General features: G+C 68.5%; 85 protein-coding genes and 1 tRNA gene (2 of these 86 only partly in view). 54 read left to right on the top strand and 32 right to left on the bottom strand.

Annotated elements, in window-relative coordinates:
• The 3 genes in view from MRBLAR12_RS16705 to MRBLAR12_RS16715 are tightly spaced (at most 9 nt apart) and all read right to left on the bottom strand, a layout consistent with a single transcriptional unit that may run on beyond the window.
• Positions 1 to 943, bottom strand: the 5' portion of a protein-coding gene (locus tag MRBLAR12_RS16705) for an ABC transporter ATP-binding protein (RefSeq protein WP_229992887.1). Its footprint begins 140 nt before the window's first position; only the first 943 of its 1,083 coding nucleotides appear in the window; its start codon is at positions 941 to 943; its stop codon lies beyond the left edge, outside the window.
• The gene (locus MRBLAR12_RS16710; protein WP_229992886.1) at positions 940 to 1,908 is read right to left on the bottom strand and encodes a branched-chain amino acid ABC transporter permease; all 969 of its coding nucleotides are present in this window, start codon (positions 1,906 to 1,908) and stop codon (positions 940 to 942) included. Before MRBLAR12_RS16710 ends, MRBLAR12_RS16705 begins: the two co-directional genes overlap by 4 nt.
• Positions 1,909 to 1,917: 9 nt before the next feature.
• Complete coding sequence (locus MRBLAR12_RS16715) at positions 1,918 to 3,201, bottom strand: branched-chain amino acid ABC transporter permease (protein ID WP_229992885.1); 1,284 nt, start codon at positions 3,199 to 3,201, stop codon at positions 1,918 to 1,920.
• A gap of 478 nt (positions 3,202 to 3,679) precedes the next feature.
• On the opposite strand from MRBLAR12_RS16715, the gene MRBLAR12_RS16720 reads away from it, so the two are divergent.
• Entirely contained in the window at positions 3,680 to 4,588 is a 909-nt protein-coding gene (locus tag MRBLAR12_RS16720; RefSeq protein WP_364747213.1) for a hypothetical protein, read from the top strand.
• Positions 4,589 to 4,754: 166 nt separating this feature from the next.
• Positions 4,755 to 5,702 (top strand): Bax inhibitor-1/YccA family protein, encoded by a 948-nt coding sequence (locus MRBLAR12_RS16725; protein WP_229992883.1) that lies wholly within the window; start codon positions 4,755 to 4,757, stop codon positions 5,700 to 5,702.
• 116 nt (positions 5,703 to 5,818) lie between these two features.
• Here MRBLAR12_RS16725 and MRBLAR12_RS16730 read toward each other — a convergent pair whose 3' ends face one another.
• Positions 5,819 to 7,057 carry an acetyl-CoA C-acetyltransferase gene (locus tag MRBLAR12_RS16730; RefSeq protein ID WP_364747215.1) on the bottom strand — a complete coding sequence of 413 codons (1,239 nt, stop codon included), beginning with the start codon at positions 7,055 to 7,057 and terminating at the stop codon, positions 5,819 to 5,821.
• A 20-nt stretch (positions 7,058 to 7,077) separates the two neighbouring features.
• Positions 7,078 to 8,238 carry a galactokinase gene (gene galK, locus MRBLAR12_RS16735; RefSeq protein ID WP_364747216.1) on the bottom strand — a complete coding sequence of 387 codons (1,161 nt, stop codon included), beginning with the start codon at positions 8,236 to 8,238 and terminating at the stop codon, positions 7,078 to 7,080.
• 76 nt (positions 8,239 to 8,314) lie between these two features.
• On the opposite strand from galK, the gene MRBLAR12_RS16740 reads away from it, so the two are divergent.
• From MRBLAR12_RS16740 to MRBLAR12_RS16755, 4 genes are all read left to right on the top strand, one after another.
• On the top strand, positions 8,315 to 9,289 hold the full coding sequence (locus tag MRBLAR12_RS16740) for an aldose 1-epimerase family protein (RefSeq protein WP_364747218.1): 975 nt from the start codon (positions 8,315 to 8,317) through the stop codon (positions 9,287 to 9,289).
• A gap of 90 nt (positions 9,290 to 9,379) precedes the next feature.
• Positions 9,380 to 10,693 (top strand): AI-2E family transporter, encoded by a 1,314-nt coding sequence (locus MRBLAR12_RS16745; protein ID WP_229992880.1) that lies wholly within the window; start codon positions 9,380 to 9,382, stop codon positions 10,691 to 10,693.
• Between the two features lie 21 nt (positions 10,694 to 10,714).
• Complete coding sequence (gene ilvA, locus MRBLAR12_RS16750; RefSeq protein ID WP_229992879.1) at positions 10,715 to 11,953, top strand: threonine ammonia-lyase; 1,239 nt, start codon at positions 10,715 to 10,717, stop codon at positions 11,951 to 11,953.
• Positions 11,954 to 11,958: 5 nt separating this feature from the next.
• Positions 11,959 to 12,585 (top strand): rhomboid family intramembrane serine protease, encoded by a 627-nt coding sequence (locus tag MRBLAR12_RS16755; protein WP_229992878.1) that lies wholly within the window; start codon positions 11,959 to 11,961, stop codon positions 12,583 to 12,585.
• A gap of 156 nt (positions 12,586 to 12,741) precedes the next feature.
• On the opposite strand, the gene greA is transcribed toward MRBLAR12_RS16755, so the two are convergent.
• Together greA and MRBLAR12_RS16765 are read right to left on the bottom strand one after the other, a co-directional pair.
• On the bottom strand, positions 12,742 to 13,236 hold the full coding sequence (gene greA / locus MRBLAR12_RS16760; RefSeq protein WP_229992877.1) for a transcription elongation factor GreA: 495 nt from the start codon (positions 13,234 to 13,236) through the stop codon (positions 12,742 to 12,744).
• Between the two features lie 207 nt (positions 13,237 to 13,443).
• On the bottom strand, positions 13,444 to 13,896 hold the full coding sequence (locus MRBLAR12_RS16765; protein WP_229992876.1) for a DUF4307 domain-containing protein: 453 nt from the start codon (positions 13,894 to 13,896) through the stop codon (positions 13,444 to 13,446).
• Between the two features lie 108 nt (positions 13,897 to 14,004).
• Between MRBLAR12_RS16765 and mca the strand changes: the two genes are divergently transcribed.
• The 4 genes from mca (at position 14,005) to MRBLAR12_RS16785 (ending at position 18,222) form a co-directional block, all read left to right on the top strand.
• A complete protein-coding gene (gene mca, locus MRBLAR12_RS16770) occupies positions 14,005 to 14,910 on the top strand; it encodes a mycothiol conjugate amidase Mca (protein ID WP_364747221.1) in 906 nt (301 codons plus the stop codon).
• 90 nt (positions 14,911 to 15,000) lie between these two features.
• Positions 15,001 to 15,366 (top strand): hypothetical protein, encoded by a 366-nt coding sequence (locus MRBLAR12_RS16775; RefSeq protein WP_229995685.1) that lies wholly within the window; start codon positions 15,001 to 15,003, stop codon positions 15,364 to 15,366.
• The gene (locus MRBLAR12_RS16780; RefSeq protein ID WP_229995686.1) at positions 15,344 to 17,560 is read left to right on the top strand and encodes a thioredoxin domain-containing protein; all 2,217 of its coding nucleotides are present in this window, start codon (positions 15,344 to 15,346) and stop codon (positions 17,558 to 17,560) included. The genes MRBLAR12_RS16775 and MRBLAR12_RS16780 overlap by 23 nt, the downstream gene beginning before the upstream one ends.
• A complete protein-coding gene (locus tag MRBLAR12_RS16785) occupies positions 17,557 to 18,222 on the top strand; it encodes an HAD family hydrolase (protein WP_364747223.1) in 666 nt (221 codons plus the stop codon). The genes MRBLAR12_RS16780 and MRBLAR12_RS16785 overlap by 4 nt, the downstream gene beginning before the upstream one ends.
• Positions 18,223 to 18,378: 156 nt before the next feature.
• On the opposite strand, the gene trhA is transcribed toward MRBLAR12_RS16785, so the two are convergent.
• The gene (gene trhA, locus MRBLAR12_RS16790; protein WP_229995688.1) at positions 18,379 to 19,095 is read right to left on the bottom strand and encodes a PAQR family membrane homeostasis protein TrhA; all 717 of its coding nucleotides are present in this window, start codon (positions 19,093 to 19,095) and stop codon (positions 18,379 to 18,381) included.
• Positions 19,096 to 19,249: 154 nt separating this feature from the next.
• Between trhA and MRBLAR12_RS16795 the strand changes: the two genes are divergently transcribed.
• Together MRBLAR12_RS16795 and MRBLAR12_RS16800 are read left to right on the top strand one after the other, a co-directional pair.
• The gene (locus MRBLAR12_RS16795; RefSeq protein WP_229995699.1) at positions 19,250 to 20,011 is read left to right on the top strand and encodes an isoprenyl transferase; all 762 of its coding nucleotides are present in this window, start codon (positions 19,250 to 19,252) and stop codon (positions 20,009 to 20,011) included.
• 233 nt (positions 20,012 to 20,244) lie between these two features.
• On the top strand, positions 20,245 to 21,684 hold the full coding sequence (locus tag MRBLAR12_RS16800; RefSeq protein WP_229995689.1) for a PhoH family protein: 1,440 nt from the start codon (positions 20,245 to 20,247) through the stop codon (positions 21,682 to 21,684).
• 449 nt (positions 21,685 to 22,133) lie between these two features.
• Here the strand turns inward: MRBLAR12_RS16800 and MRBLAR12_RS16805 are convergent, their stop codons facing one another.
• Positions 22,134 to 22,784: a GNAT family N-acetyltransferase gene (locus MRBLAR12_RS16805; RefSeq protein WP_229995690.1), complete on the bottom strand. Its 651-nt coding sequence runs from the start codon at positions 22,782 to 22,784 to the stop codon at positions 22,134 to 22,136.
• Positions 22,785 to 22,832: 48 nt separating this feature from the next.
• Positions 22,833 to 23,657, bottom strand: coding sequence for a hypothetical protein (locus MRBLAR12_RS16810; RefSeq protein ID WP_229995691.1), 825 nt, complete (start codon positions 23,655 to 23,657; stop codon positions 22,833 to 22,835).
• Positions 23,658 to 23,715: 58 nt separating this feature from the next.
• Here MRBLAR12_RS16810 and MRBLAR12_RS16815 point away from each other — a divergent pair, with 58 nt between their 5' ends.
• On the top strand, positions 23,716 to 24,273 hold the full coding sequence (locus MRBLAR12_RS16815; protein WP_229995692.1) for a prepilin peptidase: 558 nt from the start codon (positions 23,716 to 23,718) through the stop codon (positions 24,271 to 24,273).
• Positions 24,274 to 24,284: 11 nt separating this feature from the next.
• Positions 24,285 to 24,755, top strand: a complete 471-nt coding sequence (locus tag MRBLAR12_RS16820) for an NUDIX hydrolase (RefSeq protein ID WP_229995693.1) — start codon at positions 24,285 to 24,287, stop codon at positions 24,753 to 24,755.
• 136 nt (positions 24,756 to 24,891) lie between these two features.
• Here the strand turns inward: MRBLAR12_RS16820 and MRBLAR12_RS16825 are convergent, their stop codons facing one another.
• From MRBLAR12_RS16825 to MRBLAR12_RS16845, 5 genes are all read right to left on the bottom strand, one after another.
• Positions 24,892 to 26,616, bottom strand: coding sequence for an MDR family MFS transporter (locus tag MRBLAR12_RS16825; protein WP_229995694.1), 1,725 nt, complete (start codon positions 26,614 to 26,616; stop codon positions 24,892 to 24,894).
• A complete protein-coding gene (locus MRBLAR12_RS16830) occupies positions 26,613 to 27,329 on the bottom strand; it encodes a TetR/AcrR family transcriptional regulator (protein ID WP_229995695.1) in 717 nt (238 codons plus the stop codon). Before MRBLAR12_RS16830 ends, MRBLAR12_RS16825 begins: the two co-directional genes overlap by 4 nt.
• A gap of 179 nt (positions 27,330 to 27,508) precedes the next feature.
• Positions 27,509 to 28,945 (bottom strand): class II fumarate hydratase, encoded by a 1,437-nt coding sequence (locus MRBLAR12_RS16835; protein WP_229995696.1) that lies wholly within the window; start codon positions 28,943 to 28,945, stop codon positions 27,509 to 27,511.
• 71 nt (positions 28,946 to 29,016) lie between these two features.
• The gene (locus MRBLAR12_RS16840; protein WP_229995697.1) at positions 29,017 to 29,631 is read right to left on the bottom strand and encodes a carbonic anhydrase; all 615 of its coding nucleotides are present in this window, start codon (positions 29,629 to 29,631) and stop codon (positions 29,017 to 29,019) included.
• Positions 29,632 to 29,640: 9 nt separating this feature from the next.
• Entirely contained in the window at positions 29,641 to 30,375 is a 735-nt protein-coding gene (locus MRBLAR12_RS16845; RefSeq protein WP_364747512.1) for a DUF4245 domain-containing protein, read from the bottom strand.
• A gap of 194 nt (positions 30,376 to 30,569) precedes the next feature.
• Between MRBLAR12_RS16845 and glpX the strand changes: the two genes are divergently transcribed.
• Positions 30,570 to 31,592 carry a class II fructose-bisphosphatase gene (gene glpX, locus MRBLAR12_RS16850; RefSeq protein WP_175460428.1) on the top strand — a complete coding sequence of 341 codons (1,023 nt, stop codon included), beginning with the start codon at positions 30,570 to 30,572 and terminating at the stop codon, positions 31,590 to 31,592.
• A 140-nt stretch (positions 31,593 to 31,732) separates the two neighbouring features.
• Positions 31,733 to 32,707 (top strand): UDP-glucose 4-epimerase GalE, encoded by a 975-nt coding sequence (galE, locus tag MRBLAR12_RS16855; RefSeq protein ID WP_364747227.1) that lies wholly within the window; start codon positions 31,733 to 31,735, stop codon positions 32,705 to 32,707.
• A 46-nt stretch (positions 32,708 to 32,753) separates the two neighbouring features.
• Here galE and MRBLAR12_RS16860 read toward each other — a convergent pair whose 3' ends face one another.
• The 5 genes from MRBLAR12_RS16860 to MRBLAR12_RS16880 form a co-directional block, all read right to left on the bottom strand.
• Positions 32,754 to 33,725 carry a lipid II:glycine glycyltransferase FemX gene (locus MRBLAR12_RS16860; RefSeq protein WP_364747229.1) on the bottom strand — a complete coding sequence of 324 codons (972 nt, stop codon included), beginning with the start codon at positions 33,723 to 33,725 and terminating at the stop codon, positions 32,754 to 32,756.
• 4 nt (positions 33,726 to 33,729) lie between these two features.
• Positions 33,730 to 35,019, bottom strand: coding sequence for a mannose-6-phosphate isomerase, class I (gene manA / locus MRBLAR12_RS16865; RefSeq protein ID WP_364747231.1), 1,290 nt, complete (start codon positions 35,017 to 35,019; stop codon positions 33,730 to 33,732).
• A gap of 148 nt (positions 35,020 to 35,167) precedes the next feature.
• Complete coding sequence (locus MRBLAR12_RS16870; protein ID WP_229995166.1) at positions 35,168 to 36,814, bottom strand: LCP family protein; 1,647 nt, start codon at positions 36,812 to 36,814, stop codon at positions 35,168 to 35,170.
• 10 nt (positions 36,815 to 36,824) lie between these two features.
• Positions 36,825 to 37,436: a 5-(carboxyamino)imidazole ribonucleotide mutase gene (gene purE, locus MRBLAR12_RS16875; protein ID WP_414645525.1), complete on the bottom strand. Its 612-nt coding sequence runs from the start codon at positions 37,434 to 37,436 to the stop codon at positions 36,825 to 36,827.
• Entirely contained in the window at positions 37,433 to 38,581 is a 1,149-nt protein-coding gene (locus MRBLAR12_RS16880; RefSeq protein ID WP_229995171.1) for a 5-(carboxyamino)imidazole ribonucleotide synthase, read from the bottom strand. The genes purE and MRBLAR12_RS16880 overlap by 4 nt, the downstream gene beginning before the upstream one ends.
• A 268-nt stretch (positions 38,582 to 38,849) precedes the next feature.
• On the opposite strand from MRBLAR12_RS16880, the gene MRBLAR12_RS16885 reads away from it, so the two are divergent.
• Complete coding sequence (locus MRBLAR12_RS16885) at positions 38,850 to 39,437, top strand: GtrA family protein (RefSeq protein WP_229995165.1); 588 nt, start codon at positions 38,850 to 38,852, stop codon at positions 39,435 to 39,437.
• 29 nt (positions 39,438 to 39,466) lie between these two features.
• On the opposite strand, the gene MRBLAR12_RS16890 is transcribed toward MRBLAR12_RS16885, so the two are convergent.
• Positions 39,467 to 40,171, bottom strand: a complete 705-nt coding sequence (locus MRBLAR12_RS16890) for a TIGR03089 family protein (protein ID WP_229995164.1) — start codon at positions 40,169 to 40,171, stop codon at positions 39,467 to 39,469.
• A gap of 358 nt (positions 40,172 to 40,529) precedes the next feature.
• Between MRBLAR12_RS16890 and MRBLAR12_RS16895 the strand changes: the two genes are divergently transcribed.
• Genes MRBLAR12_RS16895 through MRBLAR12_RS16905 form a run of 3 tightly spaced genes read left to right on the top strand, consistent with a single transcriptional unit; the run spans position 40,530 to position 46,181 of the window.
• Positions 40,530 to 41,072: a WhiB family transcriptional regulator gene (locus tag MRBLAR12_RS16895; protein WP_229995170.1), complete on the top strand. Its 543-nt coding sequence runs from the start codon at positions 40,530 to 40,532 to the stop codon at positions 41,070 to 41,072.
• A gap of 29 nt (positions 41,073 to 41,101) precedes the next feature.
• Positions 41,102 to 44,476 (top strand): glycosyltransferase family 2 protein, encoded by a 3,375-nt coding sequence (locus MRBLAR12_RS16900; RefSeq protein ID WP_229995163.1) that lies wholly within the window; start codon positions 41,102 to 41,104, stop codon positions 44,474 to 44,476.
• Positions 44,469 to 46,181 (top strand): DUF5719 family protein, encoded by a 1,713-nt coding sequence (locus MRBLAR12_RS16905; RefSeq protein WP_229995162.1) that lies wholly within the window; start codon positions 44,469 to 44,471, stop codon positions 46,179 to 46,181. Before MRBLAR12_RS16900 ends, MRBLAR12_RS16905 begins: the two co-directional genes overlap by 8 nt.
• Here the strand turns inward: MRBLAR12_RS16905 and MRBLAR12_RS16910 are convergent.
• Entirely contained in the window at positions 46,178 to 46,729 is a 552-nt protein-coding gene (locus MRBLAR12_RS16910) for a metallopeptidase family protein (RefSeq protein ID WP_229995161.1), read from the bottom strand. The two genes, MRBLAR12_RS16905 and MRBLAR12_RS16910, sit on opposite strands and share 4 nt — an antisense overlap.
• A gap of 133 nt (positions 46,730 to 46,862) precedes the next feature.
• On the opposite strand from MRBLAR12_RS16910, the gene MRBLAR12_RS16915 reads away from it, so the two are divergent.
• From MRBLAR12_RS16915 to MRBLAR12_RS16935, 5 genes are all read left to right on the top strand, one after another.
• Complete coding sequence (locus MRBLAR12_RS16915) at positions 46,863 to 47,252, top strand: DUF3499 domain-containing protein (protein WP_091250737.1); 390 nt, start codon at positions 46,863 to 46,865, stop codon at positions 47,250 to 47,252.
• Between the two features lie 85 nt (positions 47,253 to 47,337).
• Positions 47,338 to 47,616, top strand: coding sequence for a Trm112 family protein (locus MRBLAR12_RS16920; RefSeq protein ID WP_364747234.1), 279 nt, complete (start codon positions 47,338 to 47,340; stop codon positions 47,614 to 47,616).
• A 130-nt stretch (positions 47,617 to 47,746) separates the two neighbouring features.
• Positions 47,747 to 49,225, top strand: coding sequence for an adenosylhomocysteinase (gene ahcY / locus MRBLAR12_RS16925; protein WP_229995159.1), 1,479 nt, complete (start codon positions 47,747 to 47,749; stop codon positions 49,223 to 49,225).
• Between the two features lie 157 nt (positions 49,226 to 49,382).
• The gene (locus MRBLAR12_RS16930; protein ID WP_364747236.1) at positions 49,383 to 50,609 is read left to right on the top strand and encodes a L,D-transpeptidase; all 1,227 of its coding nucleotides are present in this window, start codon (positions 49,383 to 49,385) and stop codon (positions 50,607 to 50,609) included.
• 112 nt (positions 50,610 to 50,721) lie between these two features.
• Positions 50,722 to 51,996 (top strand): TIGR01906 family membrane protein, encoded by a 1,275-nt coding sequence (locus MRBLAR12_RS16935; RefSeq protein WP_364747238.1) that lies wholly within the window; start codon positions 50,722 to 50,724, stop codon positions 51,994 to 51,996.
• A 23-nt stretch (positions 51,997 to 52,019) separates the two neighbouring features.
• Here the strand turns inward: MRBLAR12_RS16935 and MRBLAR12_RS16940 are convergent, their stop codons facing one another.
• Both MRBLAR12_RS16940 and MRBLAR12_RS16945 read right to left on the bottom strand, forming a co-directional pair.
• Entirely contained in the window at positions 52,020 to 53,849 is a 1,830-nt protein-coding gene (locus tag MRBLAR12_RS16940) for an AMP-dependent synthetase/ligase (RefSeq protein WP_364747240.1), read from the bottom strand.
• Positions 53,850 to 53,909: 60 nt separating this feature from the next.
• Entirely contained in the window at positions 53,910 to 55,646 is a 1,737-nt protein-coding gene (locus MRBLAR12_RS16945; RefSeq protein ID WP_364747241.1) for a dolichyl-phosphate-mannose--protein mannosyltransferase, read from the bottom strand.
• A 65-nt stretch (positions 55,647 to 55,711) separates the two neighbouring features.
• Between MRBLAR12_RS16945 and rsmI the strand changes: the two genes are divergently transcribed.
• Both rsmI and MRBLAR12_RS16955 read left to right on the top strand, forming a co-directional pair.
• The gene (rsmI, locus tag MRBLAR12_RS16950; RefSeq protein WP_414645526.1) at positions 55,712 to 56,632 is read left to right on the top strand and encodes a 16S rRNA (cytidine(1402)-2'-O)-methyltransferase; all 921 of its coding nucleotides are present in this window, start codon (positions 55,712 to 55,714) and stop codon (positions 56,630 to 56,632) included.
• A gap of 271 nt (positions 56,633 to 56,903) precedes the next feature.
• The gene (locus tag MRBLAR12_RS16955; protein ID WP_364747243.1) at positions 56,904 to 58,403 is read left to right on the top strand and encodes an NAD-dependent succinate-semialdehyde dehydrogenase; all 1,500 of its coding nucleotides are present in this window, start codon (positions 56,904 to 56,906) and stop codon (positions 58,401 to 58,403) included.
• Between the two features lie 9 nt (positions 58,404 to 58,412).
• On the opposite strand, the gene MRBLAR12_RS16960 is transcribed toward MRBLAR12_RS16955, so the two are convergent.
• The 3 genes from MRBLAR12_RS16960 to MRBLAR12_RS16970 are packed head-to-tail and all read right to left on the bottom strand — an operon-like array spanning position 58,413 to position 63,588.
• The gene (locus MRBLAR12_RS16960) at positions 58,413 to 60,944 is read right to left on the bottom strand and encodes a DUF3488 and transglutaminase-like domain-containing protein (protein WP_364747245.1); all 2,532 of its coding nucleotides are present in this window, start codon (positions 60,942 to 60,944) and stop codon (positions 58,413 to 58,415) included.
• Positions 60,941 to 62,425, bottom strand: coding sequence for a DUF58 domain-containing protein (locus MRBLAR12_RS16965; protein ID WP_229995981.1), 1,485 nt, complete (start codon positions 62,423 to 62,425; stop codon positions 60,941 to 60,943). Before MRBLAR12_RS16965 ends, MRBLAR12_RS16960 begins: the two co-directional genes overlap by 4 nt.
• A 14-nt stretch (positions 62,426 to 62,439) precedes the next feature.
• Positions 62,440 to 63,588, bottom strand: a complete 1,149-nt coding sequence (locus MRBLAR12_RS16970) for an AAA family ATPase (RefSeq protein WP_364747247.1) — start codon at positions 63,586 to 63,588, stop codon at positions 62,440 to 62,442.
• 177 nt (positions 63,589 to 63,765) lie between these two features.
• On the opposite strand from MRBLAR12_RS16970, the gene MRBLAR12_RS16975 reads away from it, so the two are divergent.
• The 5 genes from MRBLAR12_RS16975 to MRBLAR12_RS16995 all read left to right on the top strand — a co-directional run bounded on the left by MRBLAR12_RS16975 (position 63,766) and on the right by MRBLAR12_RS16995 (position 70,091).
• Positions 63,766 to 64,653, top strand: coding sequence for a TatD family hydrolase (locus MRBLAR12_RS16975; protein ID WP_364747249.1), 888 nt, complete (start codon positions 63,766 to 63,768; stop codon positions 64,651 to 64,653).
• 304 nt (positions 64,654 to 64,957) lie between these two features.
• Entirely contained in the window at positions 64,958 to 66,103 is a 1,146-nt protein-coding gene (locus MRBLAR12_RS16980) for a transglycosylase family protein (RefSeq protein WP_229995020.1), read from the top strand.
• A 215-nt stretch (positions 66,104 to 66,318) separates the two neighbouring features.
• A complete protein-coding gene (gene rsmA / locus MRBLAR12_RS16985) occupies positions 66,319 to 67,158 on the top strand; it encodes a 16S rRNA (adenine(1518)-N(6)/adenine(1519)-N(6))-dimethyltransferase RsmA (RefSeq protein ID WP_414645536.1) in 840 nt (279 codons plus the stop codon).
• Positions 67,159 to 67,239: 81 nt separating this feature from the next.
• A complete protein-coding gene (locus tag MRBLAR12_RS16990; RefSeq protein WP_364747253.1) occupies positions 67,240 to 68,202 on the top strand; it encodes a 4-(cytidine 5'-diphospho)-2-C-methyl-D-erythritol kinase in 963 nt (320 codons plus the stop codon).
• Positions 68,203 to 68,261: 59 nt separating this feature from the next.
• Complete coding sequence (locus tag MRBLAR12_RS16995; protein WP_364747255.1) at positions 68,262 to 70,091, top strand: ABC-F family ATP-binding cassette domain-containing protein; 1,830 nt, start codon at positions 68,262 to 68,264, stop codon at positions 70,089 to 70,091.
• A 483-nt stretch (positions 70,092 to 70,574) separates the two neighbouring features.
• Here MRBLAR12_RS16995 and MRBLAR12_RS17000 read toward each other — a convergent pair whose 3' ends face one another.
• Entirely contained in the window at positions 70,575 to 71,174 is a 600-nt protein-coding gene (locus MRBLAR12_RS17000; RefSeq protein WP_229995035.1) for a TetR/AcrR family transcriptional regulator, read from the bottom strand.
• A gap of 330 nt (positions 71,175 to 71,504) precedes the next feature.
• Between MRBLAR12_RS17000 and MRBLAR12_RS17005 the strand changes: the two genes are divergently transcribed.
• The 19 genes from MRBLAR12_RS17005 (at position 71,505) to MRBLAR12_RS17095 (ending at position 105,570) form a co-directional block, all read left to right on the top strand.
• A tRNA-Gln gene (locus MRBLAR12_RS17005) sits at positions 71,505 to 71,576 on the top strand.
• A 42-nt stretch (positions 71,577 to 71,618) separates the two neighbouring features.
• Positions 71,619 to 73,124: a bifunctional UDP-N-acetylglucosamine diphosphorylase/glucosamine-1-phosphate N-acetyltransferase GlmU gene (gene glmU / locus MRBLAR12_RS17010; RefSeq protein ID WP_364747257.1), complete on the top strand. Its 1,506-nt coding sequence runs from the start codon at positions 71,619 to 71,621 to the stop codon at positions 73,122 to 73,124.
• Between the two features lie 5 nt (positions 73,125 to 73,129).
• Complete coding sequence (locus tag MRBLAR12_RS17015) at positions 73,130 to 74,110, top strand: ribose-phosphate diphosphokinase (RefSeq protein ID WP_026537748.1); 981 nt, start codon at positions 73,130 to 73,132, stop codon at positions 74,108 to 74,110.
• Positions 74,111 to 74,371: 261 nt separating this feature from the next.
• Entirely contained in the window at positions 74,372 to 74,971 is a 600-nt protein-coding gene (locus tag MRBLAR12_RS17020) for a 50S ribosomal protein L25/general stress protein Ctc (RefSeq protein ID WP_229995025.1), read from the top strand.
• 157 nt (positions 74,972 to 75,128) lie between these two features.
• On the top strand, positions 75,129 to 75,716 hold the full coding sequence (gene pth, locus MRBLAR12_RS17025; protein WP_229995026.1) for an aminoacyl-tRNA hydrolase: 588 nt from the start codon (positions 75,129 to 75,131) through the stop codon (positions 75,714 to 75,716).
• Positions 75,717 to 75,939: 223 nt separating this feature from the next.
• A complete protein-coding gene (locus MRBLAR12_RS17030) occupies positions 75,940 to 78,684 on the top strand; it encodes a helix-turn-helix transcriptional regulator (RefSeq protein WP_229995027.1) in 2,745 nt (914 codons plus the stop codon).
• A complete protein-coding gene (locus MRBLAR12_RS17035; RefSeq protein WP_356815799.1) occupies positions 78,662 to 81,373 on the top strand; it encodes a helix-turn-helix transcriptional regulator in 2,712 nt (903 codons plus the stop codon). The genes MRBLAR12_RS17030 and MRBLAR12_RS17035 overlap by 23 nt, the downstream gene beginning before the upstream one ends.
• A gap of 309 nt (positions 81,374 to 81,682) precedes the next feature.
• The gene (locus MRBLAR12_RS17040; protein ID WP_229995029.1) at positions 81,683 to 84,424 is read left to right on the top strand and encodes a LuxR family transcriptional regulator; all 2,742 of its coding nucleotides are present in this window, start codon (positions 81,683 to 81,685) and stop codon (positions 84,422 to 84,424) included.
• Positions 84,425 to 84,495: 71 nt separating this feature from the next.
• Entirely contained in the window at positions 84,496 to 87,135 is a 2,640-nt protein-coding gene (locus MRBLAR12_RS17045; protein ID WP_229995030.1) for a helix-turn-helix transcriptional regulator, read from the top strand.
• 541 nt (positions 87,136 to 87,676) lie between these two features.
• Positions 87,677 to 89,266 carry a sugar transferase gene (locus MRBLAR12_RS17050; protein ID WP_229995031.1) on the top strand — a complete coding sequence of 530 codons (1,590 nt, stop codon included), beginning with the start codon at positions 87,677 to 87,679 and terminating at the stop codon, positions 89,264 to 89,266.
• A gap of 72 nt (positions 89,267 to 89,338) precedes the next feature.
• Positions 89,339 to 89,800, top strand: a complete 462-nt coding sequence (locus MRBLAR12_RS17055) for an adenylyltransferase/cytidyltransferase family protein (RefSeq protein ID WP_229995032.1) — start codon at positions 89,339 to 89,341, stop codon at positions 89,798 to 89,800.
• Between the two features lie 5 nt (positions 89,801 to 89,805).
• Positions 89,806 to 90,978, top strand: a complete 1,173-nt coding sequence (locus MRBLAR12_RS17060; protein ID WP_364747516.1) for a DUF1972 domain-containing protein — start codon at positions 89,806 to 89,808, stop codon at positions 90,976 to 90,978.
• Positions 90,975 to 91,772: a CDP-alcohol phosphatidyltransferase family protein gene (locus MRBLAR12_RS17065; RefSeq protein ID WP_229995033.1), complete on the top strand. Its 798-nt coding sequence runs from the start codon at positions 90,975 to 90,977 to the stop codon at positions 91,770 to 91,772. Before MRBLAR12_RS17060 ends, MRBLAR12_RS17065 begins: the two co-directional genes overlap by 4 nt.
• Entirely contained in the window at positions 91,769 to 92,587 is an 819-nt protein-coding gene (locus tag MRBLAR12_RS17070) for a hypothetical protein (RefSeq protein ID WP_364747261.1), read from the top strand. The genes MRBLAR12_RS17065 and MRBLAR12_RS17070 overlap by 4 nt, the downstream gene beginning before the upstream one ends.
• On the top strand, positions 92,584 to 93,510 hold the full coding sequence (locus tag MRBLAR12_RS17075; RefSeq protein WP_229996221.1) for a hypothetical protein: 927 nt from the start codon (positions 92,584 to 92,586) through the stop codon (positions 93,508 to 93,510). The genes MRBLAR12_RS17070 and MRBLAR12_RS17075 overlap by 4 nt, the downstream gene beginning before the upstream one ends.
• A 12-nt stretch (positions 93,511 to 93,522) precedes the next feature.
• A complete protein-coding gene (locus MRBLAR12_RS17080) occupies positions 93,523 to 97,176 on the top strand; it encodes a PKD domain-containing protein (protein WP_364747263.1) in 3,654 nt (1,217 codons plus the stop codon).
• Between the two features lie 22 nt (positions 97,177 to 97,198).
• Complete coding sequence (locus MRBLAR12_RS17085) at positions 97,199 to 101,026, top strand: PKD domain-containing protein (protein ID WP_364747265.1); 3,828 nt, start codon at positions 97,199 to 97,201, stop codon at positions 101,024 to 101,026.
• Positions 101,027 to 101,106: 80 nt separating this feature from the next.
• Positions 101,107 to 103,725: a PKD domain-containing protein gene (locus MRBLAR12_RS17090; protein ID WP_229993198.1), complete on the top strand. Its 2,619-nt coding sequence runs from the start codon at positions 101,107 to 101,109 to the stop codon at positions 103,723 to 103,725.
• 108 nt (positions 103,726 to 103,833) lie between these two features.
• Positions 103,834 to 105,570 carry a hypothetical protein gene (locus MRBLAR12_RS17095; protein WP_229993199.1) on the top strand — a complete coding sequence of 579 codons (1,737 nt, stop codon included), beginning with the start codon at positions 103,834 to 103,836 and terminating at the stop codon, positions 105,568 to 105,570.
• Between the two features lie 58 nt (positions 105,571 to 105,628).
• Here the strand turns inward: MRBLAR12_RS17095 and MRBLAR12_RS17100 are convergent, their stop codons facing one another.
• The 4 genes from MRBLAR12_RS17100 to MRBLAR12_RS17115 all read right to left on the bottom strand — a co-directional run bounded on the left by MRBLAR12_RS17100 (position 105,629) and on the right by MRBLAR12_RS17115 (position 110,791).
• On the bottom strand, positions 105,629 to 106,681 hold the full coding sequence (locus tag MRBLAR12_RS17100; RefSeq protein ID WP_229993200.1) for a hypothetical protein: 1,053 nt from the start codon (positions 106,679 to 106,681) through the stop codon (positions 105,629 to 105,631).
• Positions 106,682 to 107,095: 414 nt separating this feature from the next.
• The gene (locus MRBLAR12_RS17105) at positions 107,096 to 108,127 is read right to left on the bottom strand and encodes a glycosyltransferase family 2 protein (protein WP_364747268.1); all 1,032 of its coding nucleotides are present in this window, start codon (positions 108,125 to 108,127) and stop codon (positions 107,096 to 107,098) included.
• A complete protein-coding gene (locus tag MRBLAR12_RS17110) occupies positions 108,120 to 109,634 on the bottom strand; it encodes a lipopolysaccharide biosynthesis protein (protein ID WP_290369344.1) in 1,515 nt (504 codons plus the stop codon). Before MRBLAR12_RS17110 ends, MRBLAR12_RS17105 begins: the two co-directional genes overlap by 8 nt.
• On the bottom strand, positions 109,631 to 110,791 hold the full coding sequence (locus MRBLAR12_RS17115) for a glycosyltransferase family 4 protein (protein WP_364747270.1): 1,161 nt from the start codon (positions 110,789 to 110,791) through the stop codon (positions 109,631 to 109,633). The genes MRBLAR12_RS17110 and MRBLAR12_RS17115 overlap by 4 nt, the downstream gene beginning before the upstream one ends.
• Before the next feature lie 470 nt (positions 110,792 to 111,261).
• Here MRBLAR12_RS17115 and MRBLAR12_RS17120 point away from each other — a divergent pair, with 470 nt between their 5' ends.
• The 3 genes in view from MRBLAR12_RS17120 to MRBLAR12_RS17130 are tightly spaced (at most 56 nt apart) and all read left to right on the top strand, a layout consistent with a single transcriptional unit that may run on beyond the window.
• Entirely contained in the window at positions 111,262 to 112,692 is a 1,431-nt protein-coding gene (locus MRBLAR12_RS17120; protein ID WP_229993204.1) for a polysaccharide biosynthesis tyrosine autokinase, read from the top strand.
• A 56-nt stretch (positions 112,693 to 112,748) separates the two neighbouring features.
• Positions 112,749 to 114,125, top strand: a complete 1,377-nt coding sequence (locus tag MRBLAR12_RS17125) for a hypothetical protein (protein WP_229993205.1) — start codon at positions 112,749 to 112,751, stop codon at positions 114,123 to 114,125.
• Positions 114,122 to 115,343: the 5' portion of a glycerophosphodiester phosphodiesterase gene (locus MRBLAR12_RS17130; protein WP_364747273.1), read on the top strand. Its footprint extends 335 nt past the window's final position; 1,222 of the gene's 1,557 nt are visible here — the first part of the coding sequence; its start codon is at positions 114,122 to 114,124; its stop codon lies beyond the right edge, outside the window. Before MRBLAR12_RS17125 ends, MRBLAR12_RS17130 begins: the two co-directional genes overlap by 4 nt.

Raw genomic sequence — 115,343 nt, forward strand, 5'->3', positions numbered from 1 at the left:
TTTCAGTGCCGACAATCGACTCCTCGTCGGCGACCAGTTCCGCGGCCAGTTCCTTGATGCCCTCCGCATCGCCCAGATCCACGTCGTGATGGGCGCCGAGGTAGGCGTCGATCACGGCGGGGTTCTTCATGACTTCGGCGGGAGGCCCTTCGGCCACGATCTTGCCTTCTGCCATCACGACCACCCAATCGGCGATGTGGCGGACCATGTTCATGTCGTGCTCGACGAACAAGACGGTCATGCCCTCGGCCTTGAGGTTCTTGATGTGGTCCAGCAGAGACTGCGTCAGCGCCGGGTTGACGCCGGCCATCGGCTCGTCGAGCATGACCAGCTTGGGCCGGACCATGAGGGACCGGGCCATTTCCAGCAGCTTCCGCTGCCCGCCGGACAGCGACGCTGCGTAGTCGTCCTTCTTGGCGTCCAGCTTGAACTTCTCCAGCAGCACGTTGGCTTCCTGGGTGATCTTCTTTTCCTGGCCGCCCCAGATGCCCTTGAACAAGGCTTTGGACAGCCGTTCGCCGGACTGGCTGGAGGCGCCGAGGCGCATGTTCTCCAGGACTGTGAGCTTGCCCATGACCTTGGTGAGCTGGAACGTGCGTACCATTCCCATGCGGGCAACCTTGTACGAGGAGACGCCGGCGATGTTGTTGCCCTCGAACTGCCATGTACCCGAGTTCGGGGTGTCGAATCCCGTGAGGAGGTTGAACAACGTGGTCTTGCCGGCGCCGTTGGGGCCGATCAGTGCAGTGATCTTGTGCCGCGGGATCTCGAGGTACTGGACGTCGACGGCGTTGATGCCGCCGAAGCTGCGGGTGACGTTTTCCGCCACCACGATCGGATCACGCTTCTTGCAGCCGGGCGCGATCTCTCCGGCAGCGATCGGACGGGTGTCCGTCATGTAGTCGATGCTCTCTGCGCGCGACTCTTCGCTTGGATTGCTCATGCGAATGCCAGCTCCTTCTTATTGCCGAGAACGCCCTGGGGCCTGAAGATCATCAGCAGCATGAGCGCCACGCCGACCAGGATATAGCGCAGCTGCCCGGCCTGGACCGTGTTCAGCCACGTGATGGTGCCGGACTCGATCAGGCCGTAGAGGATGCCCTGGGTGAGCGAGAGCACCACCCAGAAGATCATGGCGCCGACCACCGGGCCGAGCACGGTGCCGAGGCCGCCGAGCAGCAGGCAGGTGTAGAGGAAGAACGTCAGTTCCGTGCCGTAGTTGGCCGGCTGCACCGCGCCGCGGGGAATCGTGAAGATCATGCCTGCCAGGGCACCGAGCGCGCCGCCGATGATCAGGGACTGCATCTTGTAGGCGTAAACGTTCTTGCCGAGCGAGCGGACGGCGTTCTCGTCCTCGCGGATGCCCTTGAGGACCCGGCCCCAGGGGCTTCGCATCAGCAGCCAGACAATGACGCAGAAGATGGCCACGACTGCCCAGGCGACCACCCGGATGAAGAAGTCGCGGTTGTTCATGCCGATGTAGGTGCCCGGCGGGAAGGGGTTCATGGCGTAGAAATCGCCCTCGAAGGCGGCCAGGCCGTTGGCCGAGCCGGTGATGGCGGTCAGCTGGTTGGTCGTGACGATGTAGCGCACGATTTCGGCCGCCGCGATGGTCACGATGGCCAGGTAGTCCGCCCGGAGCCGCAGCGTCGGGATGCCCAGCAAGAGGGCGAAGATGGCGGAGCAGACGACGGCGATGAGCAGTCCGATGAAGAACGGCACATGGAACGTCAGGGTGGAGATGGCGAAGCCGTAGGCCCCCACTGCCATGAAGCCTGCTTGGCCGAAGTTGAGCAGGCCGGTGTAGCCGAAGTGGACCGCGAGGCCGAGGGTGGCCAGGGCGTAGGCAGCTGTCGTCGGGCTGAAAAGCTCGCCGGCGGCGCTGGAAAATATGAATCCGAAATCCATGGCTGTCTCCTAACCCACGCGCTCGCGGCGGCCCAGAATGCCCTGAGGCCTGAACAAGAGGACAACAATCATGATGAACAACGCTCCCACGTATTTGAGGTCGGCTGCGAGACCGAACACGGTGGTCAGCTCAACGAAGATGCCGACGATGATGGAACCGACCAGGGCGCCCCAGACCGTGCCGAGGCCGCCGAGGGTGACGCTGGCGAAGATGAGCAGCAGGATCTGGGAGCCCATGTCGAAGGTGACGCCGGGCCGGTAGTAGGCCCAGAGGATGCCGCCGAGGGCGGCGAGCATGCCGCCGACCACCCAGACGATCCGGATGACGGAGTCGACGTCGATGCCGGAGGCTGCGGCCAGCGCCGGGTTGTCGGCCACCGCGCGGGTGGCCTTGCCGAGGCGGGTCTTGAGCAGGACGACGCCGAGGGCGGCGATCACGACGGCGCTGACGAGGAGGGACAAGAGGTTGTTGGGGGAGATGGAGATCGGGCCGATCAGGATTTCCACGCTCTGGGCGAACGGCAGTTGCTGGGTGGCGCCGCCGAAATAGAACTGGATGATGTAGCGCACGGACAGGGCGAGGCCGATGCTGACGATCATCATCGGAACAAGCCCGGTTCCGCGGCGCCGCAGCGGCTTCCACAGGCCCGCGTCCTGGACGTAGCCGAACAATCCGCCGCCGACGACGGCCAGGACGACGGCCAGCCAGAACGGCAGGTGCATCTGGTTGAAGGCGAACACCAGTACCGCGCCGAGGGTGACCATTTCTCCGTGGGCGAAGTTCGTCAGGCCGGTGGTGCCGAAGATTAGGGACAGGCCCACGGACGCGAGGGCGAGCAACAGGCCGAAGCTCAGCCCTGCCACCAGCCGGTTGAGCAGGTTTTGCATGAAGTTCTGCTGCTCCACGACAATGCCCTTGCCAAAGGTGAAGATTACCGAGAGGTTTGAGGTCTGGCTGAAGGTGACGTTGCGGGGGTTCTCCTGGCCCTCGGCCAGTTTGATGCCCTCCGGCAGCGTGGACTCGTCGAGTTCGACCTGGTAGGTCCCCTGGGTGGGGACGCCAATAGTCCAGGCGCCGTTGGGTCCCGATTTCGTGGTTCCCGTGAAATCGCCACTCGTGGCGGTGATGGTTACCCCGGGGATCGGTGCGCGGTCGTCGCCGCGCAGGAAGCCGCTGATGCTGTTGGTGAACTGGGTGGCCGACGGGGATGGTGTCGGCGAGGGGGTCGTGGCGCTGGACGCCGGGGCCACGATGAGCAGTAGCGCAGCCGTGGCTGCAAATACTGCCCCCACAGCCCTCAATAGTCTGCCGCGCCGTCTCTGCGACAGGCCGCTCGTTGTGCTTCTCAAATTGAAAACCTCCACATGGGGGTGCTGTGGGTTGCGCCTTTGCAACCGTTGCGAACGGTCAGGGGACGAGCGTCTCGCAATACGATCCATTGTTGTGATGTCCGTCACCCTGTGTGGCCTATGCTACAGCCCGGGCGAGGCAAAGAATGCCGCTGCGAGCAGGCAGAACGTCGCGATCGGGTAACAACCGTGTAGTCGCGGGAGTACCTCGCTGTAGCCCCGCTAAAGAAAACTTTTGTTGATTCCGAGTATGCCTAAACAGTGGCCGGTCCGGTCCCCGGTTTGCCCGGCCAACCCGGTGCCGGTGCTGCCCGCCGGGCACATCCGCTCCGGCGTGGGGAACCAGCAAATCCAAGCTTTTTCCAAGTCCTCCGGCGTTATCGTGCGAAGAGCGCCTGAACCGATCTTGGAGGGCCGACTGATGAACCGGGTGGTGAAGCTGTGCCTCGCAGGTTCGCTTGTGCTGGCGATCCTGGGCCTTCCGGCGCTCAGCCTCGGCCCCGAGCCCGCCGGGGCGCAGGCCTGCGTGCCCTCGACAGATGCACTCACCGACCCCTATCCGGGGATCATGGCGGCGGCCTCCACCTTTGAAGCTGGCACCTTGGACGGATTCGGCGTCTCCACGGCCGGGACGGGAAATGCCTCGGTGTCCACCGGGCTGTCGCACTCCGGTAATTGTGCCGCCCGCCTGCACACCACCGCAGGGCCCGGCTCCATCGCCAGGCTGACCGTGGGCCTGACCCCCGGAAACACCGAGGCGTATGCGGACGGATGGTTCAATATCGCCGCTGAGGGAATGGCAGGGAACAATGTTCCCTACTTCCGGTTCTTTTCCGGCGGAGTCCGCGTCCTGGACGTTTTCCGGCAGAACATCTCCCATGAACTGGTGCTCCGCACGTCATCACCCGCGGGGTTCGCCTACACGACTTTGCGGCGGGATGTCCCCACTGACTCCTGGCACCGGCTGGTCATGCACGTGGTCCCCAACGGTCCCGGGACCACCGTCCAAATCTGGTGGGACGGGCGTTCCGTCTACGCGGGCACAGTCAGCATTTCCGCGACGACACTCGACACGGTCCAGCTTGGCTCCGAACACGATCAGCAAATGGCCGACATCTACATCGACGACGTCATTGTCAACAGCGGCACGGGAACGCCGGCGCCGGTTCCCGGCCCGCTCCCGGAGCCGAAGGGGGATCCGTCGAAGCGGCTCGACGATTTCCGCGACGACGGACAATCCGCCGTGCTGGCAGCCGGAACCGGTGCGCGGCGCACCGGGCGCCCGGCACGCCCAAAACGGCCGGCGTCCATGCGGCCTTCCTGGGCCTGAATATCCCGCTGGTTTAGGTCACGGTTCGGTTGCGGCGGCTCCCTGAGGGAACTATCCCTCCCCGCCGGCCGTGGGAATTGGTAGCGTGACTATATAAAACTCCCTTTCGTATAGTCCGCATCGCACCGGAACATCACCCACCCCCTTATTTTGGAGGACACCCGCAATGGCATCTGGCGGAAACCCGATCTTCAGCGGAAAGAATTTCCGCGAAGCCACCCAGGCACCGCCTGCCCCGCAGGCCCCGTATGGCCAGAACCCCTATGGCCAAAACCCCTACGGTCAGGCCCCCTACGGTCAGGCCCCCTACGGCCAGAACCCCTACGGTCAGGCCCCGGGCCAGGGCGGGTGGAATTCTGCGCAGCAGGGCATGACCCAGGAACAGCTCCAGGACCTGTACAACCGCCCGGCGGCCGGCCCGGCTGACATCGGCAAGATGACGTACGACGACGTCATCATGAAGACTGCCGGGTGCCTCGGGATCCTGGTGGTCGGCGCCGCAGTGGCCCTCGCCGTCCCGCAGGGCACCGGATCCATGCTGATGATCCTCGGAGCCCTCGGTGGCTTCGCCCTCGCAATGGTCAACACCTTCAAGAAGCAGCCGTCCCCCGGGCTGATCCTTGCCTACGCCCTGCTCGAAGGATTCTTCCTCGGCGGCCTGACCCGCATCCTTGACAACCTGTTCCCGGGCGTCGGCATCCAGGCCGTCGTCGGGACGCTTTCCGTCTTCGCCGTGACGTTGGTGCTGTTCAAGAGCGGCAAGGTCCGGGCGACGCCCAAGCTCATGCGGTTCTTCATGATTGCCCTGATCGGCTATGCAGTGTTCGCGCTGGTCAACATGTTCATGATGATGACCGGGGCCGTGACCACGCCGTTTGGCCTGAGCACCAGCATGGAGATCATGGGCATCCCGCTCGGGGTCTTCATCGGCGTCCTGGCGATCGGCCTGGCCGCCTTCTCCCTGATCATGGACTTCACATCCATCGAGGCGGCCATCAGCGCCGGAGCCCCGCAGCGCTTCTCCTGGACCGCCGCCTTCGGCCTCACGGTCACGCTGGTCTGGCTCTACGTCGAGATCATCCGACTGCTGGCCATCCTCCGCGGTGACGAGTAACCGCCGTCGTCCCTGAACACCGTTTCCTAACGAGGAGCCCCGCCTAACGGCGGGGCTCCTCGCGTTTGCGGCAGCCAGCTGCAATGCGTCAACTGCAATGCGTCAGTTGCCCACCGTCAGCTGAGCCGCTCCAGCACAACCGCCATGCCCTGGCCGCCGCCGACGCACAGCGTGGCCAGGCCGAGGGAGGCGTCGCGGGTGCGGAGTCCGTTGAGCAGCGTGGTGGTCATGCGGGCCCCGGTCATCCCGAAGGGGTGGCCGAGGGCGATGGCGCCGCCGTGGACGTTGAGCTTCTCCGGATCGATGGCGAGCTCCCGCGCGCTGGCCACCACCTGGACCGCGAACGCTTCGTTGAGCTCCACGAGGTCGATCTCGCGGATGGTCAGCCCGGCGATTGTCAGCGCCCGGCGGGTCGCTTCCACCGGGCCCATGCCCATCAGCTCCGGGGACAGGGCGCTGACACCGGTGGAGACGATCCGGGCCAGCGGCTCGAGGCCCAGCTCGCGGGCGCGCGCGTCACTCATGACCACGACGGCGGCGGCCCCGTCGTTGAGCGGACACGCGTTCCCGGCCGTCACGGTGCCGCCGCTGCGGAAGACCGGCTGCAGCGCACCCACGGCCTCCGCGGTGACGCCGGGACGCGGCGAATCGTCGCGGTCGATCACTGTGCCGTCGGCGCGGGTGTAGGGGGTGATTTCTCGGGCGTAGAACCCGGAGGCGATGGCCGCCTCGGCCCGGTTCTGGCTGAGCACCGCCCAGGCGTCCTGCTCCTGGCGGGTGATGCCGTAGCTTGTGGCGACGTTCTCCGCCGTCTGGCCCATGGCGATGTACACGTCCGGCATCCGGCCGCCCAGGCGCGGGTCGGTCCACGGAGTGTTGGAGCCCGCGCGGGCCTCGGTGCGTTTGCGGGCCGCCTCGAATCGCGGGTTGTGCGTGCTCGCGTCGGTCTCGCCGGCACCGGCCCATTCCCGGTAGCGGGACACCGCCTCCACGCCGGCGGCCACGAACGCCTGGCCTTCGCCGGCTTTGACGGCGTGGAATGCCATCCGGAGCGTCTGCAGGCTGGAGGCACAAAAACGGTTGATGGTGGCGGCCGGAACGTTGTCCAGCCCGGCCAGGATGCTGACCACGCGGGCCATGTTGGAGCCGGCCTCGCCGCTCGGCTCGGCGCACCCCAGATAGATGTCGTCCAGGCCACGGCCCGGCCCGGCGGCGGCATCGAACGCCGGAATCCCGGCGAGGGCCGCCGTGACCATGGCGGCGGCGAGATCGTCAGGCCGCTCGTCTTTCAGGGACCCCTTGAACGCGCGCCCGATCGGGCTTCGGGCAGTGGAAACGATGACAGCTTCTGGCATGCGCCCAGACTACGCCCCGCCTATGCCAGCCGCATGGCCCCGGCCGCAGGGCTGACGCTGAAGACCTCCGGCGCCGCGTACCCGGCCCGGGCGAAGGCCCGTTCGACGGCGGCACGCACCTGCTGCGCCGATCCCGCCGGGGTCAGTGCGATCGCGGAACCGCCGAAGCCGCCGCCAGTCATGCGGGCCCCGATCGCGCCGGCGGACCGCGCCGCGTCCACGGCAAGGTCCAGCTCGGCGCAGGAGATCTCGAAGTCATCGCGCATCGAGGCATGGGACGCGTCCAGCAGGGGGCCAATGGCGGCCGGGCCCTCGGTGTCCAGCAGCTCCACCGTCTGCAGGACGCGGTCGTTTTCGGTGACCACATGCCGGAGGCGGCGGAACGTCTCCGGGTCCAGGAGCCCGCTGGCCTCCTCGAGGTCCTCGAACCCGACGTCGCGCAGCGCCGGCACGCCCAGGACCTCGGCGGCGAGTTCGCACGATTCCCGCCGGGCCGCGTACCCGCCGTCGGCGTGGGAATGGGAAACCCGGGTGTCGATGACCAGCAGCACCAGCCCCGCGGCGTCGGCGTCGAACGGCACCAGCCGGACACTCTGGTCCCGGCAGTCGAGGAAGACGGCGTGGCCGGCCGTGGCCCGCAGCGAGGCGGACTGGTCCATGATGCCGGTGGGCGCGCCGACGAAGTCGTTTTCCGCCCGCTGGGTGGCCAGGACCATGTCCTGCGCGGAGAGGCCCGCGGCCATGAGCTCATTCAGCGCCGAAATCACGGCGCATTCAATGGCGTGGGAGGAGGACAGGCCGGCGCCGCGGGGGACATCGGAATCCAGGAGCAGGTCCACGCCGGGAACCGGCAGGCCCTGCTGCTGCAGGGCCCAGATGACCCCCAGCGGGTACTTTGTCCAGCCCCTGGCGCTGGCGCGGGCCAGCGAACCGGTGTCCGCGGTGGTCAGCCCCTGGTTCCCAAACGTGGAGAGCAACCGCACTGTGGAATCCGGCCGGACCCTGACGGCCACCCGGGCCGCCCGGTCGATGGCAAACGGCAGGACGAAGCCCTCGTTGTAATCGGTGTGCTCACCAATGAGGTTGACCCGTCCCGGTGCCCGCCACACGCCGTCGGGCCGGGCGCCGAAGACCGCCTCAAACCGGGCGGCGAGCCCGCTGCTGTCCAGGGGAGGATTCATGGCCTGGCGCCTGCGCTGCTGGAAGTCATGGAACCAAGGTATACGGGTTGCCGGGCGGGTCTGTACGGTGGTCATCATGGATCTCTCAGCGACCCCCTTGGCCTCCGGCCCCGATGAAACCATGCGGCGGTACGCCACCGGGCGGCAATACGAGCTCCGGCGCGGCGACGCCCTGGCCGTCGTCACCGAACTCGCCGCCGGCCTGCGGCTCTACAGCCGCGGCGGCACTGCCCTGACGGAGAGCTATGGCGATGCCGACATTCCGCCCGGCGCCACCGGAATCACCCTGGCACCGTGGGCCAACCGGGTGGAAGACGGTGTCTGGTACCTCAACGGCAAGAAGCTGCAGCTGGACATCACGGAGGCCTCCCGCAACAACGCCAGCCACGGGTTGCTGCGGAACTCCTCCTACGACCTCGTGGACGAGGACGAGTTCTCCGTCACCCTGGAAGCGGCGGTCTTCCCGCAGCACGGCTACCCGTTCCTGCTCAGGCACCGGGTCCGCTACGAACTGGCGGAGGACCTGGGGCTGGTAGTGCGCCAAACCCTTATCAACGACTCCCAGGACGCAGCGCCGTTCGTGCTTGGCGCGCACCCGTACCTGCGGCTGGGCGACGTGCCCAGCGAGGACCTCACCGTGAGCGTGGACGCCCGGACCCGGCTGGTCGCCGATGACCGCCTCATCCCGCGCAGCACCGAGCCGGTCAGCGGCGACTTCGATCTGCGCGGCGGCCGGCCGGTGGGGACCCTGGACCTCGATTCGGCCTATACGGACCTGGACTTCGACGGCGGCATCGCCCGGCACACGCTGAGCTCACCGGACGGGCGGACCGTAAGCCTATGGCAGGACGCCAGCTGCGGTTACGTCCATGTCTTCGTGACGACCGAATTTCCGGGCCGGTCGAAGGCGGTCGCGATCGAGCCGATGACCGGGCCCGCCAACGCGTTCAACAGCGGCGAGGGCCTGCGCTGGCTCGCGCCGGGGGAACAGTTCTCCATGACCTGGGGCATCTCGGCCTCGCTGACGGCAGGGGCTGACCCCAGGGGCTGACCGGGCGGCCGGGGGAACCGGCCCCGCGGCCCGGCCCCACCAGCCGGTTGCTGGTTTCCTATTAACCGGCCGCTGCGGAATCATGGGGCTATGACGCCAGCTGAGGACGCCGTACCCGCCACAAGCCCTTCCCCTTCCGCGGCCGGGACGGGGGCGCGTGCCGGGGCCCGGCCCCGGACCGACCGCGAGATCGACCAGGACATTCCCTACGGTGTGCGGATCGCCGCCGCCTGGGCGTGGCGCGCCGGGCTGATCCTGCTGGTGGTCGGGGGCCTGGTCTGGATGCTGAGCCACGTCAGCTTCCTCATCATCCCCGTCATGGTGGCCGCCCTCCTGTCAGGGCTCCTCAGCCCCGCAGTGCGCTGGATGGCCAAACGCAGCGTGCCCAAGGGGCTCGCCGTCGCCATCACGGTGCTCGGCTTCATCGGCATCATCGTCGGTGCCCTGACCCTGGTGGGGCGCCAGCTCATGCAGGGCTTTGGTGAGCTGTGGTCCCAGGCGCTCACGGGCGTGCAGCAGGTCCAGACCTGGCTGTCCGAGGGCCCGCTCCACCTGACGGCCGCACAGATCGACAAGTACATCGAGGACGCCACCGCCGCGCTGCAGAACAACAGCAGCAGCATCCTCAGCGGGGCCCTGACGTTCGGGAGTACGGCCGGGCACTTCGCCGCCGGCCTGGTCCTGGCGCTGTTCATCCTGATCTTCTTCCTGCTCGAAGGCGACAGGATCTGGGCCTTCCTCGTCAGCCTCATGCCCCGGAAGGCGCGCCGCGCCACGGACGGTGCGGGCCGCCGCGGCTGGACTTCCATGGTCAGTTACGCCCGCATCCAAATGTTCGTCGCGTTCGTGGACGCCGTGGGAATCGGCGTCGGCGCCGCCATCATTGGCGTGCCGCTCGCGCTGCCGCTGAGCGTGCTGGTCTTCCTCGGTTCCTTCATTCCGGTGGTCGGTGCGCTGGTCACGGGCGCCATCGCCGTATTGCTGGCACTGGTCGCCAACGGGCCCGTCAACGCCCTGATCATGCTGGCGATCGTGCTCGGCGTCCAGCAGCTCGAAAGCCACATCCTGCAGCCGCTCGTCATGGGCAAGGCCGTCTCCCTCCACCCCGTGGCCGTGATCCTGTCCGTCGCGGCGGGCTCCTACCTCGCCGGGATCCCCGGCGCATTGTTCTCCGTTCCGATCCTCGCCGTAGCAAACTCGTCGATTCGCTACATCGCGGGCAGAACGTGGGAACATGATGAAGTGCTGGCAACCGCGGGACCAGAGGGCAGCCCTGCCCTCGAACCCGGCGCAGACGCCACCTTCACAGACGTCCACCTGCCGGGCGGAACCCCCGGCCGCGAGGGCGCCGCACCCAACAGCGGTGCTCCAGGCAGCGATGCCGGACGGGGCACCAGCGCCTGATCCGAAGAAGGAGAACAGTTCGTGAATACCCTTGAGAGCCTGCCCGTCACGCTGGACGCTGTCCTGGAGGCGCAGAAGCTGCTCGACGGGATCATTACGCGGACGCCCGTGGAATCATCGCGGGCCCTCGGCAGCACGGTGGGCGGCGAGGTCTTCCTCAAATGCGAAAACCTGCAGCGCGCCGGCTCCTTCAAGGTCCGCGGCGCCTATGTGCGGATGGCCAAGCTCTCCGACGCCGAAAAGAAGCGCGGCGTCGTGGCGGCCTCCGCCGGAAACCACGCCCAAGGCGTGGCTGTCGCAGCCAAGAGCCTCGGCATCAAGGCCCGGATCTACATGCCGCTCGGCGTCGCACTGCCCAAGCTTGCCGCCACCCGTAGCCACGGCGCCGAGGTGGTGCTGCACGGCCACAACGTGGACGAGGCGCTGGCCGAAGCCAAGCGCTACGCCGACGAAAGCGGCGCCGTCTTTGTCCACCCGTTCGACGACGTCGACGTCGTCGCCGGCCAGGGGACGGTGGGGCTGGAAATCCTCGAACAGGTCCCCGACGTCGATACCATCCTCATGGGCGTCGGCGGCGGCGGCCTCCTCGCAGGCGTTGCCGTTGCCGTGAAGGCACGCGCCAAGGAACTTGGCCGTGACATCCGCATCATCGGCGTCCAGGCCGAGAACGCTGCCGCCTACCCGCCCTCGCTCGCCGCCGACGCCCTCGTCCCGCTCAAGAAGGTCTCCACCATGGCGGACGGCATCGCCGTGGGCCGGCCGGGCCAGCTGCCGTTCAGCATCATCCGCGAGCTCGTCGACGACGTCGTCACGGTCAGCGAAGACGCCCTGGCCAGGGCGCTGATCTTCCTGCTGGAACGCGCCAAGATGGTGGTGGAACCCGCCGGGGCCGTCGGCGTCGCGGCGCTCATGGAAGGCAAGATCGAAAACCCCGGAACCGTTGCGGTGGTTCTCTCAGGCGGCAACATCGATCCCATGCTGATGCTCAAGGTCATCCAGCGCGGCCTCTCCGCCGCCGGCCGGTACATGACCGTGCGGATGATGCTGGACGACCGTCCGGGCTCGCTGGCCACAATCGCCCGCATCATCGCCGAAAACGACGCCAACGTCACGGGCCTGGACCACACGCGGGTGGGCGGCTCCATCAGCATGGGCGACGTCTCCATCACCGTCAACCTGGAAACCAAGGGCCACGAGCACTGCAGCCAGGTCCTTGCGGCGCTGCGTGCCGAGGGTTTCCAGCCGATCGTGGTGCACTAGGGGCCATGGTGACGGACGGGTCCCCGGGACGGCCGCCGGGAGTGGGGGACAATGCCGCGGCACGGGCCCGCCGGGGTCTGCTGGTGGTCGGTTCCTTCGTGGTGCTGCTCTACCTGATCGAGATCGTCAACACCGCGCTGTTCCACTCCCTGAACCGCACGTTCGGGCTGCGGCCGCGCAGCCTGGACGGGTTCCTGGACATCCTGACGTTTCCGCTGCTGCACTCCAGCCTTGCCCACCTGATGTCCAACACGCTCCCGCTCATCATCTTCGGGTTCCTCGTGTTCCTCTCCGGGCGGCGGGTGTTCATCACCGCCCTGGCCGCCAGCTGGCTGGCGTCCGGGCTCGCGGTGTGGCTCATCGGCGGCGCCAGCATCACGGTCGGTGCCTCCGGCCTGGTGTTCGGACTCTTCGCGTTCCTCCTGGTCCGCGGCTTCATCAACCGGAACTGGTGGCAGATCGTGCTGTCCGTGGTGCTGTTCATGGCCTACGGCGGCATCCTGTTCGGCGTCCTGCCCACCGTGGCCAGTTTTATCTCGTGGCAGGCCCACCTGGGCGGCGCGATCGGCGGCGTCGCGGCCGCACTGCTGCTGAGCACCCGGCGCCCGGGGGCGCTGCCCGCCGGACGCTGACAACCCGGGGGAGACCCTGCACCCTCGCGCCAGGCTGTCGCGCCAGGCTGACCCGCCAAAACAGGCGGAAAACACGACGCCGGCCGCCCCGCGAAGGGGAGACCGGCGTCGCTGTTTCGTGAAAGTGTTCCGTCACGGACGGAACGTGTTGCGGTGTCAGCCGGCGTACGGCTTGGCGGACATGATCTCCACCGTGATGTCCTTGCCGTTCGGGGCGGTGTAGCTGAGCTTGTCGCCCTCCTTGTGGCCGACGATGGCCGCGCCGAGGGGGGACTTCTCGCTGAAGACATCCAGGTCCGAGTCGCCGGCGATCTCGCGGGAGCCGAGGAGGAAGGTTTCCTCGTCGCCTGCGATCTTGGCCACGACGATCATGCCGGGCTCGACGATGCCGTCGTCGGCCGGTGCCTCGCCGACGTGGGCGTCCCGGAGAAGGGCCGTGAGCTGGCGGATGCGGGCTTCGATCTTGCCCTGCTCCTCCTTGGCAGCGTGGTAGCCGCCGTTCTCCTTGAGGTCGCCCTCCTGGCGCGCAGCTTCGATCTTCTGGACGATTTCTGCCCGGCCGGGGCCGGAAAGGTTGTCCAGCTCTGCCTTCAGGCGGTCAAAAGCTTCCTGGGTAAGCCAAGCCGCAGTTGCGCTGTTGGTGGTAGACACGGACTTCTCCTTTGGGTGGTCATACAAGCAAAGACCCCGCCACGGTGGCCACTTTTATGACGCAGTAACCAGCTCAGCGGGGGAAAGGTATTGATCCATTGTAGTCAATGCTGTGGATAAACCAAAGAGCACAGCGGCGTGGGTCACACCGTGTTACAGGCCGCTTCAGCCGGCTTCAGTCTACGTGCGGCCGGCGCTTGCCGCGGTCTACTTCCCGGCGTCGGGAATCCAGCAGCTGTCCACGACACCGGAGACCGCCTGGGATTCCGTGCGCAATTGGGTGCGGTGGGCGGTGGTGCGACCGCCGTCGGTGCCGACGTCCGCCGCGTTCGGCCCGATGTCCACGACCTTCCAGCCGACGATCGCGAACTTGGAGTCCATGGCCTTGACGGCGCATTTCGCATCCGCAGCGGGGTCCTTGGTGACCTGGAAGTCGATTTCCGTCAGCGTGGCGTCGGGGGTGCTGTAGCCGACATCCTTGAAGCTGACACTATCGGTGGCGGCCGAGGTCGATACCCAGGCCAGGAAGGCGACGCCCACGGCAAGGGCGGCGATCAGGATGTTGCGTTTGGCCTTGCGGGTCAGCGCGCGCTTTTGGCCGCCGTATCGATTGGCTAGGCTGGTAGGTGCCGGCGCGGCAGGCTGATCCTCGGAAGTCACCAGTCCAGTTTAGTGTGGATCGGACCGGGATTTTTCCGTGGCGGCTGGCCGCACAGATCAAGCCGCACTCCAACAGAGCAGAACAGCAGAAAGAGGAGCCGTCCCACGATGACAGCATCCCCCAGCCCGTCAGCACCGCTTCGCCTGCTGGCGGTCCATGCTCATCCCGACGACGAATCCAGCAAGGGTGCCGCCACGATGGCGATGTACGCCGCCGCCGGTGTGGACGTCATGGTGGCCACATGCACCGACGGCTCCCGCGGCGACATCCAGAACCCCGCGATGGAGGGACAGCCGCACCCCAAACGCGACATGGCCGGGGCGCGCCGGCTCGAGATGGACGCCGCCGCGGAGGTCCTCGGCATCCGGCAGCGCTGGCTCGGATTCGTCGATTCCGGGCTGCCGGAGGGCGACCCCCTGCCGGCCCTGCCGCCCGGGTGCTTCGCCCTGCAGCCGCTGGAGCGGGCGACCGCGCCGCTGATCCGGCTGGTCCGGGACTTCAAGCCGCACGTGATCCTCAGCTACGACGAGAACGGCGGCTACCCGCACCCGGACCACATCATGGCGCACCGGGTGGCCGTCGAGGCCTTCGCCGCCGCCGGTGATCCGGCCCGGTACCCGGGCATCGGGGAACCCTGGGAGCCCAGCAAGCTCTACTATGATCGTGCCTTCAGCCCGGACCGCTTCCGCGCCCTCCACTCTGCGCTGGAAGAGGCCGGCCTGCAGTCGCCGTATGCGGAGCGGCTGGCCGCCTGGCTGGAAGCGGACGCGGAAGGGCACACCCCGCCGCCGCCGACGCACCCCACCACCACCCAGATCGAGTGCGGGGACTTCTTCGAAGCCCGCGACGACGCGCTCCGCTCCCACCGCACCCAGGTGGACCCGGAAGGATTCTTCTTCGCGGTCTCCGCGGCCATGCAGCGCAAGGCCTGGCCGTGGGAGGACTACTCCCTGATCGAGTCCAGGATCCCGGCGGAACTGCCCGAAACGGACCTCTTCGCCGGGCTAAGATAGAGACGAAAGGGCTCTTCTATCCCGCGTAGAAAAGACGCGGTAGAAAAGGCGCCGTAGAAAAGACACCAGTTTCCACAGAAGGTTTTCACCGTGCACTCCTTGCTCATCGCTCTGGCAACAACCCCGGCGCCGACCCCAACGCCGTCGCTGCGCCCGGGCCTGTCCGAGGACCAGGTCACCCCGGGTCTGCTGGGCTTCCTGCTGACCGCCTTCATCGTGGTGTTGACCGCGCTGCTGATCGTTGACATGGTGCGGCGTATCCGCCGGGTCCGCTACCGTGCCCAGGTGGAGGCCGAGCGGGCGGCCGCCGAGGAAGCATCCGGGGAAGCAGGGGCCCCGGGCGGCGTGTTCCCTGCCGACGGCGCCGCCTTCCGCGCTGACGGCACGGCGTTGCCCGCCGACGGCGGGGTTTCCCGGCCGGAAGTCAACGGCGATGCGGGACCCGGAAACCGCTGACGGCGGTTCCCCCAACCCGCTGTCCGGGGCCTCGAATGCCCTGGCGGCGGAACCCTCTGCGTACCTGCGCCAGCACGCTGGCAACCCAGTGCACTGGCAGCCGTTCGGTGACGCGGCCTTCGCCGCAGCGACCGCCCGGGACGTGCCGGTGTTCCTCTCAATCGGCTACGCGGCCTGCCACTGGTGCCACGTCATGGCGCATGAATCCTTCGAGGACCAAGGCACCGCCGACTACCTGAACGCCCACTTCGTCTCCATCAAGGTGGACCGCGAGGAGCGCCCCGACGTCGACGCCGTCTACATGGCCGCCACGCAGGCGATCAGCGGCGAGGGCGGCTGGCCGATGTCCGTTTTCCTCCTGCCCGATGGCCGGGCCTTCCATGCCGGGACCTACTTCCCGCCCCGGCCCATGCCGGGCCGTCCGTCCTTCCGGCAGGTCCTTGAGGCCGTGAGCGAGGCCTGGACGGAACGCCGCGGCGCCGTCGAGGCCAACGCAGCCACCCTGGCGCGCGGCATCGCCGCGTCCCAACCGGCCGCCGCCCTGCGCCTTGACGGGCCGCCCGAGCCCCTGGACGCCGCGCTCCTGGGCGTTGCCGTTGCCTCCCTGTCCGGCTCCGAGGACGAGGCCTATGGCGGTTTTGGCGGGGCGCCGAAGTTCCCGCCCGCGGCCGTGCTCGAATTCCTGATCCGGCACGCCGCGGTGCCCTCGACAGCCGCGGCCCCGGACACCGCCGCCGCGGCCCGTGACATGGCCGGGCGGACCCTTGCGGCCATGTCCCGCTCGGCGTTGTTCGACCAGCTCGACGGCGGCTTCGCCCGCTATTCGGTGACCCGCGACTGGTCCGTTCCACATTTCGAGAAGATGCTCTACGACAACGCCCAGTTGCTGCGCGTCTATGCCCACTGGGTCCGGCTGGGCGGCACGCCCGAGTACCCGGCGGCCGAGGCCGCAAGGATCGCCGGGCACACCGCCGACTGGCTCCTGGCCCGCCTCGGGCTGACGCCTGATCCTGCAACAGGCCCCGCGACGGGCCCTGCAACGGACCCGGACGCGGGGGTCGTGGCCCTGGCGTCGTCCCTGGACGCCGATACGGTCGTCGACGGCGTGCACGCCGAGGGGGCCAGCTACCTGTGGACCCCCGAGGAGCTCAAGGCGCTCCTGGGACCGGCCGACGGCGCCGCCGTGGCGGCCCTCATGAACGTCCGCACGCCCGGAAGCGTGAGCGCCGACGGTTCGCCGCTGCATCCGGGCCGGGCGGTAACCGGCGGGGACGCCGCGCTATGGCAGCGGGCGGGGCCGCTGCTGGCGCAGGCGCGCAACGGACGGCCCCAGCCCGGCCGGGATGACAAGGTGGTGGCCGGCTGGAACGGGCTCGCCGTCGCGGCCCTCGCCGACGCCGGTGCCGTCCTGGCCCGTCCTGAGCTTGTGGACGCCGCGGAACGGATCGCGGACTACCTTGAACGCGTGCACTGGCGGCCGGCGGACGGCCCCGGCAGGCTCATGCGCGTTTCCCACGACGGGGCGGCGCGCGGAATCGGCGGCTTGCTGGAGGACTACGCCTTCTGCGCCGAGGGGCTGTTCGCGCTCTATGGGGTTACCGGGCACACCCGCTGGTATGAGCTGGCCGAGGCCATCCTGGAGGCTGCCTGCGGGCGGTTCGCAGCCGACGGCAGCCTGAGGGACGCGGCCGGGGAGTCGGTGCAGGTCACGGCCGCCCAGGGCGGCCGGGACGGTCTGGAGCTGTTCGACAGTGCCACCCCCAGCGGCGCCGCCGCACTGGCCGGTGCCCTGCTGACCCACTCGGCCCTGTCCGGCTCTTCCGAACACCGCACCCTGGCGGCCAACATCCTCGCCCTGCTGCTGCCTCCGCTCGCGGTCCGGGCGCCCCGCGCTGCCGGCTGGCTGCTCGCGACCGCCCAGGCCGCCCTCGCCGGTCCGGTCGAGGCCGCCGTCGCCGGGCCGGACATCCCGGATCGGGCCGCGCTGCACCGGGAGCTGCTGCTCTCGGCCAGCCCCGGGCTGGTGATCGCGGTCCAGGACGACGGCGCCGCCCGGCCAGTGCCGCTGCTGCGGGGCCGCGGCGCGGGTCCGGACGGTGGCCCACAGGTGTTCCTGTGCCGTGGCATGGTCTGTGACCTACCGACGGGTTCGGTCGAAGAGATGCGCGAGCGGCTGGCTAGGATGTCCTCATGACTGGTCCGGACGGTTTTGAGCTGGTGGTGTTCGATTGCGACGGGGTGCTGGTTGATTCCGAGGTGATCGCCATCCGGGTGGACCAGCGCGTGCGGGCAGATCTTGGCTGGGACCTGGAACTCGAGGAAATCGTGGAACGGTTCGTCGGAAAGTCCGAGGCGCACTTTGTCGCCGCGGTTGAACAACAGCTCGGTGTCCGGCTGGCCGACGGCTGGGACCAGGACTACGGGCGCTGGTACCAGGAGGCGTTTGAGCGCGACCTCGAAGCGGTCGACGGCATCGAGGAGGCACTGGACCGGCTGTCCCTGCCGCATTGTGTGGCCTCCAGCGGCAGCCACGACAAGATGCACCGGACCCTTGGCAAGACCGGGCTGCTGCCCCGCTTCCAGGGCCGCATTTACAGCGCCACGGAGGTCGCCAACGGCAAACCGGCCCCGGACCTGTTCCTCCACGCCGCCGCAAGCCTCAACACCGCGCCCGGACGCTGCGCCGTCGTCGAGGACAGTGCCTACGGCGTCCAGGCCGCCCGGGCGGCCGGAATGCACGTTTTCGCGTACGCCGGGGGTGTCACGCCGGCCGCGCGCCTGGCCGGTCCCGGGACCACCGTCTTTTCAGACATGCGGCGTCTCCCCGAGCTCATCGCGGCAGGGCGGCACGGCTGAGCCGGCCCTCGACGCTGAAATTCCCCACCTTTGAAGTCGGCGCCCGGCGTGTCGGGCCGAACCGCCGGTGAGCCGCGGCGTCCCTGCCTCAAAGGTGGGGAGAATCCGCGGGGTGCCGAGAGCCAGTGGCAGTCCTGAGCCCAAGGCCCGGCGGAGTCAGCCCAGGACCGCGATGGCAATGGCGATGTAGTGCGCGGCGAAGGCAAAGACCGTCAGGGCATGGAAGAGTTCGTGGAAGCCGAAGTGCTCGTAACTGAAGTTTGGTTTCTTCAGCGCATAGAAGACAGCCCCGGTGATGTACAGGACGCCGCCGACGCAGATCAGCACCGCCGAGGCAACATTGGCGGCGAAGAAGTCCGGAAGATAGAACAGCGACCCGCAGCCCAGCGCGATGTAGATCGGCACGTAGAGCCACCGCGGGGCGTCGGTCCACAGCAGGCGGAACAGCACGCCGAGGATGGCACCGGACCAGATGACCCACAACAGCACTTCGGCCTTCTGCCGGTCCAGCAGGGCCCAGGCGAGCGGCGTGTAGCTTCCGGCGATCACCAGCATGATGTTCGTGTGGTCCAGCCGCTTCAGGACGATCTTCACGCGCGGTGACCAGTTCCCGCGGTGATAGACGGCGCTGACGCCGAACAGCAGGACCCCGGTGACGGCATAGACGGCGCAGGCGACCTTCAGGTCCGGCGGCGCCAGGATCACCAGCACCAGCCCGGCGGCCAGCGCCAGCGGAGCGGTCACGGTGTGGATCCAGCCTCGCCATTTGGGCTTGATCATCAGCAGTTCGGCAAGTCTCACCGCGGCGTCGTCCACCGGGGTTCCCCGTTTCGGCGGAGGCTCCGGCCGGGGCTCAAGACTGTTGCTTTCCATGCCGCAATAATAACCTACGCCCTAGTAAGTTACCGGCGAGTAACAAACACTCCGGGGCTGCCTGGTGGCGGACCTGCACCCGGCAAGGCCCGCCGGCAGGTAGCCTAGGATGTGCACTGAACAAGTACCTCAAGGAAGCCAGGTGAACCTCCGGATGGAAATGCCCGGGCTCCTCTACGGCTTTTACGAGCGCAAACTGCAGCGCTCCCTCGACCCGGAGCGGATCCCCCGCCACGTCGGCGTCATGGTCGACGGGAACCGGCGCTGGGCCCGCCAGTTCAACGCCCCCACAAGCCAGGGACACCAGGCCGGCGCGGACAAGATCCACGAATTCCTCGGCTGGTGCCAGGAGTTGGGCATCAAGGTGGTCACCTTGTACATGCTCTCCACGGACAACATGAACCGCTCCGGCGAGGAACTCGACCTCCTGATGGGTATCATCGCCAACACCCTGGACCGGCTGGACGAGGACGCCAACATTTCGGTGCACGCCATGGGCGCCCCCGAACTGCTGCCGGACTATCTCGCCGAGCGGTTGAACAAGCTCACGGCGCGCACGCCCGCGCACGAAAGGCTGCACGTCAATGTCGCCGTCGGCTACGGCGGACGGCGGGAGATTGTCGACGCCGTCCGGGAACTGCTGCACGACGCCGTCGCCCGGGGTGCGGACATCGGAAAACTGGCCGACGATCTCACCGTGGATGACATCTCCCGCTTCCTCTACACTCGGGGCCAGCCGGATCCTGAGCTGGTGATCCGGACCTCCGGGGAACAGCGGCTGTCCGGGTTCCTCATGTGGCAAAGCGCGTACAGTGAGTTCTACTTCTGCGAGGCCTTGTGGCCGGCGTTCCGCAAGGTTGATTTCCTGCGCGCCCTGCGCGATTACGCCGGCAGGCAGCGCCGCTTCGGCGCCTGAGCCGTTCACGCGGAGTTCACAAGAAAGCAACAAGAATCGCCGGAAAATAATCGGACAAAACCACTCCCGGAGACGTACGTTAATCCCATCGGCGGGCAATTCGCCGGCCGATCGGGGAGGCCAGTACATGGAGCGGATTTTCGCACCGGGTGTATGGGAGGCCGCGTCCGGCCTCCAGGCCGAGCCGCCTCACCAATAACAATTCCGGGCATTGCCCCGGGGCTGGAGTCGATGTGGCTATTTCTGAGCAACTGCCCGACGTCATTTCCGATCAGGGACAGAAAGCTACCTCTCGCGCCAAGCGAGCCACCTCAAAGACCGGTGCAGCAGATTCCGCTGCGGCCGGTCTTGCTGTTTCCGGGGAAGGAACAGGGAGCCGGGGCACGGCCCGCAGTTTCGTGATCGACACCTCCGTGCTGCTCTCCGATCCGCGGGCCCTCCTGCGCTTCGCCGAGCATGAGGTCATCCTGCCGATTGTCGTCATCACCGAGCTCGAAGGAAAGCGCCACGACCCGGAGCTGGGTTACTTCGCGCGCAAGGCGCTCCGGCTGCTCGATGACCTGCGGCTCGAGCACGGCGGCCTGGACCGTCCCATCCCGCTTGGCCCCGACGGCGGCACGCTCATGGTGGAGCTGAACCACATCTCCGCCGAGGTGCTGCCCGCCGGCTTCCGCGGGGTGGATAATGACAGCCGCATCCTCGCGGTGGCCAAGAACCTGGCCAACGAGGGCCGCGACGTGACGGTGGTGTCCAAGGACCTGCCGATGCGCGTCAAGGCCTCCGCGATGGGGCTGCTGGCCGACGAATACCGCAATGAACTCGTCAAGGACTCCGGCTGGACCGGCGTCGCGGAGCTGGACGCGGGTGAGGACGAGGTTGCGACCCTCTACGGGCACGAGCCGGTTTTCATCCCGGCCGCGGCCGAGATGCCGACCAACACCGGGCTGGTCCTGCTTTCCAGCCGCGGCTCGGCCCTCGGGCGGGTAGGGGCGGACAAGCAGGTCCGGCTCGTCAAGGGCGACCGCGACGTCTTCGGGCTCCACGGCCGCTCGGCCGAGCAGCGGCTGGCGATCGACCTCCTGATGGACCCGTCGGTCGGCATCGTGTCCCTCGGCGGCCGCGCCGGCACGGGCAAGTCCGCGCTGGCCCTGTGCGCCGGGCTCGAAGCCGTCCTGGAGCGCCGGGAACACCGCAAGGTGATCGTCTTCCGGCCCCTGTACGCGGTGGGCGGCCAGGAGCTGGGCTACCTGCCCGGATCCGAAGCGGAAAAGATGAACCCCTGGGCGCAGGCCGTCTTTGACACCCTGGGCGCGCTGGTCAGCCAGGAGGTCGTGGAGGAAGTGATGGACCGGGGCATGCTTGAGGTCATGCCGCTGACCCACATCCGCGGACGCTCGCTGCACGACGCGTTCGTGATCGTCGACGAGGCGCAGTCGCTGGAGAAGAATGTGCTGCTGACGGTGATGAGCCGGATCGGGCAGAACTCGAAGATTGTCCTCACGCACGACGTCGCCCAGCGGGACAACCTGCGGGTCGGACGGCACGACGGCGTGGCGGCCGTCGTCGAGACGCTGAAAGGGCACCCGCTGTTCGGCCACATCACGCTCACCCGCTCGGAGCGTTCGCCGATCGCGGCACTGGTGACGGAGCTGCTGGAGGGGGCGGAGATCTAAGCCCGTTCCGGTTTGGGGCCGTGGTCCGGTTTTGCCGGGCCACGGCCCTTCGCCGTTGTTGGGTTGCCGGGGTTGGCTGCCGGGGTTGGCTGCCGGGCCACGGCCTTTCGCCGTCGCTTAGACACGTCGCATGGGACCCGCTGCGGTCGCTGGGCGACCTCCGGGGCCCGATGCGCCGCGATGCGCTCCTCTACGAAAGACCGCGTCCCGGCACTTCTTTCGCTGTTGGCTGGCTGCCTTCTCGCGAGGGTGACCTTAGCGGGGCTGCGGTGTCCCGCTAAGGAGCGCATCGCCGACCAAAGCGAAGCGAAGGTCGCCCAGCGACCGCAGCGTAGCGACGGGAGGTGTCTAAGCGACGGCGGGTTGCCGCGGGCCCGGCAAACCCAACCACGGCAACACAGCGACGGGAGGTGTCTAAGCGACGGCGGGTCGCCGCGGGCCCGATTGGGCTATTTCTTGATGCCCAGGTACTTCGCTGTGGCGTCGTGGCCCTGTACCTGCAGCTGCCAGTCCGGGCGTTTGAAGGTGGCGGGGGTGAGGCGGACGTTTTGGACCTCCTGGGCCTTGCCGCCCCACACGGCGCGGGTGACGCCGTTGAGCTCGTAGCCGAGGGAACGTGAGACGCCCAGGGACTGCTGGTTCCAGGCGGCGGCCTCGGATTCCGCCACTTCTGCGCCGAGCCAGTCGAAGGCATAGAGGGCGACGGCGGCCCGCATCTCCTTGCCGAGGCCGCGGCCTTGGGCGCTCTGGCGGAGCCAGGAGCCCGTGGTGACCGTCTTCCGCGTGGCGAAGTCCTTGGCCGCGATGTCCTGGCAGCCAATGAACTCGCCGTCGTGCCAGATGCCGAGCAGCAGGGTCCAATCCCGGGGGCTCATGCTGCCGCGGCACCGCCAGTACCACTGCGCCATGTTGGTTCCGAGCTCGTTGGGCGGGGCTTCGGTCCAGGGGTTGCTGAACGGGTTCCGGCCCGGCTCGTGAACGCCGCCCAGGGAGGCCTCGACCGCGGCCGGAATTTCCTCGTCGCGGATGGGGCGCAGCTCCAGGTGCGGCGTGGTCAGGGTCAGGCCGAAAGGGGGCCAGTAGTCGGCAGGTCCAGTCATCGCAGGAAGCCTAACGGTGCCGGCGGCCGGATGCCAGTCACAGACCGGCTATTCCGCGGGAACGTCCCAGCTGATGTGGCGACGGACGTCGGTGAGGTTCATCGATTCGGCGAGGAACAGGTCATCGAGCATGTATTCGTCCACGCCCAGGATCCTGAGCCAGTGGCCGTAGCCGGCCGGCCCGTCGCCGGCTCCCGGCTCGTCCAGCCAGCGGCTCGCAACGCAGACGCCCGTGCCGGCGTCGATCCTCAGCAGCGTGCGTCCGGGCCGGCAGAGCGGGGCAGCCGGATCGGCTGGGCGGTACGAGGGGTTCGGGCTGACCGTGGTTTCCAGGGCGGGCCGGCCCTCGTGGTCAACCTCCGTGATGGGGCCAAGCTCCACGGCGTTGGCGTTGGGGAACTCCAGCGGGACAGGGGAGTTGCCTGCGAGCTCCACCGGGTCCAGGGCTGCGGCGAACCGGCCGTTCCCGAAGGACGGCTCGCCGTAGGCTGCCTCCGGGCGGCGGCGCACCAGGCCGTCGTCGTCGTACACCGGGGTGACCAGATGCGGCGGCAGGAGCCAGGTCTTCCTCGTGGAACTGACATAGAAGCCGCCGCGTGAATCGTTGATGCCGGTGGTGCTGGCGATCACCAGCCCGTCGGCGGTCTCCAGCCGCAAGGCGCCGGGCCTGCGCAGCCACGCCCTGATGAGGCCGTCGGGCAGGGCCGTAGGGGAGCTTGCGGAACTCGTGAGCGGCCGGTCCAGGTACTCGAACCTCAGTGACTGCCACTTCCAGGGCGAGGACCGGCACAGGTGCCGGAAGGCCGCAGCCGGATTCGCCGGGCCGCGGGGCGCGAGCGGCCCGCGCCCGTTCCTGCTGTCCCATGCGGCCATATCCACAGTTTACGCGCGGGGACCGCCGGGCCGGACGAATATCCAGTAGCATCCGAGAGTGATCGAACGACTCGGCACCCTGGGCGCCGCCAACCCGCTGGCCTTCTGGCTTGCCCTGGCCGCGTGCGCCTATTTCTTTGTGATGGCCATCCGGCTCACCGTCATCGATGTCCGGCACCACCTGCTCCCGGACAGGATTGTGTTTCCGTCCTATGCGATCGCCGGAGTCCTCCTGCTGGGCGCGGCCGCCAGCCAGCTGCTTCCCGGCGGCCAGGACGTTGCCGGCACGGCGGACGCCGGAGTGTTCGGTGTGCCGGGGCTGCGTGTCCTCGCCGGCGGGGCGGCCCTCTGGCTCTTCTACTTCCTCCTGCACGCGGTGTATCCGCCGGGAATGGGATTCGGCGACGTGAAGCTCGCAGGCGTCCTGGGAATGTACCTGGGATTCCTGGGCTGGGGGCACGTCATGGCCGGGACCTTTGCCGCGTTCGTCCTCGGCGGGCTGTGGAGCCTCGGAATACTCGCGGCGCGGCGCGGCAATTTGCAGTCGGCCATTCCCTTCGGGCCGTTCATGCTGGCCGGCACGGCGGCCGCCATGCTGCTGATTCCGGCCAGTTAGGCCGACACGGCATGGCCACCCCGGATTTCATCCTGAAACTGCGCGAGAAGATCGGACACGAGGCCCTCTGGCTGCCCGGCGTCAGGGCAGTGGTGTTCGACGGCGCCGGCCGGGTCCTGCTCGGCCAGCGCGCCGATAACCGGCAGTGGGGCCTGATCACCGGGATCCTGGAACCGGGCGAGGACCCGGCGCCGGGCCTGCTGCGGGAGATCCTCGAAGAGACCGGCGTGGTGGCCGCGGTGCAACGGCTGGTGTCGGTGGATGCTGTGGGTCCGGTCCGCTATCCCAACGGCGACGTGTGCCAGTTCCTGACCCTGGTGTTCCGCTGCCGTTTCGTCTCGGGAGAGGCCAGGGTCAACGACGACGAATCCCTCGACGTCGGATGGTTCCATCCGGAGGACTTCCCGGAGCTCATGCCCGGGCATCTGGAGATGATCCGGCGGGCCGCCGACCCCGCCGGCGACGTCCACTACCGCCGCTGACCCCACACCGGGCTGCCGGCCCTGACCGGCCCGGCACGCAGCAGGGGCGCCGCAACCCCCAAAGATTGCGGCGTCCCTGGCTGGCGCTGGCCGGCACCCGCTGGCGGGCGCCGGCGGGCGGGCCGAAACCGGACCGTCAGCCGCGCAGGCTGGTGAACGCGTCGTCGCGGCTGGGCTCGTCGGCGTTGCTGTGCGCGGCGGGCCCTTCCGGCTCGTCGCGGTTCGGGTCCTCCGAGCTTTCGGTGCCGTGGCGGGCTGCCGCCCGTTCCGCCTCGAGCCGCTCGGCTTCCTCTCCGCCGACTGCTTCTCCGCGGGCCACCATGCCGGCGGTGTCCGAGAGCGGGATCTGCTTGAGGGTCAGGGCCAGGATCAGGGCGATGCCCAGGAACGGCAGCAGGTACCAGAAGACCGGGGCCAGCGAGTCCGCGTAGGCGTTGACGATCGCATCCTTGAGCTGCGCCGGGAGTTGGCTGAGCATCTGCGGGTCCATCGTCCGGGTGGACTGCGACGCCTGCTCAGCGGACGCCCCCGCGCCGGTGAAGGCGTTCGTCAGGGACTCGGAGAGCCGGGTGGTGAAGATGGAGCCGAACACTGCGACGCCGAGGGATGCGCCGACCTCACGGAAGTAGTTGTTGGTGCTCGTTGCCGTGCCGATCTGGTCTGCAGGCACGGAGTTCTGCACCACGAGGACAATCACCTGCATGATCGAGCCCAGGCCGGCGCCGAAGATGAACAGCTGCACGCAGATGACCCAGATGGGGGTGGCAGCCGTGAGCGTGGTCAACCACAGCATTGCCGCGATGGTCAGGGTGGCACCGAGGACCGGGAACAGCTTGTACTTGCCGGTCTTGGAGATGCGGATGCCGGAGAAGATGGCCATGCCCATGAGCCCTACCATCATGGGCAGCATCAGCAGGCCGGATTCGGCGGCGGAGGTCCCGGAGGACATCTGCAGGAAGGTCGGGACGAAGGCGATCGCCGCGAACATGCCCAGGCCCAGGGTGAAGCCGATGGCGGTGGAGTTCACGAAGATGCGGTTCTTGAACAGGCTCAACGGAATGATGGGGTCCTCGGCCCGGCGTTCCACCAGGACGAAGGCGGTTGCGGCGAGCACCAGCCCGGCGCCGAAGGCCCACGTCAGCGGCGAATCCCAGCCCTCGTCTTTTTTGCCGCCGAAGTCGGTGAAGAAAATCAGGCACGTGGTGGCCGCGGAGAGCAGCAGCACGCCCAGGATGTCGATCCGTTTCTCGGCCTTCTTGTTGGGCAGCGTCAGGGTGAACCAGGCAATGGTGAACGCGGCGATGCCGATCGGGATGTTGATGTAGAAGGCCCATTCCCAGGTCAGGTGGTCCACGAAGAAACCGCCCAGCAGGGGCCCGGCGACGGCGGAGAGGCCGAAGATGGCACCCAGCGGGCCCATGTACTTGCCGCGCTCCTTGGCCGGAACGATGTCGGCGATGATGGCCTGGGACAGAATCATCAGGCCGCCGCCGCCGAGACCCTGGACGGCACGGAAGATCACGAAGCCCCAGAAGTCCGTGGCGAGGGCGCAGCCGACGGAGGCGAGCGTGAAGAGTCCGATGGCGACGAGGAACAGGTTCCGGCGCCCCAGGATATCGCCGAACTTTCCGTAGATCGGCATGACGATGGTGGTGGCCAGCAGGTAGGCCGTGGTGATCCAGGCCTGGTGTTCCACGCCGCCGAGCTTGCCGACGATCGTGGGCATGGCGGTGGACACGATGGTCTGGTCAAGGCTGGAGAGCAGCATGCCCGCGATGAGGGCGGAGAAGATGATCCAGATGCGTTTCTGGGTCAGCAGCAGCGGCTCGGCTGCTGGTTTGGTGCTGACGGCGGCGCTCATTGCGCTCCTTCGGAAGGGTTGAACTGGGCAGTGTCGGAGTAAGCGGTCCCGGAGCCGGAGGTATCGGATGGGGACATGGTGAACGGCAGGGAGAAGAGTGTGCGGGCGGCGGCAATGTTTTCCAGCAACATGGCCCTGTACGGGCGGGTGTTGCCTTCGGAGAAGTAGTCGGCGCTGGTTTTCCGGGCAACGTTGCCCAGGAGGACAACGGCCATGCGGACCACGGGATGGTCGGCAGCGACGCCTTCCCTGGCCGCGAGCAGCCGGGCGAACTCTGCCTCGCGTTCCTCGGTGGCGCCGATGATCCGGAGCATCAGCTGCGGCTCCTTCTTGATCACGCCGATCAGCTGGCGGGTCTCTTCCTCGGAACCGCTCATCCGTTCGGACAGATCGAGGGACAGCCGCACGAGGTCGTCGAGGAGTGAGGCCGATATTTCGCCGGGAGGCGATCCTGCGCCGCCTGCCATGAACCGTGCCACCACCCCTTCCGGAAAATCGTCATCGACGTGGCCGAGGATCGCGTCTTCCTTGGCGGGGAAGTAGTTGAAGAAGGTCCGGCGGGAGATGCCCGCCCGCTCGCAGACTTCCTCCACGGTGTAGCCGCTGAGGCCGCGTTCGGCGGTCAGGGAACGCGCGACGGCGGTGATGCTCGCCCGTGTTGCGGCCCGCTTGCGCTCGCGGAGGCCCCCCGTGTTAGTTGCACTGTTTTCCATAGAGTGTATTTTTGCACTTATTACTTAATAGTGCAAAAGATGGCCGTTGCCGACGGACGGGCACGAGCGGGGAACCGCCCCGATTCCAGGGTGCAGACATGCCGGCGGCCGGCACCCTTCCAGGAAAGGTGCCGGCCGCGGATGGTCCCAACAGGGGGGGGCGTCGCCGCCCGGAGCCGCTACGCCTTGTGCGGCGGGCGCGTCATGGACATGACGTCCAGGGCCGTGTCCAGCTGCTCCTCGGTCAGTTCGCCGCGCTCGAGGAAGCCCATGGAGACGACGGTTTCGCGGATGGTCAGGCCCTCGGCCACGGCCTTCTTGGCGATCTTCGCGGCGTTCTCGTAACCGATGAACTTGTTCAGCGGGGTCACGATCGACGGCGAGGCCTCCGCGAGGAAGCGGGCGCGCTCCACGTTGGCGGTGATGCCGTCGATCATCTTGTCGGCCATGACGCGGCTGGTGTTGGCCAGCAGGCGCACGGATTCAAGGAGGTTGGCGGCCATGACCGGGATGCCGACGTTGAGTTCGAATGCGCCGTTGGTGCCGGACCACGCGATGGCGGTGTCGTTGCCGATCACCTGGGCGCAAACCATGATGGAAGCTTCGCAGATGACCGGGTTGACCTTGCCGGGCATGATCGAGGAGCCGGGCTGCAGGTCCGGGATCGCGATTTCGCCGAGGCCGGTGTTGGGGCCGGAGCCCATCCAGCGCAGGTCGTTGTTGATCTTCATGAAGGAGATCGCAATATTGCGCAGCTGGCTGGAGGCTTCGATGAGCCCGTCCCGGTTGGCCTGGGCCTCGAAGTGGTCGCGGGCCTCGGTCAGGGGCAGCCCGGTGTCGGCCGCCAGCAGTTCGATCACGCGCTCGGGGAAGCCGGCCGGCGTGTTGATGCCGGTGCCCACAGCGGTTCCGCCAAGCGGGACCTCGGCGACGCGGGGGAGGGAGGCATTGATGCGCTCGATGCCGTAGCGGACCTGGGCGGCGTAGCCGCCAAATTCCTGGCCCAGGGTGACGGGGGTGGCGTCCATGAGGTGCGTGCGGCCGGACTTCACGACGTCCTTGAATTCGGCAGCCTTGCGCTCCAGCGACCCGGCCAGGTAGCCGAGGGCCGGGATCAGGTCATTGATCAGCGCGGACGTGGCGGCAACGTGCACGGAGGTCGGGAAGACGTCGTTGGAGGACTGTGAAGCGTTGACGTGGTCGTTCGGGTGGACAACTTTGTCACTGCCGGCGGACTTGAGGGCCCGCGAGGCGAGCTCGGCGATGACCTCGTTGGTGTTCATGTTCGAGGACGTGCCGGACCCGGTCTGGAAGACGTCAATCGGGAAGTCGCCGTCGTACTTGCCCGCCGCGACCTGGTCGGCGGCGTCGGCGATCGCCTGGGCGAGCTCGCCGTCGAGCACCCCCAGTTCGGCGTTCGCCTGGGCGGCAGCCTTCTTCACCCGGGCCAGGGCTTCGATGTGGGCGCGCTCCAGGGTCTTGCCCGAGATCGGGAAGTTCTCGACTGCACGCTGCGTCTGTGCGCGGTACAGGGCGTTCACGGGAACGCGGACTTCGCCCATCGTGTCGTGTTCAATGCGGAACTCTTCGGTGTTCAACTCATCTGTGGAAGTCATGGGGCTAGCTTATTGGGAGTGGGAGTCCCATCGAAAACCGTGAACGGCCTGCAAGGGCCGGGCGCCGGGGTTTATAGCCGGCCGATGCTGGAGACGAGGTCGGCCCTGCCGTCATTAAGGCTGTATGCGAGACCGATCACGGCAGTGCGGCCGCTGTCGATGGCGCCCGAAATCACCCGGGAACTGTCCACGAGCCTCTGCGAGGTCTGCTTGACGTTTTCGACCACCATGTCGTTGATGTCGGTCTGATTGTTACGCAGCGAGGTCAGTACGGACGGGGTGATCCGCTCCACCAGGCTGCGCATGAATCCGACCGGCATCTGACCTGTTTCAACGGCCGCCTTGGTCACGGTGACGGCACCGCAGTTGTCGTGGCCCAGGACGACGATCAGCGGGACGTCCAGTTCGCTGACGCTGTATTCCAGCGAGCCGAGCACGGCATCGTCGATCACCTGGCCGGCGGTGCGGACGACAAATGCGTCCCCGAGGCCCAGGTCGAAGATGATTTCGGCGGCGAGCCTGGAGTCGGCGCAGCCGAAGATGACGGCGAAGGGGTGCTGGTTTTCTACCAGCGACGAGCGCCGCGACGCGTCCTGGTTGGGGTGTGATGACGTGCCGGCGACAAAACGCTTGTTGCCTTCACGGAGACGTTGCCAGGCGAGCGCGGGAGTCAGATAAGTAGCCACGTGGCCACTTTACGGTGAAGGGGTGGCCGAAGGGGAAACTGTTGCGCCCGGCGTGCTGGACCGTGCCCCGGCGGGAGGATTGCTTTCAAGCGACTTCACCACTGCGTCGGCCAGGGTGGAGAACTCCTCCAGCGTCGCGGATCCGGACAGGATCACGGTGGTGCCGCGTTCGGTCAGCACCATGGATTTCTCGCCCTTGCCGGTGTCACGCAGTTCCCAGTCCCGGCCGCCCGCGTTACGGGTGCCGGTTACCGGCGCGTTGTTGGTCTGCTGCAGCAGCCACGTGGGGTTGGCCTCGCGGGCCTGCACCAGGGCGATGAAGGATTCCTTGGGCGTCAGATACCCGACTTCCCAGGCGGGGACGCCGCTGCCGGCGCCGGACTGCCAGCGGGCGTAGTTGGCGCGAAATGTGTCGCCGGTATCGGCCGCCACAGGTGTGAACCCCGCCACACCCGCGGCGTTCTGTGCGATGGCACTGACGTTGATGTTGGGCCGGTAGCCGTCGGCCTTGGGGGAGGGGTTCATGAGGACGATCGGCAGGAACGCGGCGATGCTCACCACCAGGGCGATGATCATGCCCATGACGGAGGCATTGGCGCGTTTGGCCGCCGCGGCGGCGATGACGGGCTTCACCGGTGGCTGTCCGGAAGTGTCCGGGCCTGTCGCGGGGGAGCTGCCAGCCGGAGAACCGGGGGCGGCGGGGGACGTGTCCTGCAATTCGCTCACCCCTCCATAGTCGCGCATGTCCGGGCCGATCTCACATTCGCGGCGCAGCGGCCGCCCGGAGGTGAAGTGCGTCACGCGCCTGTCATCCCATGACCTTGCGCGCCCGCCCCGACTATGATCAGTATCAGACGAATCACCGCGACGGATCGATCCTGGCCGTACGGGTTCAACGACCGCCACTCGAAGAAGAGGTTCACGTGACACCAGCGCCCATGTCCCAGAAGTACTCCACGCTTTCCCCCTCGCTTGCCGTCGGGATCGACGAGCCTGACCGCAACCTCGCACTCGAACTTGTCCGCGTCACCGAGGCCGCGGCGATCGCCGGTGGTCACTGGGTAGGCTTCGGCGACAAGAACAAGGCCGACGGCGCCGCCGTGGACGCCATGCGCTCCTTCCTGCAGACCGTGCACTTCAACGGCGTCGTGGTCATCGGTGAGGGCGAGAAGGACGAAGCCCCGATGCTGTTCAACGGCGAGCACGTCGGTGACGGCACCGGTCCCGAGTGCGACGTCGCCGTCGACCCCATCGACGGAACCCGGCTGACCGCCCTCGGCATCAACAATGCCCTGGCGGTCCTGGCCGTGGCCGAACGCGGCTCCATGTTCGACCCCTCCGCCGTGTTCTACATGGAAAAGCTCGTCACCGGCCCGGAAGCGGCCGACATGGTTGACCTGCGCCTGCCGGTCAAGCAGAACCTGCACCTGATCGCCAAGGCCAAGGGCGTCAAGGTCAACCAGCTCAACGTCATGATCCTGGACCGCGACCGGCACCGCCCCCTCGTGGAGGAAATCCGCGAAGCCGGCGCCCGCACGAAGTTCATCATGGACGGCGACGTCGCGGGGGCCATCGCCGCTGCGCGCGCCGGCACCGGCGTCGACGCCCTCATGGGCATCGGCGGAACCCCGGAAGGCATCGTCGCGGCCTGCGCCATCAAGTCCCTCGGCGGCGTCATCCAGGGCCGCCTGTGGCCCACGAGCGACGACGAGAAGCAGAAGGCGATCGACGCCGGTCACGATCTCGAGCGCGTGCTCTCGACCAACGACCTCGTCTCCAGCGACAACTGCTACTTCGCGGCCACCGGCATCACCGACGGCGACCTCCTCAAGGGCGTCCGCTACTCCAAGGACAAGGTCCTTACCCAGTCCATCGTGATGCGCTCCAAGTCCGGCACCATCCGCTTTGTCGACGGCGAGCACCAGGCCAGCAAGTGGGAAGGCTACGCCCGCAAGAGCTAGCACCTGCGCGGCAGCACTGAACGGCACCACTGAATACAGCGAATCCCGGGCCGCCTCCGCGACCCGGGATTCGCCGTCTTAATCGCGGTTCTGATGCCGCGGTGCGGCGCCAGAGGCACCGGATTAGATAGGGTGGAGCCATGACGTGGCTCGTAACTGGCGGTGCAGGATATATCGGTTCTCATGTGGTTTCCGCGTTGCGCGGGGCCCGGATCCAGCCGGTGGTGATTGACTCCCTCTCCAGCGGGCACCGCGAGTTCGTGCCGGCCGACGTGCCGTTCATCCACGGCAGCATCCTCGACGCCGACCTCGTGGCCCACACGCTGCGGCACCATGCGGTGACCGGCGTGATCCACCTGGCCGGTTTCAAGTACGCCGGGGTTTCGGTCCAGGAGCCGCTGCTGACGTACGAACAGAACGTCACAGGCACCGCGCAGCTGCTCAAGGCCATGGAACTCACCGGCGTGGACAAACTGGTCTTCTCCTCATCCGCGGCCACCTATGGCACGCCCACCGGCGACGTCGTCACTGAGGACACGCCCACCAACCCGGAATCGCCCTACGGCGAGAGCAAACTCATCGGCGAATGGCTGATCCGGGACCAGGGCCGGGCGCGGGGCCTGAACCACACCTCGCTGCGGTACTTCAACGTGGTCGGCTCCGGCTCGCCCGAGCTCTACGACACCAGCCCCCACAACCTTTTCCCGATCGTGCTGCGGGCTCTCACCGCGGGCCAGACGCCGCGCATCAACGGCATCGACTACAACACGCCGGACGGAACCTGCGTGCGTGACTACGTGCACGTGGCCGATCTCGCCACCTCGCATGTGGCCGCCGCCCAGGCCCTCGCGGCGGGCAAGTCGCTGGAGCGTGTGTACAACCTCGGATCCGGGGACGGGCTGTCCGTACGCCAGATCATGACGGCGATGGCGAACGTCACGGGAATCGACTTCGAACCGGAAATCGGCCCGCGCCGGGCGGGGGATCCGGACCGGATCGTGGCCGACGGCACGCTGGCTGCCCGCGATCTCGACTGGAAGATGCGGCACTCCGTGGAGCAGATGGTGGCCAGCGCCTACGACGCCCAGCGGCACGCGATCACTGCCGCCAGCTAGCGCCGCCAGCCAACGCCGCCACCGGGACGCTGTGCCGGCAGCGTCCTTAGCGGTTTGCCAGGGCCCGGGACCGGGCGCGCAGCCTCTTTGCGAGCTGAGCGCCCTTGCGGGCCAGCTGGTAGCTGCCGTAGCGCACCTTCCGGACCGGCAGGTCCCATGTTCCGGGATACGCGATCCCGCGGCCGCCGAACGACTTCTTGAACGCCGTGAACCCGGCCCATTTGTGCTCGGGCTCATCCGCGGGCGCCACGCCCCAGAGGTCCACGTGCTTGAGGCCCTTCGCCTGGGCGTCCTCGATCAGGGTGACGAGCAGGGGGATGCCCGCGCTGAGCTTGCGGTGGGTGGCATCAAGGGCGGCATGGGCGTAGGTCCGGGTGTCGGCCGAGTCGTAGGCCAGGGCTGCAGCAATGGGGTGGCCGTCGAGCTCTGCGATGAACAGCGTCGCGGCACCGGCCGGCATCAGCGAGGCGGCCACCTGGGTCAGGTACTCGTCACTTTGCGGCTTGAACCCGTTGCGGGCGGCCGTCATGTGCAAGAACTCCAGGAGAACGGCGATCTCTGCCGGATCCTGGCTGGAGCGGAATGTCACGCCCTTCTTGTGGATGTTGCGGAACAGGTTCCGGTTCGCGGGCTTCATATCCGCCAGGACGTCCTTGAAATCCCGGTCGAGGTCCACAATCCAGCTGAGCTCTGGCTGTTGGCTGACCGGGGCCGGCTGCAGGCCGCGGCTGCGGAGTACGGCGTCGGCCTCGGCGGCAGTGAAGCCTGCGGTGACCGGCTCAATCCGGACAAACACGGCCCCGCTGGCCCGGGCGAGGTCCGTCAGGGCCGCCAGTGCGGCATCGAACGCCGCCAGCGACTCGGCCACCGGACCATAGGGGGAGTACAGCAGTTTGCCGGCCGGATTGGATTCCTCGACCGCAAGGAAGCGCCACCCGGAGCCGGACTGTTCGTGGACCGTGCGCCCCAGCGCGCGCTGGAACTGTGCCCACTGCGGGCTTTGCAGGAAATAATCCATGGTGTCAGGCTTCCAATGCGGTGGTGACGGCAAATGCGAGGGCGGGGCCGGTGGCGCCGGAGACGGCGTGGACGTTGACCGGGGCCTCGGCGGCGGGCAGGAAGGCGCTGGCGCCCCGTTCCAGCCGCAGCTCACCCTTCGGGGAGTCGAGGCGGACGGAGCCGGCGGTGACAATGACGACGGCGGCACCGGACTGCGCCAGCGGGACGGGCTCCGCTCCGGGCGCCAGTTCAATGCGCTGCAGCTGGAATTCCCGGAACGGCGGGCGGTAGAGTTCCTGGCCCAGCATTGTGGTCTCGGCGGGGAGCATGGGCACGGCGACGGCCTCGAACGCGACCGTTCTGAGCAGTTCCGGCACGTCCACGAATTTCGGCGTGAGCCCGCCGCGGAGCACGTTGTCCGAGGACGCCATGACCTCGATCCCGAGGCCGCGCAGGTAGGCATGGACGTTTCCGGCCGGCAGGTAGACAGCCTCACCCGGCGCCAGCGAGATCCGGTTCAGCAGCAGCGAAATCAGGACGCCCGGGTCTCCGGGGTAGTCATGGTTGAGGTTCACCACCGTGGTCAGCTCCGCCACGTGCGATCCCATGGGCGCACCGGAGACGAGGGCGGCCACGATCATCGCCGTGGCCTGCGAGACGTCCTCGCCGCCGGCGATGAGCCGCTCGAAGGCCGAGCGGAGGGCCGCGGGCTCGTCCGGCTGCGCCAGGTCTGCGAGCAGCATCGGAACAAGCGGCGGCAGTTCCAGCCCGGCGAGATCGAAGCACGCCGCCACGTGCAGGAAGACCGCGCGAGATTCCGCGGCCGGCCGGAAACCGCAGAGCGCCTCGAACGGTGTCAGCGCGAAGATCATTTCGGGTTTGTGGAAGGCGTCCTTGTAGTTGCGTTCCGGGGCGGCAGGGTCGACGCCGGCCGCCTCCTCACGTGCGAAGCCCTCCCGGGCCTGGGCGAGCGTCGGGTGCACCTGCAGGGACAGCGGCGCCTCGGCCGCGAGGACTTTGAGCAGGAACGGCAGGCGCGGACCGAATGCGGCCACGCTCGCGCTTCCTAGGCTGTGTTCCGGGTCCTCGGCGATCAGGGTGTCCAGCGCGAGCCGCCCGTCGTCGCGCGTTTCGGGCGCGTGCCGACCGGCACCCCCGGCCGCCGGCGTCAGCGCGACGGAAGGGGAGTCCGGATGGGCGCCGACCCAGAGCTCCGCTTCGGGACCGCCGGAAGCGGGCCTGCCCAGCAGTTGGGCGATGGCTGTCGGGGAGCCCCAGGCATAGGGCCGGAGGACGTTCTCAAGTTCGTACATGGCCTGGTCCCTGTCTCGTCAATGAATGTGGTCACTATGCTGTGCTCAATGTTCTGTGGTCACTGTGCTGTGCTCAAACTGCTGCGGTCACTCTGACCCGGGCACCCGCGCCGCGGGCAGCGGGCGGTGCCCGGCGTGCGGGCCGGTGTTAGAGCGGCGCGCACTGGCCGTTGGTGGCGACGAGGTCGCGGATGGACTGTTCGTCGCCATTGCGCTTGAACTGGTTGAGCATCTCTTCGGTGATCGGCTCGCCGTCCGGCGTGGTGGTCACCGGCGTGAAGTCCGACGGCGAGGGCGGGGGCTCGGTGGCCGGCGCGGCACCGGCGGCAGAGAGCGGCCCCGCCGCCGTTCCGGGCTGCAGGACGGTATCGTCAACGACGGTGTTATCAGCTGCGCCGGCCGACGGGCTGGCCAGCAGTTTGTCCACCCGCTCGTGGATGATGTCGAAGTCCGGGGACGTGGAGAAAGCAGCGTCGAAGTCGGGCGGACCGATGGTCAGGCGGCTGACATCCTGGCCCTTGGCCCTAATGGCCAGGTCCACGAAGCTGCCGAGCTGGCCGGAGGAGACGTTCGATTCGACCACCTTGGTGCCAGCCTTGGCGATATCCTCAAACTTGGCCAGCAGCTTTGCGGGGTCGAGCTGCTTCAGCATCGCCTGCTGCACGCACTGCTGGCGCTGGATGCGGGCGTAGTCGTCCACGAATTCCCGGGAACGGCCGTACCAGAGGGCGTGGAAGCCGTCGAGCGTTTGGTCGCCTGCCGGAATCCAGCCGTCCGGCATGCCGTGGATGCCGTTGGCCTCATCCACCATCGGTCCGCTGATGGGGACCCAGCCGCCGGCCTTGATCCGGATGCCGCCCATGGCGTCGATCAGCTTGGAAAAACCGTCCATGTCCACCAGCACGTAGGCCTGGACCTTGATGCCCAGCGTTCCGGACACCGCTTCGAGAGTGGCCTGCGCACCGGGGTCAGCCACCCCGGGATAGAGGTCCTGATGTTCGTTGGTGACCTCGGTGTTGATCGCGTTGATCAGGCACTCGTCGCCGCAGTTGTAGCCCTCCGGATACACCTGGCGCATCGGGGAGTCCACGCTGAACTGGGCGTTCTGGAGGTTGCGGGGCACCGAGATGATCGCCGTGTTGCCGGTCTTGGCATCGACGCTGATCACTGAGAGGCTGTCCGGCCGGCGGCCCGTGCGGTCCGCTCCGGCGTCGCCGCCCATCATCAGGAAGTTGTAGCGGCCCTCGGAAGGTTCAAGGGTGGGACCGGAACCGGAGAAGATGCTGCCGATGGCGTCGCGGCTGACGTTGAGCAGGTAGGCCGCATAGCCCAGGGACCCGCTGCTGAGGATCATGGCCAGCACCAGCGCCAGCACCACCGCGGGGCGGATCTTGGGGGCGAGCAGCCCGGGCCGGATCAGCCGCAAGGTGTTCAGGAACAAGGCGCCCCAGCCGATGGCCAGCAGCCCGAGGCCGAGCACCAGCAAGAGCGAGGGCACCTGGCCGGCGAGGATATTGATCAGCGTGGAGCGGGACACGAGCAGGAGCAGCACGGCAATCAAGGCCAGCGCCCAGACCGTGAAGGTCACGCGCAGCGCAGCCCGCCCGAGCCGGCGCTTGCCCGCGACGATCTGGGCGCTGCCGGGGACCAGGAGCGTCATGAGGATCAGGACGAACGCCCGTTTGGTCAGCACCGGGGCCGGGGCTCCTGAGGGGTGCCGGACCGGGTCGCGCAGCACCCGCCCGGACTGCCCAGGGCTCTCAGTGCGGTGCGTGGGGGCGTAGCTGTTGCTCATGCCGGGAATCCTAACGGCTGCCCCGCATGGCGACGTTGCCGTCGGCGAACACTTCGCTGACCTTGTGCCGCAGGCTCGCGCCCTTCCGGGTTGCGACGTCGTTCAGTTCCTGGGCGAAGTCCAGAAGGTCCGCCCGGAGCTGGACGGCGAGTTCGTCCGTGCCCGAGGCCAGAATGCGCACAGCCAGGAGTCCGGCGTTGCGAGCCCCGCCGATCGAGACGGTGGCGACCGGAACACCGGCCGGCATCTGCACGATCGACAACAGGGAATCCATGCCGTCCAGGGTCTTCAAGGGTACGGGGACGCCGATCACGGGCAGCGGGGTGACTGAGGCGAGCATGCCGGGAAGATGCGCTGCCCCGCCGGCACCGGCGATGATGAGGCGAAGGCCGCGCTCGTGGGCGCTCTGGCCGTAGCGGATCATCTCCGTGGGCATCCGGTGGGCCGAGACGACGTCGGCCTCGAACGGGATCCCGAACTCTGCGAGGGCTTCGGCGGCGGCTTCCATGACCGGCCAGTCCGAATCCGAGCCCATGACGAGGCCCACGATCGGGGTGTCCGCGCGGGTGCCGGCCAGTGGGGTTCCTGCGGTGTTGGCTTCGGGGCTGGGTGCGGCGCTCATGCGGTCTCCTCGGAGGTTGCCGGCGTTGTGCCGGCATGTGCCCGGCCGTTTCGGATGATGTCGGCCACGGTGGTTGCCCGCTGCCGCACGGAGTCGACGTCGGCGGCTGAGGTCCCGACCAGGTTGACGTGGCCGATCTTCCGGCCGGGCCGGACGGCCTTGCCGTAGCAGTGCACCTTCGCGGCCGGCTCGCTCGCGAGGGCCGCGGGGTAGGCGGAAAAGAGGTCCTGGTTGGCGCCGCCGAGGAAGTTCTTCATCACCACGACGGGCCCGAGCAGGTCTGTGGCGCCCAGCGGCAGGTTCAGGATGGCCCGCAGGTGCTGCTCGAACTGGCTTGTCACCGAGCCGTCCTGGGTCCAGTGCCCGGTGTTGTGCGGGCGCATGGCGAGTTCGTTGATCAGGAAGCCCGCGCCCACGCCCGGCGTCTCGAAGAGTTCGACGGCCATGACACCGGTCACGCCGAGCTCGCTGGCGATCCGGACCGCGGCGTTCTCAGCGGCCGCGGCAACATCGAGGGGGATGTCCAGGGCCGGGGCAATCACTTCATCGCACACCCCGTCGACCTGGATGGTGTGCACTACCGGCCAGGCCCGGGTTTCACCGTCCGGCGTCCTTGCGACCATGGCCGAGAGCTCGCGGCTGAAGTCCACCTTGGCTTCGGCCAGGAGGGGGGACATGGCCTCGAACCAGTCGGCGGAGCCGGCTGCGTCCTCGGCCGAGGACACGATGCGCACGCCCTTGCCGTCGTAACCGCCGCGGGGCATCTTCAACACCACCGGCCAGCCGGTCTGCTCGCCGAAGGCGACGAGGTCCGCGACATCGGCGACGCTGGCCCACATGGGGTTGGGCAGCTCGAGCCGGTCGATCGCGGCCCGCATCACGAGCTTGTCCTGGGCGTTGACCAGGGCATCCGGGCCGGGATGGACGTTCACGCCGGCGCCGATCAGGGACCGCAAGTGCGCCGTGGGGACGTGTTCGTGGTCGAAGGTCAGAACATCCAGGCCGCGGGAGAACTCGAGCAGATGCTCCAGGTCCGTGTAGTCGCCAACCGGGGCGTTAGCCACGGCAGAGACGGCAGAGACGTCCTCGCCTTCGGCGAGAACACGGAGTTCAAAGCCCAGGGCGGTCGCGGCGGGGGCCATCATTCGGGCAAGCTGGCCGCCGCCAACAACACCGATTACAGGAAAAGTCACAAGTCCCAGCCTACCGAAAACCTCACGGGAACCCGGCTTTTGGGGATTGGCAAGCGCGGGAAGGGTGCCGAAGGGAGCCTTCCGTGCCCGCTACGGCGCCGCCCGGCGTCGGGTCCGCAGGTCGCCTTCTGAACGGCCACTGAGGGCGGACTCCCGGGAAACGGCGGTAAAATGGGCGTTTGGCCCAATGGCCGACAGTTCCAAAAGGCCACGGAGGGTCATGATTACTACACTTAACGAGCGCATGCGCGGGCTGGTCTCGCTGTTCTGGCGCGAAGTGGCCAAGTTCGGCGCCGTCGGCGGCATCGCGTTCGTCATTGACAACGGACTGACGTATTACCTGATGCACGGTCCCATGACCGACAGCGAGGCCAAGGCCCGCTTCTTCGGGGCCAGCGTGGCCACCGTGTTCTCGTGGATTGCGAACCGTTTCTGGACGTTCCGGCACCGCCGGCAGGCCAACGTGCTGCGCGAGTTCGTGATGTTCGTCATCATCAACGGGATCGGCATCGGCATCTCCACCGGCCTCACCGCCATCGCGAAGTACGGCATGGGTGTCACCGACAAGAACATGCTCTTCCTGGCCGGCGTGGTCGGCATCCTTGTCGCGACCGTGGTCCGGTTCTTTGCCTACCGCTTCCTCGTGTTCAACCAGGAACTCGACGAAGAGCCGGAGTTCTCGCACGACCACGAGATCATCGAACGGCACCCGCACGCGCCGCAGGAGACGCAGCCCGGTGCCAGCGTTTCCAGGACGGCCGTCCGGGAAGCCGTCAAGGATCCGGAGCTGCCCGGCCCGCCTGCCTGAGGGAAAGCCTGAGGAACAGTGGCTGAGGTTCAGTTCCCGCTGATGCGCTCGGCGGCCCGCAGCTTGCCCGTCACCTCGACCTCGGGGTGCACCAGGACCACGGAACCGTCGGCCTTCCAGGTTCCCAGTGACTGCGCAAGAACCGTCTCGAGGCCGTCGGCCGCCGGAACGAGCAGCCGCAGGCCCGTGTCACGGGCCGCGGCAAAATCGTCCAGGAGTGCAGCGTGCGCGTGGACTGTGCCGTCCGAGGTGCGGACCGCGAGGCGCTCTGCTTCCGGATCCACATGGGGCATGAAGATGTCGCCGTGGGAGCGCACCTCGGCGGCGTAATCGAGGACGCCGGTGGGCAACTCGCCCGTCCAGCGCATCGCCAGCGCCGGCAAGGACACCGCCAGGACGGCGTCGAACCCGCCCGCTGCAGCGCGCGGGCCCGGGTCCGCGGTGGCCAGCAGCTCCGCCTCCGCGTCGTCGAAGACCACTTCCATGCCGAGCTGCCAGGCCGCCAGGGCGAGGATCACTGACTTCCAGTGCGCCGGCAGGTCCAGTCGCAGCCGCATGCCGGGTTCGGCGTCGAGTTCGTCCTGCAACAGGTTGGAAGTCTTCGCCACCCAGTTGTCCAGCACGCGGCCGGAGAGTTCAACGCGCTCCGAATCGGGCCCGTACCAGGTCAGCCGGGGCGCTGTGGACTGGCCCGATCGCAGCGCTGTCATCAGTTCGATTGCCGGAATGCTCATGTCCTCATCTTGCCACGGCCCATCCGACCCCAGGCGCCGTGACGTCCGTCACGTCGGGGATGGCCGCGTCCGGCGACCTTCGCACGGGGGCGGGAAAAATTTCCCGAAAACTCAATGAAAACCCGCAGAAGTGCTCAGTACCCTGATTATTCCGCGGGTTCTTGCGGAAGAGGCGAAAAAATTCCGGGCGTGGCGTGCCTGCACTTTGTGTATCAAGTTGATTATTATCTCCGCCGTGGCTTGACTCCCGGATACTTACACGCGTGTAATTAGTTATCTAAGCCGCTGCGCATAAACCGGCACTCAACCGAGTGCCAAAGGGGGTCGTGCAGTGGCTGCAAATCAGGAGGGGGACGCCATGGGGCTAGCAGAGCGTATCCATGAAGATGCCGTAGTTGCCGGCCAGGCCACGGCGAAATACCGGTCACGCGGCGTGCCGAGTGACTGGTACGTAGATCCGGCCGATCCGGACGCGGTTGACCGCTATAACGAACACACCCAGGATTCCCGGCAGGGGGCCGCCACGGCCTTCCTCGCAGCGCACGACGAACTCCTTGCCGGCCCGGATCAGGACACCGATCCCCTCGACCCGCCGATGGAGCTCTATTCGCCCGGTTCCGGTTCCCCCGCGCAGCCCGTCTGGATCGGACTGCCGTCCCGGCAGGATTTCGACGACGAGGGCGAGCTCGGCTGGCAGACCGATGCCCTGTGCGCCCAGACGGATCCCGAAGCCTTCTTCCCTGAAAAGGGCGGCTCCACCCGCGACGCCAAGAAAGTCTGCGGCGCCTGCAACGTGCGTTCACAGTGCCTCGAATACGCCTTGTCCAACGACGAGCGTTTCGGGATCTGGGGAGGCCTCTCCGAGCGCGAGCGGCGCCGGCTTAGGAAGCGAGCAGTCTAATTCTTCAGGAAGTACGAGTCACCGCCGTCGTGGTCTCCCACGACGGCGGTGATTTTCTCCCCAGGACCCTTGCGGCGCTGGCGGCCCAGACGCGGCCCGTCGACGCCGTGATCGGTGTCGACACCGGCTCCCGCGACCACTCCGCTGCCCTCCTCGAACAGGAATTGGGCAAGGCCAACGTCACCGTCTTCGATCAGCCCAGGTCCGGCATGGGCGGAGCCGTCATGGCCGGGCTCAAGGACCTCTCACCGTGGCCTGCGGACGGACCCGGCGGCGCGCCGGGCGCCGAGTGGATCTGGTTGCTGCACGACGACGCCGCACCGGCACCTGAGGCCCTCGCCGAACTCCTCCACGCGGTCGAGCGCGCGCCGTCGGTCACGGTGGCAGGCTGCAAGCAGTTGGACTGGCATGCCGAGCGGCGGCTGATCGACGTCGGCCTCTCCACCAGCCGCTGGGCCGAGCGGCTGACGCTGATCGACGCCGACGAGCTCGACCAGGGCCAGTACGACGGCCGCAGCGATACCTTTGCCGTCAATTCCGCCGGCATGCTGGTCCGCCGCGACGTCTGGGAGGAGCTCCGGGGCTTCGATCCTGCACTGCCCGGAAGTGGCGACGACGTCGACTTCTGCTGGCGCAACCGCCTCGCCGGGCACCGCGTGGTGGTGGTCCCGAGCGCGAGGATGTTCCATGTTTCGCACCGTCCCCACGCCCTGGGCACCGCGACCGCCGCACGCAAGGCACAGGTCCATCTGCGGCTCAAACACGCGGCCGGCTGGAAAGTCCCGCTGCACGCCGCCGGCGCGCTTCTGGGGAGCCTCTTCAAACTTGTCCTGAGCATTGCAGTCAAGGACCCTGGGCACGGGTTCTCCCAGCTGCTGGCAACCTTTGCCGCGCTGGGCCGCCCGGCCGCGGTGATCCGCGGACGGCGCAACGCCGCGCGCACCCGCCGGGTCCGGCGCTCCGTCATGAAAGGGCTGCAGACCCCGCGCCGGGAGGTCTGGGCGCACCGGCGCTCCCTGATCGAGGCGCTTGGCGCCGACGACTACGGCGACGGACCCACGGGCACCGATCCGCTGGCAGAGCAGCCTACCGGGGACGCCGACGACTTCGCCGCCATCGCCACCCCGGACCGCGGTTGGGTGGGCAACGGTGCCGTGCTGGCCACACTCCTGACCCTGGCGGTTTCCCTGACTGGACTGCTCAGCCTGTTCCGGGCCCCGGCAGTTTCCGGCGGCGCGCTGATCCCTGTTTCACTGCGCCTCTCCGAAATCTGGAACCATGCCTCCACCTGGTGGATCAGCCTCGGAGCGGGCCTTCCGGGCCACGGCGACCCCTTCGGCTACCTCCTGTGGGTGCTGGGAGTGCTCGGCGCCGGCGACGCCAACGGCGCCGTCGGCTGGCTGTTGATCCTTGCCATGCCGCTGTCCGCGCTGGGCGCCTGGTTCGCCGCCGGCGCCCTGACGGCGCGCAGGAGACTGCGCCTGGCGGCCGCCCTGGTCTGGGCCGCGGCACCGGCGCTCCAGGTTTCCCTCAACCAGGGCCGGCTGGGCGCCTTGATTGCGCACGTCATGATCCCGGTGCTCGTCCTGGCGCTGCTCCGGGCGACCGGGACGGCGGCAGGCCGCGGCGTCCATGCCGTCCCGGCGCCCGGCCAAGGCCGGCTCGCGCCCATGCCCGCCGCCCGCCCCGGCATCAACGGCACGCCCTCCTGGACGGCCGCGGCCGCTGCGGGCCTCGCCATGGCCGTGGTCACCGCCGCTGCGCCGTCGCTGCTGGTGCCCTGCCTGAGCGTCGTTGCCCTGTGCGGCGTGCTTCTGGGCCGCCGCGGCCGCACGGTGTGGTGGGCGCTCCTGCCCAGCCTGGCGCTGTTCCTGCCGTTCGCCTTTTCGGTCCTGGACCGGCCGCGGGCGCTCCTGGCCGACCCGGGCCTGCCGCTCGGTTTCGACGCCGCCCCGTTGTGGCAGCAGGCCTTGGGCCAGCCGCTGAGCTTCGACGCCGGCGCCGGACTCACCGGACTCAGCGCCTTCGGCGCGTCCGCCGCGGGCTCCACCGGGCTGCCATGGGCACTGCTGCTGGCCCTGCTGTTCGGGCTGCCGGTGCTGCTGCTGGCCCTCGCCGCGCTGTTCCTGCCGCGCCGGATGGTGCTGGCAGGCCGCACCTGGACGGCACGCTGCCTGTGGGCCGTCGCAGTCCTGATGCTGGCCGGCGGCTGGCTCGCCGGGCATGTCGCCTCCGGCGCCAGCGCCGATGTCCTGGTCACGCCGTTCCCCGGCCCCGCCGTATCGGCGGCCGCCTTCGCCCTCCTGGGGTCCGCCCTTATCGCAGCAGAAGGACTCCTGGACGCCGCCGACCGGACCGCCGGGACCGGGCTGGCACGGAAGGTCCTGATCCGCGGCACGGCCGCGGCAGCCCTGACGCTGCTGCTGGCCGCACCCCTGGCCGGGTTCACCCTGTGGAGCGCGCAAAACCTGCTGCAGCCCACGGCACCGGCCCTGTCACTGGCACAGCCAGCCGCCGGGGAACCCTCCGGTCTCGGGACCCCGAGGCTCGTCCAGCCGGCCCAGGCCCGCACCCTGCCGGCCACGGCGGTTGACCGCGGCGAGGGCCCGGAACAGTCCAGGACGCTCCTGATTGCCAGCAACGAGGACGGAAGCTTCGACGCAACACTTATGCGCGGCGCCGGCACCACTCTGGACGCCCTGTCCACGATCGCCGCGGCCCGCGGCATCATGGGGGCGCCAGGCCAAGAGACGGTCCGCGACGACGACGCCGTCGCCGGTTCGCTCCGGAACGTCGTGGCCACCATTGTGGCCGGCGAAGGCGTGGATCCGCGGGAAGACCTCGAGCGGCTCGGCGTCGGATTTGTCGTGCTCCGGGTTGCCGATTCAGCGTCCGAGCTGACGGCCAGCCGCATGGACGCCGTCCCCGGTCTTGTCGCCGTCGGCCAGACCGGTACAGGCTGGCTCTGGCGGGTCAGCCCCCTGGACCGGCCCGGTAGCAAGGCCTCCGACGTCGCACACCGGGTCCGCGTGGTGGACGGCACCGGCACGACCGTCGGCCTGCTGCCTGCGGAGGAAGTCTCGGCCGCCGGCACCATCCCGGCCGGCCCCGAGGGCCGCCTGGTGGTTCTTGCCGACCGGGCCGATCCGGGCTGGAGCGCCTGGCTGGACGGCCGCCGCCTGACCTCAACGACGTCGGGATGGGCCCAGGCATTCACGCTGCCCGCCCAAGGCGGCCAGTTGAGCATCCGTTATGAAGCACCCTGGGCCGTCCTGATCGGAATTGCGCAGGCCGTGATGATCGGGCTGACCGTCCTCCTGGCCGTGCCCATGCCTGCCCGCCGGTCCAACGCCGGCCTGTCCAGGGACGAAGCCTCCCTGCGTAAGGAACATCAGCATGTCTAAGGGCGACAACAAAAACAAAAACGACGCCGGTCCGGCGCCGGAAACCCCGACGGACGCATCTTCCATGACGGAAACCCCGGCCGCTGGCGAGTCCGGCGCCGGTGCGGCGCTGCGGAAGAGGGGCGTGCCGCGGGCCGGCATGATCGGCGGTATCCTCTCCGCGGTCGCCCTCGTTGCCGCGGGCGGAGGCCTCGTGTCGGCGGCGTCGCTGACCCCCCAGAGTCCCGCCAGCCGGCATCTCGAGGCCCCTGTGGCCTCGGTGCCGGCCGGCAGCAGCGTCGGAGTCTGCCCGGGCCCGGCCCGGCTGCTTGAGGGCACCCCCGTGGGCACCGACCCCCAGTTCAGTCCGGAATCCGGCACCGCGAAGACCTCCGTCAGCGCCGCTGTGCTCGGCTCAAGCGCGGGCGTCATTCCCGGGAGCCGGCTGGCGCCGCTCAAGGGTGCCCCCCTCGCCGAAATCGCCAAGGGCGCCGCGGCTGCGCCCACCGCCTCCGCGGCTGCGGCCCGCACGCCCGTGCTGATCGCCGGCGTCGTGCCCCAGCGAGAGGTGGACAACATCAGCGTCCTCAGCGCCGATGCCCAGGACAACCGCCAGGCAGCAGCCGGCGCCGTCCTGAGCTACACGGCAGAGGACGGGGACCTCCAAGGCTCCGCGGCCGCCGCCTGCCAACAACCCGGCAACGATCTCTGGCTGGTCGGCGCCAACACGGCCCTCGGCCGGTCGGCAGTCCTGAACCTCACCAATGCCTCCAGCACACCGGCGACGGTGAGCCTGGACCTCTTTGGCTCCGAGGGCTTGATCCCGGCGCCCGGAAGCCGCGGCCTGCTCGTGGCGCCTGGCAGCACCCGCTCCATAGTCCTGGCCGGGCTTGCGCCGGGACAGGAACGGCTCGGCGTGCGGGTCCGCAGCACGGGCGGCCCGGTGGCTGCCGTCATCCAGCAAAGCGTGCTCCGCGGCCTCACGCCCGGCGGCGTCGACTTCATCACCCCCGGCACCGCCCCGTCCGTCAGCCAGGTGGCCGCCGGTCTCGAGATCCAGGATCCGGCGGCGTTGGCCGCGCTCACGGCAAAGCCCGGCTTCGCCGATGCGGGACCGGCCCTGGAAATCACCGTGCCCGGGGCGGCCGATGCCGTGGTTGAGATCAAGTTGTATGGACGCGACGGCCAGAAGGCGCTGCCCGGCGGCGGCGTGGTCACGGCGAAGGCCGGCGCAGTCACGGAAGTTTCCCTGGCCGGGGTCCCGGCCGGGACCTACACCGTCGCGGCAAGTTCCGATGTCTCGTTCGCGGCCACTGCCCGGCTCACGCGGGGACTGCAGTCCGGGGACGCCGCGGACATTGCGTTTTCCGCCGCCTCGGCCCGGCTGGGCAGCCAGCACATCGTTCCGGTTCCCCGCACCGGGGACCGGCAGCTCGTTTTCGGTGCACCCGAAGGCCGGGCGACAGTGACCTACACACCCATCACGGCCGACGGCAAAATCCGGACCGCCGGTACCGCCGACATTGCCGGCGGAACCACCGTGTCCATCAAGGTCCCCACGGACGTGGGCGGCTCGCCGCTCGTGGGCTATGTGGTGTCCGCCGCCGGGGACCCAGCCTACGGGGCGCTGGTCCTGGGGCGGGATGGCCGGCAGGACATTTCCGCGGTGGCCCTGGCGCCGGAAGCGGCAGGACAACAACAGGTCCCTGTCACGCTGGGGTACTAGTACCGGCGGCGATAGACCGGGTCGAGGGACTCCGGGGGTACGCCGAGCATCTCAGCCGTGTATTCCACGACGACGTCGTGGACCAGGTCCTGGAGCTCGTCCCGGGTTCCGCACGCCTGCTCCACCACCCGGCGGTACAGCGTGATGACCGGTCCGTCCTCGGCCGTCGCGGCCGTGAAGGCGCCCATCGGCGCGGGCGTGCGGTCCGCCACGAGCTGCTCCAGGCCGGGAGGGATCTCGTCGACGGCGAAGCGGACACCGTCGAGGGGTTTGCCCCAGATATCGTGCAGCCGCTGCGCCGAGTCCAGGACGAAGTCATCGAAGCGGTCGGAGCGGGTCCGGTAGCCGGGCAGCGTGGGGAGCATGAGCTCGCCACGAAGACCCCGGCCGTGCCGGTTCCTGCGGCGCTGCCGGAAGTTTTTTCCCCGGACAGCGGTGGGCGATCCGGCCACAGGCGCGCCGGTGGGGCCGGAGCCGGCGCCTGTACGTCCGGCGTCGGGGTCAGCCAACCGGACCGTAAAACCCGAATCGTGGTGCGATGACTGCATATCTTGACTCTAAACCCGCGGAATGATTTACGCGATACAGGCCATGCGGCGATCCGCCGCCGCACCGCCGCGGCACGACCACGGTCGTTTCAATGCGCAGCCCCCGGCCCGAGGGGGAGTAGTCTGTGATGTCGTGGGTGCAATTCGTCTTTGTTCAAGGTCTGCCTGCCGCAATTCTGCGGTGGCCACTTTGACGTACGTGTACGCCGACTCCACAGCCGTCCTGGGCCCGCTCGCGACGTACGCCGAACCGCACTGCTACGACTTGTGCGAACAGCACGCCGACTCGCTGACCGTTCCGCGCGGCTGGGAAGTCATGCGGCTGGCGATGCCGGCAACCCCGGCCGGTCCCGGTCCCGACGACCTCCTGGCCCTCGCCAACGCGGTCCGCGAGGCCGCCTCCCGTCCGGCCGCGGCGGAACCGGCAAAGGGGCAGCGCACGCTGCACCCGGCGCTGGAAGCACCGGCACCGGCCGAGGGCACCAGGCGCGGGCATCTGCGCGTCCTGCGCGAACCTTCCTAAGGCGCCAACTGGCGGTAGGGTGGAAACTGCAAAAAGCCGTCAGCCACCGGCGCCCTTTCGCGGCGCCCATCAGGGAGCGTTCACCATGCCCAAGCTCAGTCCCGAACTGTTGTCTGTCCTGCGATGCCCCGTCACCGGGTCCGGCCTGGTGCAGGAAGGCGACGAGCTCGTCACCGCCACGGCGGATGAAGCCGGGAACAAGCTGCGGTACACGATCGAGGACGGCATCCCGCTGCTGCTGCCGCCGGAGCTCCTGCCCGCTGCCGCGGCGGCCGCCTCTGATCAGCACGACGCCGGCCAGCCCGACGCCGGCCAGCCCGACGACGGCCAGCACGGCACAGCCCCGCGCCACGCCGCGGAATAACGGGCGCCCAATCATCTCCCGGCCACCCATCAGGGAAGCACCCGGCAACGAATGACTGCCTAGACCCAGAACCACCTGGTTACAACCAGCTCCAGACACGCAACGCCACCGGCCACAACAAAGGATTCACATGACTTTCGATTACAAGATTGCGGACATTTCCCTGGCCGAGGCGGGCCGCCATCAGATCCGCCTCGCCGAGCACGAGATGCCCGGACTCATGTCCCTGCGCGAGGAGTTCGGCGCCAGCCAGCCGCTCAAGGGCGCCCGGATCGCCGGATCCCTGCACATGACGGTCCAGACCGCGGTGCTGATCGAGACCCTTACCGCGCTCGGCGCAGAGGTCCGCTGGGCCTCCTGCAACATCTTCTCCACCCAGGATGAAGCCGCCGCCGCAGTTGTGGTCGGCACCGGCACCGTCGAGGACCCGCAGGGCGTCCCCGTCTTCGCCTGGAAGGGCGAGACGCTGGAGGAATACTGGTGGACGGCCCAGCAGATCCTCACCTGGCCGGGCGCCGACGCCAACCCTGAGCTGGGTCCGAACATGATCCTGGACGACGGCGGCGACGCCACCATGCTGGTGCACAAGGGGGTCGACTTCGAGGCCGCCGGTGCTGTCCCCGCCGCCACCGAGGACGAGTCCGAGGAAGGCCGGGTCTTCCTCGACGTGCTGCGCGCCTCGCTCGCGGCCGACCCGCAGAAGTGGACCCGCATCGGCTCCGTCCTGCTCGGCGTCACCGAGGAGACAACCACCGGTGTGCACCGCCTGTACCAGCTGGCGGAGCAGGGCAAGTTGCTCTTCCCGGCCATCAATGTCAACGACTCCGTCACCAAGAGCAAGTTCGACAACAAGTACGGTATCCGCCACTCCCTGCCGGATGGAATCAACCGCGCCACCGACGTCCTCATGGGCGGCAAGGTCGCCGTCGTCTGCGGCTACGGCGACGTCGGCAAGGGCGCTGCGGAGGCCTTCCGCGGCCAGGGGTCGCGCGTGATCGTCACGGAAATCGATCCGATCTGCGCCCTCCAGGCGGCCATGGACGGTTACCAGGTCGCCAAGCTGGAATCCGTCCTCAGCGAAGGCCACATCTTTATCACCACCACCGGCAACAAGGACGTCATCATGGCCAAGCACATGGCCGGGATGCGTGACAAGGCGATCGTGGGCAACATCGGCCACTTCGACAACGAGATCGACATGGCCGGACTGGCGCGGGTCCCCGGCATCAAGAAGGTCGAGATCAAGCCGCAGGTGCACGAGTGGGTCTTCGAAGCCGACACAGACGCCCAGCGCTCCATCATCGTCCTGTCCGAGGGCCGGCTGCTGAACCTCGGCAACGCCACCGGACACCCCTCCTTCGTCATGAGCAACTCCTTCGCCAACCAGACGATCGCCCAGATTGAACTGTTCACGAAGGCCGGCCAGCCCGAGGGCGAACGTGAATACGAGAAGCAGGTTTACGTCCTGCCGAAGATCCTGGACGAGAAGGTCGCCCGCCTGCACCTGGGTGCCCTCGACGTGGAGCTGACCGAGCTGTCCAAGGAACAGGCCGAGTACCTGGACGTCGACGTGGCCGGGCCGTACAAGCCTGGTCACTACCGCTACTAGGAAGCCTCCCAAGGGGCCCCGGACTCAGGTCCGGGGCCCCTTGTTGTGACCGTTTTGGGGGCACTTTTGTAACCGGATCGTGGTCGAAACGGTCCGGGGTTCCAAGGTAACTCGCTTATGCTGGCAAGATGACGTGTGGAAACGCCCGGGTCCTGTGATGGCCCTGAAAAACTGGAGTACTGGCCGCAAGATCGCCTTGGTGGGCGTGGTCTGCGTCCTGGCAGCCGGCGGCGGGGCCTTCGCAGCGGCGGCTCCGGGGATCGCCCAGCCGGCGATTTTCTCCGAGGCGGGATCCCCGGCCCGGACGACGCCGGGACTCGCCGTCCCGGTGGTGGCCCCCGCGGAACTTGCCGTCGCGCCGGCCGACGGCGCCAAGCAGGTAAACCCCGCAGCGCCGGTATCCCTCAAGGTCACCAACGGGCGCATTGACCGGGTGGCCCTCACGACCGACGCCGGCGACACCGTTGACGGCACCCTGAGCGCGGACGGGGCCGCATGGACTTCCTCCGGCGACCTGACGTTCAACACTCGGTACAACTTCAATTACTCCGTGGTGGATGACGCCGGACGCAACACCAACAGCACGCGGACCTTCACCACCGTCTCTACGGCCAACGAGGCCGACGCCGCGATCTATCCCCTGGACGGGATGAAGGTGGGCGTGGCCCAGCCCCTGCAGATCACCTTCAGCGAGCCGGTCCTGAACCGGGACGCCGTCGAAAAGGCCATCAAGATCACCTCCACTTCCGGCCAGAAGGGAGATTTCCGCTGGTTCAGCAAGAACACCGTCAGGTACCGGCCGGAGGCCTTCTGGGCAGCGAACAGCACCATCACGATGGACATGCAGCTGTTCGGCGTCGAGTTGGGCAACGGGCAGGTGGGCAACTTCAACAAGACGGTGACCATTCGCGTCGGGGACAAGAAAGTGGCAGTGGCCGACGCCAAGGCCCATACCTTCTCGGTGAGCATCAACGACCAGCCGGTCGGGAAGTGGCCGGCGACCATGGGGGACAAGCGGTTCCCGTCTGCCCGGGGCTATCTCGTGTTCATGGAGAAGCACCGGGTGGAGCACATGGACGCCTCCACGATCGGGCTCAAACCGGGGGATCCGGCCTACTACGGCCAGCTTGACGTCAACTACGCCACGCGCCTGACGCCCAGCGGGGAGTTCATCCACCAGGCCACGGATTCCGCAATGCCCTACATCGGCAAGGCGAACCTCTCCCACGGCTGCATCGGCCTGGGCCCGGACGGGGCGAAGTGGGTCTTTGACAACATGACCACCGGCGACGTCGTCCAAGTGGTGAACACCGAGGGGGAGTACGCCAACTTCGATGACGGCTACGGGGACTGGAACATCCCTTGGGCCCAATACGCCAACTGACGGGGTGGCACCTCGCCGAGCCTGATCCTCTGACGGTAGGCTCGGAGCCAGATAAATTGCGCAGCCGGGCGCAGGCCGGGCAGCACAAAAGCCTACGGAAGCGAAGCTCCACGTGACTGACAAGAGTCCCACCCCACCCGACCGGCCGGATCCTCACCTGGATCCCACGGACGACACCGACGAGCCGGCGTTCGACTGGATGAAGCCGGCCACCGCCGCCAAGCCCACCGCAGGCTCCGCAGCCGCCCCTGCCGGCAAGCCCGCTGCCACCTCCGCCGCAGGCTCTGCCGGCAAGCCCGCTGCCACGAAGCACGACGGCGCCGCAGCTGCTGCGGCCGCCGCGGCGGCGTCCGCAACCAGCCAGCCAGGGAGCCGCGCCGACCGCAAGGCGGCCGAGGCCGCCGTCCTCCAGACGGAGGCCGGGACGTCCGGTGCATCAGCCGGAGCACGCCAGGACTCCGGCTCCGACGAGCCGCTGCAGACCACGGCCCTGCAGGATCCTGCCCAGGAGGACGCCGAACGCCGCAATGCCGAACGCCGGAATGCCGAACGCGAGCAGGCCGCCAAGGCCAAGCCTGTCCTGCCCCGGGTGATGCAGGTGCTGCTCGCCGTGTTCTACCCCCTCATCCTGCTGGTGCTCGCCGTCCGTGCCGTGACCAGCCCCATGTTCCTCTGGGTGGAGTACAACCGGCCAGGCTTCCCCGGCGACGGCTACGGCTTCAGCACGGATGACCGCATGACCTACGGCTCCTACGCGGTGGACTACCTGAGCAACTGGTCAGGCCCGCGCTACCTCGGCGATCTTGTGGACCTAGGCGGCGAGCGGCTGTTCAAGGCCGGCGAAGTCAGCCACATGGCCGACGTCAAGGCCGTCATCTTGTCCACGTTCGGTGCCGGCACGCTGTTGATCCTGCTGGGCCTGGTTGCCGTGATCTACCTGTTGCGGAAGCACAACGGCGGAGTCCGCCGCGGCCTGTTTGCCGGCTCGATCGTCACCCTCGCGGTCATCATCGGCCTCGGAACCCTCGCCGTGCTCGGCTGGGAGCAGTTCTTCACCGATTTCCACCGGATTTTCTTCGCTAACGGGACCTGGACCTTTACGCTCCAGGACACCCTGATCCGGCTGTTCCCGGGCCAGTTCTGGATGGACGCCGGGATCGTCATCGGAGCCCTCGTCCTGCTTGCTTCCCTTCTCACCCTGATCCTGACCTGGCCCACGCGCCGGCGCCGCGGCCTTGGCAAGAAGGCCGGCACGTCCAAAGTCACGGACGTAGACGCTGACGCCGGCACCGCCGGCACCGCCGAGGCTGCGCCCACGGGAGACGGCACGCCCGGTGGCACCGGCAACGAGGCAGAGGGCGCTGCGCGCACCCGGCACACCGTCTAAGAGGGCCAGTTGCCCCTTGGGGTTCAGCCGTAGATGCGGTTGATGTGCTCCGCGTAGTCCCGCACGACGGCGGCCCGCTTGAGCTTGAGCGAGGGGGTCAGGTGCCCTGACTCCACGGTGAAGTCGGCGTCCAGGATGACGAAGCTGCGGATGGACTCGGCCTTGGAGACCAGGAGGTTCGCCTCATCGATGGCGCCCTGGATTGATGCCCGGACGCTCTCGTCGGCGGCGGCTTCGCCCGGGGCCATGACGGGCACCTTCCGCGCCGTGCACCAGTTGTGCAGTCCTTCCGGGTCCAGGTTGACCAGTGCCGAGACGAACGGCCGGCCGTCGCCAACCACCACGGCCTGTCCGACCAGCTGGTGCTCCCGGATCTTTTCCTCGAGCGGGCCCGGGGCGACATTCTTGCCGCCGGCCGTGACCAGCAGGTCCTTCTTCCGGCCCGTGATGGTCAGGAAGCCGTCCTCGTCGAGGGAGCCGAGGTCGCCGGTCCGGAAGAAACCGTCGACGAACGCCTCCGCGTTGGCGGCCTCGTTGGCGTGGTAGCCCTTGAAGACGCCGATGCCCTTGACCAGGATCTCACCGTCGTCGGCCACCCGGACCGTGGTTCCCGGCACCGGGATGCCGACTGTGCCCACCTTGGTCCTTGCCGGGGTGTTGGCCGTGCATGGCGCCGTGGTTTCCGTCAGGCCGTAGCCTTCCAGGACGGGGATGCCAGCGCCGCGGAAGAAGTGGGCGTCGTTGGAGCTCAGCGCGCTGGCACCGGAGACCGTGTACCGCAGCTGGCCGCCGAACCCCTGCCGGAGCCGGGGGTACACCAGCCGGTCGAAGACTGCGTGCCGGGCACGCAGGAAGAGTCCGGGTCCGGTGCCGCTGCCCCGGGAGGCGGCATCCAGGGCCTTGGAGTAGTCGACCGCGGCCGCCGCTGCAGCCGTGAAGATGCGGCCCTTGCCCGCGGTGGCAGCCTTCTGCGCGGCTCCGGCGTAGACCTTTTCGAAGATCCGGGGGACCACCAGCAGGAAAGTGGGCTTGAAGCTGGCCAGGTCTTCCAGGAGCTCCTTGGCGCTTGCGGTGTGTCCGAGGGTGGAGCCGGAACTCAGGCAGATGACCTGCACCGCCCGGGCTAAAACGTGCGCCAGGGGCAGGAACATCAGCGTCCGCGAACGCGGCTGCAGGAGGATCTCGGGCAGGAAGAGGGCGACGTTCTTCGCGACCAGGGCAAAGTTGGCGTGGGTGATCTCGCAGCCCTTGGGCTTGCCGGTGGTGCCGGAGGTGTAGACCAGGGACGCAACGTCCGCCAGGGACGCAGCGGTCCGGTGGCGTTCGAGCTCGGCGTCGGTCACCCCGGTGCCGGCCGCGGCCAGGCTCGCCAGGTTCGGTGCCGCGCCGTCGTTCTCCATCCGCACTACGGAGACAAGCCGGTCCCCGAGGACGGCGGAGGCGTCCAGGACGCCCTGGACGAGGGCCGCCTTGGCAGGGTCCTCGACGAAGACCCGCAGGGCCCCCGAGTCGTGGAGGATCCATTCGACCTGGGCCGCGGAGGAGGTCTCGTAGATCGGGACGGTGACGCCGCCGGCGAACCAGATGGCGAAGTCCACCACCGTCCACTCATACCGGGTGGCGGACATGACGGCGACGGTTTCACCAGGTGTCAGTCCGCCGGCAATCAGGCCCTTGGCCAGGGCCGTGACCTGCCCCAGGAATTGTTGGACGGAGACATCGGTCCAGCCGCTGGGGCCCTTGCGGGAGTAGAGGGCGTGCACGGGGTCCTTCGCGTGCTGCTCCAGGAGCAGGTCCGTCACGTTGCTCTCCGGATCCAGCTCCACGAGCAGTCCGGTGCTTGCTTCTCTCACAGCCGAGTCTCCATTTCCTGGTCCGCCCGGAGTTCGGCGGACTTCCCCTGCAATCCTGCCCTAGATCCAGGACGGCATCCACATCCGGATACGCCAGTCCTGGTACGGGATCACCTCGGCGGTCCAGACCGGATAGAAGAACGCGGACACCAGCACGGCCGCCACCACGAACAGCGCCACCAGGTAGAACCCGGATCGCCGGCGCCAGAGGGGGTCGCCGCGCTGGCCGAGCACCAGCCCCAGGCAATAGACCAGCGCCAGCACCAGGAACGGTTCAAAGGAGACCGCGTAGAAGAAGAAGGTGGTCCGCTCCGGGTACAGGAACCAGGGGAGATAGCCCGCGGCGACTCCGGCCAGAACCGCGCCGGCGCGCCAGTCGCGGCGGCCGGCCCACCAGAACAGCAGGACGCCCAGACTCACGGCCGCGCTCCACCAGATCAGCGGGTTGCCCACGGAGAGGATGGCGGTGGTGCAGTTGCTGAGATCGCAGCCCGGGCTGCCCTGCCCCGGGGATTCGTAGAAGAAGGACGTGGGCCGGCCCATGACCAGCCAGCTCCAGGCGCTGGCCTCGTACGGGTGGTCCGAACTCAGGCCCTGATGGAACTTGTAGGCTTCAAGGTGGTAGTGCGCCAGGGAGCGTACGGCGTTCGGCAGCCAGCCCCACTCGGCCGAGGGGTTGGTCTCGGCCCAGTGCCTGAAGTAGGCGTCTTTGGACCGGAACCAGCCGGTCCAGGTGGCGCCGTAGACCACGGCGGCCACCGGAACGATGCTCAGGAAGGCCGGGACGCCGTCCTTGAGGATGCCGCCGCTGATCCAGGCATGCACGCCGGCGATGCGCCGCGCGCTAAGGTCCCAGAAGACGGTCAGCAGGCCGAACCCGGCCAGAAAGAACAGGGCGGACCATTTCGTGCCGACCGCCAGGCCCAGGCACACTCCCGCAGCGAGGCGCCACCACCGGATGCCGAGCCAGGGCCCGGAGGTGAGCTGGAGCGCGGAGGGACGCCCCGTGGCGGAGGCTGCGGCCTGCCGGCCGAGCCGGGCTGCCAGCCGCCGCCGGCCGTCGTCGCGGTCCATCAGCAGGGCGCCGAACGCGGCGAGGACCCAGAACATGAGGAAGATGTCCAGCAGCGAGGTCCGGGACATGACGACGTGGTGGCCGTCCACGGCGAGCAGGACGCCGGCAACGGCGCCCAGGGTCAGCGAGCGGAAGAGCTTTTGCGCGATCAGGGCCAGCAGGAGGATGGACAGCGTCCCTGTCAGGGCCGCACCGAACCGCCAGCCGAAGGGATTGTCCGCCCCGAACAGCCACATGCCCGCGGCAATCATCCATTTGCCGACCGGCGGGTGGACCACGTACTCCGGCGTATTCAGCAGCACGCCGGGATTGCCGGCGATGAAGGAGTCGTTCGCCCGGTCGGGCCAGCTGCGCTCGTACCCGCTGACCAGGAATGAATACCCGTCTTTCACGTAGTACGTTTCGTCGAAGACCAGGTTTCGCGGCGTGTCCAGCCGGACGAACCGCAGTACGCCGCCCAGCGCGGCCGTGAGGACTGGAATGAGCCAGTACCAGAGCCGAAGCGACGCCGGGTAGTCCCGCCAGCTCTGGATGCTGCCGATCAGGCGTTCCCGGAGGGCCTCGGCCGTGTTGGCCTCGGCGGGGCGGCCGATCCAGCGGTGTCCCTCCAGATTGCGGCCGGTGCGGAAGCGGCCGCCGGCTCTGCCGTTGGCGCTGCTCGGACCTGTTGTCGGCGATGCGGCGGGGCCAGCCTCGGGCTGCCGCGTGGGGGTCTGGATCACGTTGCCATGCTACCTTTCGCGGCTGTGCTCGCAGGGCCGCGCCCCGGCGGCAGTAGGCTGGTCCTGTGGACCACGAACCCAGCACTTCCCCCCTTCCTCCCGCCGACGACAGCGCGGCCGCCGTCGTTCCGGCCCCTGTTTCCGCCCCTGGCGGCCCCGGCAGGATCGTCCTCGCGGCGACGCCGATCGGTAACGCCGGCGATGCCTCGGCGCGGCTCGTGGAGTTGCTTACGACGGCGGACATCGTTGCCGCGGAGGACACCCGGAGGCTGCACCGCCTCGTGCAGAACCTCGGCATCACCGTGGCCGGCCGGATCATCAGCTATCACGAGCACAACGAGGTGGCCAAGACCGCGGACCTGCTGGAGCAGGTCCGGTCCGGCAAGACTCTGGTCATGGTGACCGATGCCGGCATGCCGTCCGTGTCGGACCCGGGGTTCCGGCTGGTTGAAGGCGCCGTGGCGGCCGGGCTCACCGTCACTGCGGCGCCGGGCCCCTCCGCCGTGCTGACCGCCCTGGCCCTCTCCGGCCTGCCGACGGACCGCTTTTGCTTCGAAGGGTTCCTGCCCCGCAAGGCGGGCGAACGCTCCTCGCGGCTGGCGGACCTCGATGCCGAGCGGCGCACCATGGTGTTCTTCGAGGCGCCGCACCGGCTCGAACCTATGCTGAGGGCCCTGCGCGAAAGCTTCGGCGCCGACCGCCGGGCCGCCGTGTGCCGTGAACTGACCAAGACCTACGAAGAGGTCATCCGCGGCACCCTGCGTGAACTGCTCGAATGGGCCGAGTCCAACGAGGTGCGCGGCGAAATCGCGGTGGTGGTGGGCGGTGCTCCCGAACGCGAACCAGGCCGTCCCGAAGACCACGTGGCTGCCGTCAACGGGCTGATAGCCCAAGGCATCCGGTTGAAGGAGGCCGTCGCCGCCGTGGCCGACGACGCGAAAGTCAGCAAGCGCGAACTCTATGCCGCGGTGCTCGCCGCGCGGTGATGAAAGCCGCGGGCTCCGGGCGGCTCTGAGCCGCACCGGCCAGCTGGATCCGGACCCCGCGGATGGCATGGAGCAGTTGTGCAGCTGCACAGCATATTCTGGATCGGGTAGTGCGCGCATGCATAGACTTGCCCGTGAGCGCAGCAGTACCGTGGCAGTAATCCAGACGCCCGGGCCTGCTTGCGGGAACGAGCGCCGAAGCCAAAAACTAATTCAAACCAACTAGTGCCAACAAACTAGGGCCAACCGAATTGCTGACGAGGGAGTCATTGTGACTGTAACTGCCCAGCCTATTGTTTCCGCGGAGCGCGAGAGCGCCCTGCTGGCGTCCGTTCCGACGGGCCTGCTGATCAACGGCGAGTGGCGTCCGGCCGCGTCCGGGAAGACCTTCGACGTCGAGGACCCTGCCACCGGGAAGGTCCTGCTCAGCATTGCCGACGCCGGTCCCGAGGACGGCAAGGCGGCCCTGGACGCGGCCGCTGCCGCGCAGGAGTCCTGGGCGAAGGTCCCGGCCAGGGAACGGGGCGAGATCCTGCGCCGCGCCTTTGAGCTCGTGACCGAGCGGGCCGAGGACTTCGCGCTGCTGATGACACTGGAGATGGGCAAGCCGCTGGCCGAGGCCCGCGGAGAGGTCACCTACGGGGCGGAGTTCCTGCGCTGGTTCTCCGAGGAGGCCGTCCGCGCGTTCGGCCGCTACTCCGTCTCCCCGGACGGGAAGTCCCGGCTGCTGGTGACCAAGAAGCCGGTGGGCCCGTGCCTGCTGATCACGCCGTGGAACTTCCCGCTCGCGATGGCGACCCGCAAGATCGCCCCCGCGGTCGCGGCCGGCTGCACGATGGTGCTCAAGTCCGCGAACCTGACCCCGCTGACCTCGCAGCTCTTCGCGGCAGTGATGGTGGAGGCCGGGCTGCCCGCCGGTGTCCTGAACGTCATCCCGACCTCCACCGCCGGTGCCACGACCGGGCCGCTGATCAAGGACCAGCGCCTGCGCAAGCTGTCCTTCACCGGCTCCACCGAGGTCGGCCGCCGGCTGCTGGCGGACGCCTCCGAGACGGTGCTGCGGACCTCGATGGAACTCGGCGGGAACGCCCCGTTCGTGGTGTTCGGGGACGCCGACGTCGATGCCGCCGTCGCCGGGGCGATGCTGGCGAAGCTGCGGAACATGGGCGAGGCGTGCACCGCGGCGAACCGGTTCATCGTGCACGAGTCCGTCGCGCAGGAATTCGCGGAGAAGTTCGCCGCGAAGATGGCGCAGATGACCACGGCCCGGGGCACCGAGGCCGAATCCAAGGTCGGCCCGCTGATCGATGCGAAGAGCCGGGACAAGGTCCACGAGCTCGTCACCGACGCCGTCGCTGCCGGCGCGGTCGCGGTGACCGGCGGTTCCGCGGTCGAGGGCCCGGGCTACTTCTACCAGCCCACCATCCTCACCGGCGTGACCGAGGGCACCCGGATCCTGTCCGAGGAAATCTTCGGACCCGTCGCCCCGATCATCACCTTCGACACCGAGGACGAGGCCGTCCGGCTCGCGAACAACACCGAGTACGGGCTCGTGGCCTACGTCTTCACCCGGGACCTGAACCGCGGCATCCGGATGGGCGAACGGCTCGAGACCGGCATGCTGGGCCTGAACGCCGGCGTCGTCTCCAACGCCGCCGCACCGTTCGGCGGGGTCAAGCAGTCCGGCCTGGGCCGTGAGGGCGGCCTCGAGGGCATCGAGGAATACCTCTACACCCAGTACATCGGCATCGCCGACCCGTACGCCGGCTAAGCCCACAACCTAACCGCGACGCACCCGGCGGACGGAGCTGCGGATCTTCCCCCAGGATCCTGCGAGCCCCCGCCGGGTGCGTTGTGCTGTGCGGGCGAGGAGCCGGCGGGGCCGCGGGAGGGCCCGCCGCCAGTCGGAGATGACCGACGGCGGCAGCCAGGCCGCGCGCAGCCGGACCAGTGCCCCCGCGTTGGCCCGCAGCGAGGCCTGCACCAGGGCGATCCTGGCCGCGGCGGAGTCGGCCGGATCCGGGGAGTCTGCGTTCTGCGCCGGACCCCCGGCGCCGCCCGGGCGGCCGTATTGCTCACGTTCAAAGTCCTCGGTCAGCGCGGCCGCGGCCCGCTGCCCTGGCGCATCCTCGCCGTCGGGTTCCCCCAACGCCGCCGAGGCACGCAACCGCTCCGAGAAATGCCGCGGCGTCTCGCTCGCTCCGGGCGCCACGCCGTAGTCCGTGGCCAAGTCCCGCAGTTCCGCCCAGGCCGGCAGGGCCGTTCCTGCCGTGGCGCCGGGATAGCCGCGGGCCGCCGTCCTCAGCCTGCGGCGCCGCACGCCGCTGCGCACCAGCCGCGGGGTGGCCACCAGCAGTGCCAGCAGCAGCGCCGCACCAACGCCGTACAACGCCTGTGCCACCTGCGTGCCCCCGGGCGCCGGCGTGCCGGCCCCGGGCGCCGGAACCGTGCCGGGGACCGGGAACGGTGCCGGGGTGGAACCGTCCCCGGGGGTCAGGGCGTCGTTGCGTTCGTTGGTGCTGGCGCCGCTGGGCAAGGAGGCCTCCGTGGCGTAGGCCGGAACTAGGCCGCGGGACGGCGTCGGCTCAAACGCGACCCAGCCGACGCCCTGGAAGTAGAGCTCCGGCCAGGCATGGGCGTCCCGGGCATCGACCTCGAACTCCGGAAGCGGACCTTGGCCCGAGACCGCCACCGTGGCCCCGGTGGGGCGTCCCGGGGCGTAGCCCACGGCGATCCTGCTCGGAATGCCCTCCAGCCTGGCCATGACGGCCATGGCCGAGGCGAAGTGAATGCAGTAGCCGCTCTTCTGGTTCAGGAAGTCCGCCAGCACGGACAGGCCGTTCCCGTCGTAGCCGCCCTGCACGGGGGACTGCAGGGAGTAGGCGAACTCGGTGGAGCGCAGGTACCGCTGGATGGCCATGGCCTTCGCATACGGCGAGGCTGCTCCGGCCGTCACGGTCTTGGCCGTGCTGCTCACAACCTCCGGAACGTTCGACGGTTGCCGCAGGAAGTGCTCCGGGATCCCGCGCACCGGCTCGGAAGCCCGCGCCAACAGCGCCGCCGTGAGCTGCGGAGTGACGGACGTGACCAGGTACTGCTGGTCGCGGGAATTGGTGTCGACCCCCTTGATGCTCAGCGTCGCAGGATCCCAGCTCCAGCGCCCCGTCAGGCCGTTGACCGCTTCCGGCGCATACGGCGCGGGCAGGTACGGGCTCGTGTACTGGCCGGTGTTGACGGCCGTGATCACCCGGAGCTCTGTCGGGGCGGTGTCAAGCCCGGACTCGATCCTGCCGGTCCCCGTTTGCCGGGTGGACTCCCGGTCATCGGGGGACCAGGAATCGCCGTCAAAGTTGTCCACCGTCACCGAGCGCAGGTACGGCGTCGTCGGCGCGTTTGTGGCGAAGGTGATCCGGCCCTCGCCCGAGGGACTGCGCAGGCTGGTGCCCAGGCTGATCATCGGATTCAGGCCGGTGGCGCTGCCGAACGGGTTCAGCCGCGAGCCTTGCGGGAACGTGCCCTGGTCGAAACCCGGGATGACCGGCTGCAGCAGGAGCGTGACGGTCAACGCCGCGGCGGCCGTGATCGCGCCGCGCCGGAGCTGCCCGGGGTTCCGGGCCGTGTCGGCCAGGGTGCGGGCATCCGGCGTGAACCAGTGGCTGCACCCGAGAATCAGCAGATACCCGACGGCGGCGCCCACGAACCCCAGCACTCCCACGCTTTGCGGCTTGACCATGGCCGGTACCACGAGGATTGCCAGGATCCCCAGCCCGCTCGTGGCCGGCAGCGCCAGCGGGAACGCCAGGGCATCGATGAGGATCACCAGGAGCCCGAGCACCGCGCAGATCAGCATGACGATGCCGGCGTTGGGGGCCACCGGGGTGCTCTCGGCAAGGACGGTTTCGCTGGCCCGCCGGAGGAACTTTCCCAGGTAATTCATGGTCTCCGGCGACGGAATGAACCCGGCAATGCTGTGCTGCCGGAAGAAAATGAAGGTCAGGGCCACAATGAGCGCCACCAGTCCGCCGGCAGCCACGAGCCAGGTCCGGGCCCGCAGCGACCGGAGCACCGCCATGGAGAACGCGACGGAGAGGACGACACTGAACACCGGGGAGTACCAGGCCCACCCACGCAGGACGCCGTTGAAGCCGAGGGCGGCGCCCGCGACGGCCACCGCGACGGCGGTCCCCATCACCCAGGGCTGGGCGCCGGGTCCGTCCGGCCGGGACGTCACGCCGGGGGACGGGACTGTCGGTTCTTCCGTGCCGGCCGGGCCGGCGTCAGATCCGGAGCTGCGGTGCGGCGCGAGCGTCATGGCCGGCCCCCCACGCCGCGGCGGACGTCGGCCGCGGAGGACATCGCCGGGTCTGCCTGGTCGAAGGCCGCCCATGCATCCGGCAGCGGGCTCCGCGCAGTTACCGCCACGGCCCGCCACCCGCCCAGCCGCAAGGCCTCCAGTACCTCGGGCATTTCGCCGGAATCCTGTGCCTGGTCCGTGACCAGCAGCGCGAAGGCGTTCGCCCCGAACCCGGCTGCCGGCGACAGCGCCCGGGCCTCGGCCAGGGACAGGCTGCCCAGGACCGCCAGGACCGGTCCCCGCAAGCGGTGGGCGGAGAGCTTGACCATCAGGGCGTCGTCGAAGACCTGCGGGGCGTTGGGTCCGGCCTTGGCCTCCTGCGGGCGCGACTGCGGCCGCGGCCCCTGGGCGCGGTCACGGGGCGGGCGGGTGTGGTGATGGTGGTGCGGGCCGGAAAGTTCGATGGCGGCCAGGCTTTCCGCGATGGACTGCAGCCCGGCCGTTCCGGTGTACTCCTCGGCTTCCGGGTCGGGAGCGGACGGAGAATTCCGGAAGGCGGGCCGGCCCGCGCTGTCCAGGAACCGCAGCGAGTAGTTGCGTTCCGCGAGGTGCGCGCCGATCGACATCGCCGCCGTGACAGCCCATTCGAAGGCGTCGCAGGTCAGCAAGTCATGGCCGTCGCCCTCCCCGCTCCCCGAGTGGCCGCCCGGGGAGTGGGCGCTGTGGCCAAACACGCCGTGGGGAAAAGCCGAGAGGCGCTGCTCCAGGATGATCGTTGCCTCGGGGGTCGTGACGGATTCCTCCTGCCGCACCATGAGGGACCCGTGCCGGGCGGTCGCGGCCCAGTGCACGCGGCGCAGCGGATCCCCGTGCCGGTACTCGCGGGTCATGACGTCATCGTCGCTTGGATTGGCCCGGGCCCGGGTGGGTGTGACGCCGTCGTGTCCGCGGGCACCGGCGAGCCCTGTCTCGGGGAGCTCCACAGCGGCGGGCGTCACGGTGAGGAGGTCGCCGTCGTCAATCGCATGGCGGTGGAAGGACAGCCCGAAGGGGTCGCTGAACTCCGCCGTGACGGGCCCGATCAGGAACTGGCCGCGCCGGGCCGAGCGAAGGTGGTACTCATAGCGGCTGGTGCCGCCGGCGGCCGCACGGGCCGGGAAACGGAAGACCGGGGATTCGCCGAACCGGGCCGGCAAGTGTTCCTCCATGATCGCGTGGCCTGTACCGGCCCCGGTCCGCGCGACGGCCAGCCGCACCGTGGTGCGCGCGGACGTTTCGACCGGCGACGGGCTGAATTCGCGGTAGACCTGGAACCTCGGCTTCAGGACCCGGGTTCCGGCCAGGGCCAGCACCGGCAGGACCAGCAGCAGTACGGCCAGCGCCAGCAAATCCCGGCGCCCCATGATCTGCGCGGCCAGCAGGGACAGCGCACCCGCTCCGAGCAGGCCCCAGCCGCGGGTGCTGAAGAAGTGTCCGGGGAACCGATCCCTCAACGCCACGGCGGAACCATGCCCTAGCGCGGATTCGGCAGTTTGGGTGAGGGCGCGGCTGCCATGGCTGAGGCCTGCTTCCGACCAGGGCGGCCGGTTCCGTTGGTTGAAGCCGTCACTTCCGGCGTGACGGGGATCTTGGCGATGATGGCCCGGATGACGCTTTGCGGCGTTTCGCCCGCGCTGGCCGCCTTGCGGTCGAGGATGATCCTGTGGGCGAGCACCGCTTCGGCGACGCTGACGACGTCGTCCGGCAGCACGAAGTCCCGGCCCTCCAGTGCGGCGGTGGCCTTCGCCGCACGCAGGAGCTGAAGCATGGACCGCGGGCTTGCGCCGAGCCGGAGAAGCCCGCTTTCGCGCGTGGCCCGTCCCACGGCCACCGTGTACTCCTTGATGGACCGGGACACGTAGACCTGCTGCACCGTGGCGATCATGGCGGCCACTTCCGCCGCGGTGACCACTGCCGTCACGCGGGCCAGGGGAGAGGATGCCTGATGGGTCTCCAGCATCTCCATCTCGGACTCACGGTCCGGGTAGCCCATGGAAATCCGGGCCATGAAGCGGTCCCGCTGCGCTTCCGGCAGCGGGTACGTGCCCTCCATCTCAATGGGGTTCTGCGTCGCCACCACCATGAACGGCTCATCCAGCCGGTAGGACGTGCCGTCCACCGTGACCTGGTGCTCCTCCATGCACTCCAGGAGGGCTGATTGGGTCTTGGCCGAGGCGCGGTTGATTTCGTCCCCGATGACGATATTGGCGAACACCGCGCCGTGCCGGAACTCGAAGGTCCGGGTCGCCTGGTTGTAGATGGACACGCCTGTGACGTCGGACGGGAGCAGGTCCGGCGTGAACTGGATCCGGTTGACGGAACAGTCGATAGTGCGGGCCAGGGTCTTGGCCAGCAGCGTCTTGCCCACCCCCGGGACGTCTTCCAGCAGCAGATGGCCCTGGGCAAGGAGCACGGTGAGCGCCAGCTTGGCCGCTTCAGCCTTGCCGTCAATGACCGTATTAATGGCCGTCAGGATCCGGGTGCTGGCTGAGTGGAAGGCGTCCGCGTCCATAGCCGGCGCCGAGGACCGGTGTCCGGCTGCGTTTGGGTCCAGGCCGGGGCGGCCCGGGAGTCTCTGTCCTTCGGGGAGGATGTCGTCTACGGAAGTGCGGTGGTAATCCATCGGCAGCCTTTCAGCCCTGGTGGGTCCCGGAACCGACCGCCAGCGGCCGCCGGACCCCGCAGCAGCGTTCGCCTGTTTCCTAACGGGGAAATAACAGAGTACTTACAGACTACTAACACAACTGCCGGGCCTGACAGAGAGTTCCGGGGATTTCTGGGCGCCGGTTAGGGTGGATGAATGCTCAATCCCCTCACTCCCGTCCCGTTCCGGGCGCCCGGAACTGACGGTACCGGACGCAGCGGGTATCCGCCCGCACCGGAGCCGCTGCCCGTGTCGGTCATGGACAACCACACGCATCTGGACTTTCCCGACGCGGAGCTCACCGTGGGCATCAGGGACGCCCTCGACGCCGCCGCAGCGGTGGGCGTCCAAGGTGCGGTGCAAGTGGGCTGCGACCTCGAGTCGTCCCGGTTTACCGTCAAGGCGGTTGACCTTGACCCCCGGCTCCTGGGCGCAGTTGCCCTCCACCCCAACGATGCCCCCGGCTATGCCCGGCGCGGCGGACTCGAGGACGCCCTGGCCGAGATCGAGGCCCTGGCCGCCCATCCGAGGATCCGGGCGATCGGTGAGACCGGCCTGGACTTTTTCCGGACCGAGGGGGAGGGCCTGGCCCACCAGCGCTATTCGTTCCGCCGCCATATCGACATCGCCAAACGGCTCGGACTGACGCTGCAAATCCATGACCGCGACGCCCACGACGACGTCGTCCAGGTGTTGCGCGACGAGGGGGCCCCGGAGCGCGTGGTCTTCCACTGCTTTTCCGGCGACGAGGCCCTCGCCCGGACCTGCAACGCTGAGGGCTGGTACATGTCCTTCGCCGGAACCGTGACGTTCAAGAACGCGGCGGACCTGCGGGCAGCGCTGGCCATCGCGGAGCCGAGCCGGGTCCTGGTCGAGACCGACGCGCCCTTCCTTACCCCGCACCCGCATCGCGGCCGCCCGAACGCGAGCTACATGGTTCCGTATACGGTTCGGGCCATGGCCAATGTGACTGGGTCTGAGCTATCCGAGCTGTGCTCGCAAATCGCCGCCAATACCGTGCGGGCGTACGGATCCTGGGACTGAACTGCCCCCTCTCAGCCGCGCGGGATAGATACCGGGTATGCACAAATTCTTGGCTCCTTTATAACGCTTCGATTACAGTGGTCAACTATTAGCCGGGGTCGGGGAAGGCCTACGGATAATTTCACTCCAGCAGGGCGTGCATTGTGGCCAACGAACCACATGCGCGCTCTCGTTTTGGGTGAGGCAGTGCACGCATTTTCCGTGACGCTCCGGACGCTGTCCGGAGCCGCCGTTGGCGCGCTCACGGAGGGTGGCCACGTGCACTTATCCCCGTGCCCGGAAGGTCCAAGAGATTCGGGCAATTGTGGTCAAGTTCTTCACATCGGACGGAAAGTTCAGTTTCGTCAAGGTTGGCACGCAGCTCGTGGTGCTGGTGGCGCTGGTGCTGGGCCTCGTGGCCTTCGTCGGCAACAACAAGACGATCACACTCAACGTGGATGGCAAAGTCAGCTCCGTCCAGTCCTTCGGCGGAACCGTCGGAGAGGTCGTCAAGGGTGCCAAGGTTGAACTGCAGCCATCCGACAGGGTCTCGCCTTCGGTGGACGCCCACGTGCAGGACGGGTCCGTCATCAACGTCAACCTCGCAAAAGCCGTCAAGGTCAGCCTGGACGGCGCCGAGCGGACCATCTCCACGACCTCGCCCACCGTCGAAGGGCTCGTGACCGAACTCGGCGTGGCCAGCGCCTCGCAGGTCTCCGTGCCCAAGGACGCCCAGCTCGCCGTGTCCGGCTCGTTCGTTTCCATCTCGACGCCGAAGACCGTGAGCGTCGTCGCGGACGGCAAGGCTGCCGCGACCACCACGACGGCGGCCACCGTGGCCAAGGTGCTTGAGGACGCCGGGCTTTCGCTCGGAGCCAGCGACCGCGTCTCCCAGCCCGGGAACGCCCCCGTGGTCAATAACATGGTGATCAAGGTCTCCCGCGTCGACGTCAGCAAGACGGCCAACACCACCGAGCCCGTTGCCTTCGAAACACTCACCACCGAGAGCGCGGACATGTTCAAGGGTGAGAAGACGGTCACCCAGGCCGGCGTCGCCGGCACCACCAGCAAGAGCTTCAAACTGGTCCTCGTGGACGGCCGCGAAGCTTCCCGGACCCTGGTGTCCGAGACCGTCAGCGCCCAGCCCGTCACCGAAAAGGTGACCGTCGGCACCAAGGAAAAGCCCACGCCGGCCGCCAACACCGGCGCGTCCGCCCCCGCCATGATGAACCAGGGCATGTGGGACAAGATCGCGCAGTGCGAATCCGGCGGCAACTGGTCCATCAACTCCGGCAACGGCTACTACGGAGGCCTGCAGTTCGACGTTAGGACCTGGCTCGGCTCCGGCGGCGGCGCCTACGCCCCGAACGCCGCTGCGGCCACCAAGGCCCAGCAGATCGACATCGCCAACCGCGTCTACGCGCAGCGCGGCCTGCAGCCCTGGGGTTGCGGCTGGGCCGCCTCCAGCTAGCACGCCAGAGCCGTAGGCCAGCCCGGCGGCTGACCGCCGGCTGCTGCCCGCCCGACTCCGCGGCTGCCGACCACAGCCAGGGGACCGCACAGGCCGGGTCCGGATTCGCTCCGGACCCGGCCTGCGGCGTACCCGCGCCGGGATAGGATACCTAGGTGACTGAACCGAGCCCCTCCGCCCCCGAAAGCCTGCCCGGAGCGGCGCCCGCACCGCTGATGGGTGCCTCCGATATCCGCCGGCTGGCAGAAGAAATCGGCGTGCGGCCCACGAAGACCCTCGGCCAGAACTTCGTCATTGACGGCAACACCATCCGGCGGATCGTAAACACCGCTGACATCCGGGCCGACGAGACCGTGCTGGAAGTCGGTCCCGGCCTCGGCTCGCTCACCCTTGGCCTGCTGGACGCCGCCCGGAGCGTGGTCGCCGTCGAGATCGATCCGGTCCTCGCCGGGCGCCTGCCGGCCACAGTGGGCCAGTGGCGGCCGGACGCCGTCGGGAATTTCCACCTCGTCCTGGCCGATGCCATGAGGGTCACCGAGCTGCCCGTCGAGCCGACCGCGCTCGTGGCGAATCTTCCCTACAACGTTGCCGTTCCCGTGGTGCTGCACCTCCTGCAGCGCTTCCCGAGCCTGCAGCACGGCCTGGTCATGGTCCAGGATGAAGTCGCCGACCGCCTCGCGGCCGGGCCCGGTTCCAAGACCTACGGCGTGCCTTCGGTCAAGGCCGCCTGGTACAGCAGCATGCGCAAGGCCGGCGTGATCGGCATGAACGTCTTCTGGCCCGCACCCAAAATCCATTCCGGACTCGTCGCCTTCACGCGCCGGGAGCCCCCCGTCACGACTGCCACCAGGGAACAGGTCTTCGCCGTGATTGACGCCGCCTTCGCGCAGCGCCGCAAGACGCTCCGGGCCGCCCTGGCCGGTTGGGCGGGCAGCGCCGCCGAGGCCGAACGCTGCCTGCGGGCCGCCGGCGTCGACCCGACCGCCCGCGGTGAAGTGATCGACATTGCGGCGTTCGCCAGAATCGCCGAAGCCCACACGCAGCCGGTCGCCTGAAGTCGTTCTGAGCCCCTGATGAGTTCCCCTGGGAGCTGTTCCGTGCTTGGAGCGCGGGCCGCGATGCCATAGCGTGGAGCCATGAACGCAGTGAGAGGGCGCTTTGCCGCGAGGACTGTTCGAGTCAAGGCTCCAGGCAAGGTCAACGTCTCACTGGACGTAGGGCCGTTGCGCCCGGACGGCTACCACTCAGTTGCCAGCGTCTACCTGGCCGTCTCACTCTACGAAGAAGTCGCGGCCACCAGCACCGATACCGGCGAGATCACCGTCAGCATCAGTTCCGCGAGCACTCTGGACCTTGACAGCGTGGACATCCCGCTCGATCACCGCAACCTGGCTTACAAAGCGGCAGCCATCATGGCCGACGTCTCGGAGCACTCCACCGGTGTCCACCTGGAGATCACCAAGCGGGTGCCCGTGGCCGGCGGGATGGGCGGCGGGTCCGCCGACGCCGCCGCCACCTTGCTGGCCTGCGACGCCTTGTGGAACAGCGGCCTGTCCCGCGACGAGCTGGCCCACCTGGCCGCCGAACTCGGCGCAGACGTCCCCTTCGCGCTGCTCGGCGGCACCGCCGTCGGGCTGGGCGTGGGCGACGACCTCTCGCCGGCCCTCGTCAAGGCCCAGACCGACTGGGTCCTCGTCACCGCCGACTTCGGCCTGTCCACCCCGGAGGTTTTCCGGACCCTGGACCGGCTGCGCGCGGCCGAGGGCGCGGCGGTGGACGAACCGGAAGCCGTGGATCCCGGCGTCATCACGGCACTGCGCACCGGCGACGCCGACGCCCTGAGCCGTGTCCTGGTCAACGACCTGCAGCGTGCCTCGATCGAGCTCGCCCCGGGCCTGCGCGAGACCCTGGGGCGCGGGGAGGCCTGCGGTGCGATCGCGGGAATCGTCTCCGGCTCCGGACCCACGGTCGCGTTCCTCGCGCACAGCCCCGCTGCCGCGGCCGGGCTCGCCGAAGAGCTCCGCCACCACAGTTTCGACGCCCTGGCCGTGCACGGCCCGGTGCACGGGGCCCGCATCATCTCCGATACGCTCCTTTAGGAGCTTTTCGAGCTCCCCACCGCATTACTTCACCGATACACCTAAGAAAGCAGTTCCCTGTGGCACACCTGCTCGGCGGCGAGAACCTCACGGTTTCGTATGCAACCCGTACCGTCCTCAATGGCATTACCCTCGGCCTTGAAGAGGGAGACCGGATCGGCATGGTGGGCCGCAACGGCGACGGCAAGTCGACCCTTATGCGGCTGCTGGCCATGCGCTCCACCCCGGACTCCGGCCGGGTGACCAAGCGCAGCGAGGTCAACATCGGCTACCTGGACCAGAGCGACGTGCTCGACGGCGACCTCACCGTCGGCGCCGCGATTGTTGGGGACCAGGCCGACTATGAATGGGCCCGCAATCCCCAGATCCGCGAAGTCATGGGCGGCCTGGTGTCCGACGTCGACTGGCACGCCAACGTCCATGCGCTCTCCGGCGGGCAGAAGCGGCGCGTGGCGCTGGCCAAGCTGCTGATCGAGGACCACGACGTCATCATGCTCGACGAACCCACCAACCACCTCGACGTCGAAGGCGTCGCGTGGCTGTCCCGGCACCTGAAGACGCGCTGGCGCGCCAACCAGGGCGCCTTCCTCGTGGTCACCCACGACCGCTGGTTCCTCGATGAGGTCTGCACCAAGACCTGGGAAATCCACGACGGCATCATGGACCCGTTCGACGGCGGCTATGCAGCCTACGTGCTGGCCCGCGCCGAACGTGACCGCTCCGCTTCCGTGGTCGAAAGCAAGCGCCAGCAGCTCGTGAAGAAGGAGCTCGCCTGGCTCCGCCGCGGTGCGCCGGCCCGCACCGCCAAGCCCAAATTCCGGATCGAGGCAGCCAACGCCCTGATCGCCGACGTCCCCGAGCCGCGCGACTCGACGGCGCTGAGCAAGATGGCCACGGCCCGGCTCGGCAAGGACGTCCTGGACCTTGAGAACGTCTCGCTGGACTTCCTCGGCGGCGATGCCGGGCAGAAGCTCTTCGACAACATCACCCTGCGGCTTGCCCCGGGCGAGCGGCTGGGCCTCGTGGGCGTCAACGGCGCCGGCAAGACCACCCTGCTGAAGCTCCTCAACGGCGAGATCCAGCCCACCTCCGGCAAGGTCAAGCGCGGCAAGACGGTGGTCACCGCGGTCCTCACCCAGGAGGTCAAGGAACTCGACGACGTCTCGGACCTGCGCGTGATCGAAGTGATCGAGCGTGAAAAGCGCTCCTTCAACGTCGGCGGCAAGGAATTCACCGCCGGCCAGCTCGTGGAGCAGCTTGGCTTCACCAACGAGAAGCAGTGGACCCCGGTCAGGGACCTCTCCGGTGGCGAACGCCGCCGGCTGCAGCTCCTGCGCCTGCTCGTGGGGGAGCCGAACGTGCTGATGCTTGACGAGCCGACCAACGACCTCGACACCGATACCCTCGCCGCCGTCGAAGACGTGCTCGACGGCTGGCCGGGCACGCTTGTTGTGGTCAGCCACGACCGGTACTTGCTGGAGCGCGTCACGGACCACCAGATGGCGCTCCTGGGCGACGGCAAGATCCGCGCCCTCCCGCGCGGCGTTGACCAGTACCTCGAATTGCGCGAAGGAGCCCTCGCCGGCTCCACGATCACCGGCGGCGGGAACCCCGTCACCTCCTCCGGCGGGGGTGCCGCGCCGGCCGCCGGCGGCCCTTCGGAGGGTGAAAAGCGCGACGCCCGCAAGGCCAAGAACCGGATCGACCGCCAGCTGGGCAAACTCAAGCAGCAGGAAGACAAGATCCACGCCCAGATGACGGCCGGGGCCGGGGACGCCAGCAAGTTCGACCAGCTCGCCGCGCTCAACGCGAAACTCCAGGAACTCGCCGGGGAACGCGAAGCCCTCGAACTCGAATGGCTCGAGGCCCTGGAAGTGCTGGGGGAGTAGTCTCCCGGCTGCCGCGGGACATGCCCAGTGTGCTCGGCCACGGCTGGACATGCTCAGTGTGTTCGGGCACGGCTGGACATGCCCCTCGGAGCGTGTGACTCCCACGGGACATGTCCCAGTGAGCAGGCCAACACTGGACATGTCCTTTGCAGCCTTGAAAACACGCAGGACATGTCCCTTGGCGCGGGCCAAGGATGAGCATGTTGGTGTTATGTCCATTCCTCGTGACCAGCACTGAGCATGTCCCGCGGAGCGCGTGATTCCTGCAGGTCATGTCCCTCGGCTCGCCCCAAGGATGGGCATGTTGGTGTTATGTCCATTCCTCGTGACCAGCGCTGAGCATGTCCCGCGGAGCGCGTGAATCCCGCAGGTCATGTCCCTCGGGCCGCCTCAGGGATGGGCATGTTGGTGTTATGTCCATTCCTCGTGACCAGCGCTGAGCATGTCCCGTGGCAGCGAACGAGTCCCACCAGCCCCTGGGATTCAGTCCTGGCTGCGGAGACCCGGATCCTTCTGCAGCCCGGTCAGGCCATTCCAGGCCAGGTTCACGAGGTGCGCGGCGACTTCGCGTTTGTCCGGGGTGCGGCTGTCCTGCCACCACTGGCCCGTCATCGCGACCATCCCCACGAGCATCTGGGCGTACATGGCCCCGTCCGCGGGGCTGAAGCCGCGGCGGGCGAGCTCATCCTCGAGGATGTGCTCCACCCTGGCCGCCACCTGCGAGAGCAGCGTGGAGAACGCCCGTTCCGGCTGGGGCGGCGGTGCGTCGCGCATGAGGATGCGGAAGCCGTCGGTCCGGTCCTCGATGTAGGTCAGCAGGGCAAGGGCGGCCCGTTCCACGAGGACGCGCGGCTTGGCGTCCTCGGCCAGGGCATCGTTGATGGAGGCCAGCAGGATGTGGAACTCCTTTTCCACAACCTGCGTATACAGGCCTTCCTTGGAGCCGAAGTGCTCGTAGATCACCGGTTTGGAGACGCCCGCGGAGGCGGCGATTTCCTCGATGGTGGTGCCGTCCAGGCCGCGGACAGCGAAAAGCCCCCGGCCGATACCGATCAACTGCGTGCGCCGCTGCGGGCCCGTCATACGGGGCCGGGCAACGTGGCCGGGGGCACGCGCGGGCCTGCCGTTGCCGCCGTCCGCCCCGCCGGATGCCCCTGCACTCTTGATCACTGCACCATCATGCCCTACCGACCGGCGGGGCCGGCCCCGCCACCGCACCCGCCACCGCACGGGCCGCCCGCACCGGCCAGCCGCCCTACGGTGCCGCCGCACGCGGCTGCGTCGGGCCGCACCGGGCCGTCACCGGCCCCCGCCACCGCACCGGCCCGCCGCCCTTCTCGCGGCGCTGAGTCGCACGAGCGTCAACCTTCGTGGCAGAATTGGTTCTCGTGCCACAGGTCAAGCCCGGCACGGTCCGCTCTGGTGTAATGGCAGCACCCCGGCCTTTGGAGCCGTGGAGTATAGGTTCGAGTCCTATGGGCGGAACTGGCGAGACACACTGCGCAACCAAGCAAGGAGAGCCAATACGTGAGCCCCGAGAACACTGGCCCAGCCGCCGTGATTGTCCTAGCTGCAGGGGCCGGTACCCGGATGAAATCCCGTACCCCAAAAATTCTCCATGAGATCGGCGGCCGCTCCCTGGTCGGCCACGCGCTCCAGGCCGCCCGCAGTATCCACCCCCGCGAACTGGCCCTCGTGGTTCGGCATGAACGCGACCGCGTGGCCGCGCACGTCTCCGCCCTCGATCCGCAAGCCCTGATCGTGGACCAGGATGATGTGCCCGGCACCGGCCGTGCGGTCGAAGTCGCACTGGAAGCGCTCGACGCCGAAGGCCCATTGAGCGGCACAGTCGTTGTCACGTACGGCGACGTCCCCCTGCTCACCGGCGAACTGCTCGCCGAACTCGTCGCCGCCCACGAGGTCGAGGGCAACGCCGTCACCGTCCTGACCGCCGTGCTCGAGGACGCCACCGGCTACGGTCGCATCCTCCGTGCCGACGACGGAACCGTCACGGGAATCCGCGAGCACAAGGACGCCACCAGCACCGAACGCGAAATCCGTGAGGTCAACTCCGGCATCTACGCCTTCGACGCCGCCGTGCTCCGCGACGCGCTGGTCCACGTCACCACGGACAACGCCCAGGGCGAGAAGTACCTCACCGATGTCCTGGCCCTGGCCCGCGCCGCCGGCGGCCGCGTCGCCGCCGTCGTCACCGAAGACCGCTGGCAGGTAGAGGGCGCCAACGACCGCGTCCAGCTCTCGGCGCTCGGAGCCGAACACAACCGCCGCATCATCGAAGCCTGGATGCGCGCCGGTGTGACGGTCGTGGATCCCGCCACCACGTGGATCGACGCCACGGTGACGCTCGACGAGGACGTCCGCCTCCTGCCCAACACGCAGCTGCACGGTGCCACCACGGTGGCGCGCGACGCCGTCGTCGGCCCGGAAACCACGCTGACCGACGTCACCGTGGGGGCGGGCGCGAAGGTGATCCGCACGCACGGCTTCGGCTCCACGATCGGTCCGCGCGCCAGCGTGGGCCCCTTCACCTACCTGCGCCCCGGCACCGTCCTGGGCGAGACCGGCAAGATCGGCGCGTTCTACGAAACCAAGAACGTCACGATCGGCCGCGGCTCCAAGCTGTCCCACCTCGGCTATGCCGGGGACGCGGAAATCGGCGAGGACACCAACATCGGCTGCGGCAACATCACCGCCAACTACGACGGCGAAAAGAAGCACCGCACGGTGATCGGCTCGGGTGTGCGCACCGGTTCCAATACCGTGTTCGTCGCCCCCGTCCGCGTGGGCGACGGCGCCTACAGCGGTGCCGGCGCGATCATCCGCCAGGACGTCCCGGCCGGGGCCCTTGTCGTCTCCCTGGCCAGGCAGCGGAACTCCGAAGGCTGGGTCCCGGCCAACCGCCCCGGTTCCGTCTCCGCCGCCCTGGCAGAGTCCGCCGGCGCCGTGTCCGCCGGCGCCGTGGGCGTCGCCCCAACATCCTCCACTACTCCGGCACCGACAGAAGAGGGCTAGCAATCATGAGCGAAATTACGGCACACGGCGAGAAGAAGCTGGTGCTGGCCGCGGGGCGCGCGCACCCTGAGCTGGCGAAGGAGATCGCGAAGGAGCTGGGCACCGAACTGCTGCCCCTGGACGCCTACGACTTCGCCAACGGCGAGATCTACGTGCGGGCCGGCGAGAGTGTCCGAGGCACCGACGCCTTCGTGATCCAGGCCCACCCGGCCCCGTTGAACAACTGGCTCATGGAACAGCTGATCATGATCGATTCGCTCAAGCGGGCCTCCGCCAAGCGCATCACCGTCGTGTCCCCGTTCTACCCCTACGCCCGCCAGGACAAGAAGGGCCGCGGCCGCGAGCCGATCTCGGCACGCCTCGTCGCCGATCTGTACAAGACCGCCGGCGCCGACCGCATCATGAGCGTGGACCTGCACACCTCGCAGATCCAGGGCTTCTTCGACGGCCCCGTGGACCACCTCATGGCCATCCCGCTCCTGGCCGACTACATCCGCACCCGCGTCGGCTCGGACAAGGTCACGGTCGTCTCGCCGGACACCGGTCGCGTCCGCGTCGCCGAGCAGTGGGCCGAGCGCCTCGGCGGCGCGCCGCTGGCCTTCGTGCACAAGAGCCGGGACCTCACCGTGCCCAACCAGGCCGTCTCCAAGACGGTCGTCGGCCAGATCGAAGGCCGCACCTGCGTCCTGATCGATGACATGATCGATACCGGCGGAACCATCTCCGGCGCCGTCCAGGTGCTCAAGAACGCTGGCGCCAAGGATGTCATCATCGCCGCGACCCACGCGGTGTTCTCCGATCCGGCAGCCCGCCGGCTGTCCGAATCCGGCGCCCGCGAGGTAGTGGTCACCAACACCCTGCCGATCACCCCGGACAAGCGCTTCCCGCAGCTGACCGTGCTGTCCATCGCACCGCTGATCGCCCGCGCCATCCGCGAAGTGTTCGACGACGGCTCCGTCACCAGCCTGTTCGACGGCCAGGCCTGAGCCGGCCGGCGCAGGGCCCGGATTTAGAAACCGGGCCCTGCGCTGGTAGCCTTGTACCGAAACCTTGGCGAGGGAGAGCGCCGGTATCCGTATATTCCGTATATACGGGCAACCGGCCGCTGGTCTCCGTTATCGACTGGGTCTGAATCTCCTTCTGAAGGGCAGCTGCACAGCAGCCCGGCGTTGAAGGTCGCAAACAGACCTCCGCCCTTGCTGAACACCGTTTAGTCCCACAGCTTGAAATCCCACGAGGAGATATCCATGTCTGAGCAGAAGCTCGCAGCAGAAGTCCGCACCGAATTCGGCAAGGGCTTCGCCCGCCGCGCCCGCATGGCCAACCTGATCCCGGCTGTCATTTACGGCCACGGCGCAGAGCCGATCCACATCACCCTGCCGGCGAAAGCCACCACCCTGGCTGTCCGCACCGCCAACGCCCTGCTGACCCTGGACATCAACGGCGAGCAGCACCTGGCCCTCGTCAAGGACATCCAGCGCAACCCGATCAAGCAGATCATCGAGCACCTCGACCTGCTGACCGTCCGCACCGGCGAGAAGGTCACCGTTGACGTGCCCGTCCACCTCAGTGGCGAACTGGCTCCGGGCAACGTCCACAACCTGGAAATGACCACCGTCTCCCTCGAGGCCGAGGCAACCCACTTGCCGACCGCCATCGAGGTCAGCATCGAAGGCCGCAGCGCCGGCGAGCACATCCACGCTTCCGACCTCGTCCTGCCGAAGGGCTCCACCCTGCTGGCCGACCCCGAAGCACTCGTTGTCAACATCTCCGAGTCTGTCGAAAACGTCGAAGAGGGCGAAGAGGGCGAAGCGGCTGCCCCGTCAGCCGAAGCAGCAGCCGAGTAATTCCGGCGATTTTACCGGTGGCCGGGTCCCTCTGGGGCCCGGCCGCCGTCGTCTCTGACGTCGTCGTATCCCACGCCGCAGCCCGGAGCCGGCGGCCCCGCCGGACACGTCCCGCCTGACCGTCCCACCCTGCCGCGTCCCACCGAAGGACTGATCCATGACCGACACCTGGCTGATCGTAGGCCTTGGCAACCCCGGATCCGAGTACAGCCACAACCGGCACAACGTCGGCCAGATGGTCCTGGACGAACTCGCCTCCCGCGTCGGCGGCGGCTTCAAGTCGCACAAGTCGCGCGCCCAGGTCCTCGAAGGGCGCCTGGGCATCGGCGGACCCCGGATCGTGCTGGCCAAGCCGCTGTCCTACATGAACGTCTCCGGTGGCCCCGTCTCGGCCCTGGCCCAGTTCTACGGCATCGACCCCGACCATGTCATTGCCGTCCACGACGAGATCGACATCCCCTTCGACACCGTGCGGCTCAAGATCGGCGGCGGCGAAGGCGGCCACAACGGACTCAGGGACATCTCCAAGGCCCTGGCCACCAAGGACTACCTGCGCGTGCGGGTGGGCGTCGGGCGTCCGCCCGGCCGGATGGAGACTGCGGACTTCGTCCTGCGCGATTTTTCCGCCCCGGAGAAGAAGGAACTTCCCTTCCTCATCGACTCAGCGGCCGACGCCGTCGAAGTCCTGGTCAGGGACGGTCTGCTCGCCGCCCAGCAAAAATTCCACCCGGCCAAGGCCCCTTAGACGCGGCCCGAACCTAAACGCAGCCAAAGCGCGCCCAACGCAGCCGTCGCGGCTCCCTGGCAGGCGCCGGGCGGTTTAGTTGCATCCGCATTACGGGTTTCCTTTCCAAGCTTTCGGCATTCCAGCTATGATCTGTCTACTCTCATGTCGGGGGATAGGGATACGCTACTTCTAAGTGGGCAGTCCGGGGTTGCTGTCTGCAAAGCGGTACGAAGGAAACTACATGTCGAGGGAATCGCTGGGCTGGGGGAATGTTTCCACTACATTGGCACCCGCCGAAGAAGAACATGCTGCCGGTCCGGTCACGAGGCACGGGTGGTCCGGTTTGGCGCGGAACGCTGATGCCGAGCGTGTCCGCCACGAACTGCTGGCGCCGGACCGGATGGGCGTTGTCATCACGGGCGACCGGGGTGTGGGCAAGACGCTCGTCGGCCGGACTGCTCTCGCGGGATTCGGCCCCGAGGTGTACACCATCCAGCTCCGCAGCTCGGGTCCGGGTTCGGCAACACCGTACGGTTGCCTGGCTTTCACCCTTGCGCGGCTCCCGCAGAGCTCCCTGGGCTCGCCGACCGCCATCCTGCACGGCATTACCTCGCTGATCCGCGACGACGCCGCCGGCCGCCAATGCGTAATCCTCCTCGACAACGCCGGGGCCCTTGACGAACTCAGCACCGGCGTCCTGCTGAACCTGCTGCAGACCCGGACCGCCCGGCTGATCGCAACGGCCCAACGCACAACAGACCTTCCGCCAGACTTCTACTGGCTCATCACCTCGGGCCAGCTGGCCGAGGTCCGGCTCGCCAACCTCACCGAACTCGAAACGCTGGAGGTCCTGCAGTCAGCCTTGGGCCATCGGGTCTCGACGGCCCTGGCGAGCCAGCTGCACCAGCTGGTCGGTGGCAGCCCCACACTCCTGCAAGCCGTCGTGTCGGAACAAATCGAACGCGGAAACCTGGTCTTGTCCGGATCGGTATGGACACTGGTTGATGAGGTCGTGCTGGACGGCCGGACGGCGCTGGAAGACATTGTCCGGGCCAGGTATGCCAGGGAAACGCCCGAGGCCCGGGAGGTAATTGACGTCCTCTCATGCGCCCGGACCCTGCCCCTGTCCCGGCTCGCCAGGATGTACAGCCCCGGCGTTATTGCCGACATGGAAGAGGCCGGCCAGATCGTCGTCGACCGCACGGACCGGCACCTCGTCACGCTGGGCGACCGCTACCTCGGCGACATTGTCCGTAACTGGCTTAGCGTGGAGCGCCGGCTGGAGCTCCGGGACAAGGTCCCCGGGCACCAGGAACATGAGCTGAACGAGCTGACTGTCGAGGACCTGCTGGCCTACGCGGCGTGGACCCACGACTGCAACGCCCAGCTGGCACCCGCCCACGCTGTGGCGGCTGCCAGCGCCGCCGTCAAGCTCTTCGACCCGAAGTTTGCCCTCAAATGCGCCGGCAGCCTGTCCCCAGCGGACCCTGAGTGGGTGGAGGGGCAACTCCAGAAGTCGGCGGCCTACCTCCAGCTCGGGCTGCCGCTGCAGGCCATGTCCGCGCTGGACGATGTCTCCGAACGGCAGGTCAACGACCTCGCGGCCGAGAACTTCGCCGAATTCATTGCGGCGAAAGCTGACTGCATGGCCTGGCTGGAGGACCGCTCCGGCCAGGTCCCCGAGCTGCTCCGGCAGGCCAGGGTCCGGCTCCAGGACTTGAGCCTGGACGAGCCGCCCGCCGCCCCGGCGGCACTTTCCCGGGCGGCGCTGGCCCTGGATCTCTGCGAGTTCAACTACTTCTCCTTCATCGGGGATTTCGAGCCCATGATGGAGCGGCTCACCACCGCGGCCACCACAGACGTCCCCGGCGCCGATCCCGTGCACCGGCTCAGATCGGCCATCATCCTGATGGAGGCCTGGTCCCTGACCGGCCACGAACTCGATGCCCGCAAACTCATGCGGGAGATCGGCGGACAGCTGGGCGAGTGGTCCAACGTGCCGCGCATCCGCGAAAACTTCGCCTGGCGCTCCTTCAATGTGCTGCTCCTCTCCGGCCTGTGGCGCCAGGCCATCGACATGCTCAAGGACGCGAGCGGCCGGGCAGGGCACGGGCTGCATTCCGGCAGCGCCGCCACCGACCTCGCCGTCGGGCTCGCCTACGTTTATGCCGGCCGCGGCTACATGGCACTGGATCCGCTGCTGGCCGCGATCGCCCAGCTGGAGGTCCGGGCGAGCCTGCAGTCCCTGCGCCAGGCCTACGCTGCCACCGCATTCGCCTACGCCCAGACCGGCAACTCGGTCCAGGCCACGATCTACCTGGACCGGGCCCGCTCGGCTGACGGTCCGGCCCGCTTCACTGTCAGCAGTTCCACGGAGTTCTGCCTGGACATGGCCTCCCGGTGGCTCGGTGACCCCGAGGCCAAGGACAGGCTGGTACGGTCCGCGGAGGCGCATTTCCGCAAGGGCCGCCACACCCTTGCCGGAATCTGCATGTTCGGCGCCACCGTCAACGGAACCGTCAAGGATTTCCTCTTCATGGAGGAAATCGCCGGGCTGCGGCAGGGGCCGCTTGCTGAGATGTCCCGCACGGTCGCCGTCGGCAGCCGGAAGAAGGACGCAGCGATCATGCTCGAAGCCGCCGAGCAGGCTGCGAACCTCGAACTGGACGCTGTCCAGGCCAGGTGCGCGGCGCTCGCGTTCGACTTCGCGAAGGGTGCCGGACTGACGGCCAGCGCTAACGCCGCGTACAGCATGCTCGAGAGCCTCTCGGAGTCCGTTCCGGCGCTGCCGGTCATGCCGCGCAACAAGGGTCCGCTGCTGACGGAACGGGAGCGGCAAATCGCCACCCTGGCCGGGAACGGGGTCTCCAACAAGGACATTGCCCTGGAAGTGGGCATTTCCGTCAGAACTGTGGAGGGCCACCTGTATCAGGTGTTCACGAAACTCGGCGTTTCTTCGCGAAGTGATCTGCTTGGACTCATCTAGGGGGCCGGCGGGAAACCCCGGAACGGCGCCTACCCGCGCCTTGACCGGGAGGTCGGAAGATTTGATGTCGGCAGTGGAGGCCCTCCAGGGCGGCAGCCATGTGGCCGTGTTCGTCCTCGGCGACAGCGGGATGGGCAAATCCAGGCTCATCGAAGCCGTGGTGGCGGAGCTGGGCGCCGAGGTGACGCCTGTGCCGATCCACGGCAGCGCGTCATTGACCAAGGTGCCTTACGGTGTCCTCGGCCCCTTCATCGTGGGACTGCCGGTCCAGGAAGCAACATCGCAGCTGGCCGTGTTGCGGACGCTGTGGGCGCACCTGGAAGAGCAGAAGCGCGTCACCCAGAAACCCCTGCTGCTGGTCGTCGACGACGCCCACGACCTCGACGAGGCGACGGCCGGAATCCTGGCGGAGCTGGCCGCAGCGGGCTGGGCCAAACTGCTCGTGGGCGCGGCCGCCCGGCCCGGACTGCCGGAACCGCTCCTGCAGCTCTGGTTTGAAGGCATCGCCGAACGGCACGACCTCCGCCCCCTCACCCTCGCGCAGACCACAGAGATGCTGGAGGGCGAACTGGGCTCACAGGTGCTGCCGAACGTCGCCGAGATCCTCTGGGAGGCCTCCGGCGGCAACCCGATGCTCCTCAACGGGCTCCTCGACGACGCCAAGAACGACGGCACGCTGCTGCGGCGCAACGGTGTCTGGTTGTTCACCCGGCACCTCAACAGCCACGGCGACCGGCTGACCGACGTCGTGCGCCGTCAGCTGCTGCTGCGCTCGCCGGAAGAACGTCAGGCCTTGAACCTGGTGGCGCTGGCCGAACCGGTATCCAGGGAACTGATCGAGTCTGTGGCCGGCGAAGAGGCCGTGGGATCTTTGATCGACAGCGAACTGATCCGCGTGACGGACCCCGTAACCGGAGAGCTGCGGCTGTGGCATACCGTGTACGGCGACACCCTGCGGAACCTGATCTCGCCGGCGAGGAGCCTGCAGCTGCGGCAGAGCCTGCTGCGCAAGATGGACAGCGAGCCGACGTCGGCCGAAGGGCTGCTGCGCCACGTGAGCTGGTCGATCGAATGCGGTGCGGAGGTCGAGGACCGGCAGCTGCTGCGGGCCGCGGTGCTGGCCAGCCGGCTCTACGAGGATGAGCTCGCCCGGAAGGCTGCCGCACTGGTCAAGGATCCGGAACTGCAGATGGCGGCCCGTGCCGTGATAGCGCGGACCCGCTACAACTCCTCCGACTACGTTGCGGCGCGGGACATCCTCGACGCCGATTTCGGCAAGGGCAACACCGTCCCCGGCCTCCTGGCCGGATCGCTCCTGTGGGCCGCGGTAATGTCGGCGCTGGGCCACACGCCGGCAGAGATCATGAAACGGGCACAGGTGCTCCAACGTGCCGCCGAACGACTCGCCGCGGCCCGGCCGGACGACGCCGAAGCCATTCAGCATGCCACAAAGGAGCGCCTGGACACCATGGAAGCCATGGTCCTTGCGCTGGCGGGCGAGTACGCGGCGGCCCCTGCCGAGGAGGCGGATGCCGCCAGCCGGCCGGCGGCGAACACGCTGGAAAAGGCGTTCCGGCTCTGTCTCGACGCGGAGCGGCTCCTGGCCGGTGGCAAGGGAGTGAGCGCCCTTGCCGTGATGTCCCGGGCAATCGAGGCCGCCGGAGCCGATCACGATGAGCTGTACTTCCTCACCGACTTCCTGGTGGTCCGTTCCGCCGCCGCCGCAATCCACTCCGGGGACTGGCAGGGGGCCGAAACGCTCCTGACCGGCTTTGTGGCCGGATCCGGGCCCAGCCTGATTTCCTTTGGCGGTGGAGTGCACGCGGCCCACGGCATCATCCTGCTCTACCAGGGCAAGGCTGCCCAGGCCCTGAATACCCTCAGTGCCGCGCTCGAAGCCCTGCGGTTGACCGACCCCCAGCAGCTGTTCGCCCTCACAGCGGCCATGGCGTTCGCCGCGGCCGCCGAAGTCGGTGCCCAGACGAAGGCGGAGCTTCTCCTCGCCGACTTCGAGGCCGCCCCCGCGGCTTTGCCGCGGTTCATGCGCTCGCTGGCCGCGATGGCCGTGGTTTACGGAAAAGCCCGGCTCGGGAATTACCCCGGCGCCATCGCGGAACTGAAGCGGCTCGGACACCCGGACCCGGACATGGACACCTCCGGCCTCGAACTCGACGCGCTGGCCTTTTGCCTGGCCCTGGGTGACACGGACTCGGCACCGAGGCTGCTCGAACTCCGGGCCGGGCTTGAGGGCCCACGGCCTGCCGCGATCTGCGCCTACGCCGCAGCCATCAGCACGGACAACGCCGCAGACCACCTTGAGGCCGCGAAAACCTGTGAAGCTGCCGAACTGTGGACCTTTGCCGCCCTGGCCTACGACGCAGCGGCGCACGCCTACCGGGCCGCGGGCGACACCCTGAGGGAGCGCATGGCGAACTCCCAGCGGAAGCGATGCCTGGACCGGGCCGACGACCTCCCCGGTGAGGAGGCGGCCAAGAGTGATGACTCGCTCGGCATACTGACCCGCCGCGAGCGCGACATTGTGGCGCTGGCGGTACGCGGCCTCACCGACCGGCAGATTGCCGCCGAGCTCCAGGTGTCCGTGCGCACGGTTGAAGGCCACCTCTACCGCAGCTACGCCAAGCTCAACGTGAAGGGCCGGGAGCAGCTTCCAGGTATCGGCGGACGCTAGCGGAGAAGCAGCCGGACGCCAGCGTACAGCAGCCGGCCGGGGCTGCTTAGGGCCGTGTTGGGCGGCCAGCGGGGGCCTGGGCTGGGCCGATTCTCCGGTTTCCGGGACGCTACGGTCAGGGACACGTGAAGCGGGATTCCGACTACTTGGTTTGGACCCTGCAGGGGTGCGGGTCCAACTGAGTACAGCTACGTAGAGCGGCCTGAATACTCGCTGCGTAATCGAGTACTACTTACGCATACCTAAAATACGCGCAGTCCCTACCGTTGAGGTATCACCGCTCACACTTTGATTGCGAAGGTCTCTCATATGTTCCAGCAAGACGCCGGCTTGCCTGCGGGCAGCGGCCAGACAGAAGCTATCTTTCCGGCGCAAAGAAACGGATATGGCCGGCACAAAGACAAACCCTTCACCCGCCAGCAGGTCGTTGCCGACATCGTTGAGACCCTGACGTCGGGGTCCGGCTGCGGCATTGTCCTGGTGGGCGACCACGGGGCCGGCAAGTCTTTCATCGCCCAGCGCGCCCTTGAACAGCTCGGAGACGAGTACCTGGTAGTCCAGGTCAGGGGCAGCTCGATTTCCTCCAAGCTTCCCTATGGGGCACTGAGCGTTCTGCTCAACGACCTCGACGCCTCCCACCTCGAGCACCCCCTGATGGTGCTGCGCGGACTGACCCAGCTGCTTCACAACAAATCCGAGGGGCGGCGAGTCGTCCTCTTCGTGGACAACGCCCATGACCTCGACGAACTCTCGAGCATGATGGTGGCCCAGCTGAGCGCCGGGGCCCACGTCACCCTGCTGGCGGCGTGCGTGGACATGCCCCACGTCGGCGGCGACATCATGGGCCTGTGGAAGGATGACCTGCTCCGGCGGGTAGACCTTGGACCGTTCGACTTCGCAGAGACGGCAGCAACACTGCATCACGAATACGGCGGCCGTTTCTCCCTGACCGCCGCCCGGGCGCTCTGGAGCGCGAGCGGAGGCAACGCCCTGTTCCTCCATTCCCTCGCCCGGGAACAGATCAAGCTGGGCACAGTGCTCCGCCAGGACGGCGTATGGTTCCTGGGCAACGGCCCCATTGCCCTGACCGGCGAGATCCGGGACGTCGTGAAGGCACGCCTGAACCGGCTTGGCACCGGCCAGCGCGACGTCTTTGAATTGCTGGCCCTTGCCGGGTCGGTTTCTCTGCAGACGCTCATGCTGATCGCCAACCCCCAGGACATGGATGCGCTCCAGGAGCGGGCCCTGATCCGGGTCACCCATGACCATCCGCCGATGGTGAGCGTCGCCAACCCCGTGACGGCCGGAATCGTCGCCAGCGTAGTCCCGCCCGGCCGCAGCGCCGAACTCCGCCGCCGGCTCACGGCCGTGCTCCAGGACTCGGACGCCTTGGACGCCGGCGGCGCGACCGGCGTCGCCTGGGCGCTGGACTGTGGAGAGCAGGTGCGCCCGGAAGTGGCGCTGGCCGCGGCCCACACCGCGAACAGCGAGTCCGACCCCGCGGCCGCGCTGCGGTTCATCCAGGAGGCGGAAGGAAGCGAAACCTCTGTCCTGACGGCTATCGAATCGGTGAATGCCCATATTTTGGTGAATAACGCGGAGTCCGCGCGTCGGGTCCTGGAGGCGCTGGATGAGGCCGCCTGCCGGGACCTTTCTGTGTCCGACTGGACGGCCCTGCAGCTCCTGCGCGCAGAGCTGGAAAAGCGCAGCCCGGCCCCGGGAGCCGATCCTATGGCCAGGCTGCGCGAGCTCGCGGAGCGGCTGGCGGCAGAACCGGAGCAGCACAGCCGCGCGGTGCGGGCGGGCCGCGAGCAGCTGCGCCTGGCCGAGGCCGAGCTCGCCGCATTCCAGGGACGCTACGCCGATGTCCTGGCCGCGACCGAGCACGTGGACACAACGGACCTGGGCAGCGAACTGCGCCTCGTGACCGCCAGTGTGCGCTGCGAGGCCCTGGCCGTCACTGGCAACGTCGTGTCGGCACTGGCCCTGGGAAAGCAGGTCCTGGCGGCCACAGCGAACCTGCACCTCACGGACCGGGCGGTTCGGGAGATCAGGGGCAGGTTCCTGCTCCTGCTCCTGGTCTCGGCAAAGTTCCGGGAGGCATCCGTTTATCTTGACGAGACCTACGGCGGCATCGAACCGCAGACCCGGCTCGGCGGGATGTTCGAGATTGGGCACGGGGTCATTGACCTGCACGCCGGGCACTTGGACGAGGCCCTGTCCCGGCTCCAGGCCGGCAGGTGGCAGCTCCGGGCGCAGGACCCGGATGCTTTGACCGGCCTGGCCACGGCAGTCTGTGCCTATGCCGCCGCCCTCCAGGGCGAAGAGGAGACGGCCGGCCTCCTGCTGGGCGACCTTGACCAGCCGCGGCCGCCCGCGGCGTGGCTGGCAGAACGGCTCACACGTTATTTCGAACTCTCAGCCCAGGCCGAGCTCGGCCAGCGGGCAGCATCCATCCGCGCCCTGGCAGCCGAGGCGGAGAACGACACCGAATCCTCGGCCGTGGCTCCGGCGCTCCTGTTCCAGTCCGCCGCCACCAGGTTGGGAGACCGCCAGATGGGCCACAAGCTCGGCAGTCTCGGCGGCCGGGTGACCGGGCAGTACGCGGCCCTGTGCTCGCGGCTGGCCGAGGGCATGCGGGAGGCCGACAGCGAACTCTTGCTGGCGGCGTCCAAGGACGCCGACGCGTCCGGCAACGCCGTCTTCGCCCGGGATGCGGCCCGGAAGGCCGTCAGCTGCGCGAACGACGCCGGCAACCGGATCGCACTGCGGATCGCCCAGCGGGCGCAGCAGTCGCTCGATGACAAGTTCGGCAGTCCCAAGAACGGTCTTCACTCGCTCACAACCTCGACCCTGACGGCGAGGGAATGTGAAGTGGCCGTCCGGGCCGCTGCCGGCACGTCGAACCGCAAGATCGCGGAACAGATGCACGTGTCGGTCCGCACCGTGGAGGGACACCTCTATCAGGTGTACTCGAAGCTGCATGTCGCCAGCCGATCGGAACTCAAAGATGTCATCTCAACTCCGGCAGACAGCGCCCGGCTCGGCTGACCCCGGCAGAATCCGGGCGGCTTCCCCGTCGGCATTCCGGGAAAGGCAACAGGCGGCAGGAAGAACCGGCAATGGAAAGCCTGGCTGAGACCGCCCCGCTGATCGAGCGGTCAACACTGCTCAAGGATCTGGTGCGTTGCCTGCGCGACGACACCCGCTCAGGTGCGATCGTCGTCGGCGGGGCAGGGACGGGCAAGACCGCCGTCGTCAAGGCCGCCCTCCGCGAACTCGGGCCCCGCAGCCACGTGATCCGGCTGACGGCCACCCCGGCCCTGGCCGCCGTTCCCTTTGGCGCACTGGCACCGTATCTGTCCGGGCTTCCCGACCGGGAACTCGACTCCTATGCCGCCGTCGTGGAGGCAATGGCCGGCAGCCTCAGAGCTGAGGCGGACCGCCCTCTGTTCGTCGTCGACGACGCGCATTGCCTCGACCACGGGACCGTCCGGCAACTCGCGCAGGCCGCAGCCACCGGCGCAGCGGGCATCCTGGCGACCTGCCTGCCCGGGCCGATGATCCCGGAAGAGTTCCTCTCCCTGTGGGACGACGGAATTATTGCCAAGTTCGATCTTGCCCCGCTCAGCCGGACTGGAACCCACCAGCTGTGCGAACAGGTCCTGCGGGCCGACGTCTCGCCGTGGGTCAGCGCGGTGTTTCATGACGCCGCCGACGGGAACCCGCTCATGCTGATGTCCCTGATCCAGCATGCCCGCACCACAGGCGCACTGGGCTGCCGGCACGGAGTATGGTTCCTCCTGGCGAACCCCGACATGGCCCGGGTTCCGGCCGCCGACGTCGTTGACCGGCAGCTGCGCTCCATGACGCCGGAAGAAAAGACCGCAGCCACAATCGTGGCCCTGGCAGGACCACTCTCCCTGGCCCAGATCCTGCGGATCAGCGGGCCCAAAGCCGTTGATGCGCTCGACACGGCCGGAATAATCGCCGTCTCCGCCGGGCACGACCGGCTCGTCCGGCCCGCCAGCCCGATAGTTGGCGAGATCATCCGCCACCGGGTCCCGGCCGGCCGCAGTTCCGCCCTGCGCTCGAGCGTGCTGTCGCTTCCCTCAGAACGTGCCTCAGTGCCGGGAGCGGATCTGAACCGGCTGCGCTGGTCCCTGGACTGCGGCGTGGAGATCCCTCCTGTCCAGCTGCTCCGCGCCGCTGTCGGCGCGAACACGGCCCTGGATCCCGCGACAGCTGCACGCGCCGCCGGCGCCATAAGGGACCCCCGTTTCCTCTCCGAGGCCCGCATCCAGCTCGCCTATTCCCACTTCATTGCCGGGCGCCCGCAGGCCGCTGTGGTGTGCCTGGAGTCGGCGCGGCCGGTGCGGCCCGGACGGCCGTCCTATCTGGCTGCCCTGCTCGCCGCCCGGCTCGGGGCCGCGACGCTGGCCCGGGATGCCGTGACTTCCACGCACGGTCCCGGACGTGCCCCGGAGGAGCAGCTGGAGGGCGGCGCCGCCGCTGCTGGACTGGCCGCAGAGCTCCTGGGCCGCACGTGGGACGGCAGGTTCACGGCCGTCGGAACCGGGCTGCGCGACTTGGTCGAGACCACCGGAACCCCTCCCGAAATCCGCGTCCCGGCAATTTCTCTTCTCGCCGAACTACTGACCGCGCAGGGCCAGCTGCGGACCGGCCTGCGCCTGGACGGGGAAGCATGGAACGGCGCCCGCAGCGGGAGCCTGGGGCTTCCGCTGGTGTTCGAGGACCTTGTGGTGCGCCACTGCCTGAACCTGATCCGGGCCGGTGACTGGGACGGGCTCGGCCGGGTCCTCGACGACTACGCGGCCCGCGAGCCGGGACGGCTGCTGTACAGCGGCGGCATGCTCCACCTCATGCGGGGATACTCGAGGCTGCGCCAGGGCAGGATGCGCGAATGCCTGACCGAAGTGCGGCTGGGCGTGGAGGAACTTGCCATCGCCGACCCCTTGAACCTGCTGCCGTTTGCACACGCCGTGGCAGCCTACGCGGCTGCCGCCGTCGGACGGCATTACGAGGCCAGCCAGCATTGCCTGGCTTTCCGGCTTTCGGTCTACCGGGAGCCCAAAACCCTTCGCCTGCTGGCGGAGGCGTATTGTCGGGCGGCAGAGCCCGAGGGCGCCCCGGACCAGGGCGGCGCATCGGCCCTGGCACTGCTGGCGGACGAGGCACTGCACGAGGGCCTGCGGGGCGTTGAAACCGACATCAGGCGGCTCGCGATCCGCGGTGGCGACGTCTCCGAGGCCGAGGCCGAGGCCCTGGCCCTGAGCAGCCGGGCAGTGGACGGCCCGGAGGCGCGCCTGCTGGAATCCTACGCGCTGGCGGTATCGGCGTCGGACGCTGCCGACCTCATTGGCATCAGCGACGACGCGCTCGGCGGCGGGCACGGGCTCCTGGCCCTTGAAGCCGCCCAGCAGGCCGAACGGATCCTGGCAGATGACCCGGACCGGTGGAGGCTCACCGCGGTCCAGCGCAGGGTCCATCACCGGCTCGTTGAGGCCGGCATGTCGGCGCAGCTGGAGATCGTCCACAGCGATCACGACGCAGCGCTGACCGGCCGCGAAGCCGAGGTCTTGGATCTTGTCTCCCGCGGCGCCACGAACGCCGAGATCGCCTCGGCGCTCTGCGTATCGCAGCGGACCGTGGAGGGGCACCTGTCACGGATCTTCGCCAAACTCGGTGTCGGCCGGCGCGCGGACCTGCTGGGCTACAGCTCCCTGAACCCCGAACCGTGAACTCGAATCCCGAACCTGACACCTGAACCTCGAACCCCCAACCTGAACCCTGCGCTCCGGAACTACTGACCGGCAGCGGCGGCGGCTGCGTACAGCCCGGGTGGCCCGGGGGACCGGCGGGAGTATCCCCAAGTAGTGCTGTCGCAAGCGCGCCGACAGAAGTCGGGTAAACGCTACTCGTGTGCAGATCCGGTCCCGGGGCTTGACTTAAGTCAGTCCCACGAACAACTCACAAAGGTCTCAAAATGAGGAACTTCAGGGCGGTAATTGACCGCGGGTATGACCTGCAGGGAAGTTTGGTCCCTCAAACCATCTTGCTTGCTGAGGCAGCCACTGCCACCATTAGAGGTGGTCGTGTCCTAACCTCCCTTCACCGAACTCCTTCATTGGAATCGTACGGTGCCGCAACCGGCAACCGTGCGCCAAGGTCGGAGCCGGCGGCGTCAGAGCCTTCTGAGACCGAGGCTCTCCCCCCAGCCGCCGCCGGCTCCCTTAACCGGTCTGTTCGCGGGCCCGCGCCGACGAAAAGCGCGGACCCGAAATGAGCGCCGTCGATGAGCGCCGCAGGGGGTACCGGTCGCCGGGGAGCCGTTTGACCGGCCGGCCAGCGCCAGTGCTCGCCACGAGCGCCGGTTCGCTTGGCCAGCCTTGGACCGCCGCCCCGGCCGTGGGCCACGACGACCCAGCCGCCGCTGGTGTCGACTCAGGGAAGTCCTGGGCCAAACGCTATCGTCGCTGGCTCCGGCTCACGGACACCGCCATTGTGGCGATCGCCGTCGCGGCCGCCTACGCTTTCCGCCTCGACTTAGGCGAGCCCATTCTGTCCCGCGGCGTGGACAGCGGCTCGTACTTGGTCGCGAGCCTTGCCATCCTCCTGGTCTGGGTCCTGGCGCTTGAAGTGCACCGCACCCGCGAAGAGACAGTCTTGGGAATCGGCTCCGAGGAATACAAACGGGTCCTTGACGCGACCCTGAGCGTGTTCGGCGGCATCGCGATCATGGTCATCCTCCTGGGAATCGATGTGGTCCGCAGCCACTTCGCCCTCGCACTTCCGGCCGGTGCCCTGCTGCTGTTAGTCAACCGCTGGCAATGGCGGGCCTGGCTGAACCGGCAGAGGCTCTTTGGCCACTACCTTTCCAAAGTGATCGTCGTGGGGGAACCCGCGGACGTCGAATACGTGATCCGGCAGTTCGGAAAAGTTTCCGGGGCCGCCTACGAAGTCGTGGGGGCCGCCTTGCCGGCCGGCTACACCGAGAACCACCTGAAAATTTCCGCCGAACGGGTTCCTGTACTGTGCGACGTCGACTCGGTTGCAGGAAAGGTCATAGAAACAGGGGCCAACGCCGTGGTGGTGGCCGGACCGCTCCAGGGCGGCACCCGGTCCATCCGGCAGCTGGGGTGGGCCCTGGAAGGCACCCGGGCAGGCCTCGTCCTGGCCTCGAGCCTGACCGACGTCGCAGGTCCCAGGATCCACTGGCGGCCCGTCGAAGGCCTGCCCCTCATGCACGTGGAACTGCCGCGGTTCACCGGCGGCAAGCACACGCTCAAACGGCTCGTGGACATCGTGGCATCAGCGGCGGCCCTGCTGATCCTCTCACCCGTGCTTTGCGCCCTGGCCTGGATCATCGTCCGCGACAGCAAAGGGCCGGTGTTCTTCCGCCAGGAACGGGTGGGACGCAATGGCGAGCGGTTCAAGATGATCAAATTCCGCTCCATGGTCACCACCGCGGAACAGGACCTGGCAGCGCTGCAGGACCGCAACGAGGCGGCGGGGCTGCTTTTCAAGCTCAAGAACGATCCCCGGATCACTACCTGCGGTCACTGGCTCAGGAAGTATTCGCTCGACGAGCTGCCGCAGTTCTGGAACGTCCTCAAGGGCGACATGAGCCTGGTGGGGCCACGGCCGCCGCTGCCCGGTGAAGTCGCGGGCTACGAGGGGGATGTGAGCCGGCGGCTCCTGATCAAGCCAGGCATTACGGGTCTGTGGCAAATCAACGGACGGTCCACTCTGGGCTGGGACGAGAGCATCCGCTGGGACCTCTACTACGTGGAGAACTGGTCACTGACCGGCGACATCATGATCCTCTGGCGAACGCTCAGAGTCATTCTTCATCCGGTGGGGGCCTACTAAACGCACTATTCGCATTATTCGCACTACACACCGGTACTGGGCCGGCGTCAAACGGGAAGGCAGCAGAACACAATGGGTCTCAAAATTGGATATGCCCCGGGGGCTTTTGACCTGTTCCACATCGGGCACCTGAACATCCTCAAGCACGCCAAGAGCCAATGCGACTACCTGATTGCCGGGGTCGTGGCCGACGAAATCCTGGGGCAGGTCAAGGGCAGGCTGCCTCTGGTCCCCCTCGCCGAGAGGATGGAAATCGTCGCCAGCATCGGCTACGTGGACAAGGTCTTCGCCGAAGTTGTCCCGGACAAGCTCCAGGTCTGGGAGGAACTGCGTTTCAACGTCTTCTTCAAGGGCGACGACTGGAGGGGCACAGCGAAAGGCGACCGGCTGCAGGCGGCCTTTGGCGCCGTCGGCGTCGAGGTCATCTACTTCCCGTACACCGTGCACACCTCCAGTTCGGCCCTGCGCACGGCCCTGGAACTGATCAACCAGTCCGCCTCGCCGTCGCAGCTCAGGCAAGGAGCGAGGCGGTGAGCGGCCTGCACGTCGCCATGGTGGGGACGCGTGGTGTCCCGGCCCGCTACGGCGGCTTCGAAACCGCCATCGAGGAAATCGGCCAGCGCCTGGTGCAGCGCGGCCACCGCATCACCGTCTACTGCCGCGACACGGGGGACGGCACGGACAAGCCCTCCGAGCACCTGGGCATGGAACTGGTGCACCTCCCGGCGATGCGCAAACGGTCCCTGGAGACATTGAGCCACACCGGACTGTCGGTCGCCCATCTGCTCCGGCACCGGCCGGATGCGGCAATCCTCTTCAACGCCGCCAACGCACCCTACCTGCCGGTTTTCCGGACGGCGGGCATCCCGGTGGCCACCCACGTCGACGGGCTGGAATGGAAACGCGCCAAGTGGGGCCAAGGCGGCCGGAAGTACTACCTCGCCGTGGAACGGCTCGCCGTTAAGCTCTCGGATGCGCTGATCGCCGACGCCGTCGGGATCCAGACCTACTACCGGCAGAAATTCGACGCCGACACCGTTTACCTCGCGTACGGCGCACCGCTGCTGGCCGAGGGCAACGCGGACAAGCTCGGGCAACTGGACCTCAAACCGCAGGCATACCACCTGGTGGTGGCCCGCTTCGAGCCGGAGAACCACGTCCACATGATTGTGGACGGGTTCGTCCGCAGCGGGTCGCAGCTGCCGCTCCTCGTCGTGGGTTCAGCGCCGTATTCGAACCGCTACACGAGCGCCGTCCACGCCCTGGCCGACGCCAGGGTCCGCTTCGTCGGCGGGATCTGGGACCAGGAACTGCTGGACCAGCTGTACGCCAACGCACTCGTGTACTGGCATGGCCACTCGGTCGGCGGAACGAACCCCTCGCTTCTGCGGGCCATCGGCTCGGGAACGGCCACCAACGCGTTCGACGTCGGCTTCAATCGTGAGGTCCTGGAAAGCTCCGGCCGATACTTTTCGGATCCAGAGGATGTAGCCGGGCTGGTCGCGGACGCCGAGCGCCCCGGCTCCGATGTGACCGCGCGGGGAGAACAAGCGCGGCTGATCGCGCACCGCTACAACTGGGACCTGGTCACCGACGGCTATGAGGAGCTCTGCCATGACCTCGCCCGCCTGCGGGCGCATTCGGCCCGCGGCGCCTACCGGCGGCCTTCAGCCCCGGCCTCGGCCCAGCAAATCTTAGGAGCGGGCCAGTGACTGCCATCGATTCGCACGTGGAGAGTGCCGCCGCCGGCTATTGGGACACCGTGAGGGCCCTGTCGGTGGGGCAGAAAACCGCCGCGCGCAGCGCACCGGCGTATTCGCGCTACATCAACCGCCGGCTGGGACGGCTCCTGGCTGCGGCCGCGATGCAGGCAGGGCTGGGCCCGAACGCGGTGACAGTCATCAGCGCGGCCTTCACCTTCGCCGGGATCGCCCTGCTGATGATCTTCCCGCCCTCCGGCGCGCTGGGCATCGGTGTGGCGCTGTGCCTCGTGGTCGGCTACGCCTGTGATTCGGCCGACGGCCAGGTGGCCAGGATGCGGGGCGGCGGGTCGCCCGCGGGGGAATGGCTGGACCACATGGTCGACGCCGTGAAGACCTCCACAATGCCGCTCGCGCTCGCCGTCGGACTCTATCGCTTTGGCGCCGTGGACCGGTGGTGGCTCGTGGTTCCCCTGGGTGCGGCAATCGTGTCCGCCGTCCTGTTCTTCGGCATGATCCTCACCGAACAACTCCGGCGCCAAAGCGGACGGGTGTCCGTGGCGGACCCCGGCGGGCGGTCCTGGATCCGTTCGCTGCTGGTGATCCCGATGGACTACGGCGTCCTCTGTCTGTCCTTCATCAGCTACGGCGTGCTGCCCGTCTTCCTTACCGTCTACACGCTGATCTTCGCCGCCACAGCCGGGTTCCTCGTGCTCGCGTCAGTGAAGTGGTTCCGTGAACTCTCCGCCGTCCAGCCGATATCCCGTCCGGCAGAGCAGCCCGTCACGAAGGGAGACCGGCCATGAACAAGCAGGCCAACACCCCCGCGGACAAGCCCCGGATGACCAGCCGCCGCACGCGCCTGGTGGCGACGTCGCTCGGAGTCTCCGCGCTCCTGGCTATTGGCGGCGTCGCGTGGGCGTCAGGGCTTAACTATTCCGCCGGGAACGCTGCGGCGCCGGAGGCCCGGCCGGACAGCACGGCCGGCGCCCCCGCCCACCCCGCCAACACCCAGCAGGGGGCCGCCAGCCCCGATACCGCCCGGCAGGGCAGCGCCAGCACCGCCGCCGCCCCCGGAACGCTGGACCCGGCGGCCGTCCCCGGCGCACGGCCGACGGCGACGAAACCGTCCGGCCCGCCCGAGGTCAACCCGGCCCCCGTGGACCGGAAGGGCAAAACGGACCAGGAGCTCGCGGCGATCGCGCAGCCCACGGCCGCCCCGGTGGAGCTGACAGCCAAGAAAACCGTCAAAGGTGGCGTGTCGGCGACCATCACAGACATGACGGCCGTCCAGGGCGTGGCAACCGGCATCGGCGAAGTGGCCGGACCCGCCGTGCGGTTCAAAATCAGCGTGGTCAACAGCACCGCGGCGCCGCTCGCGCTTGACCGGGCGCTCGTAGATGTCAGCTACGGCAAGGACGATGCCCCGGCGAGCCAGCTCAGCGGACCGGACCCCGCGCCCTTCCCGGCCAGCGTCGCACCCGGGGCCACCGGCGTCGCAGTGTTCATCTTCGCCGTGCCGCTCGACGCGCGGGATACCGTGACGATCCACTTCAACCTGGAAGCCGAGACGCCCATTGCGACGTTCGCCGGCCGTGCCCCGGCCGGAAACAAGCCATGACACCGGCACCGGGCGGCCCGCCGGTCTCTGCTCCCCGCCGGATGGTCCGGCGGGCACGCAAGTTGGGCAAAGGGCTGCGGGCCGCCAGCGCCGTGGCTTACCTGCAGGTCCGCAACCTGGTGGCACGCGGGCCCGTCACCGGATCCGCGCCGGTGGTCGTCTCCCTGACGAGTTACGGTGACCGGATCCGCACGGTGTCGCTCGGGGTGGAATCGATTGCCCGCGGCACGGTGCGGCCGCAGCGCCTTGTGCTGTGGCTGCAGTCGCCTGAAGACATCGCGGCGTGCCCGGCGTCACTGCGGCGCCTTGAACGCCGCGGCCTGGAAATCCGGGCGGCATCCAATGGCGGAGCGTCCAATTACGGACCCCACACCAAGTACTACCCCTACGTTTCATCCGTGCCACGGCACACCGTGCCGCTCGTGACGGCCGACGACGACATCGTCTACCCGGCGAAGTGGCTGGCGCTGCTGGTGGACGCCGGCGAGCGCCACCCCGGCACCGTGGGCGCGTACCGGGTCAGCATCATGGGGATCGAGGGGGGCCAGGTATCCGGCTACTCGACCTGGCCGTGGGCCCGTGACACGGCCGTGCGGGCGGGAAACTTCGCCACCGGCGTGTCCGGCGTCATCTACCCGCCGGCGATGCTGGAGGCGCTGCGGCTGCGCGGGGACGGCTTCCTGACCTCGTGCCCGCGCGCGGATGACATCTGGCTGAAGTGGGTGGCCCTGCGCGCCGGAATCCCGGTGCGCCAGATCGGGCCAGTGCCCCGGCACTTCCCGATCATTCCTGGCAGCCAAGGCCAGAGCCTCATGAGCACAAACGTGGGAGAGAACCAAAACGATCACTGCATTCGAGGCCTCTTTTCGGCCGAGGATGTGGCCGCGCTGGGTGCCAGCACGGTCAGTCATCAACCGAACTAAGGGGACAAGAAAATGCTCAGGAACGCAACGCTGGGGAGCGCTCGGAGGAGAGGGGCCGGGCCGCCCGCCGGCTCGGCACCGACGACGGCACCGGCACCCGCCAAGACCGCCTACACGACCGTCCTGACGGGTGCACGGGCAGGCGCGAAAAAGTTGCTGGCGCTGCTGCTGGCTGCCGCCGTCGCCCTCTCGCTGGGACTGGTCGGCAGCCAGCCCGCCGCGGCGGATACCGCTCCCGCGGATCCCGCCAGCCCCGCCACCCCGGTGACCGTCTCCGCCGACGGCCTGCCCACCGCCCAGATCAACGGCGTCGCCTGGGCCCAGGTCATTATCGGCAACACGGTGTTCGTCGGCGGCAATTTCACCGAGGCACGGCCCGCCGGCGCCGCTGCCGGCACCGGCACCGTCCCGCGGAACAACATCCTGGCCTACAACCTCACCACCGGTGAGCTGCTGAGCACGTTTGCGCCCAGCTTCAACGGCGAGGTGACGGCACTGGCAGCGTCCCCGGACGGGTCGCGGCTGTACGTCGGCGGCGCGTTTACCGCGTACAACGGCTCCACAGTGTGGCGGGCCGTCGCCCTGAACCCCGCTACCGGTGCCCTCATTACTAGCTTCCTGCCCCGCATGTCCGCGTCGGTCCGCTCGATCGTGGCAACGTCCACCACGGTGTACCTTGGCGGCCTGTTCAACGCCGTCGGCTCCGTGACCCGCGGCAATCTCGCCGCCGTGAGCGCCTCCAACGCCGCGCTCCTGCCCTGGAACCCGGTTGCCGCCGGCGGCCGGGTCAACGCACTCGCGCTCTCCCCGGACGGCGCCAGCATGGTGGTGGGCGGGGCCTTCACCTCCCTCAACGGCTCCAGCAACCCCGGCTACGGCGTGGCCAAGGTGGACACGGCCCTCGGCGCCGTCCAGCCCTTCCAGATCAACAACATCGCCCGCAACGGCGGCTCGACCGGCGCCATCACCACCCTCGCCACCGACGGCGTCAACGTCTACGGCGCCGGCTACACCTTTGGCCGCAGCAGCACGCTGGAAGGAATGTTCTCCGTCAAGTGGTCCGATGGCTCCACCACCTGGCTCGAGGACTGCCACGGCGACACGTATTCGATCCAGCCCCTGGGCGACGCGGTCTACCTGGCCGGGCACGCCCACTTCTGCGGCAACATCGGAGCCTTCCCGCAGGCCGAACCCTGGCAGTTCAACCGCGGCATCGCCTTCAGCAAGAAGGCCACCGGCACGGTGACCGCCGAAAGCCACGGGTACACCAACTTCGCCGGGAACCCGGCACCGTCGCTCCTGAACTGGTTCCCGATCCTGAACGCCGGCACCTTCACGGGGCAGGACCAGGGCGCCTGGTCGGTTACCGGCAACGCCGACTACATCGTGATGGCCGGCGAATTCACCACCATCAACAACCAGCCCCAGCAGGGACTGACCCGGTTCCCGCGCACCGGCCTCGCGCCGAACCTGCGCGGGCCGCGGCTGAGCGGCGTGAACTTCAACCCGACACTGTCCAGCCCGGCCGCCGGCACCGTGCGGGTCCGGTGGCAGGCCAACTGGGACCAGGACAACGAGAACCTCACCTATGAGGTGCGCCGCAACGGCGCCGTCATCTCCACCGTCAACCAGGCCTCCACCTTCTGGAACCGGCCCGGCATGACGTTCCTGGACTCAGGCCTGACCGCCGGCCAGAGTTACGGCTACCGCATCTTCGCCCGGGACCCCTTCGGCAACGAGGCCCGCAGCGAGACCGTCACCATCACGGTCCCCGGCTCCACCACGGCACCGGGGAGCTACGCCCAGCAGGTGCTGGCCGACAAGCCTGGCAACTACTGGCGCCTCGGCGAAACCGGCGGGGCCACCGGCGTGGACCTCGCCGGCAAGGACGATCTGATGGTCCGGCCCGGTGTCAGTTTCGGCGCCGCGGGTGCGATGACCGGGGACGCAGACAACGCCGCCGCCTTCAACGGCACCACCGACTCCGTGGCCAGCAGCCCGACGCTTTCGATGCGCCCCCAGGTCTTCAGTACCGAGGCCTGGTTCCGGACCGGCACCAACGTGGGCGGCGAGATCATCGGCTACGGCAATTCACAGACCGGACTTTCGGCCGACTTCGACCGCAACGTCTACATGGACAACGCCGGCCGGCTCTCCTTCGGTGTCCGTCCAACCGGCACCAGCGGGACCGCCTCCCGGATCACCGTCAGCACAACCAAGACGTTCAACGACAACCAGTGGCACCATGTCGTGGCGACCCTCGGCCCCAACGGGATGCAGCTGTTCCTCGACGGCGCCCTCGCGGCCGGGCGGACCGACACCACGTCCGCGTGGCCGATCGACGGTTTCTGGCGCATCGGCGGCGACAACCTGAGCGGCTGGCCCAACCGTCCGACCAGCCGCTACCTGAACGGCCAGATCGACGACGTCGCCATCTACCCGGCCGTGCTGCCGCTGTCGCGGGTGCAGGCGCACTTCGTGGCCTCGGGCCGCACGGTCAACGCCCCTCCCGCACCGCCCGTGGCCGGTTTCACCTCTGCGGCCAGTGGACTCACGGCATCGGTGGACGGGACCACGTCCGCGGACGCCAACGGACCCATCGCCACCTACGCCTGGGACTTCGGCGACGGCGGCACCGGCACCGGCGTGACTGCGCAGCACACGTATGCGGCAGGCGGCACCTACACGGTCAGGCTGACGGTGACGGACAACACCGGAAACACCGCGAGCGTCGGGCATCCCGTGACCGTGGTGGCCCCGCCGGCGAACGTGGCCCCGACCGCCGCGTTCACCTCGACCGCCGCCGACCTTGCCGCTTCCTTCAACGGCTCGGAATCAGCGGATTCGGACGGGACCATCACCGGCTATGCCTGGGACTTCGGTGACGCAAGCACCGGAACCGGGGCGACGGCGTCGCACACCTACGCCAGTGCCGGCAGCTACGCCGTCACCCTGACGGTGACCGACGACGACGGCGCCACGGGCACGCTCAGCCGCACGGTCACCGTCACGGCCCCGGCGGCCAACACCGTCGTCGCCGCGGACGCCTTCGGGCGGACGGTCACCGGAGGCTTCGGCACGGCGGACACCGGGGGAGCCTGGACGCTCTCAGGAGGCAACACCAACTTCGGAGTGAACAACGGCTCCGGTGCTGTGAGCCTCGGGGCCGCCGGAGCCAGCCGGAGCGCGTTCCTGAACTCGGTGTCCACCGCCGCCTTCGATGGAACCGTCACGGTCTCCGCCGACAAGATCGCCGACGGCGGCGGGATGTTCGCCTCCCTGCTCGGCAGGCGGGCGAACAACAACGACTACCGGGCCAAGATCAAGGTCGGGAGCAACGGTGCCGTCTCCCTGTACCTCACCCGGGTCATCAACAACGCCGAGACGACCATTGCCGGGCCCCTCGCGATTGCCGGCCTGACCATGGCACCGAACGATCCCGTGATCATCCGGCTCAGCCTGACCGGCACGGCACCGACGGCGCTCAGCGCGAAGGTCTGGCGGGCATCGGCAGCCGAACCGGCAGCGTGGCAGCTGAACGGCAGCGACTCGACGGCCGGGCTCCAGGTGGCCGGCGGCGCAGGACTCGTCGGTTACCTCTCGGGATCGTCCACCAACTTCCCGGTGGTGTTGCGTTTTGACACCCTCTCCGTGAAGATCCCGTAGGCCTAGGGCATTGGGGGAGGCCATGACGATGCCGGAGTCACTGCAGGGACCCGCGCCAGGAAAGGCGCGGGGCCGCGGCCCGGCCCCGCGACGGTTGCTGGAAAAGGTCGTGGCAGCCGTGGCGGCTTCGGCGCTCGCGCTGTCGCTGGGGCTGGCGGCAGTGGCCCCGGCGGGGGCGGACAGCGTCCCGCCGGGGCCGGCCGATCCCGCCAACCCGGCCACGGTGACGGCGGATGCACTGCCGACAGCCCAGATCGACGGCGTCGTCTGGCAGCAGGTGGTGGTCGGCAACACCGTCTACGCGGCGGGGAGCTTCGGCAGCGCCCGGCCGGCGGGCTCACCGGCCGGGACCAACACCGTGGTCCGCCGCAATATCCTGGCCTACAACCTCAGCACCGGCGAACTGCTTCCCTTTGCCCCCGTGCTGAACGCCCAGGCTTTCAGCATCGCCGCATCGCCAGACGGTTCGCGGATCTACGTCGGCGGTGATTTCACCACTGTCAACGGTGCGAACGTCTGGCGGGTCGCCGCCCTGGATCCCGGAACGGGGGCGCTCATTCCCTCCTTCCTGCCCAAGGTCGCCGCAAGCGTCCGGGCGATCGTGCCGACCGCCGGCACCGTCTACCTTGGCGGTCTGTTCACCGCGGTGGGATCAGCCGCGCGCAGCCGGCTGGCGGCCGTCCAGGCCACCAACGGCGGCCTCACAGCCTGGGCGCCCTCGGCGGAAGGCGGCCGGGTCAACGCCCTGGCCCTGTCCCCTGACGGCACCCGCATGGTGGTCGGTGGCGCCTTCACCACCCTCAACGGCTCCGCCAATCCCGGCTACGGGCTCGCCGCCGTGGACACCCTCAACGGCGGGCTCCTGCCCTGGGCCGTCAACGGGCGGGTGCGGGACGCGGGAGTCAACTCCGCCATCACGAGCCTGAGCGGCGACGCCGACAACGTCTACGCGACCGGCTACGTCTTTGGCACGGGCGGCAACCTCGAAGGGACGGTCGCCGCCGGCTGGAACGGCGGCCAGATCACCTGGATGGAAGACTGCCACGGCGACACCTACGCCGTCTATCCGGCCGGCGACGTCATCTACAAGGTGGGCCACGCCCACTACTGCGGCAACGTCGGCGGCTATCCGCAGACCGAACCCTGGAGCTTCCAACGCGGCATCGCGTTCAGCAAGGCCGCTACAGGCACCATCATCCGGGACCCGCTCGGCTACCCCAACTGGGCCGGACAGCCCTCACCCTCGCTGCTCAACTGGTTCCCGGCCCTCGACACCGGCACCTATACCGGACAGAACCAAGGCGCCTGGGCCGTCACCGGCAACGCACAATACGTGGTCCTGGGCGGGGAATTCACCACCGTCAACGGAGTACGCCAGCAGGGCCTCGTCCGGTTCACCGTCCGGGACAAAGCACCGAACGCGCGCGGCCCGGTCCTCAGCGGGGCCCGCAGCAACCCAACCCTGAGCTCGCCCGCAGCCGGGACGGTGCGGGTGCGCTGGCAGGCCAACCATGACCCGGACAATGTCCGGCTCACCTACCGCGTGATCCGGGACGGCATCACCGCCGCCCCTGTCTACACCGTCACGCAGGACAGCACGTTCTGGAAGCGGCCCGGCATGAGCTACGTCGATTCCGGGCTGGTGCCGGGCCAGACTTACAGATACCGGATCTTCGCCACGGACGCGCTCGGTAACGAGTCCCGGTCCGACACCGTCTCGATCACGGCCGCGGCCTCGACGCCAGCCAGCGGCTACGCCGACGCCGTCCAGGCTGACCGCCCCGGGAACTTCTGGCGCTTCAATGACACCTCCGGACCCACCCTGGTGGATTCCGCCGGCGCCGAGGACCTCGCAGCCGCTGCCGGAACCGGGCTGCGGGGCGACGGCGCCGTCGTCGGCGAAACCGCCGGCGCCGGAACCTTTGACGGCACCGTCAACGGAGTCGCCGCGGACAACGCGTTCCAGCGCGCGCCGGACGTTTTCACCGCGGAAGCGTGGGTCCGCACGAGCAGCACAACGGGCGGGAAAATCATCGGATTCGGCAACGTTGCCAGCGGCACGTCACGGGTCACTGACCGCAATGTCTACATGGACGACGCCGGCCGGATCTACTTTGGCCTCTGGAACGGGGCAGTCCGGAGCATCAACAGCGGCACGGGGTTCAACGACGGCCAGTGGCACCAGATCACCGCCACCCTCAGCGGCGGCGGCATGTTCCTCTACATCGACGGCGCCCGGGCAGCCTTCCGCACCGACGTCACCTCGGGCCGGGTCTTTGACGGGTACTGGCGGATCGGATCGGACCTGGTGGGCACCTGGCCCAGCCAGCCGAGCAGCGGCAGCCTCAAAGGCGACATCGACGAAGTCGCGCTCTATCCCGCCGCCCTCGGCCTCCAGCAGGTCCAAAACCACTACCGCGCCTCCGGCCGCACGCTCACCGTCCCGGCCACGCCGCCCACGGCAGCCTTCACCTCCTCGATCACCTACCTGAGCCTCAGCGCCGACGCCTCCGGCTCCTCGGACCCGAACGGACCCATCGCTTCCTACACCTGGGCGTACGGCGACGGAAGCACCGGCACGGGCGTCACCACCCAGCACGCCTACGCGGCTGCCGGGTCCTACACCGTCCGACTCACCGTGACCGACGGCGACGGCAACTCCACGAGCACCACCCGGACCATCACGGCCACGGCCCCGCCGGGGAACCAACCGCCCGCGGCGGCGTTCACGTCCACCACCAGCCAGCTGACTGTGAGCGTGGATGCGTCGACGTCCGCGGACCCCGACGGCACCATCGGCTCCTACGCCTGGGACTTCGGCGACTCGGCCACAGGAACGGGGAAAACCACATCCTACAGCTACGCAAGCGGCGGAACCTACCCGGTCACCCTGACGGTCACGGACAACGACGGGGCGTCCAGCACAAACACCGTGCAGGTCTCGGTGCAGCCAAACCAGCCCCCGGCCGCGCAGTTCACGGCCAAGGTCACCAACCGCACCGCAGCCTTCGACGCCGCCGGGACATTAGATCCGGACGGCACGATCGCCTCCTACGACTGGGACTTCGGCGACGCCTCCACTGGATCCGGCGTCGCCCCATCGCACACCTACGCCGCGGCCGGCAGCTACGTCGTCGTCCTGACAGTGCTGGACAACGACGGGGCCACCGGCACCGCCACGACGACGGTCACGGTCACAGACCCGCCGCCCAACTCGGCCATCGCCGCCGACGCCTTCGGGCGGACCGCGGCCCCGGGCTGGGGCACGGCGGATACCGGAGGGGCCTGGACAGCCGCCGGCACGGCGGGCAACTACGCCGTGGCGTCGGGGGTTGGCTCCATGACGCTGGGCACGGCCGGAGCCCAGCGCCTGGCCTACCTGTCCGGAGTCTCGGTCCCGGCCGCGGACGTCCGGGTCAAGACCTCGACGGACAAGGTCGCCAACGGCGGCGGCATGTTCCTCGGCATCATCGGGCGGAAGGCGGGGGCAGACGAGTACCGGGCCAAGCTCAAGATCTCCTCCACCGGGAGTACGAGCCTGTACCTGACCAAGCTCGTGGGCGGCACGGAAACCACGCTGCAGTCCGTCACGGTGCCCGGCCTGACCGTGGCCGCAGGAGACCAGCTCCGGCTGCGGATGACCGTGACCGGTGCGGCACCCGCCGCCCTCCAGGCGAAGGTCTGGCGCGATAGCGCCACCGAACCGGCATCCTGGCTCGTCACAGCCGGCGACGCCTCGGCTACGCTCCAGGGCGCCGGGTCGGTCGGGCTGATGTCCTTCCTGTGGAGCACCGCGGGCAACGCGCCGGTGCAGGCGAGGTTTGACGAATTCGATGTGCGGCCTACCTGAGGGCGGGCCGTTGAAGACTTGACCGCGGGACGGGCCGGGCTGAGGAGGGGTACCCGTCTTCCAGATGAAGGGATCATTCCATGACGTGGCGAACAGAAGCCGGAACCGGAAGCACTGCGGAGCCCGCAACCACTGCGCGGGCCCGCTCCTCCACAAGCCAGGGCACCCGCCGCGCCGCTGCCGTGGCGGGTGCCCTGGCCGCTGCGCTGGCCCTGTTCATAGCCGCGGCGCTCGTGTGGGCACCCGACGGCGTCACCGATTCCGCTCCCCTTGACCCAAACGACCCCAAGACCCCGGTGACCGTCACGGCAGACAGCCTCCCCACCGCCCAGCACGACGGCGTGGCGTGGCAAACGGCCGTGATCGGCAACACCGTCTATGTGGTCGGCAAGTTCGGCAACGCCCGGCCCTTCGGCGCCGCCCCCGGGACGCAGTTGACCGCCCGGGCCAACATCCTGGCTTTCGACATCACCACAGGGCGGCTCATTACCGGCTTCGCGCCCGTCCTCAATGCCCAGGCGCTCGCCGTCGCGCCATCGCCGGACGGATCCCGGCTGTACATCGGCGGGGATTTCACGTCCGTCAACGGCGTGCAGCGCCTGCGGGTCGCCGCGCTGGACCCCGCGACCGGAGCGCTGATCGGTTCGTTTGCGCCGAGGATGAACGCCTCCGTCCGGGCCATCGCGACATCGGGCGGGACCGTGTGGATGGGAGGCACCTTCACGGGCGTCGGAACCACGTCCCGCTCCCGGCTCGCGGCCGTCAGCGCCGCGGACGGAGCGCTGTTGCCGTGGGCGCCGGTTGCCGCGAGCGGCCGGGTCAACGCCCTGGCCCTTTCTCCCGAGGGCGCACGGGTGGTGGTCGGCGGCGCGTTCACCACGCTGAATAACTCGTCCCGCCCGGGCTACGGGCTCGGCATGGTGGACGCGCTCAGCGGCGCCAACCTGCCCCTGCAGGCCAACGACGTGGTCCGCGACGCGGGAACCGACTCGGCGGTTTTGTCGCTGTCCACGGACGGCACGAGCTTCTACGGCACCGGCTACATTTTCGGCACGGGCGGCAACCTGGAGGGCGCCTTCGCGGCCAACTGGTCCGACGGCCGGATCAAATGGGTAGAGGACTGCCATGGCGATTCCTACGGTGCCTTCGCCACTGACACCGCGGTCTATGTCGCCGGGCACCCGCACTACTGCGGCAACCTGGGTGGATTCCCCGAGGTCACCCCGCGCGTCTGGCACCGGGCGGTCGCCTTCGGCAAGGCCGCCACGGGGACCCTCGTGCGGGATCCCCTCGGCTACCCCTCCTTCACCGGGCAGCCTGCGCCGGCGCTGTTGAACTGGTTCCCGGACATGGACAACGGAACTGCCAGCGGCCAAAGCCAGGGCCCCTGGGCCGTGACCGGCAACAACACCTATGTGGTGATGGTGGGGGAGTTCCGCAACGTCAACCAGCAGCCGCAACAGGGCCTGGCCCGGTTTGCGCGCAGGGATGCGGCGCCCAACCTGCAGGGCCCGCGCGTCACCGGGGCCGCGTTCGTGCCCACCTTGTCCAGCCCCGCCGCCGGGCGGGTCCGGGTGCAGTGGCAGGCCAATTGGGACCGCGACAATTCGTTCCTGGCCTACAGTGTCCTGCGCGACGGAAACCCCGTCCCGGTGCATACCGTCTCCGCGCAGTCCACGTTCTGGCAACGCCCGGCCCTGGAGTTCAACGACGCCGGACTGGCCGCCGGTGCGCACAGCTACAGGATCGCCGCCCGGGATCCGCTGGGAAACACCGTCACGGGAGACAGTCGCAGCATCACCATCGCAGGCTCCTCCGGCACCGCGCCGACGGCTGCCTTCACGGCCGGCACCACGGGGCTGACGGTGAACGTCGACGCCGCCGCGTCCTCGGATCCCGGCGGCACCATCGCGGGCTACTCGTGGGCCTTCGGCGACGGCGGCACCGGCACCGGCGTCACGGCGTCGCACAGCTACGCGTCCGGCGGTACCTACACCGTGACACTGACCGTGACGGACAACAGCGGCGCCACCGGTACGGTCAGCCACGACGTCACCGTCAGTTCCGGCGGGGTCCTGGCGCAGGACGCCTTTGGCCGGACGCTGGCGTCCGGCTGGGGAACGGCGGACACCGGCGGAGCGTGGTCGCTGAACGGCTCGGCGTCGTTCTTCTCGGTCGGCGGAGGGCAAGGAACCATGAACCTGGCCGCAGGCCGGGGCCCGTCAGCATTCCTGCCGTCGGTCTCCACTGCCGCCAGCAACTCGCTCGTGACGGTATCGCTGGACAAGATCGGCAACGGAGGGGGCTCCTACCTCGGAGTGATCGGACGGCGCGTGGGAACCGCCGAGTACCGCGGCAAGGTCAAGGTGGCGGCCAACGGAGCCACCACGCTCCAGCTGACCCGCCTCGCCGGCGGTGCGGAGACCGTCCTCGGGCAGTTCACGCCGGGAATCACGCTCGCGGCCGGCCAGCAGCTGCAGCTGAGGGTGGAAGTCTCGGGAGCCTCGCCCACCACGCTCCGGGCGAAGACCTGGCGGACGGGAGCGGCGGAGCCTGGACCGTGGAGCGTCACGGCCACCGACTCTACCGCCGGCCTGCAGGGCGGGGGAGGCGTGGGCCTCCTGTCTTACCTGTCTAGCTCCGCGACCAACGCGCCGGTGCTGGCACGGTTCGACAACCTCGATGTGCGGCCCATCTGACGGGGCGAATGGAAGGTAAGACCAGAAAGGCCGGGAACGGGCAGCCGCAACCGGGCAAGTCACTCAAGTAACTCAAGGATTGGCGATGCTGAGCGAAGGAGGATTCTGATGTCCTGGAAGCCTGGGGGCGCGCCCGCGCTTCATGCCCACGGAGAACCGCCCCGGAGCGGTCCCCGTTTCCGTCGATGGCGGCGCGGATGGCCGGCTGCGGTCCGGGTCTGGAGGGCGGGTGCCAGTGCTGCGCTGGCCACAGCCCTGGCCTTTACGGCCGCCCCGGGCGCAACCGCGGACTCCGCGCCCGCCGACCCGAGCCTGCCCTCGAGCCCTGTGACGGTGACGGCGGATTCGCTGCCGACGGTCCAGGTGGACGGGGTGGTGTGGCAGCAGACCGTCATCGCGGACACGGTGTACGCCGTGGGTAAGTTCAGTACTGCCCGCCCCGCCGGCGCCCCGGCCGGCACGCAGACGACGGCCCGGAAAAACATCCTGGCGTTCAGCCTGACCACGGGAAAGCTCATCACCAGCTTTACGGCGTCCCTCAATGCCCAGGCCCTGGCCGTGACGGCGTCCCCGGACCACAAACGGCTCTATGTGGGCGGCGACTTCACCCAGGTCAACGGCCACGCCGTGCGGAAGGTTGCGGCCCTCGACCCGGCGACCGGGGCCCTCATTCCCGGCTGGGCCCCGCCTATGTCGGGCTCCGTCCGCGCGATCGTGGCCACGCCGGCCACGGTCTACCTAGGCGGCTCGTTCACCGCGGTCGGATCCGCCGTGAGATCGAGGCTGGCGGCGGTCCGCGCTTCCGACGGCGGCCTGCTGGCGTGGAAGCCTGCGGCCGGCGGGGGACGGGTTAATGCCTTGGTCCTGGCTCCCGACCGCAGCAGGGTGGTTGTCGGCGGGGCCTTCACCACGCTCAACGGCAGCAGCGAGCCGGGCTTTGGCCTGGGCGCCGTGGACCCGGTCGGCGGTAAGAACCTGCCAACGCCGGCCAACGAAGTGGTGCGCAACGCCGGCACCTACGCGGCCATCACGTCACTCTCGAGCGACGGGACCAGCTGGTACGGGACGGCGTTCATCCTCATTGACAGCGGCGGCACCGGGAACCTCGAGGGATCCTTCGCCGCGAACTGGTCCAACCTCGCCATCAAGTGGATCGATGACTGCCGGGGCGACTCTTACAGCACCTTTGCCAGCAGCACCGCGGTGTACAAGGCGGGGCACTCCCATGACTGCGGGAAGATCGACGGTTTCCCAGAAACCGACCCCCGGTCCTGGCACCGGGCGCTCGCCTACAGCAAGGCGGCGACGGGGACCCTGACCCGGCCCAGTTCACGTCTTCCGAGCTTCACCGGCCAGCCCATGCCGACGCTGCTCGTGTGGTTCCCGGATATGGACACCGGGACGGCCACGGGCCAGAACCAGGGGCCGTGGACCGTTGCCGGAAATGATCAGTACGTGGTGATGGGCGGCGAATTCCTAAACGTCAACCTGCGCGGGCAGCAGGGGCTTGCACGCTTTGCCGTAACCAGCATCGCCCCGAACAAGGAGGGGCCGAGGTCCTCGGCCGCGTCCACAAACCCCGTGCTGGCATCGCCCTCATCCGGCACGATCAGCATCAGCTGGCAGGCCAACTGGGACCGTGACAACTCCAGGCTGAACTACAAGCTGTACCGGGACGGGAAGATCATCAGCACCCGCTGGGTCTCGTCCAGGTTCTGGTACCGTCCCACGATGCAGCACGTCGACTCCGTGCCGTCCGGAACCACCCATGAATACAAGATTGTGGCCAACGATTCGTTCGGCAACGCCAAGACGTCCGCCACCGTGAGCCTGAAAGCCAGATGACACACAAAACGGGCCGGATCTTATCCGGATCCGGCCCGTCAGGACCCGCTCATGGATCCTAGTAGTTGTAGCGGATGCCGCCGGTCTTGCCTTCCACCAGCAGGGCCTGGGTGTCGGCCCAGCGGTTGCTGGTGGTCAGGCCGGCCACGGTACTGGCGGCGCGGTTGATAACCCGGACGGGGTACTTCGAGCCGTTGCCGAAATCGAACTGGTTGCGGCCGAGCTTGTTGTTCGAGACCGTGACCGTGATGTTCGAGTACTTGCCGTTGTCGATATTGATGGACGATTGGCCGTCATCCACCCAGTTCTTGTCGACCACTACGTTGGCGAGCTTGGCAACGTTCTGCTGCAGCATGATGCCTATGCCCGCGTGGGTGCCGCGCGGGTTCGGCGCGCTGCCGGTGCCCGGCGTGGAGTTGGCCACGATGTTGTTGCCGACGATGCGGATGTTCTGGCCGCCCTGGACCTGGATGCCGTCATTGTGCGTGCCGTCGCTGTGGGCAGGGTCGTAGGACCAGTAGGTCAGCCCGTGGATGTAGTTGGCTTCGGCCGTGACGTTGGCAGTCACCGGGCCGCCCGGGCGGTTGAAAATGCCCAGGCCATCGTTGGAGCGCTGGATGTGGTTCCGCCGCGCGGTGTAGTCGTGGCCGACGATGCCGTCGCGGTAGTAGGACGGCCTGTCCGGGACGATCGTGCTGTCCTGGACCACCAGGTTGACCACGGCGGCGTTGTTGGCGTCGACGACGCCGGTGTTGGACCTCGGGATCGCCTTGCCGCCGTGCAGCCGGCTGTTCTTGATGACCACGTTCTTGGCCCGGACCTTGATGTCGCCATAGATGTCCAGCCCGTCCAGGACCGTGCCGTCCCTGGTGATGACGAGGTCCGCACCCGAGGTGTTGTACGGCTTCAGGGCCGTTCCGGCCGGAACACCGGTGGTGGACGCGCTCGGCTTGTAGGACCCAACCGTCAGCGCTGCGGGCGCCATTGCGGGCGCAGCCTGGACGGCCGGTGCCGCGGACAGGGCGAGGGCAGTGATTGTCACTGCCGCAGCGCCCGCGGCATACGTTGCGCGGACGTTCTTGCGCTGGACTTTCTTCGTGCCAATGGCCATAGTGTCAAACCTCTTTTGTCTTACTCTCCGGGCACGGGGAATCGCAAGGACATAGCGGAACTGGCGGGAGGCCCGCGCGGGGCCTGTCTGCCGGCGGCGTGGAGACCGCGCCGGTATGTTGCTTGATGCATGGTCAGCGCAAGTTGTGTTCTTGAGGCCCAGGTGACTGAGACCTGGGCGAGGCGTGGGCGGACCCGTGGCCCTTGCGACTGACTTCCCGGGAGGCGTTCCCCGACCCCGGCTTCTGTGCAGACACGCTAGTCGAGGTGCCCGGCAGGTTGCAAATTGGTAACGACGGGGCGTGTCGAATATCAGCTTGATCGCGCCCGGGCGTGTCGCTTGTATTAGCTGCAAAATTCCCCTCGTATCCAACCTGCCGCGGCGACGCCTCAGAGACGGTGAACTGCAGCAAAACTATTTTCGGCGGTACTCGCTGTAAACATAGCCAAAGGCGCCGGATGCCATACCCAGGCCCCGGGCGGCGGCCCGCATTCCCTGCGCCTGTTGCCGCACTGAGCCGCTGATGAGTCCCGCTGCCAGGCGCGCCGACCCGCCGACGAACCGGACTGATCCGGATCCCAGGGAAGCGCCCCTGGCCCCCAGCCGGGCCGCCATGCCTGCGGCGAGTTCCAGGTCGACACGCGCCGCGGAGTTCCCGCTGCGAAGGGCGCGGCGCAAGACCCACCTGCGGGTGAGCCGCGAGGCCGGAACCCGGTCCACCACCACGGCCTCATCGCACCACAGCATGGATCCGCCGCGCTGGACGAGTTGCCGGGTGAACAGCGTGTCCGATCCTCCGCTGAGACCGAAGCGTTCATCAAACGCGAGCCGCAAGGCGCGGACCTGCCGCAGGTCCAGGAGCAGGTTATTCGTCGCCGCCACGTCCAGCCGGGTCCCGGTGGGGAGCCTGCGGCGGTGGAAGAACCTGCCGGCCTCGATCCAGGGCTCCGGCGCGTGTTCGTATTCGCTGATGACCGGACCCACGACGGCGGCGGCGCCGCTGGAGCGCTGCAGGCCCACCAGCTGCGCCAGCCACTGCTCCGAGGGCACTTCGTCGTCGTCGATGAAGACGAGCAGCGCGCTTGATGCCGCCTCGTGCAGGGCGCGGTTCCGCGCCGCCGCGATGCCGGGCTTCGGCTCGTGGACGTACCGGACCAGCCCCGGCCGGAGAGTGCCGGCGAGCCGTTCCACGGTGGGGCGGGCGCTCGCCTCGGGGTCGTTGTCGATCACGAGCACGGTGGCCTGCGGATTTTCGGGCCCGTCTGGGCCTCCCTGTCCCGGTGAGACCAGGACTGTACCGGCCTGGGCCGCCAGCCGCGGCAGCGCCAGGGCGATGTCATCGGGCCGGCGGTAGGTCAGCACCGCAACGACGAGGCCGTCCGCCGGGATTCTGACGGCGAGTTCGTCGCCCGAGGGGCGAACGCTGGGGTGTGTGATGTCAGTCATTCTGACCTCTTGTCGTTGTAGGGGCTTGCCGCGGGGCAGGCCGTCCAATGAATGCCCGCGCCTGTTCGAGATAGCCCGAGAGCATGCGCCGGTGGAAAACCCGCAGCGCGGCGAGGGTGAGGGCTGCAAAGAGCCCCAGCCCGCCGAACAGGTGCCACGGGCCGTGTGCGGTGGCCAGGGACAGCGCCCCGTATCCGGCCGCACCCCAGGCTGCGGCGTGGACAGCGGGGAAGATTGCCGCCAGCTGGGACATCGTCGTCACACCTGTCAGCCGGGACTGGATGCGCAGGAGCACGGGCGTGAGGATAAAGCCGGCAGCGCAGTATCCGACGGCGACGCCGAAGACGCCGAACTGGAGTCCGATCACGATACCGCCAACCTGCACAACGGCGGCCAGGATCTCGTACCTCACGATCAACCCGCTCTGCCCCAGACCCTTCATCAGGGAGGGCGTGACGTAGAAAACGGTTTCGCGTGCGCCCCCGATGGCGAGCACACTTACCAGCCCGGCCGCGGGCAGCCACTCGGGGCCCAGAACCAGGCCCACGAGCTCGGGGGCGGCGCATGCCACAAAGACCATCAGCGGAACAGCGGAGATCGCCAGCAGCCTCGTCGCGGAGACAAGGATTGCGGCCACTGTCTCCGGGCTGCCGGCCGCGCGGGAAAACGCGGGAAACATGACCCGGTTGACGGTCTGGCCAATCAACTGGACCGGGATGACGAGGATACGGTAGGCCATCCCGTAAAGGGAGAGTGCGGCGACGCCGAGCACCCGGCCCACGAGGATGTTGTCCAGGTTCCGGGAGAAGTAGGCCAGACAGTCGGTGGCAAAGACGCTGAAGCTGAATCGGAACAGCGGCGCGATGGTCCGGAAGGCAAAATTGGGGACGGGACCCCGGCTCGCTGCCAGCAACAACGCGCTGCAGACGACGTCAGTGGCGACCACCTGGTAGACCATGGACCACGGTCCGGCGCCGGCAAGCGCAGCGCCGATCCCGGCCGCGCTGCCCGCGGCTGCCGCCGCAATGTCCGCTGCGCCGACCCTGTGGAGGGCCAGGTTCCGGGACAGCATGGCCCGCGGTGTGATGGCCAGGGCTTTGACTGGGATCGCCAGAGCCAGCAGCCTAAGGATCGGCTCAAGCTCAGCCACGCCGAAGAACTGCGCAATCCAGGGAGCGGCGCACCAGGTCACCACCGCGAGTAGGGCCGCCACCAGGATGTTTAGCATGGCTGTGGCACCTGCCAGGCGGCGGGTCACGTCCGGCCGCTGGACGAGCGCCGCGGAGAGGCCCTGGTCCAACAGCAGCGCCACCAGGTTGATGTACACGGTGGCCGCCGCGATGACTCCATAGCTCTGCGGCCCCAGGAGGCGGGCCAGAACCACGGCGCAGAGCATTTGGAATCCCTGCCGGGCCAGCACTGCCCCGAAGCTCCACCGGACGCCTCGCGCCGTTTTGGCTGGTGCGGCCGGTACGGAGGCCGCACGGGGGGCAGGGCTGCCGTTCACAAAAGCCTGCCCGCAGCCTGCGCCAGATGCCCGGTCATGAGGGTCCCGTAGCGTTCCGGACTGTGCCTGCGGCCGGCTTCGGCGGCGTCGAGCCTTGCACTGGACTGGTAGTGGTGCCATTGGCCGGCGACGCGGGCGAGCGCCTCGGCGAGCTCGCCCGCGTCGCCGGGTTCGACGAACTGCGCCGAACGGTAACCGGCCGCGGCCTCCCGCAGGCCCGAGGTGTTGCTGACGATGACAGGGCGGGAGGCCAGGACCGCCTCGACGGCCGTGTTGCCGAACGGCTCGTCGAGGCGGGAAGGCACCACCACGACGTCGGACTCGGCAAGGAACGGCCAGACCACATTCTGGAAACCATGGAACGTGACGTGGTCTTCGGCACCATGGGCCTGGACCTGGCTGCGGAGGCCGGCCTCGTAGTCCTCGTAGCCGGGGAAGACCGCCCCCACCACGGACAGGCTGGCCGGCACGCCGTCGCTGCGGAGCCGCAGCAGCGCGTCGATGGCCACATCCACGCCCTTGCGGTGGGACAGCCGTCCGACGTACAGGATCCGGAGCCCGCCTTGGAGGTCCGGCCGTGGCGGTACCGGCGCGTCCGGCCCGGGGACGCCGTTGTAGAGCACTCTCGGGCGGCCATGGAGCGCCGGCAGCGCGGAGGCCAGTGTGTCGGAGCTGAACTGGCTGTTCGTCAGGATCCCGCTTGAGAGCAGCAGCGGCAGGGCCAGGGCCGCGCGGAGAGCCCGGGGGGCGTTGGCCTCCGCCTCATGGACGTGGGTGACCACCGGGACCCCCGTCAGCCGTCCCGCGGCCGTCCACAGTGGGACAGTGATGGTGTTTGCCAGAATGACGTCCGGGCGCGCGCCCCGGATCACACCTATGCTGCGGAGCAGCCCGTATACAGACGCGGCCGCGAGTTTCGCCAGTCCAGGTGCCGTCAGCAGGCTCTTGCGCAGCACCGGCGTCGGCGACAGAATGACCGCGGCGCCCCGGCGCTTGAGTTCTGCCACGAGCGGCCCCGGCGACGGCAAGGCCACCAGGACGCGCGCGCCGCTGCGGTGCAACCCGTCAATGGTTTCCAGCAGCACCCGGTCGGAGCCGTAGAGGTCCGCGCTGGGGTGCGCCACTAGTACCGAGAATTGCTCCCCGTTAGTCTTCATCGTGCCCCCTCGATCCGGTACCGCGGCGGAAGGCAACCCTGAACAAAGGACCGGGGCCGCTGCTGACGCAGGAACACCGGTCCGGCCACCGGGGCCTGGCCCCGGGGCCCGTTGCTGGGACCCCGCCACTGAGACCTGTTGCTGAGACCTGCCGTCAGGACCTGAGTCCAAGTCCTGTTTCCAAGGACTTGACGCCCAAACTGTTGCTGGACCTGACGGTCCGTCCTGATTAGGGAAAGACTACGGCCGGTGCCGGAATTTGGCTAGGATTCAGGCCCTAAGCCAGGTCGGTCCGCCGGCATAGCAACCTTCGTTGCGCCACCGGGAGGCCTGAGCGCCGGGACCGGCCGCAAAGACACAGAACCAAAAAGCTTCCGCACGGCGCGGTCGCAGTCAATAATGGGGCGTCAAGGGACCATGAAGGACCGTGCCGCTGCAGGCACGGCGTGGTGGCCGCATGGGGGGTTCGCTTGGAACTGTCTGAGTACGGACGCGCAATTGCGCGGAGCTGGCTGATAGTGCTCGTGTGCCTGCTGGCGGGCGTCGGAGTCGCCTGGGGCGTGACATCGACGGCAACGCCGGTGTATCAAAGCGCCGTCAAGTTCTACGTCGTGTCGCCGCCGGCAACGGGACAGTCGTCCCTGCAGTCCCTCGAACTGTCGCGGGGACGCATCGCCTCCTACGCGAGCCTGGTCAAGAGCGACAAGTTTGTGGAAAAGCTCGTCAGCAGCAGTTCCACCGGCCTGTCGGCAGCGGACATCGCGCAGAGCGTCAGCGCCTCGGCGGACCAGGACACCATGATGTTGACGGTCGTCGTGAGCATGCCGGACCAGGCCAAAGCTCTCGGGATCGCCCGCGAGATCGTCTCCGGCCTCAACACGGCCCTGGCTGACGTTGAAGCCGGCCGGACCCAGAGCGGCGGCGGGCAGACCGTCCTGAACGTGGTGGCGGGACCCACGGACGACACGGATCCGGTGTCCCCCCGACTTTCGTTGAACCTTGGTCTGGGCGCGCTGCTTGGCCTCGGCGCCGGCATCGCCATCGCGGTCGCCCGCCGGATGGCGGACCACACGCTCCGGACCCCCGAAGATGTCGAAGCCGCGTCCGGGCTGCCGCTGCTGGCCCGCGTCCCGGTCAGCGCAGACGCACGCAAGTTCTCCGGCATCCTGGATCGCCGCGCGGCCTCGCTGCTCGATGAGGCGGCACGCCGGCTCCGCACCAACGTGGACCATCTGCCCGCACTGCCGGCCTCCGGCGTCGTGCTCATTTCCTCGGCGCGGGCAGGGGAGGGCAAGACCACCGTGGCACTCATGCTGGCCCGGGCCTGGGCCGACGCGGGGGAGAAAGTCCTGCTGGTGGAAACGGACCTCCGGCGCCCGAGGCTGGCGTCGGAACTCAAATTTGGCAACACAATGGGCCTGACCGACGTCCTCGCCGGCCGGGCCGGACTGAACGGTGTCATCCAAAAAACGGCGAGCGACCGGCTGCACATTGTGGCTGCCGGCTCTGTTCCCGAGAACCCCACAGAACTTCTGGCAAGCCGGGCCATGACGGCCGCGCTCGGCGAGATGCGGGGCAGCTACAGCCGCGTCATCCTCGACGCGCCAGCCATGCAGCCGTTCAGCGACGCGGCCTTGCTGGCCGTGCAAGCGGACTTCACAGTGCTGGTGGTCCGGTACCGGAGCGTGACGCGCGAACTGCTGGGCGCGTCCTTGCGGAACCTGGATCTGGTCAAGGTCACAGTGGCGGGCGCTGTGCTGAACGCCCTTCCGCTCCGACTGTCCGAAGGGCGCAAGCAGCCCCGGGCATGGCTCCGCAGGCCGATCCGACGAGCCAAGGTGACGCCCCCGGCGGTGCCCGCGGAACCGGCACCGGTCAAGCACTCTGCCGGCCGGAGGTGAGGGTGGACGGCGTCGCTGTTCCGGGCCGGATCGTGACGTCCGGCCGGGTGGCCTAAATGCAGCTGGCGGCCTGGATCGGAGTGTCCCTCGCGGCGGCTTTCCTCTGCCGCAAACACGCCAGGGTGCCACTGGCTGCGGTGCTGGGGCTGTGGCTGCTGGTGCCGGCGATCGGGGCCGCGACGCTCACCGGAGTGTCCTCCGGCCCCGTGTCCGTCCATCCCGCGACCTGGCTGGTGCTTTGCATCTTCCTGGTCCGGCTCTTTCACGATCCGGCCAGCGTCAGGATTGTCCTGGGCCGTCACTTCCTGCTGTTCCTGGTCCTTGGCCTGGTCATCGTGGCGGCGTACCTGGCCACATCGACGTCCGGCAATGGCGGTGGAATGGTGCTGCTGGTGGACCAGATTGTGGTGCCGGTGCTGTTCTTCCTGCTGCTGCTCGCCGAAGCCGTTCGCGGCGGCGGACTCGTGGTGCTGCTGCGCACCGTGCTCCTGGGCCTCGTTGCCCTCGCGTGTGCCGTGGCTGTCGCGCAGTGGCTGAGCGGCAATGTCCTGTTCTATGAGGCAGGATTCGAGACCCAGTACTGGTTCGCCAGGAACTCCGGGCGCTGGATGGGGACGTTGGACCAGCCGCTCGCCCTGTCCCTCGTTGTCAGTGTTGCGGCGCCACTGGTGGCAGGCCTGTCACGTCAGTGGCTGCAGGCCGGGCTGCTGGGACTCATGGCCGTGGCGGTGCTGATTTCGCAGTCCCGCGTGGGACTCGTGGCCCTGGCCGTGGCAACCGTGGTGGTGGTGCTTTTTGTCCGGCGGCCTGTCTGGGTCAAGACGGCCATGCTCCTGGTGATGACGGGAGTGGGCGCCGCCATCATGCAATCCCCGCTGGTGGCCGGCGTGGCGGCGCGGGTTGCCAACGACACCGGGTCCAGTGAGGCGCGCAGCATCGCCCTCGAGTACTTCCTCAGCCGCTGGAACGACTACGCCGTGGCCGGCCAGGGGATCGGCTCCAGCTACCGGGTGGCGGTCCAGGCCGGGCTGCAAACGAGCTTCGAGAATCCGATCCTGATGTACGGCATCGACTTCGGCCTCCTGTTCGCCGTGCTCTACTTCGGTGCCATGGCAGTCTTGGTGCTCCGCGGCATGAGGACCGGCTACCCTGGCCTGGCGCTGGCCGGGATCATGGCGCTGGTCATTCCACAGACATACAGCTCCCTGGCCACGCGTTCCGCCGGCGGCATCGTCGTCTGGACGGTGCTGGCCATGGTGGTCATCGCAACCGACGAGGCCCGCCGTGCGGCGTCGCCGCCTGTCCCCGCCACAGCCCCCGCGCGCGCCCGGGCCGGAACCACTGGTCAAGCCCCGGCCGAAACCCCGGCCCAAGCCTCCGTGAAGAATTCGGCCCTCACCCCCGCGAATCTGCCGGGCGCAGGATCGCCGTGATCGCGCGGCGGCAGTTCCTGGGCCTCGCCGCAGCAGGGGCGGTGCTGGGCGTGGCAGGCTGCTCTTCGTGCCCCGGAAACTCCGCGGCGCCGGGGGCCACGGCCCGGCCGCGGCCCCCGATCGTCCCGGCGGCATCCGCGGCCAAGGAATTCGTCACGGCGGGTGCGGTCGCGGCGCCGGGGGACAAAGGGCCTTTCACGGTCGCGGACCTGCTCGAGGCGCCGTCGTTCTTCGTCGCGCACCGGGGCTCCGGGGACAACTGGCCAGAGCACACGATGCGCGCCTACAAGGGGGCGGCGGCAGCGGGGCTGAAGGCGATCGAGGTGTCCGTTTCCGCCACCGAAGACGGCGTGCTGGTCTGCCACCACGATCTGAACACGCAGCGGCTGACCGGCATTGACCTGACCATCGCCCGGGCGCCCTACGCCGCGCTGGAGCCGCTGCGCAATGACGCCCGGGCCTGGCTCGGCCCGGCCACGCCGCTGGAGCCCATCCCGCTCCTCACCGACGTCCTGGACGCGTTCGCCGCCAGCCACGTGATCTTCCTTGAGGACAAGCCCGGGACCAACGCCGACGAAATCCTGGCCCTGCTGGAGAACTATCCCGGGGCCCGGGAGCATGTGGTGTGGAAGCAGCCGGCCGCGTCGCGGGGGCATGAGCTCGCGGCGGCCAGGGGTTACACCACCTTCGGCTACCTCACGGCGCGGGAGCAGGACAAGGTGGCCGGGCTCATCCCGCGGGCGGACCTGCTCGGCATCCACCACAACGCGCCGGAGGCGATGATCCGCCAGATGGTCGCCTCCGGCAAGCCGGTGCTCGCTTGGGAGCTGCACCGTCGCAGCGAGCACGCCCGCCTGCAGGACCTGGGTGTGCGGGGCTTCATTTGCTCCAACATCCGCTATGTCCTGCACCAGGAGGAACCGCTCCGGGAAGACGGCTTCTCCGCCGGCCGCCGGGGAACCGGCGATCTGCCGTGGGCTGCCGACGCCGTTTGGGATGGGCAGCCGGCGTTTGCCGACGGGGCCCTCAGCATCTCCAGCCCGGACAAGTCCGGCTACGTCCTGGGCTCCCTGGCGGGGGCGGTTGATTCCCCGGACTGGGAAATCGAGTTCGAGCTGCGCTGGCCGTCCGGACTCCCTGGGGCAGGCCCGGGCGCGGGGGTGGCCTTTGGCCAGGACTCCGACGCGCCCTACCGTCCGGGGTCCGCCCTGAAAGTTC

The organism is Arthrobacter sp. LAR12-1-1.1, from assembly GCF_040676555.1.
Lineage (GTDB): Bacteria > Actinomycetota > Actinomycetes > Actinomycetales > Micrococcaceae > Arthrobacter.

Coding starts and splice junctions, on each gene's coding strand:
- MRBLAR12_RS16710 (WP_229992886.1), bottom strand. CDS start 1,908: ATGGATTTCGGATTCATATTTTCCAGCGCCGCCGGCGAGCTTTTCAGC.
- MRBLAR12_RS16720 (WP_364747213.1), top strand. CDS start 3,680: ATGAACCGGGTGGTGAAGCTGTGCCTCGCAGGTTCGCTTGTGCTGGCG.
- MRBLAR12_RS16725 (WP_229992883.1), top strand. CDS start 4,755: ATGGCATCTGGCGGAAACCCGATCTTCAGCGGAAAGAATTTCCGCGAA.
- MRBLAR12_RS16730 (WP_364747215.1), bottom strand. CDS start 7,057: ATGCCAGAAGCTGTCATCGTTTCCACTGCCCGAAGCCCGATCGGGCGC.
- galK (WP_364747216.1), bottom strand. CDS start 8,238: ATGAATCCTCCCCTGGACAGCAGCGGGCTCGCCGCCCGGTTTGAGGCG.
- MRBLAR12_RS16740 (WP_364747218.1), top strand. CDS start 8,315: ATGGATCTCTCAGCGACCCCCTTGGCCTCCGGCCCCGATGAAACCATG.
- MRBLAR12_RS16745 (WP_229992880.1), top strand. CDS start 9,380: ATGACGCCAGCTGAGGACGCCGTACCCGCCACAAGCCCTTCCCCTTCC.
- MRBLAR12_RS16755 (WP_229992878.1), top strand. CDS start 11,959: ATGGTGACGGACGGGTCCCCGGGACGGCCGCCGGGAGTGGGGGACAAT.
- mca (WP_364747221.1), top strand. CDS start 14,005: ATGACAGCATCCCCCAGCCCGTCAGCACCGCTTCGCCTGCTGGCGGTC.
- MRBLAR12_RS16780 (WP_229995686.1), top strand. CDS start 15,344: ATGCGGGACCCGGAAACCGCTGACGGCGGTTCCCCCAACCCGCTGTCC.
- MRBLAR12_RS16785 (WP_364747223.1), top strand. CDS start 17,557: ATGACTGGTCCGGACGGTTTTGAGCTGGTGGTGTTCGATTGCGACGGG.
- trhA (WP_229995688.1), bottom strand. CDS start 19,095: ATGGAAAGCAACAGTCTTGAGCCCCGGCCGGAGCCTCCGCCGAAACGG.
- MRBLAR12_RS16795 (WP_229995699.1), top strand. CDS start 19,250: ATGGAAATGCCCGGGCTCCTCTACGGCTTTTACGAGCGCAAACTGCAG.
- MRBLAR12_RS16805 (WP_229995690.1), bottom strand. CDS start 22,784: ATGACTGGACCTGCCGACTACTGGCCCCCTTTCGGCCTGACCCTGACC.
- MRBLAR12_RS16810 (WP_229995691.1), bottom strand. CDS start 23,657: ATGGCCGCATGGGACAGCAGGAACGGGCGCGGGCCGCTCGCGCCCCGC.
- MRBLAR12_RS16820 (WP_229995693.1), top strand. CDS start 24,285: ATGGCCACCCCGGATTTCATCCTGAAACTGCGCGAGAAGATCGGACAC.
- MRBLAR12_RS16825 (WP_229995694.1), bottom strand. CDS start 26,616: ATGAGCGCCGCCGTCAGCACCAAACCAGCAGCCGAGCCGCTGCTGCTG.
- MRBLAR12_RS16830 (WP_229995695.1), bottom strand. CDS start 27,329: ATGGAAAACAGTGCAACTAACACGGGGGGCCTCCGCGAGCGCAAGCGG.
- MRBLAR12_RS16835 (WP_229995696.1), bottom strand. CDS start 28,945: ATGACTTCCACAGATGAGTTGAACACCGAAGAGTTCCGCATTGAACAC.
- MRBLAR12_RS16845 (WP_364747512.1), bottom strand. CDS start 30,375: ATGCGCGACTATGGAGGGGTGAGCGAATTGCAGGACACGTCCCCCGCC.
- glpX (WP_175460428.1), top strand. CDS start 30,570: ATGTCCCAGAAGTACTCCACGCTTTCCCCCTCGCTTGCCGTCGGGATC.
- galE (WP_364747227.1), top strand. CDS start 31,733: ATGACGTGGCTCGTAACTGGCGGTGCAGGATATATCGGTTCTCATGTG.
- MRBLAR12_RS16860 (WP_364747229.1), bottom strand. CDS start 33,725: ATGGATTATTTCCTGCAAAGCCCGCAGTGGGCACAGTTCCAGCGCGCG.
- manA (WP_364747231.1), bottom strand. CDS start 35,019: ATGTACGAACTTGAGAACGTCCTCCGGCCCTATGCCTGGGGCTCCCCG.
- MRBLAR12_RS16870 (WP_229995166.1), bottom strand. CDS start 36,814: ATGAGCAACAGCTACGCCCCCACGCACCGCACTGAGAGCCCTGGGCAG.
- purE (WP_414645525.1), bottom strand. CDS start 37,436: ATGAGCGCCGCACCCAGCCCCGAAGCCAACACCGCAGGAACCCCACTG.
- MRBLAR12_RS16880 (WP_229995171.1), bottom strand. CDS start 38,581: ATGATGGCCCCCGCCGCGACCGCCCTGGGCTTTGAACTCCGTGTTCTC.
- MRBLAR12_RS16885 (WP_229995165.1), top strand. CDS start 38,850: ATGATTACTACACTTAACGAGCGCATGCGCGGGCTGGTCTCGCTGTTC.
- MRBLAR12_RS16890 (WP_229995164.1), bottom strand. CDS start 40,171: ATGAGCATTCCGGCAATCGAACTGATGACAGCGCTGCGATCGGGCCAG.
- MRBLAR12_RS16895 (WP_229995170.1), top strand. CDS start 40,530: ATGGGGCTAGCAGAGCGTATCCATGAAGATGCCGTAGTTGCCGGCCAG.
- MRBLAR12_RS16905 (WP_229995162.1), top strand. CDS start 44,469: ATGTCTAAGGGCGACAACAAAAACAAAAACGACGCCGGTCCGGCGCCG.
- MRBLAR12_RS16910 (WP_229995161.1), bottom strand. CDS start 46,729: ATGCAGTCATCGCACCACGATTCGGGTTTTACGGTCCGGTTGGCTGAC.
- MRBLAR12_RS16920 (WP_364747234.1), top strand. CDS start 47,338: ATGCCCAAGCTCAGTCCCGAACTGTTGTCTGTCCTGCGATGCCCCGTC.
- ahcY (WP_229995159.1), top strand. CDS start 47,747: ATGACTTTCGATTACAAGATTGCGGACATTTCCCTGGCCGAGGCGGGC.
- MRBLAR12_RS16930 (WP_364747236.1), top strand. CDS start 49,383: ATGGCCCTGAAAAACTGGAGTACTGGCCGCAAGATCGCCTTGGTGGGC.
- MRBLAR12_RS16960 (WP_364747245.1), bottom strand. CDS start 60,944: ATGACGCTCGCGCCGCACCGCAGCTCCGGATCTGACGCCGGCCCGGCC.
- MRBLAR12_RS16970 (WP_364747247.1), bottom strand. CDS start 63,588: ATGGATTACCACCGCACTTCCGTAGACGACATCCTCCCCGAAGGACAG.
- MRBLAR12_RS16975 (WP_364747249.1), top strand. CDS start 63,766: ATGCTCAATCCCCTCACTCCCGTCCCGTTCCGGGCGCCCGGAACTGAC.
- rsmA (WP_414645536.1), top strand. CDS start 66,319: ATGGGTGCCTCCGATATCCGCCGGCTGGCAGAAGAAATCGGCGTGCGG.
- MRBLAR12_RS16990 (WP_364747253.1), top strand. CDS start 67,240: ATGAACGCAGTGAGAGGGCGCTTTGCCGCGAGGACTGTTCGAGTCAAG.
- MRBLAR12_RS17000 (WP_229995035.1), bottom strand. CDS start 71,174: ATGACGGGCCCGCAGCGGCGCACGCAGTTGATCGGTATCGGCCGGGGG.
- MRBLAR12_RS17015 (WP_026537748.1), top strand. CDS start 73,130: ATGAGCGAAATTACGGCACACGGCGAGAAGAAGCTGGTGCTGGCCGCG.
- MRBLAR12_RS17020 (WP_229995025.1), top strand. CDS start 74,372: ATGTCTGAGCAGAAGCTCGCAGCAGAAGTCCGCACCGAATTCGGCAAG.
- pth (WP_229995026.1), top strand. CDS start 75,129: ATGACCGACACCTGGCTGATCGTAGGCCTTGGCAACCCCGGATCCGAG.
- MRBLAR12_RS17030 (WP_229995027.1), top strand. CDS start 75,940: ATGTCGAGGGAATCGCTGGGCTGGGGGAATGTTTCCACTACATTGGCA.
- MRBLAR12_RS17040 (WP_229995029.1), top strand. CDS start 81,683: ATGTTCCAGCAAGACGCCGGCTTGCCTGCGGGCAGCGGCCAGACAGAA.
- MRBLAR12_RS17045 (WP_229995030.1), top strand. CDS start 84,496: ATGGAAAGCCTGGCTGAGACCGCCCCGCTGATCGAGCGGTCAACACTG.
- MRBLAR12_RS17050 (WP_229995031.1), top strand. CDS start 87,677: ATGAGCGCCGTCGATGAGCGCCGCAGGGGGTACCGGTCGCCGGGGAGC.
- MRBLAR12_RS17055 (WP_229995032.1), top strand. CDS start 89,339: ATGGGTCTCAAAATTGGATATGCCCCGGGGGCTTTTGACCTGTTCCAC.
- MRBLAR12_RS17070 (WP_364747261.1), top strand. CDS start 91,769: ATGAACAAGCAGGCCAACACCCCCGCGGACAAGCCCCGGATGACCAGC.
- MRBLAR12_RS17075 (WP_229996221.1), top strand. CDS start 92,584: ATGACACCGGCACCGGGCGGCCCGCCGGTCTCTGCTCCCCGCCGGATG.
- MRBLAR12_RS17080 (WP_364747263.1), top strand. CDS start 93,523: ATGCTCAGGAACGCAACGCTGGGGAGCGCTCGGAGGAGAGGGGCCGGG.
- MRBLAR12_RS17085 (WP_364747265.1), top strand. CDS start 97,199: ATGACGATGCCGGAGTCACTGCAGGGACCCGCGCCAGGAAAGGCGCGG.
- MRBLAR12_RS17090 (WP_229993198.1), top strand. CDS start 101,107: ATGACGTGGCGAACAGAAGCCGGAACCGGAAGCACTGCGGAGCCCGCA.
- MRBLAR12_RS17095 (WP_229993199.1), top strand. CDS start 103,834: ATGTCCTGGAAGCCTGGGGGCGCGCCCGCGCTTCATGCCCACGGAGAA.
- MRBLAR12_RS17100 (WP_229993200.1), bottom strand. CDS start 106,681: ATGGCCATTGGCACGAAGAAAGTCCAGCGCAAGAACGTCCGCGCAACG.
- MRBLAR12_RS17105 (WP_364747268.1), bottom strand. CDS start 108,127: ATGACTGACATCACACACCCCAGCGTTCGCCCCTCGGGCGACGAACTC.
- MRBLAR12_RS17115 (WP_364747270.1), bottom strand. CDS start 110,791: ATGAAGACTAACGGGGAGCAATTCTCGGTACTAGTGGCGCACCCCAGC.
- MRBLAR12_RS17125 (WP_229993205.1), top strand. CDS start 112,749: ATGCAGCTGGCGGCCTGGATCGGAGTGTCCCTCGCGGCGGCTTTCCTC.